Origin of the sequence: Actinomycetospora sp. TBRC 11914, assembly GCF_012933465.1 — a bacterium.
GTDB lineage: Bacteria > Actinomycetota > Actinomycetes > Mycobacteriales > Pseudonocardiaceae > Actinomycetospora.
Genome location: NZ_JABBND010000001.1, coordinates 568,270 through 683,612 on the forward strand (window position 1 = coordinate 568,270; position 115,343 = coordinate 683,612).

The 115,343-nt window shown below is 75.1% G+C and carries 99 protein-coding genes, 3 tRNA genes and 1 other RNA gene (2 of these 103 only partly in view); 27 read left to right on the forward strand and 76 right to left on the reverse strand.

Features of this window, described 5'->3' with window-relative positions; translation table 11 throughout:
- On the forward strand, positions 1-683 hold the final stretch of the coding sequence (locus tag HH311_RS02750; RefSeq protein WP_312029898.1) for an ATP-dependent DNA helicase. It extends 1,417 nt beyond the left edge of the window; only the last 683 of its 2,100 coding nucleotides appear in the window; its start codon lies off the left edge, out of view; the stop codon is at positions 681-683.
- A gap of 104 nt (positions 684-787) precedes the next feature.
- Here HH311_RS02750 and HH311_RS02755 read toward each other — a convergent pair whose 3' ends face one another.
- The 21 genes from HH311_RS02755 to HH311_RS02855 form a co-directional block, all read right to left on the reverse strand.
- Entirely contained in the window at positions 788-1,639 is an 852-nt protein-coding gene (locus HH311_RS02755) for a RimK family alpha-L-glutamate ligase (protein WP_211189482.1), read from the reverse strand.
- 36 nt (positions 1,640-1,675) lie between these two features.
- Positions 1,676-2,482 carry a peptidyl-tRNA hydrolase gene (locus tag HH311_RS02760; protein ID WP_169182021.1) on the reverse strand — a complete coding sequence of 269 codons (807 nt, stop codon included), beginning with the start codon at positions 2,480-2,482 and terminating at the stop codon, positions 1,676-1,678.
- Entirely contained in the window at positions 2,482-3,705 is a 1,224-nt protein-coding gene (serB, locus tag HH311_RS02765) for a phosphoserine phosphatase SerB (protein ID WP_169182619.1), read from the reverse strand. Before serB ends, HH311_RS02760 begins: the two co-directional genes overlap by 1 nt.
- Before the next feature lie 62 nt (positions 3,706-3,767).
- On the reverse strand, positions 3,768-5,531 hold the full coding sequence (ctaD, locus tag HH311_RS02770) for a cytochrome c oxidase subunit I (protein ID WP_169182022.1): 1,764 nt from the start codon (positions 5,529-5,531) through the stop codon (positions 3,768-3,770).
- Between the two features lie 208 nt (positions 5,532-5,739).
- Positions 5,740-5,812: transfer RNA gene (locus HH311_RS02775), tRNA-Ala, on the reverse strand.
- Between the two features lie 111 nt (positions 5,813-5,923).
- A complete protein-coding gene (locus HH311_RS02780) occupies positions 5,924-6,718 on the reverse strand; it encodes a DsbA family protein (RefSeq protein WP_169182023.1) in 795 nt (264 codons plus the stop codon).
- 43 nt (positions 6,719-6,761) lie between these two features.
- Positions 6,762-8,366 carry a cryptochrome/photolyase family protein gene (locus HH311_RS02785; RefSeq protein WP_169182620.1) on the reverse strand — a complete coding sequence of 535 codons (1,605 nt, stop codon included), beginning with the start codon at positions 8,364-8,366 and terminating at the stop codon, positions 6,762-6,764.
- Positions 8,363-9,622 (reverse strand): MFS transporter, encoded by a 1,260-nt coding sequence (locus HH311_RS02790; RefSeq protein ID WP_169182024.1) that lies wholly within the window; start codon positions 9,620-9,622, stop codon positions 8,363-8,365. Before HH311_RS02790 ends, HH311_RS02785 begins: the two co-directional genes overlap by 4 nt.
- Before the next feature lie 62 nt (positions 9,623-9,684).
- The gene (locus HH311_RS02795) at positions 9,685-11,421 is read right to left on the reverse strand and encodes a protein kinase (RefSeq protein WP_169182025.1); all 1,737 of its coding nucleotides are present in this window, start codon (positions 11,419-11,421) and stop codon (positions 9,685-9,687) included.
- 191 nt (positions 11,422-11,612) lie between these two features.
- Positions 11,613-11,991, reverse strand: a transfer-messenger RNA (tmRNA) gene (ssrA, locus tag HH311_RS02800).
- A gap of 97 nt (positions 11,992-12,088) precedes the next feature.
- The gene (locus tag HH311_RS02805) at positions 12,089-13,036 is read right to left on the reverse strand and encodes an amidohydrolase family protein (protein ID WP_169182026.1); all 948 of its coding nucleotides are present in this window, start codon (positions 13,034-13,036) and stop codon (positions 12,089-12,091) included.
- 46 nt (positions 13,037-13,082) lie between these two features.
- Entirely contained in the window at positions 13,083-13,625 is a 543-nt protein-coding gene (gene smpB, locus HH311_RS02810; protein ID WP_169182027.1) for an SsrA-binding protein SmpB, read from the reverse strand.
- An 11-nt stretch (positions 13,626-13,636) separates the two neighbouring features.
- On the reverse strand, positions 13,637-14,542 hold the full coding sequence (ftsX, locus tag HH311_RS02815; protein WP_312029899.1) for a permease-like cell division protein FtsX: 906 nt from the start codon (positions 14,540-14,542) through the stop codon (positions 13,637-13,639).
- Positions 14,539-15,228: a cell division ATP-binding protein FtsE gene (ftsE, locus tag HH311_RS02820; protein WP_169182028.1), complete on the reverse strand. Its 690-nt coding sequence runs from the start codon at positions 15,226-15,228 to the stop codon at positions 14,539-14,541. The genes ftsX and ftsE overlap by 4 nt, the downstream gene beginning before the upstream one ends.
- Before the next feature lie 123 nt (positions 15,229-15,351).
- Positions 15,352-16,467 carry a peptide chain release factor 2 gene (gene prfB / locus HH311_RS02825; protein WP_169182029.1) on the reverse strand — a complete coding sequence of 372 codons (1,116 nt, stop codon included), beginning with the start codon at positions 16,465-16,467 and terminating at the stop codon, positions 15,352-15,354.
- A 73-nt stretch (positions 16,468-16,540) separates the two neighbouring features.
- Positions 16,541-17,680 (reverse strand): DUF3500 domain-containing protein, encoded by a 1,140-nt coding sequence (locus tag HH311_RS02830; RefSeq protein ID WP_312029900.1) that lies wholly within the window; start codon positions 17,678-17,680, stop codon positions 16,541-16,543.
- Positions 17,677-18,003: a putative quinol monooxygenase gene (locus tag HH311_RS02835; protein WP_312029901.1), complete on the reverse strand. Its 327-nt coding sequence runs from the start codon at positions 18,001-18,003 to the stop codon at positions 17,677-17,679. Before HH311_RS02835 ends, HH311_RS02830 begins: the two co-directional genes overlap by 4 nt.
- Before the next feature lie 35 nt (positions 18,004-18,038).
- The gene (locus HH311_RS33675; protein ID WP_169182030.1) at positions 18,039-18,293 is read right to left on the reverse strand and encodes a pentapeptide repeat-containing protein; all 255 of its coding nucleotides are present in this window, start codon (positions 18,291-18,293) and stop codon (positions 18,039-18,041) included.
- Positions 18,188-19,303 carry an acyl-CoA dehydrogenase family protein gene (locus HH311_RS33060; protein ID WP_169182031.1) on the reverse strand — a complete coding sequence of 372 codons (1,116 nt, stop codon included), beginning with the start codon at positions 19,301-19,303 and terminating at the stop codon, positions 18,188-18,190. The genes HH311_RS33675 and HH311_RS33060 overlap by 106 nt, the downstream gene beginning before the upstream one ends.
- 10 nt (positions 19,304-19,313) lie before the next feature.
- Positions 19,314-20,486 carry an acyl-CoA dehydrogenase family protein gene (locus HH311_RS02850; protein WP_169182032.1) on the reverse strand — a complete coding sequence of 391 codons (1,173 nt, stop codon included), beginning with the start codon at positions 20,484-20,486 and terminating at the stop codon, positions 19,314-19,316.
- 109 nt (positions 20,487-20,595) lie between these two features.
- Positions 20,596-21,807 carry a glycoside hydrolase family 3 protein gene (locus HH311_RS02855; protein WP_169182033.1) on the reverse strand — a complete coding sequence of 404 codons (1,212 nt, stop codon included), beginning with the start codon at positions 21,805-21,807 and terminating at the stop codon, positions 20,596-20,598.
- A 79-nt stretch (positions 21,808-21,886) separates the two neighbouring features.
- On the opposite strand from HH311_RS02855, the gene HH311_RS02860 reads away from it, so the two are divergent.
- A complete protein-coding gene (locus HH311_RS02860) occupies positions 21,887-22,810 on the forward strand; it encodes an alpha/beta fold hydrolase (RefSeq protein ID WP_169182034.1) in 924 nt (307 codons plus the stop codon).
- A gap of 81 nt (positions 22,811-22,891) precedes the next feature.
- Here the strand turns inward: HH311_RS02860 and HH311_RS02865 are convergent, their stop codons facing one another.
- Positions 22,892-23,488, reverse strand: a complete 597-nt coding sequence (locus HH311_RS02865) for a methyltransferase domain-containing protein (protein ID WP_312029902.1) — start codon at positions 23,486-23,488, stop codon at positions 22,892-22,894.
- 59 nt (positions 23,489-23,547) lie between these two features.
- Positions 23,548-23,847 (reverse strand): YggT family protein, encoded by a 300-nt coding sequence (locus tag HH311_RS02870; RefSeq protein ID WP_169182035.1) that lies wholly within the window; start codon positions 23,845-23,847, stop codon positions 23,548-23,550.
- An 86-nt stretch (positions 23,848-23,933) separates the two neighbouring features.
- Between HH311_RS02870 and HH311_RS02875 the strand changes: the two genes are divergently transcribed.
- The gene (locus HH311_RS02875; protein WP_169182036.1) at positions 23,934-24,290 is read left to right on the forward strand and encodes a DUF952 domain-containing protein; all 357 of its coding nucleotides are present in this window, start codon (positions 23,934-23,936) and stop codon (positions 24,288-24,290) included.
- Positions 24,291-24,434: 144 nt separating this feature from the next.
- On the opposite strand, the gene HH311_RS02880 is transcribed toward HH311_RS02875, so the two are convergent.
- The 4 genes from HH311_RS02880 to HH311_RS02895 form a co-directional block, all read right to left on the reverse strand.
- Positions 24,435-24,508: transfer RNA gene (locus HH311_RS02880), tRNA-Met, on the reverse strand.
- A gap of 235 nt (positions 24,509-24,743) precedes the next feature.
- Positions 24,744-24,817: transfer RNA gene (locus tag HH311_RS02885), tRNA-Met, on the reverse strand.
- A 56-nt stretch (positions 24,818-24,873) separates the two neighbouring features.
- Positions 24,874-27,834 (reverse strand): UPF0182 family protein, encoded by a 2,961-nt coding sequence (locus HH311_RS02890; RefSeq protein WP_169182037.1) that lies wholly within the window; start codon positions 27,832-27,834, stop codon positions 24,874-24,876.
- Positions 27,835-27,989: 155 nt separating this feature from the next.
- Positions 27,990-29,015, reverse strand: a complete 1,026-nt coding sequence (locus tag HH311_RS02895; protein WP_169182038.1) for a S16 family serine protease — start codon at positions 29,013-29,015, stop codon at positions 27,990-27,992.
- Between the two features lie 128 nt (positions 29,016-29,143).
- On the opposite strand from HH311_RS02895, the gene HH311_RS02900 reads away from it, so the two are divergent.
- A complete protein-coding gene (locus tag HH311_RS02900) occupies positions 29,144-30,670 on the forward strand; it encodes a zinc-dependent metalloprotease (protein WP_169182039.1) in 1,527 nt (508 codons plus the stop codon).
- Between the two features lie 82 nt (positions 30,671-30,752).
- On the opposite strand, the gene HH311_RS02905 is transcribed toward HH311_RS02900, so the two are convergent.
- Entirely contained in the window at positions 30,753-31,340 is a 588-nt protein-coding gene (locus HH311_RS02905) for a M48 family metallopeptidase (RefSeq protein ID WP_169182040.1), read from the reverse strand.
- A gap of 53 nt (positions 31,341-31,393) precedes the next feature.
- On the opposite strand from HH311_RS02905, the gene HH311_RS02910 reads away from it, so the two are divergent.
- Entirely contained in the window at positions 31,394-32,380 is a 987-nt protein-coding gene (locus HH311_RS02910) for a TOMM precursor leader peptide-binding protein (RefSeq protein ID WP_169182041.1), read from the forward strand.
- Positions 32,358-33,683, forward strand: a complete 1,326-nt coding sequence (locus HH311_RS02915; RefSeq protein ID WP_396027421.1) for an ABC1 kinase family protein — start codon at positions 32,358-32,360, stop codon at positions 33,681-33,683. The genes HH311_RS02910 and HH311_RS02915 overlap by 23 nt, the downstream gene beginning before the upstream one ends.
- Positions 33,684-33,855: 172 nt before the next feature.
- Here HH311_RS02915 and HH311_RS02920 read toward each other — a convergent pair whose 3' ends face one another.
- From HH311_RS02920 to HH311_RS02930, 3 genes are all read right to left on the reverse strand, one after another.
- Positions 33,856-34,173 carry a WhiB family transcriptional regulator gene (locus HH311_RS02920; RefSeq protein WP_169182043.1) on the reverse strand — a complete coding sequence of 106 codons (318 nt, stop codon included), beginning with the start codon at positions 34,171-34,173 and terminating at the stop codon, positions 33,856-33,858.
- Positions 34,174-34,300: 127 nt separating this feature from the next.
- Positions 34,301-34,585, reverse strand: a complete 285-nt coding sequence (locus tag HH311_RS02925) for a hypothetical protein (protein WP_169182044.1) — start codon at positions 34,583-34,585, stop codon at positions 34,301-34,303.
- A gap of 122 nt (positions 34,586-34,707) precedes the next feature.
- Positions 34,708-36,828: an ATP-dependent DNA helicase UvrD2 gene (locus HH311_RS02930; protein ID WP_169182045.1), complete on the reverse strand. Its 2,121-nt coding sequence runs from the start codon at positions 36,826-36,828 to the stop codon at positions 34,708-34,710.
- A gap of 115 nt (positions 36,829-36,943) precedes the next feature.
- Here HH311_RS02930 and HH311_RS02935 point away from each other — a divergent pair, with 115 nt between their 5' ends.
- Positions 36,944-37,174, forward strand: coding sequence for a hypothetical protein (locus HH311_RS02935; protein ID WP_169182046.1), 231 nt, complete (start codon positions 36,944-36,946; stop codon positions 37,172-37,174).
- Between the two features lie 27 nt (positions 37,175-37,201).
- On the opposite strand, the gene HH311_RS02940 is transcribed toward HH311_RS02935, so the two are convergent.
- Complete coding sequence (locus HH311_RS02940; protein WP_169182047.1) at positions 37,202-37,912, reverse strand: AraC family transcriptional regulator; 711 nt, start codon at positions 37,910-37,912, stop codon at positions 37,202-37,204.
- 149 nt (positions 37,913-38,061) lie between these two features.
- Between HH311_RS02940 and HH311_RS02945 the strand changes: the two genes are divergently transcribed.
- Both HH311_RS02945 and HH311_RS02950 read left to right on the forward strand, forming a co-directional pair.
- Positions 38,062-41,415, forward strand: coding sequence for a bifunctional proline dehydrogenase/L-glutamate gamma-semialdehyde dehydrogenase (locus HH311_RS02945; RefSeq protein WP_169182048.1), 3,354 nt, complete (start codon positions 38,062-38,064; stop codon positions 41,413-41,415).
- A gap of 34 nt (positions 41,416-41,449) precedes the next feature.
- Positions 41,450-41,701: a mycoredoxin gene (locus HH311_RS02950; RefSeq protein ID WP_282439454.1), complete on the forward strand. Its 252-nt coding sequence runs from the start codon at positions 41,450-41,452 to the stop codon at positions 41,699-41,701.
- Between the two features lie 139 nt (positions 41,702-41,840).
- Here the strand turns inward: HH311_RS02950 and HH311_RS02955 are convergent, their stop codons facing one another.
- Complete coding sequence (locus HH311_RS02955) at positions 41,841-43,349, reverse strand: DHA2 family efflux MFS transporter permease subunit (RefSeq protein WP_169182050.1); 1,509 nt, start codon at positions 43,347-43,349, stop codon at positions 41,841-41,843.
- 130 nt (positions 43,350-43,479) lie between these two features.
- Here HH311_RS02955 and HH311_RS02960 point away from each other — a divergent pair, with 130 nt between their 5' ends.
- Positions 43,480-44,445 carry an AsnC family transcriptional regulator gene (locus HH311_RS02960; RefSeq protein WP_312029903.1) on the forward strand — a complete coding sequence of 322 codons (966 nt, stop codon included), beginning with the start codon at positions 43,480-43,482 and terminating at the stop codon, positions 44,443-44,445.
- Positions 44,446-44,542: 97 nt separating this feature from the next.
- Here HH311_RS02960 and nudC read toward each other — a convergent pair whose 3' ends face one another.
- The 6 genes from nudC to HH311_RS02990 all read right to left on the reverse strand — a co-directional run bounded on the left by nudC (position 44,543) and on the right by HH311_RS02990 (position 51,224).
- Positions 44,543-45,568 (reverse strand): NAD(+) diphosphatase, encoded by a 1,026-nt coding sequence (gene nudC, locus HH311_RS02965; protein WP_169182625.1) that lies wholly within the window; start codon positions 45,566-45,568, stop codon positions 44,543-44,545.
- Between the two features lie 47 nt (positions 45,569-45,615).
- A complete protein-coding gene (locus HH311_RS02970; protein ID WP_169182052.1) occupies positions 45,616-47,067 on the reverse strand; it encodes a pitrilysin family protein in 1,452 nt (483 codons plus the stop codon).
- Positions 47,064-48,383 (reverse strand): pitrilysin family protein, encoded by a 1,320-nt coding sequence (locus HH311_RS02975; RefSeq protein ID WP_169182626.1) that lies wholly within the window; start codon positions 48,381-48,383, stop codon positions 47,064-47,066. Before HH311_RS02975 ends, HH311_RS02970 begins: the two co-directional genes overlap by 4 nt.
- Positions 48,384-48,416: 33 nt before the next feature.
- Positions 48,417-49,145, reverse strand: coding sequence for a hypothetical protein (locus HH311_RS02980; protein WP_169182053.1), 729 nt, complete (start codon positions 49,143-49,145; stop codon positions 48,417-48,419).
- Between the two features lie 220 nt (positions 49,146-49,365).
- The gene (locus HH311_RS02985) at positions 49,366-50,781 is read right to left on the reverse strand and encodes a M20/M25/M40 family metallo-hydrolase (RefSeq protein WP_169182054.1); all 1,416 of its coding nucleotides are present in this window, start codon (positions 50,779-50,781) and stop codon (positions 49,366-49,368) included.
- 23 nt (positions 50,782-50,804) lie between these two features.
- Positions 50,805-51,224, reverse strand: a complete 420-nt coding sequence (locus HH311_RS02990; RefSeq protein WP_169182055.1) for a DoxX family protein — start codon at positions 51,222-51,224, stop codon at positions 50,805-50,807.
- Positions 51,225-51,381: 157 nt separating this feature from the next.
- Here HH311_RS02990 and HH311_RS02995 point away from each other — a divergent pair, with 157 nt between their 5' ends.
- Together HH311_RS02995 and HH311_RS03000 are read left to right on the forward strand one after the other, a co-directional pair.
- On the forward strand, positions 51,382-53,202 hold the full coding sequence (locus HH311_RS02995) for a gamma-glutamyltransferase family protein (protein WP_169182056.1): 1,821 nt from the start codon (positions 51,382-51,384) through the stop codon (positions 53,200-53,202).
- Between the two features lie 79 nt (positions 53,203-53,281).
- Positions 53,282-53,686, forward strand: a complete 405-nt coding sequence (locus HH311_RS03000; RefSeq protein ID WP_211189484.1) for a hypothetical protein — start codon at positions 53,282-53,284, stop codon at positions 53,684-53,686.
- A 13-nt stretch (positions 53,687-53,699) separates the two neighbouring features.
- On the opposite strand, the gene HH311_RS03005 is transcribed toward HH311_RS03000, so the two are convergent.
- The 5 genes from HH311_RS03005 to HH311_RS03025 all read right to left on the reverse strand — a co-directional run bounded on the left by HH311_RS03005 (position 53,700) and on the right by HH311_RS03025 (position 64,440).
- Positions 53,700-54,413: an FAD-binding protein gene (locus HH311_RS03005; protein WP_169182057.1), complete on the reverse strand. Its 714-nt coding sequence runs from the start codon at positions 54,411-54,413 to the stop codon at positions 53,700-53,702.
- A 14-nt stretch (positions 54,414-54,427) separates the two neighbouring features.
- Entirely contained in the window at positions 54,428-55,813 is a 1,386-nt protein-coding gene (locus HH311_RS03010; protein ID WP_169182058.1) for an FAD-binding oxidoreductase, read from the reverse strand.
- A 142-nt stretch (positions 55,814-55,955) separates the two neighbouring features.
- A complete protein-coding gene (locus HH311_RS03015) occupies positions 55,956-56,951 on the reverse strand; it encodes a pirin family protein (protein ID WP_169182059.1) in 996 nt (331 codons plus the stop codon).
- 752 nt (positions 56,952-57,703) lie between these two features.
- The gene (locus tag HH311_RS03020) at positions 57,704-61,144 is read right to left on the reverse strand and encodes an ATP-dependent DNA helicase (RefSeq protein ID WP_169182628.1); all 3,441 of its coding nucleotides are present in this window, start codon (positions 61,142-61,144) and stop codon (positions 57,704-57,706) included.
- A gap of 5 nt (positions 61,145-61,149) precedes the next feature.
- Entirely contained in the window at positions 61,150-64,440 is a 3,291-nt protein-coding gene (locus HH311_RS03025; protein ID WP_169182060.1) for an ATP-dependent DNA helicase, read from the reverse strand.
- A 69-nt stretch (positions 64,441-64,509) separates the two neighbouring features.
- On the opposite strand from HH311_RS03025, the gene HH311_RS03030 reads away from it, so the two are divergent.
- On the forward strand, positions 64,510-64,806 hold the full coding sequence (locus HH311_RS03030) for an MGMT family protein (protein ID WP_169182061.1): 297 nt from the start codon (positions 64,510-64,512) through the stop codon (positions 64,804-64,806).
- Positions 64,807-64,857: 51 nt separating this feature from the next.
- Here HH311_RS03030 and HH311_RS03035 read toward each other — a convergent pair whose 3' ends face one another.
- Both HH311_RS03035 and HH311_RS03040 read right to left on the reverse strand, forming a co-directional pair.
- The gene (locus HH311_RS03035) at positions 64,858-66,060 is read right to left on the reverse strand and encodes an MFS transporter (RefSeq protein ID WP_169182062.1); all 1,203 of its coding nucleotides are present in this window, start codon (positions 66,058-66,060) and stop codon (positions 64,858-64,860) included.
- 54 nt (positions 66,061-66,114) lie between these two features.
- Positions 66,115-66,723 (reverse strand): TetR/AcrR family transcriptional regulator, encoded by a 609-nt coding sequence (locus HH311_RS03040; protein ID WP_169182063.1) that lies wholly within the window; start codon positions 66,721-66,723, stop codon positions 66,115-66,117.
- A gap of 95 nt (positions 66,724-66,818) precedes the next feature.
- Here HH311_RS03040 and HH311_RS03045 point away from each other — a divergent pair, with 95 nt between their 5' ends.
- Positions 66,819-67,121 carry an antibiotic biosynthesis monooxygenase gene (locus HH311_RS03045; protein WP_169182064.1) on the forward strand — a complete coding sequence of 101 codons (303 nt, stop codon included), beginning with the start codon at positions 66,819-66,821 and terminating at the stop codon, positions 67,119-67,121.
- Positions 67,122-67,134: 13 nt separating this feature from the next.
- Here the strand turns inward: HH311_RS03045 and HH311_RS03050 are convergent, their stop codons facing one another.
- The 7 genes from HH311_RS03050 to HH311_RS03080 all read right to left on the reverse strand — a co-directional run bounded on the left by HH311_RS03050 (position 67,135) and on the right by HH311_RS03080 (position 74,027).
- Complete coding sequence (locus HH311_RS03050; protein WP_169182065.1) at positions 67,135-67,866, reverse strand: DsbA family protein; 732 nt, start codon at positions 67,864-67,866, stop codon at positions 67,135-67,137.
- A 10-nt stretch (positions 67,867-67,876) separates the two neighbouring features.
- The gene (locus HH311_RS03055) at positions 67,877-69,016 is read right to left on the reverse strand and encodes an MSMEG_0565 family glycosyltransferase (RefSeq protein ID WP_169182066.1); all 1,140 of its coding nucleotides are present in this window, start codon (positions 69,014-69,016) and stop codon (positions 67,877-67,879) included.
- A 12-nt stretch (positions 69,017-69,028) separates the two neighbouring features.
- Entirely contained in the window at positions 69,029-69,859 is an 831-nt protein-coding gene (locus tag HH311_RS03060) for a carbon-nitrogen hydrolase family protein (protein ID WP_169182067.1), read from the reverse strand.
- An 8-nt stretch (positions 69,860-69,867) separates the two neighbouring features.
- Positions 69,868-70,716, reverse strand: a complete 849-nt coding sequence (locus HH311_RS03065) for a carbon-nitrogen hydrolase family protein (RefSeq protein WP_169182068.1) — start codon at positions 70,714-70,716, stop codon at positions 69,868-69,870.
- A complete protein-coding gene (locus tag HH311_RS03070; protein WP_312029906.1) occupies positions 70,713-72,287 on the reverse strand; it encodes an MSMEG_0567/sll0787 family protein in 1,575 nt (524 codons plus the stop codon). Before HH311_RS03070 ends, HH311_RS03065 begins: the two co-directional genes overlap by 4 nt.
- Before the next feature lies 1 nt (position 72,288).
- Positions 72,289-73,371 carry an MSMEG_0568 family radical SAM protein gene (locus HH311_RS03075; protein ID WP_312029907.1) on the reverse strand — a complete coding sequence of 361 codons (1,083 nt, stop codon included), beginning with the start codon at positions 73,369-73,371 and terminating at the stop codon, positions 72,289-72,291.
- Between the two features lie 137 nt (positions 73,372-73,508).
- Entirely contained in the window at positions 73,509-74,027 is a 519-nt protein-coding gene (locus HH311_RS03080) for an MSMEG_0572/Sll0783 family nitrogen starvation response protein (RefSeq protein WP_169182070.1), read from the reverse strand.
- Between the two features lie 415 nt (positions 74,028-74,442).
- On the opposite strand from HH311_RS03080, the gene HH311_RS03085 reads away from it, so the two are divergent.
- Both HH311_RS03085 and hrpB read left to right on the forward strand, forming a co-directional pair.
- Entirely contained in the window at positions 74,443-75,801 is a 1,359-nt protein-coding gene (locus HH311_RS03085) for an MSMEG_0569 family flavin-dependent oxidoreductase (protein ID WP_169182071.1), read from the forward strand.
- A gap of 155 nt (positions 75,802-75,956) precedes the next feature.
- A complete protein-coding gene (gene hrpB, locus HH311_RS03090) occupies positions 75,957-78,386 on the forward strand; it encodes an ATP-dependent helicase HrpB (RefSeq protein WP_312029908.1) in 2,430 nt (809 codons plus the stop codon).
- Between the two features lies 1 nt (position 78,387).
- On the opposite strand, the gene HH311_RS03095 is transcribed toward hrpB, so the two are convergent.
- Genes HH311_RS03095 through HH311_RS03120 form a run of 6 tightly spaced genes read right to left on the reverse strand, consistent with a single transcriptional unit; the run spans position 78,388 to position 81,759 of the window.
- Positions 78,388-78,957, reverse strand: coding sequence for a hypothetical protein (locus HH311_RS03095; protein WP_169182072.1), 570 nt, complete (start codon positions 78,955-78,957; stop codon positions 78,388-78,390).
- 8 nt (positions 78,958-78,965) lie between these two features.
- Positions 78,966-79,340, reverse strand: a complete 375-nt coding sequence (locus HH311_RS31295) for a cupin domain-containing protein (RefSeq protein WP_169182073.1) — start codon at positions 79,338-79,340, stop codon at positions 78,966-78,968.
- On the reverse strand, positions 79,341-80,561 hold the full coding sequence (locus tag HH311_RS03105) for an amidohydrolase family protein (protein WP_312029909.1): 1,221 nt from the start codon (positions 80,559-80,561) through the stop codon (positions 79,341-79,343).
- Positions 80,558-80,860 carry a hypothetical protein gene (locus tag HH311_RS03110; protein ID WP_169182074.1) on the reverse strand — a complete coding sequence of 101 codons (303 nt, stop codon included), beginning with the start codon at positions 80,858-80,860 and terminating at the stop codon, positions 80,558-80,560. Before HH311_RS03110 ends, HH311_RS03105 begins: the two co-directional genes overlap by 4 nt.
- On the reverse strand, positions 80,847-81,236 hold the full coding sequence (locus HH311_RS03115) for a Rieske 2Fe-2S domain-containing protein (RefSeq protein ID WP_169182075.1): 390 nt from the start codon (positions 81,234-81,236) through the stop codon (positions 80,847-80,849). Before HH311_RS03115 ends, HH311_RS03110 begins: the two co-directional genes overlap by 14 nt.
- Before the next feature lie 52 nt (positions 81,237-81,288).
- The gene (locus tag HH311_RS03120; RefSeq protein ID WP_169182076.1) at positions 81,289-81,759 is read right to left on the reverse strand and encodes a MarR family winged helix-turn-helix transcriptional regulator; all 471 of its coding nucleotides are present in this window, start codon (positions 81,757-81,759) and stop codon (positions 81,289-81,291) included.
- Between the two features lie 65 nt (positions 81,760-81,824).
- On the opposite strand from HH311_RS03120, the gene HH311_RS03125 reads away from it, so the two are divergent.
- Positions 81,825-82,223, forward strand: a complete 399-nt coding sequence (locus HH311_RS03125; protein ID WP_312029910.1) for a DUF5313 family protein — start codon at positions 81,825-81,827, stop codon at positions 82,221-82,223.
- Positions 82,224-82,246: 23 nt separating this feature from the next.
- On the opposite strand, the gene HH311_RS03130 is transcribed toward HH311_RS03125, so the two are convergent.
- From HH311_RS03130 to HH311_RS03170, 9 genes are all read right to left on the reverse strand, one after another.
- The gene (locus HH311_RS03130) at positions 82,247-83,692 is read right to left on the reverse strand and encodes an SIR2 family protein (RefSeq protein WP_169182077.1); all 1,446 of its coding nucleotides are present in this window, start codon (positions 83,690-83,692) and stop codon (positions 82,247-82,249) included.
- Between the two features lie 195 nt (positions 83,693-83,887).
- Positions 83,888-84,580, reverse strand: coding sequence for a sirohydrochlorin chelatase (locus tag HH311_RS32495; RefSeq protein ID WP_169182078.1), 693 nt, complete (start codon positions 84,578-84,580; stop codon positions 83,888-83,890).
- On the reverse strand, positions 84,577-85,428 hold the full coding sequence (locus HH311_RS03140; RefSeq protein WP_169182079.1) for a uroporphyrinogen-III synthase: 852 nt from the start codon (positions 85,426-85,428) through the stop codon (positions 84,577-84,579). The genes HH311_RS32495 and HH311_RS03140 overlap by 4 nt, the downstream gene beginning before the upstream one ends.
- On the reverse strand, positions 85,425-85,856 hold the full coding sequence (nirD, locus tag HH311_RS03145) for a nitrite reductase small subunit NirD (protein WP_169182080.1): 432 nt from the start codon (positions 85,854-85,856) through the stop codon (positions 85,425-85,427). Before nirD ends, HH311_RS03140 begins: the two co-directional genes overlap by 4 nt.
- Positions 85,853-88,468: a nitrite reductase large subunit NirB gene (gene nirB, locus HH311_RS03150; protein ID WP_169182081.1), complete on the reverse strand. Its 2,616-nt coding sequence runs from the start codon at positions 88,466-88,468 to the stop codon at positions 85,853-85,855. Before nirB ends, nirD begins: the two co-directional genes overlap by 4 nt.
- 74 nt (positions 88,469-88,542) lie before the next feature.
- On the reverse strand, positions 88,543-89,925 hold the full coding sequence (locus HH311_RS03155) for a NarK/NasA family nitrate transporter (protein WP_169182082.1): 1,383 nt from the start codon (positions 89,923-89,925) through the stop codon (positions 88,543-88,545).
- A gap of 145 nt (positions 89,926-90,070) precedes the next feature.
- Positions 90,071-90,958 (reverse strand): TIGR02569 family protein, encoded by an 888-nt coding sequence (locus tag HH311_RS03160; RefSeq protein WP_312029911.1) that lies wholly within the window; start codon positions 90,956-90,958, stop codon positions 90,071-90,073.
- 77 nt (positions 90,959-91,035) lie between these two features.
- On the reverse strand, positions 91,036-91,476 hold the full coding sequence (gene cynS, locus HH311_RS03165; RefSeq protein ID WP_169182083.1) for a cyanase: 441 nt from the start codon (positions 91,474-91,476) through the stop codon (positions 91,036-91,038).
- Between the two features lie 18 nt (positions 91,477-91,494).
- On the reverse strand, positions 91,495-92,517 hold the full coding sequence (locus tag HH311_RS03170) for an o-succinylbenzoate synthase (RefSeq protein WP_169182634.1): 1,023 nt from the start codon (positions 92,515-92,517) through the stop codon (positions 91,495-91,497).
- An 82-nt stretch (positions 92,518-92,599) separates the two neighbouring features.
- On the opposite strand from HH311_RS03170, the gene HH311_RS03175 reads away from it, so the two are divergent.
- The 3 genes from HH311_RS03175 to HH311_RS03185 all read left to right on the forward strand — a co-directional run bounded on the left by HH311_RS03175 (position 92,600) and on the right by HH311_RS03185 (position 97,383).
- A complete protein-coding gene (locus tag HH311_RS03175) occupies positions 92,600-93,778 on the forward strand; it encodes an AMP-binding protein (RefSeq protein WP_312029912.1) in 1,179 nt (392 codons plus the stop codon).
- Positions 93,779-93,978: 200 nt separating this feature from the next.
- Positions 93,979-96,435: a winged helix-turn-helix domain-containing protein gene (locus HH311_RS03180; RefSeq protein WP_169182084.1), complete on the forward strand. Its 2,457-nt coding sequence runs from the start codon at positions 93,979-93,981 to the stop codon at positions 96,433-96,435.
- 57 nt (positions 96,436-96,492) lie between these two features.
- Positions 96,493-97,383 (forward strand): 1,4-dihydroxy-2-naphthoyl-CoA synthase, encoded by an 891-nt coding sequence (locus HH311_RS03185; protein WP_312029969.1) that lies wholly within the window; start codon positions 96,493-96,495, stop codon positions 97,381-97,383.
- On the opposite strand, the gene HH311_RS03190 is transcribed toward HH311_RS03185, so the two are convergent.
- Positions 97,377-98,318: an LLM class flavin-dependent oxidoreductase gene (locus tag HH311_RS03190; RefSeq protein ID WP_169182086.1), complete on the reverse strand. Its 942-nt coding sequence runs from the start codon at positions 98,316-98,318 to the stop codon at positions 97,377-97,379. The genes HH311_RS03185 and HH311_RS03190 overlap by 7 nt on opposite strands.
- Positions 98,319-98,471: 153 nt before the next feature.
- Here HH311_RS03190 and HH311_RS03195 point away from each other — a divergent pair, with 153 nt between their 5' ends.
- Complete coding sequence (locus HH311_RS03195) at positions 98,472-98,825, forward strand: VOC family protein (protein ID WP_169182087.1); 354 nt, start codon at positions 98,472-98,474, stop codon at positions 98,823-98,825.
- A 297-nt stretch (positions 98,826-99,122) separates the two neighbouring features.
- Positions 99,123-100,178 (forward strand): MBL fold metallo-hydrolase, encoded by a 1,056-nt coding sequence (locus HH311_RS03200; RefSeq protein ID WP_169182088.1) that lies wholly within the window; start codon positions 99,123-99,125, stop codon positions 100,176-100,178.
- Positions 100,179-100,238: 60 nt separating this feature from the next.
- Here HH311_RS03200 and HH311_RS03205 read toward each other — a convergent pair whose 3' ends face one another.
- Complete coding sequence (locus HH311_RS03205) at positions 100,239-101,105, reverse strand: formate/nitrite transporter family protein (RefSeq protein ID WP_169182089.1); 867 nt, start codon at positions 101,103-101,105, stop codon at positions 100,239-100,241.
- Positions 101,106-101,309: 204 nt separating this feature from the next.
- On the opposite strand from HH311_RS03205, the gene HH311_RS03210 reads away from it, so the two are divergent.
- Positions 101,310-101,840 carry a dihydrofolate reductase family protein gene (locus tag HH311_RS03210; protein WP_169182090.1) on the forward strand — a complete coding sequence of 177 codons (531 nt, stop codon included), beginning with the start codon at positions 101,310-101,312 and terminating at the stop codon, positions 101,838-101,840.
- A 181-nt stretch (positions 101,841-102,021) separates the two neighbouring features.
- On the opposite strand, the gene HH311_RS03215 is transcribed toward HH311_RS03210, so the two are convergent.
- The 4 genes from HH311_RS03215 to HH311_RS03230 all read right to left on the reverse strand — a co-directional run bounded on the left by HH311_RS03215 (position 102,022) and on the right by HH311_RS03230 (position 109,477).
- Complete coding sequence (locus HH311_RS03215; RefSeq protein ID WP_312029913.1) at positions 102,022-105,966, reverse strand: glycosyltransferase; 3,945 nt, start codon at positions 105,964-105,966, stop codon at positions 102,022-102,024.
- A 191-nt stretch (positions 105,967-106,157) separates the two neighbouring features.
- Entirely contained in the window at positions 106,158-107,333 is a 1,176-nt protein-coding gene (gene moeZ, locus HH311_RS03220; protein ID WP_169182091.1) for an adenylyltransferase/sulfurtransferase MoeZ, read from the reverse strand.
- 84 nt (positions 107,334-107,417) lie between these two features.
- Complete coding sequence (locus HH311_RS03225) at positions 107,418-108,314, reverse strand: DUF3152 domain-containing protein (RefSeq protein WP_211189486.1); 897 nt, start codon at positions 108,312-108,314, stop codon at positions 107,418-107,420.
- A 59-nt stretch (positions 108,315-108,373) separates the two neighbouring features.
- The gene (locus HH311_RS03230; RefSeq protein WP_312029914.1) at positions 108,374-109,477 is read right to left on the reverse strand and encodes an alpha/beta fold hydrolase; all 1,104 of its coding nucleotides are present in this window, start codon (positions 109,475-109,477) and stop codon (positions 108,374-108,376) included.
- Positions 109,478-109,671: 194 nt separating this feature from the next.
- Here HH311_RS03230 and HH311_RS03235 point away from each other — a divergent pair, with 194 nt between their 5' ends.
- Positions 109,672-110,310, forward strand: coding sequence for a TetR/AcrR family transcriptional regulator (locus HH311_RS03235; protein WP_169182093.1), 639 nt, complete (start codon positions 109,672-109,674; stop codon positions 110,308-110,310).
- 52 nt (positions 110,311-110,362) lie between these two features.
- Here HH311_RS03235 and HH311_RS03240 read toward each other — a convergent pair whose 3' ends face one another.
- The gene (locus HH311_RS03240) at positions 110,363-110,593 is read right to left on the reverse strand and encodes a DUF3107 domain-containing protein (RefSeq protein ID WP_169182094.1); all 231 of its coding nucleotides are present in this window, start codon (positions 110,591-110,593) and stop codon (positions 110,363-110,365) included.
- A gap of 128 nt (positions 110,594-110,721) precedes the next feature.
- Positions 110,722-111,387 carry a ferritin-like fold-containing protein gene (locus HH311_RS03245; protein ID WP_169182095.1) on the reverse strand — a complete coding sequence of 222 codons (666 nt, stop codon included), beginning with the start codon at positions 111,385-111,387 and terminating at the stop codon, positions 110,722-110,724.
- A 448-nt stretch (positions 111,388-111,835) separates the two neighbouring features.
- On the opposite strand from HH311_RS03245, the gene HH311_RS03250 reads away from it, so the two are divergent.
- The 3 genes from HH311_RS03250 to HH311_RS03260 form a co-directional block, all read left to right on the forward strand.
- The gene (locus tag HH311_RS03250) at positions 111,836-113,407 is read left to right on the forward strand and encodes a DEAD/DEAH box helicase (protein WP_312029915.1); all 1,572 of its coding nucleotides are present in this window, start codon (positions 111,836-111,838) and stop codon (positions 113,405-113,407) included.
- Between the two features lie 7 nt (positions 113,408-113,414).
- Positions 113,415-114,818, forward strand: coding sequence for a PQQ-binding-like beta-propeller repeat protein (locus tag HH311_RS03255; protein WP_169182096.1), 1,404 nt, complete (start codon positions 113,415-113,417; stop codon positions 114,816-114,818).
- Positions 114,819-114,881: 63 nt separating this feature from the next.
- Positions 114,882-115,343, forward strand: partial view of an alpha/beta hydrolase gene (locus tag HH311_RS03260; RefSeq protein ID WP_312029916.1) — the 5' end (the start) only. The gene runs 489 nt beyond the window's last position; the window shows 462 of its 951 coding nt (coding positions 1-462); the start codon lies at positions 114,882-114,884; its stop codon lies beyond the right edge, outside the window.

Consider the following 115,343-nt stretch of genomic DNA (forward strand, 5'->3'; position numbering starts at 1 on the left):
TGGACGTCGGCTCGCCGTTCGCGCACGCGCGGGCCGGCATCCTCTACGTCGCGCGTCACCTGCCCCCGCCCGGGCGCGACGGCCTGTCGGGCGCGGTGCTCGACGAGATCGACGCGCTGGTCCGTGCCGCGGGCGGCCGCGCGCTGGGCCTGTTCTCCTCGATGCGGGCCGCGAAGCAGGCGGCCGAGGACCTCCGCGGGCGCTGGGACGGCACGGTGCTCTGCCAGGGCGACGACGCGACGAACACCCTCGTGCAGAAGTTCGCGGCGGAGACCGGCAGCGTGCTGTTCGGGACGATCTCGCTGTGGCAGGGCGTCGACGTTCCCGGGGAGTCACTGCAGCTGGTCATGATCGACCGCATCCCGTTCCCGCGTCCCGACGATCCCCTGGTGTCGGCCCGGCAGCGCGCGGTCGACGCCCGGGGCGGGAACGGCTTCCTGACGGTGTCCGCGACGCACGCCGCGCTGCTGCTCGCCCAGGGCGCCGGCCGGCTGCTGCGCGGGACGGGTGACCGCGGGGTGGTCGCGATCCTCGACTCGCGGGTGGCGACGAAGCAGTACGGCGGGTTCCTGCGCGGGTCGCTCCCGCCGTTCTGGACCACGCAGGACCCGGCGGTCGTGCGCGGGGCCCTGGAGCGGCTGCGCGACGCGGGCGGGACGTCGGCAGACCCGGCCGACGGGTAGGTCGACGAGCCCGGACGTTGCGCGGCGCAGACCGGGCGCCCCTGCCCCGCGGCGAGGGGCACTGGGCGCAGCCCGCGCGGTCGTCTTGCCCCGTGTGCTCCTGATCAGAGCGTCGCGAGCAGCGCGTCCGCCAGCAGCCCGGGCGCGTCCGGGGAGCGGCGCAGGAAGAGCTCGGGCTCGATGAGCTCGAGCTCCATCACCACCGGCTCGCCGTCGAGGCGGACCAGGTCGACCCGGGCCGCGTGGACCGGGGCGGGCGAGCACGCCAGCGCCGCCTCGGCCACCTCGAGCTCCCGCGGGGTCGGCCGGTGGTCCTCGAGCCGCCCGCCGTGGCGCTCGTGCACGAGGAAGCCCCCGGCCGCCGGGACCTTCCGCACCGCGTGCGACCACCGGGTCCCGAGCCGGATCAGCGACACCTCGCCCTCGGTCCCGATGCTGTCGACGGCGGGCTGCACGAGGGCGTCACCGACCGCGACGAGCCCGGCGAGCACCTCGTCGAGCTCGGGACCCAGCCCGCGGTGGGTCCCGCGGCCGCCGGCGGAGACGGCGGGCTTGACCACGACGCGGCCGGGGCCCAGCGGGGCGGGCGCGGTGCCGGCGGGCACGGGCCGCGTCGGGACCACCGGCACCCCGGCGTCGGCCAGCTCCAGCAGGTAGCGCTTGTGGGAGTTCCAGGTGAGGACGGCGAGCGGGTTCTGCAGGACCGAGTCGGCCGCGACCCGCGCGGCCCAGGCGAGGAACTCGTCGCGCCGGTCGCTGTAGTCCCAGGTGGTGCGCACGGCCACGAGGTCGGCGGCCGACCAGCCGACGAGGTCCTCGTCGGAGTCCCACGGCTCGACCCGCGCGGCCGCGCCCCGCGCCTCGAGGGCGGCCACCAGCGGCCGGTTCTCGGCGGCCGAGCGCTCGGAACGCACCCGGCTGCCGGCGACGACGACCCGCGGTGCGCTGCTCCCCACGGCGTCACCCTCTCGCGGCCGGCTGATCGTCGTGGGTCAGGGACGGCGGGCTGCGATGCAGGTCACGGTGCCGGGCGCCACCTCGGTGAAGCCCGCGTCGCGCACCGGCGCGAGGCCGTGCTCCTCCCAGGCCGTCCGCCCGGACGCGTCGCGGTCCAGGACCGCGCACCAGCGCTCCCAGTCCGCGGTGTCCGCGGGGCGCACGGTCGCCGTCGTCACCGCGTCCACCGTCGGGTCGTCCGCCCCGGTCCACGCCAGCACCGTCGCGAGGATCATGCTCGCGTGCCCGACCTGCGCCGCCGCCTTGCCGGTGGACTGCTCCACGGTCGGGTTGAGCCAGATGACGGGCCGGTCGGGGTCCGGCGGGCCGGGCCGGTCGTCGGGGAGGTCGGTCCCGCCGATCTGCAGCCGGTGGACCTCGTGGGGCACCTCGTCGACGGGGCCCGGCACGAGCGCCCGCACCTCGCCGCCGCCGGCCTCGGGGTCCCCGACGGCGACGGTGAGCCCGTCGACGTCCTGGACGGCCCGCCAGTGCGCGGTGCGCGCCCGGCGGGCGAGCTTGCGGATGCGCCCGGCGCCGGCCCAGGCGGCGACGGCGTCGTACCACGGCCCGTCGGGGGCGGCGCGCTCGTCGAGGCAGAGCCCGACGGCCGCGGCGGCGGCCGCCTCGAGCAGCGCGGTCGCGGCCGGCGGGGTGGACCGCTCGATTCGCAGCACCAGCGGCATCGCCCGCACCGGCCCGGTCCCGTCGTCGGGGGGCACGTCGACGTCGGACGCCGCCCACGGGCACACGCGCGCGGCGAGCGGGGCCAGCGCGGCCAGGCGCTCGGTGACGTCCCCCATCAGATGGGGACGCGGCGCAGGAGGCCCTCGGCGGCGTCGGCGACCTCGATCTCGTCGCGGGTGACGCCGAGGACGAAGAGCACCGCGTCGAGGAACGGGTAGGTCAGCGCGGTGTCGGCCGCCGCGGCGACCACCGGCTTGGCGTTGAACGCGATCCCCAGCCCGGCGGCGGCGAGCATGTCGAGGTCGTTGGCGCCGTCGCCGACGGCGACCGTCTGCTCGATGGGGACGTCGAAGGCGTCGGCGAACGCCAGGAGCTGGCGGGCCTTGCCCGCGCGGTCGACGACGTCGCCGACGACGCGGCCGGTGAGCCTCCCGTCGGCGATCTCCAGCTCGTTCGCGGCCGCCCAGTCCAGCCCGAGCTCCTCCACCAGGTGCGAGACGACCTGGGTGAACCCGCCGGAGACCACGCCGCACTTGAAGCCCAGCCGCTTGAGCGTGCGCACCGTGGTGCGCGCCCCGGGGGTGAGCTCGAGCGCGTTGCCGACGTCGTCGAGGCACGACGCGGGCAGCCCCTCGAGGGTCGCGACGCGCCGGTGCAGCGACTCGGTGAAGTCGATCTCGCCCCGCATCGCGGCCTCGGTGACCTCGCGGACCTCGGCCTCGCGGCCGGCGTGGGCGGCGAGCATCTCGATGACCTCGCCCTGGACCAGGGTCGAGTCGACGTCGAAGCAGATGAGCCGCTTGGCCCGCTGGGCGATGCCGACCCGCTGCACCGCGACGTCGACGCCGGCGCGCTGCGAGGCCCCGACGAGGGCCTGCCGCAGCGCCGCGTCCGTCGGGGGCGACGAGGCGGGCGTCGAGATCCGCAGCTCGAGCCCGGTCACCGGGTAGTCCGCGACCCGGCGCACGCGGTCGATGTTCACCCGCTGCGCCGCGAGGGTGCGGGCGACCTCGGCGAACCCGGCGGCGGTGATCGGCCGGCCGAGCACCGACACCACGTGCGTGGAATAGGGGTGCACCGAGGACGCGTCGCCCCCGGTCTCCACGGTCACCTTCAGCCCCAGCGCCGGGATCGCGACGTCGAGGCTGCGCTCCAGGCGCCCCGGATCACCGGAGAGCCCGACCAGCGTCGAGAGCGTCAGGTGCCCGTGGATCGTCGCCTGCTGGACGTCCAGCATCTCCGCGCCGTGCTCGGCGAGCACGGTGAACAGCGTCGCGCTGACGCCCGGGAAGTCCGGGCCGGTGACCGTGACGAGCAGCGTCGTCCGGCCCGCGGCCAGGGCTTCCGAGACCGACTCCACCGGCCCCACCGGGGGCCCGCCGTCCTCCTCCGAGGGGCGGGTCACCGGTTCCGGGGATCGCTGCCCGGGAGGTGCTCCTGGCCGGTGACCCCGGCCGCCGCCTCCCCGAGGGACGGCTTGTGGCCGCCCCCGCCGACGTGCGACTCGAGCCGGATCCGCTCCGTGAGGTGCGGGTAGTGCAGCTCGAACGCGGGGCGCTCCGACCGGATGCGGGGCAGCTCGGTGAAGTTGTGCCGCGGCGGCGGGCACGACGTGGCCCACTCCAGCGAGTTGCCGTGGCCCCACGGGTCGTCGACCGTCACCGGCCGCCCGTAGCGGTAGCTGGCGAACGCGTTCCAGATGAACGGCAGCGTCGAGGCGCCCAGGATGAACGCGCCGATCGACGAGATCGTGTTCAGCGTCGTGAAGCCGTCCGAGGGCAGGTAGTCCGCGTACCGGCGCGGCATGCCCTCGTTGCCCAGCCAGTGCTGCACCAGGAACGTCGTGTGGAACCCGATGAACGTCGACCAGAAGTGGAACTTGCCGAGCCGCTCGTTCATCATCCGGCCGGTCATCTTCGGGAACCAGAAGTAGATGCCGGCGTAGGTCGCGAACACGATCGTGCCGAACAGCACGTAGTGGAAGTGCGCCACCACGAAGTACGAGTCGGAGACGTGGAAGTCCAGCGGCGGCGCGGCCAGCAGGACGCCGGTGAGGCCACCGAAGAGGAACGTCACGAGGAAGCCGATGGCGAACAGCATCGGCGTCTCGAGCGTGATCTGCCCCTTCCACATCGTGCCGATCCAGTTGAAGAACTTGATGCCGGTCGGCACGGCGATGAGGAACGTGGTGAAGGAGAAGAACGGCAGCAGCACCGCGCCGGTGGCGTACATGTGGTGGGCCCACACGGCCACGGACAGGGCCGCGATCGACAGCGTCGCGTAGATCAGCGTCTTGTAGCCGAACACCGGCTTGCGGCTGAACACCGGGAAGATCTCGGTGACGATGCCGAAGAAGGGCAGCGCGACGATGTAGACCTCGGGGTGCCCGAAGAACCAGAACAGGTGCTGCCAGAGGATCACGCCGCCGTTGGCCGGGTCGAAGATGTGCGCCCCGAGGTGCCGGTCGGCGAGCAGGCCGAACAGCGCGGCAGTGAGGATCGGGAAGGCGAGCAGCACGAGCACGACCGTCACGAGGATGTTCCAGGTGAAGATCGGCATCCGGAACATCGTCATGCCCGGCGCGCGCATGCACACGATCGTCGTCACGAAGTTGACGCCGCCGAGGATGGTGCCCAGACCGGAGACGGCGAGGCCGACGATCCAGACGTCCGCGCCGTAGCCGGGTGTGTAGAGCGAGTCCGACAGCGGCGAGTAGGCGAACCAGCCGAAGCTGGCGGCGCCGCCCGGGAAGAAGAACCCGGACACCACCATCGTCCCGCCGAAGAGGAACAGCCAGTACGAGAAGGCGTTGAGCCGCGGGAACGCGACGTCGGGCGCCCCGATCTGCAGCGGCACGATGTAGTTTGCGAAGCCGAACAGGATCGGCGTGGCGTACAGCAGCAGCATGATCGTGCCGTGCATGGTGAACAGCTGGTTGTACTGCTCGACCGACAGGATCTGCAGGCCCGGGCGGGCGAGCTCGGCGCGCATCAGCAGCGCCATGAGCCCACCGATGAGGAAGAACGCGAAGGACGTGACCAGGTAGAGGATCCCGAGATCCTTGGGGTCCGTCGTCTTCAGCATCCGACCGACGAACGAGCCGGGCTTCGACTCCCGCGCCGGGTACGGCGTGGTCGAGATCGGCTTGGGTGCGACGGCCGTCACGGATGCCTCCTGCCCACGGCTGCCTCCTTCGATGGCCCCATCGGCGGGGCCACCTGGCTGACCCGGCGATCGTAACCGCCGTCGAGCCCTCCGGCTCGCCGGGTGAGCCTATCCACGACACCTCGTCGTACGACGGGCGGGAGGAGACGGTCCGGAGACGACGAAGGCCCGCCGACCTGGTGGTCGACGGGCCTCGTTGACTCGTGGGTGGAGCTGAGGGGACTCGAACCCCTGACCCTCACACTGCCAGTGTGATGCGCTACCAGCTGCGCCACAGCCCCAACGCGACGGAACGTTACACGGCGGATGAACGCCGGCCGTCAGGGGGGTCCTTGGCCTCCGGCCCGTGCGTGCGTTCCCGTCTCCTGGTACGGGAACGCACGCACGAGGCGTCAGCCCAACGCCGCGGCGAGGGCCGGGTCGTTCGGGCTGACCGTCTTGCCGTTGACCACGATCGTCGGCGTCCCGAAGCCCTTCTGGCCGTTCGACTCCTGCTGCAGGGCCGGGTCGGACACGGCCTGCTGGTAGTTCTGGGCCACCGCGGCGCCGTAGGTGTTGTTGCGCACGCAGGCCTCGTAGCCCGGCCCGGCGCCGGAGTTCTTGCCCAGGGTGACGAGGTCGTCGACGGTGTAGCCCGCCCCGCCCTCCTCGGGCTGGCGGTCGTAGAGCGTCTTGTGCAGCGTCGCGAACGCCCCGTTCTGGGCCGCGCACATGATCGCGTTGCCGCCGAGGGTGGAGTAGCCCGGCGGGTTCGAGCTCTGGTCGAGCAGGTTGACCATGTGGTACTTCACGGTCAGCTTCCCGGCGTTGAGCCCGTCGGTGATCTTCTGCCCGTCGAGCGCCTCGAACTGCTTGCAGGCCGGGCACTGCGCGTCCTCGTACACGTCGAGGGTGGTGGGCCCGTTGCCGGCGACGACGACGGTGCCGTCGACGCGGGTCTGGTAGCTCGCGGCCACCGGGGTGACCGGCTGGTTCGCCGGCTGCGCCGCCGTCTTGTTCTGGTTCGCCGAGTAGACCGCGACGGCGATCACGGCGACGAGGACCACGAGCACGACCACGGCGATGATCGTCGGCGTCCGCGACTTCCCGCCGCCCGAGGGCGACGACCGGCGCCCGCTCGAGACCGGGTTCCGGCCCCGGCCCGCCGTGTTCGGCCGCGTCCGGCCCGACTGCTGACTCCTCGCCATGTCGACAACCGTAACGACGCCCGGTCAGGCCCCCATGAGGGGTTCAGAACGCGGTGCGCCCCTTCTCCTGCTCGAGCACCGCGTCGAGATCATCGAGCCGCTCCATCGTCGCGACCGCACGCGCGGTGCGCTGGTTGCCCCGCAGCAGGTCCTGGTGGCGGTGGACGAACTGCCAGTACCCGGCGGTGAAGGGGCAGGCCTTCTCCCCCACGCGGACCTTGGGGTCGAAGGCGCAGTCGCCGCAGTGGTCGGTCATCTTGTTGAGGTAGGCGCCGCCGGAGGCGTAGGGCTTCGTCGCGAGCTTGCCGCCGTCGGCGTGCTGGCTCATCCCGACGACGTTGGGCGGCATCACCCACGCGAAGCCGTCGACGAAGGACGTGGTGAACCACTCCGAGAGCTCGCTCGGCCGGTACCCGCGCTGCAGGGCGAAGTTGCCGAGGATCATCAGCCGCGGGATGTGGTGCACCCAGCCGCGGTCGCGGACCCCGCCGAGGGTGTCCGAGAGGCAGGCGGCGGTCACGGCCTCGCCGTCGAGCTCGGTCCACCAGCGCGGCAGCTTCGTCCGGGCCTGCAGCTTGTTGTTCCGGTGGTAGCCCTTCCCGAAGTGCCAGTACAGGTGCCAGATGTACTCGCGCCACCCGAGGACCTGGCGCACGAAGCCCTCGACGGAGTTCAGGCGGGCCGTCCCGTCGTGGTAGGCCTCCTCGGCCGCCGCGACCGCCTCCAGCGGGTGCAGGACGCCGAGGTTCAGCGGCACCGAGAGCAGCGAGTGGGCCATGGTCCAGTCGCCGGCGAGGACCGCGTCCTCGTAGGGCCCGAAGGGGTCGAGCCGGTGGTCGACGAACTGCCGCAGTGCCTTCCGGGCCTCGTCGGGGGTGACCGCGAACAGGCGCGGGCCGTCGGCACCGACGGTGGGGAGCGCCATCGCGTCGAGGTCGGCGCGGACCTGCTCGTCGATCCCGTCCTCGGTGGGGAACCAGGGCGGGTCGACCCCGAGGGTCCGCGTCTTCTTCGGCGGGGGCTCCCGGTTCTCGTGGTCGAGGTTCCACTTCCCCCCGACGGGCGAATCGCCCTCCATGAGCACGTCGAAGCGGGTGCGCTGGTTGCGGTAGAAGGTCTCCATCGTGAACGACGAGCCGTTCCCCCGGCTCGGGCTCCGCGTCGCTCCGCCTCCCTCGCCCGCCCACGCGGCGAACTCGGTCTTGGGCCGGGCGAAGGTCGTCGTCGGCAGGATCGCCGCGACGAGGCCCTCGGCCTGCAGCCGCTCGACGAACTCCTTCGCCGCGTACGACGTCGGCTCGTGCACGACGACGGGTCGCCCCACCTTCTCGAGCGCCTCGCGGTAGGTCGTCGTCCGGTGGTAGGTCGACCGGTCGCCGAGCTCGTCGTCGAGGTGGCGCATCCCCGAGAGCAGCAGGTGCAGCTTCTGGCGGTGGTAGGGCCGGCGGCGCAGCACGGCGGAGGACTCGACGAGGACGACGTCGCGGTGGGCGTGCTGGGGCAGGCCGTGCACTGCCGGCCCGAGCTGGTCGCCGAAGCACCACAGCGGCGCCTCGGGGTCCACGCCGTCGAGAGCGGCGTCGACGGCGTCGCCGTAGGTCTCGACGATCCCCTCCGGGACCTGACCGGCCGCGCCGCGCCTGCTCATGCGGCGCGGGTGCCCGCCTCCTCGGGGGGCGAACCCCGCGCGCCGGCGATCACGCCGGGGGTCGTCGTGGTCAGCCAGACGACCACCGCGACCAGGGCGACCGCGCCGGAGACGCCGAAGGCCACCCCGAACCCGGCGTGCTCGGCCAGCGCGCCGGCGGCGACGGGACCGACGACGGCCCCGACGTCGGAGGCCATCTGGAACCCCGACAGCGCCGGGCCCCCGGAGCGCCGGCTCCCGACGAGGTCGGCGACCGCCGCGCCCTGGGCGGGCTGGAGCAGCCCCGACCCGGCGCCGGCCACGAGCGAGGCCACCAGCAGCACGACGAGGTCCGGCAGCACGCCCAGGCAGGCGGTGCCGACGGCGACCAGCACGAGGCCGGCGACGACGACGGGCCGGCGGCCGCGCCGGTCGGACAGCCCGCTGGTGACGAGCAGCAGCACGCCGTCCCCGACGGCGAACAGGGTCAGCGACACCCCCGCCCACACCGGCTCGCGGCCGAGGGCGACGGCCACGAACAGCGGGATCAGCGCGACCCGCACGCCCTGCACGGCCCAGCCGGTCGCGAGTCCCGAGGTCAGCGCGGCGCGGTAGGTGGGGCTGCGCAGCGCCCGGCTGATCGTGAGCGGCTCCACGCCCGGCTCGGGCGGGCGCACGCCGACCCCGCTCGAGCGCGCGAGCAGGCCGCCGACGACGGCCGTCGCCACGACCAGCGCCGCGGCGTAGACCACGAACGGGGCGTGGAGGTCGACGGCGACGAGCAGGCCCCCGAGCGCCGGCCCGGAGATCCCGCCGAGCAGGAACGACCCGGTGAACATGCCGCTGACCTGGCCCCGGCGCCCGGGCGGGGCGAGCCGGAAGACCAACGAGAACGCGGAGACCGTGAACATCGTGGAGCCGATGCCGCCCAGTCCCCGGAAGACGAGGAGCTGCGGGTAGCTCGTGGCCAGCGCGCACGCCCCCGTGGAGGCCGCGACGACGAGCAGCCCGGTGAGGTACATCGCGCGCTCCCCGACGCGGGCGACGAGCCGGCCGGACACGGGCGCGAACAGCAGCCGGAGCACCGGCAGGGCGCTGACGACGGCGGCGGCGGCCGTGACCCCGACCCCGAAGCTGCGGGCGAAGACCGGCAGGGCGGGCGCGACGACGCCGTACCCGGCGGCGACGAGGAAGCTGCCCGCGAGCAGCGCCCAGACCTCCCACGGCAGGGCCGCCCGCGGCACCGGCCCGGGCCGGGCGTGGTCGTGCGCGGACATCACGCTCCTCGCCGCCGGGTCGCGGAACCGCCTCCGCGGACCCTACGACAGCCGGGGAGGGCTCAGGAGCCGGCCGCGAGCACCGTCTGCGCGGTGGCCGGGGTGGTGGTCGGCGGGGCGGTGGTGGTCGTCGCGGCGGCCGCCTGCGCCTCGGTCGAGGTGGTCCCGGTCGACGTGGTCCCGGTCGCGGTGGTCCCGGTCGAGCTACTGGACCGGGAGGCGGCCGACGACGTCGACGTGGCGGTGCTCGAGCTCGTCGGCGGGGTCGTCGTGGTCCGACGCGCCGTGGAGGTCGGCGTGGTGGTGGTCGGCTGGGTGGTGGTCGACCGGGTGGTCGGGTGCGTCGGGTCCGTGGTCGGTTGCGTCGGGTCCGTGGTCGGCCGGGGCGTGCGCGACACGGGCGGCGGGGACGCCGACGGCTGGTCGGAGGATTCCTCGGACGACGACCGGTCGGTGGTCGACGGCGGCGGCGCCTCGGAGCGCACCGCGGCCCGGGAGGCCACGCCCACCGCGGTGAGCCGGGACCCGCCCGACGCTCCCCCGGTCTCGCCGGTCTCGCCGGTCCACGTGCCGCCACCGCCCGAGGACGTGCCGGCGTCGGTGGCCTGGGGCAGCAGCGGCGAGGCCGGCACGGCCGAGGGCGCCGAGGCGCCGATCTCGGCCTGCGCGTCCTGCCGGACGAAGTGGGACTCCCCCGCCCAGATCACGAGGCCCGAGGCGAGCGCGAGCGTCGCGGTGGCCGCACCGAGGACACCGGCGCGTCGGGCCCGGCGGCCGGCCGCACCCGGGGCGGCGGGCGGCGCCGTCCCCGCGCGTCCCCGGGGGCGGCGGGCGGGCCGGGCGGCCAGGGCGGGCGGGACCACGCACTCCGTCGGCTCGTCCGACGCGGCCGGGCTCTCGGACCAGGACGCGACGACCGGGACGAGCCGGGCCGGTGCCGCCCGGCCCTCGCGGACGGCCGCGCCGCGTCCGACGCGGACGAGCTGCTCGGAGAGCACGGCCGCGCTCGGGGGCTCGGCCTCCACGTCCCGCAGCAGTGCGGCCAGCGGCGAGGCCGTGGCGTCGTCCCGCTGCGTCGGGCGGGTCACCGCCTCGGGGTCGTCGCCGCCGACGGCGGCGGCCGCGTGCTCGACGACCTCGGTGAGGATGGCCGCCAGGGCGCGGACGTCGGCCGCGCGGCGCCGGGCGGCGTCCTCGCCGTCGTCGTCGGGATCCTCGCCCACCACCGGCAGCGGACCCGAGAGCGAGGCCGTCAGGCCGACGAGCCAGGCGTCGGCGTGGGCCCGGTCGACCAGGATGCTCGCGGCGCCGATGGCGCCGTGCTCGACGCCGTGGGCGTGCGCGTGGGCGAGCGCCGACGCGAGCTGGGCGCCCATCCGGGCGAGGTCGGACTCGGCGATCGGGCCCTCACGCAGCACGAGCGCCAGCGGCTCACCGGGGACGTTCTCGAGCACGAGCGTGCTCTCGGTGTCCGGCGCCAGGCCGTCGACGTCGTAGACCTCGAGCAGGTGCGGGTGGTGCAGGCGCGCGAGGTGGCGGACCTGCTCGATCCGCTCGGAGAGCACGTCCCCGGTGGCCGGCGGCAGCGTCACGAGGCGGACCTCGCGGCCGAGGACCTCGTCGACGCCGCGGACGGCGTCGTCGGCGGCCCCGATGGTCAGGGCGCCGGTGGGGGCGTCCGACGCGTCGTCGGTGATCGCGCTGGCGGTGATCGCCTCGGCACTCTCCGTGCGCGGGACAGGGAGCGCGTCACCGTCCGGGGTGGACCTGGTCTTCTCGACCGGCGCCTGGGAGGTCACGACAGCTCCCCCTGCCTCCTCTGCGTGGAACGGATGCGGGCCCGCATCGCTCGGCCGGGTGATGTTAGCCCCGGACGGGGACCTTGGTCGACGGGTATTGAGGAGATCCACAGTGGAGCCTCAGGAACCCGCGGAGCCGGGCCCGCGGACGACGACGGCCGGAGAGCGTGGTGCTCTCCGGCCGTCGTGGGGGGTGGAGGTGCCGGGAATCGAACCCGGGTCCTCCGAACACTCGTCAGGACTTCTCCGTGCGCAGTCTGCGTCGTCTCTGCTCGGGTCCGCCGATCGTGCAGACACGCCGGCGTGACGACCCCAGTCACTGTTCGGTGTCCCGCCGGGCCCCGTGACCGGGCCCGACGGTGGAGTTCCCTAGCTGATGCCGGCTACCGGGTCGGGAACGAACCCGGGCCGACAGACCTCAGAACCTGCTGTCAGGCAGCAAGCTGGAGGTCGCGCTGAGTACTGTTCTCGGCGCTTATTTCTTTGCGACGGGTGGTTATCGAGATCATCGTCGCCTTCCTCGGCACGCTTCTCCTGATCAACCGCTCGGAGTCGAAACCAGTCACCCCCTTCTCCCACCGAGGTGTCCGGTGGGCTGTCCATCATAACGCCCGACGGGCCGGTGATCTTCCCCCGGCGTCGGGGCCGGGACAGAGGCCCGAGATCCTCACAGGCTCAGCATCGCCGCCGGTGCGTCGTGGAGCACCGAGCGCAGGAACGGCTCCCCCAGCCGGTCGTCGGCGGTGGCCCACCCGCGGATCGCCTCGAGCTGGCGCCAGTAGGCGTACGGGATGTTGGGGAAGTCGGTGCCCAGCACCACCCGGCCGGCCCCGGACAGCTCGGCGAGCCGCGCCGACCAGTCCGCCGGCAGCGGCGCGAAGCCCTCGGTGAACGGGGTGCCGACCATGGTGGTGTCGAGCCGGACGGCCGGGAAGCGCTCGGCGAGGCGCAGGGCCTCGTCGTACTCCGGCAGCCCGGCGTGGGCGAGCACCAGCGGCAGCCGCGGGTGGCGCTCGAGGACCTCGGTGATGATCCCCATGCCGGTGTAGTTGCCGGTCCGCGGGCCGTCGCCGCAGTGCGTGATCACCGGGACGCCGGCCTCGGCGAGCATGCCCCACGCCGGGTCGAGCAGCGGATCCCGCGGGTCGTACCCGCCGACCTGCACGTGCGCCTTGACCACCCGGGCGCCGCGCCCCAGGGCGTCGCCGAGGTAGTCGGTGACCGACCCCTCCGGGAAGATCGTCGCCGAGGGCACCGCCTCGGGGATCGTCGCCGCCCAGTCCAGCGCCCACCCGGTCAGCCAGGCGGCCATGTCGGGCTTGTGCGGGTAGACCAGCGGCGCGAAGGCCTCGACGGCGAACGAGCGCAGGAGCGCCAGCCGCTCCTCCTCGGGCCGCTTGTAGTGGATCGGCCACTCGTAGCCGTAGTTCGCCGTGGCGTCGTCGAAGAAGGCCCACACCTTGCGCAGCACGTTGTCGGGCAGGAAGTGGACGTGCACGTCGACGAGGCCACCCTCGCCGTCGCCACCCAGACCGAGCGAACGCACCCAGGGCGCGACGTCCTCGTCGGAGGTCAGCGGGGTGTCGAGCGCGTGGCCGGGCGTCACCGGGTCCATGGTCGAGCTCCCCTGTCGGCGTGCTCCCCCGAGTGCTGCGTGTTCCCTACCACCCCTTGATCCGGCGCCCGACGATCCGCTCGGCCTCGCGCTTGGCGTCGCGCTCGGCCATGGCCTCGCGCTTGTCGTGCTTGGCCTTGCCGCGCACGAGCGCGAGCTCGACCTTGGCCAGGCCGCCCGCGAAGTAGATCGACAGCGGGACCAGGGTCAGGCCTCCCTCGCGGGTCTTGCCGACGAGCCGGGCGATCTCCTCGCGGTGCAGCAGCAGCTTGCGGTGCCGGCGCGGCTCGTGGTTGGTCCAGGAGCCGAAGTCGTACTCCTGGATGTGCAGGCCGCGCAGCCACACCTCGCCGTCGGTGACGGTCGCGAAAGCGTCCGCCAGCGACACGCGCCCGGCGCGCAGGCTCTTCACCTCGGTGCCCTGGAGCGCGATCCCGGCCTCGTAGACGTCGAGGACGGTGTAGTCGTGGCGCGCCTTGCGGTTGGTGGCGACGACCTTGCGCCGCTCCTCCGGACGGTTGGAGGAGGCGGACTTGCGCGCCTTCTCCTTCGCGCGCCCCGAGTCCGTCGGGACGGCCGTCTTCGCCACGGCTGGACCTCCTAGTTCCGCACGTACAGGCGCAGGGTGACATACCCCGTCGCCGTCGCGATGGCCGCTCCGACGACCACCAACAAGGGTGCAACGAACAACAGGACGTCGCTCATCCCGACCGCCGGGATCGCGTTGGAGATCAGCCGGCCGCCCAGCAGCCGGTCGATGAAGAAGAGCTTGCCGAGCACCAGGCCGCCGGTCGCGAGGAGCGCCCCGACGACGCCGGTGATCACCGCCTCGATGAGGAACGGCACCTGGGTGTACCAGCGGGTGGCGCCGACCAGCCGCATGATCCCGACCTCCGTGCGCCGGGTGAACGCCGAGACCTGGATGGTGTTGGAGATCAGCAGCAGGGCCGCGAGGGCCTGGATACCCGCCAGCCCGAACGCCGCGTTGCGCACGCTGCCGAGGAAGGTGAACAGGTCCTGCACCAGGGCGCGCTGGTCGACCACGTTGCGCACCCCGGGCCGCCCGGAGTACTCGGAGACGATCGCGTCGCCGCGGGTCGGGTCCTTGAGCGTCACCCGCAGCGTCGCGGGCAGGCTCTGCGGGCGGACGAGCTGCAGGATCGACTGCCCTGCGTAGATGCGCAGGAACCGCTGGTAGGCCTGGTCCCGGCTCTCGTAGGAGACCGCGGCGACGAGCGGGTCGGCGGTGAGCTCGCCGCGCAGGCCGGTGCACGTCGGGCTGGTGCAGTCCTGGTCGCCGGCGCTCGTCGGCTCGTCGAGGGCGACCTGGACGGCGAGCTGGGAGTAGTAGAGGTCCTGGGTGCGGTCGATGGTGCGCACCGCGAGGAGCCCGGCCCCGAGCATCCCCAGCGAGATCGCCGTGGTCAGCATCATCGCGATGCTCATGGTGACGTTGCGGCGCAGGCCGGCGAGGGCCTCGCGCCACACGAAGGCCAGGCCATTCACCGGGTGGCCCCGTAGACGCCGCGCGCGTCGTCGCGGGCGAGCTTCCCGAGGTGGAGCTCGACGACCCGGCGGCGCATGGCGTCGACGATCTGGCGGTCGTGGGTGGCCATGACCACGGTGGTGCCGGTCCGGTTGATCCGGTCGAGCAGCAGCATGATGTCGTCGCTGGTCTCGGGGTCGAGGTTGCCGGTGGGCTCGTCGGCGAGCAGCACCAGCGGCCGGTTGGCCAGGGCGCGGGCGATCGCGACGCGCTGGGCCTCGCCGCCGGAGAGCTCGGCGGGCATCCGCTCGCCCTTCCCGTCCAGGCCCACCAGCTCGAGCATCTCGGGCACGACGGTGCGGATCGTGTGGTCGGACTTGCCGGTCACCTCGAGGGCGAACGCGACGTTCTCGGCCACCGTCCGGTCGCCCAGCAGCCGGAAGTCCTGGAACACGCAGCCCATCCGCTGGCGCAGCTTGGGCACCTTGCGGTTCGGCAGCCGGGCGACGTTCCAGTTGGCGACGAACACGTTGCCGCTGGAGGGGCTCTCCTCGCGCAGGAGCAGCCGCAGCAGCGTCGACTTGCCGGAGCCGGACGGGCCGATGAGGAACACGAACTCGCCGCGGTCGACGTCCATCGAGACGTCGTCGAGCGCCGGTCGCACGGACGTCGGGTACAGCTTCGTGACGTGTTCGAGCCGGAGCACGGGCCGGGATGCTACTTGGCGGTGTCGATCTTCCCGGACGGGCGAGCGTTCACGTCAGGAACGACTCGTTGCAGACACTGAGCGTCAAAAAAGCGGCGTTGATCACGGTCGGGATCGGACGCCCTACGCGGCGGCCTCGGTCTGCTTGCGCCAGCGGATGCCCGCGTCGAGGAAGTCGTCGATGAACCCGTCGAGCACCTGGCTGGTCTGCGAGGTCTCCTGGTTGGTCCGCAGGTCCTTGACCATCTGGTACGGGTGCAGGACGTACGAGCGCATCTGGTTGCCCCAGCTCGAGCCGGAGTCCTTCAGCGAGTCGAGCAGCGCCCGCTCCTCCGCGCGGCGGCGCTCGAGCAGCTTGGCCGCGAGCACCGTCATCGCGGTCGCCTTGTTCTGGAGCTGCGAGCGCTCGTTCTGGCAGCTCACGACGATGCCGGTGGGCAGGTGGGTCAGGCGGACCGCCGAGTCGGTGGTGTTGACGCCCTGGCCACCGGGCCCGGAGGAGCGGTAGACGTCGACACGCAGGTCCTTCTCGTCGATCTCCACGTGGTCGGTGGACTCGACGACGGGGGCGACCTCGACGCCCGCGAACGACGTCTGCCGGCGGCCCTGGTTGTCGAACGGCGAGATCCGGACGAGCCGGTGGGTGCCCTGCTCGACGGACAGCGTCCCGTACGCGTAGGGCGCCGAGACCTTGAAGGTGGCGGACTTGATGCCCGCCTCCTCGGCGTAGGAGGTGTCGTAGACCTCGGTCGGGTAGCCGTGGCGCTCCGCCCAGCGCAGGTACATGCGCATGAGCATCTCGGCGAAGTCGGCGGCGTCCACCCCGCCGGCCTCGGCGCGCACCGTCACCAGCGCGTCGCGCTCGTCGTACTCGCCGGAGAGCAGCGTCCGGACCTCGAAGGCGCTGATGTCGGCGTGCAGGCTCGCGCGCTCCGAGTCGGCCTCCGCGGCGAGCTCGGTGGCGTCGGCGCCCGACTCCTCGTCGGCCATCTCGTAGAGGGTCGAGAGGTCGTCGAGCCGGGAGCGCAGCGACTCGGCCTTCTTGAGGTCGGCCTGCTTGTGCGTGAAGTCGCTGGTGAGCTTCTGCGCGGTCTCGGGGTCGTCCCAGAGGTCCGGCGCCGCGACCTGGGTCTCCAGCTCGGCGACCTGGCGCCGCAGACCGTCGAGGTCCATCGCCGCCTCCACCGAGTCAAGGCTGGCGGCGAGGTCCTTCAGTTCGGTCGCGGTCGTGTCGTCCACGTCTCCAGGGTAATGCCGTGCTCCCGGGCGACCGGCGGGTGCGGGGCCGCTCGGTCGCGGCCCCGTCCCCGGGTCAGTGGTGCGCGCGGCGGTGCTCGGCCAGGACGTCGCGGCCGAACTCGTGCCCCGCGGCCCGCCACACCGAGTGGGCGTGGTTGACCCCGCGCTGGGTGTTGTCCCACTCGGCGAGCAGGTGGGGCCCCTGGAGCCGGTAGTAGTGCGGCTCGCCGCGCTCGTGCCCGCCGGCCCACGCGAAGTGCACGGCGTCCAGGGCGTCGCCGTCGAAGCGGGCCCGCTCGCGCTCCACCAGGCCCGGGGGCATCCGCCCGACGTAGACCTCGAGCAGCTCGCGCAGCACCGCCCGCTGGGACTCGGCCAGGTCGCGCCCGGCGATCCCCTTCGGCTCCGCGGTGATCTCGGTGGCCGCGCGGTCGGCCTCGGTGACGCCGAGCTGGGCCTCCAGGCCGTCGTGCATCGACCACAGCCGGTCCTCGAGCGCCTGGTCGTCGAAGTGGCCGCGCCACAGGTCGGGCAGCGGGATCAGCCGGTCGCCGGGCGAGACCTCGACGCGGTTGGCGCCGATGATGTCGGCCGGCGCGATAGGGGTGAGCACCGCGGCCGCGCGCTGGTCGGTGTCCAGGGCGTGCAGCAGCGCGCGGCCGATGTCCTCGATCCCGCCGAGCGGACGCAGTTCCCGGCCGCCCAGGAGCGGGGAGACCATCGGGTCCGCGCCGAGGAAGCACGGCGACCCGGCGACCGCCTCGCCGCCGACCACCAGGTGGTTGACCGAGACGTGGTGCCCGCCGAAGCGCCAGCCCCACGGACCCGTCCCGGAGGGATCGCCGAACACGCGCAGGTAGTACATGCCGGGGTCGCGCCCGCGGTCGCGGGCGAACCCGGTGGTGAAGCCCTCGGTCCGGTCGAGGACGTTCTCCAGGCCCATGATCGTCGAGGCGCTGACGTAGCCGGGCTCGGACAGCCCGCTGGCGAGCAGCCGCATGGCGCCGCGCTGCTGGTGCGGCAGCTGCTCGTGCAGCGTGAGGCCACCGTGGTCGGTGGGCGTGTAGTACCAGGTCAGCCGTTCGGCCTCGGCCGCCTTGGACCCCGGCCAGGCCCATCGGCCCTGCGCCGCCTGCTCGTCGTCGAGGGTCTCCAACCAGGCGGCCGCCGCCTCGGCCATGGCCGAGGCGACGGTCGCGGGGGTGGCACTCACTTGATGCGCTTGAGCCGGGTGATGACGAGGCCCTCGGAGCCGCCGGCGAGCAGGTCCTCGAGCTTGGAGGCGAAGTCCACCAGGTGCTGGGCACCGAGGTGGGCGTCGAGCTTCCCGCCGGACTCCCAGTTCTCGTAGAAGAAGAAGGTCGCCGGGTCGTCCTCCGCGACGTGCAGGTCGTAGTTGACGCAGCCGTCCTCCTGGACGGTGATCGGCACGAGCGCCTCGAGCGCGCTGCGCAGATCGTCCTCCTTGCCCGGCTTCGCGGTCATCCGCGCGATCACGGTGAGCAGGTTCGGGTTGTCGTCGGTGGGGGTGGCCACGGATGCGACTCCTTCGTCGTGGGGGGTGACGCCGGTCATGCCACCAGGTCCGTAGCCGACGCGCGGCCCCGCCTACCCGATCGGGCAGGCGGGGCCGGCGGTCCGAGGCCTAGAAGGTCAGCGCCTAGAAGGTCAGCGCCTAGAAGGTCAGCGCCTAGAAGGTCAGCGCCTAGAAGGTCAGCGCCTAGAAGGTCAGCGCCGCCAGGTGCTCGCGGTGCTCCTCGGCCGACCCGAACAGCGGGGCCCGCCGCCGGGCGCGCTTGTAGAAGAAGTGGGCCTCGTGCTCCCACGTGAAGCCGATGCCGCCGAAGAACTGGATCATCGCGCCGGTGGCCTCCCACGCGGCGTCGGAGGCCTTCGAGCCGGCCACCGCGACCGCGGCCGCCGTCCCGGGGTCGTCGGTGTCCAGCGCGTGCGCCGCGAAGAGCACCGCGTGCTCGGCCATCGTCACCGCGACGTGCAGGTCGGCCATCCGGTGCTTGATCGCCTGGAACGACCCGACGGGCACACCGAACTGGGTGCGCTCGCGGTCGTAGGCGACGGTGCGCGAGAGCGCCTCCCGGGCGACCCCGACGAGGTCGGCGGCGTTGAGCACGGCGCCGCGCGCGAGCAGCGCCGTCACCGCGTCGGGCCCGCCGGCCGCGAGCGGCTCGGCCGGGGTGTCGGCCAGGTCGACGGCGCCGACGCGGGCCGTGCCGTCGTAGGTGTGCTGGTCGCGCACCGACAGCCCGCTCGCGCCCGCCTCGACCAGGTACAGGCCCGGGGTGCCGGACGCGTCGGTGGCGGCGACGACGATCAGGCCCGCGACGTTCGCGTAGTCCACCGGCGATGCCGACCCCGAGAGCCTGCCCGCGCCGTCCCCTTCCGGGCTGTTGGCGTCCACGGTGATCCCGGACCCGTCCCAGGCCCCGCCCTCGCCGCGCAGCGCGACGGTGCCCACCGTCTCGCCGGCCGCGAGCGCGGGCAGCCAGCGGGCCTGCTGCTCGGCCGAGCCGGCCAGCCGGATCGCCTCGGCCGCGAGCACCGTCGCGAGCCACGGGCCCGGTGCGACGCCCGCGCCGAGGGCGCGCGCCACGACCTGCGCGTCGACGAGGCCGAGCCCGAGCCCGTCGTGCTCCTCGGGGACGAGGACGGCGAGCGCGCCCTGGTCGGCGAGGCCCTTCCACAGCGTCAGCGGGTGCCCGTCGCCGTCGGGATCCTCGACGACGCCGCGGACGGCCTCGAGGTCGAAGCGGTCGGCGAGGAACTCGGAGACGGTCGAGGCGAACGCCTCCTGCTCCTCGGTGAGTGCGAAGAACACGCGGGGCCTCCTACCGCGGCAGGCCGAGCACGCGCTCGGCGACGATGTTGCGCTGGACCTGCGACGAGCCGCCCCAGATGGTCACCGACCGGGACCAGTGGTCCTGCGCGTGGAAGGGCGTGAGGTCGACGTCGGGGCGCGGGGCGGCCAGCGTCGCCTCGGGGCCGAGGACCTTCTCGAAGGCCTCCCAGAGGTCCTGGAACGCCTCGGACCACTGCAGCTTCGTCATCGAGGACTCCGCGCCGAGGTCCTTGCCCTGCTCGGTCCGGGTGAGGATGTGCATCGCGTGGTAGCGCAGGCACTCCAGCTCGACCAGGCAGCGCGCGAGCTCCTGGCGGGCCACCGGGTCGTCGGCGCGGCCGAACCGCTTCGCCTCGGCGACGATCTCGTCGTACTGCCGGCGGAACTCGGTGTACTGACCCACGCCGGAGGCGCCGCGCTCGAAGGAGAGCAGCAGCATCGCGGTCCGCCAGCCCTGGCCGATCTCGCCGAGACAGTCCTTGGCGGGCACCCGAGCGTCGGTGAAGAAGACCTCGCCGAACTCGCTGGCCCCGCTCATCTGCTTGAGCGGGCGGGCCTCGACGCCGGGCTGGTCCATGTCGATGAGCAGCATCGAGATGCCCTTGTGGCGCTCGGACCCGGCCTCGGTGCGCACCAGCGTGAAGATCTTGTCGCCGTGCATGGCGTTCGTCGTCCAGATCTTCTGGCCGTTGACGACGAAGTCGTCGCCATCGCGCACGCCGCGGGTCGCGACCGCCGCCAGGTCGGAGCCGGCGCCGGGCTCGGAGAAGCCCTGGCACCAGATGACCTCGTTGCGCAGCATCGGGCCGATGATCTCGGCCTTCTGCTCCGGGGTGCCGATCGCCATCACGGTCGGCGCGAGGAAGGTCAGCCCGAGGGTGTTGACGGTCTGCGGGGCGTGCGCCCGGATCGTCTCCTCGTCGTAGATCGCCTTCATGCCCGGGGTGCCGCCGCGGCCGCCGTACTCCACCGGCCACTGGATGCCCGAGAAGCCCGCGGCGGTCTTGCGGGCCTCCCACTCGCGACGCTTCTCGAACGACTCCGTCGTGTCGAGCGAGGCCCAGTACCCGGGGCGGGTCCACTCCTCGGGGATGTTCTCCGCCAGCCAGGTCCGCAGTTCCGTGCGGAACTGCTCCTCCTCGGCGGTGTACGTCAGGTCCACATCGGCTCCAAGGCTGTCCGCGGTCGGCCGGTACGCACCCGGCACGCGCTGCACTCTCGCAGGTCCGTCGGGGCCCTGCACTACCGGCGGGTAGCCCAGGGGTGGGGCATCAGCAGTGCAGGATCCCCCGCGCTTCCTTGAGGGCGAGCACGCGGCGCACCGCGTCCTGCGCCCGGGCCGCGAACGCGGGGTCGCGGGCCGCCGTCGTGATGGCGTCCAGCATCGGTGTGAGGTCGCCCGGTCGCACGGTGAGCACGAGGTCCCCGCCGGCGGCGAGGAACCGCGTGGCCCGGGCGCCCACCGGGGTGTCGGCCAGCGCCTGCGCCACCCCGACGTCGTCGGTCATGATCACGCCGCGGAAGCCCAGCTGCCCGCGCAGCAGGTCACGCATGATCTTCGAGGAGAAGAGCGCCTGGTGGCCAGGGTCGATCTTCGCGTACTGGGCCGACGACATCATCACCAGCGGCGCCCCCGCCCGGATGCCGGCCGCGAAGGACTGCAACGACGGCGAGTCCGCGCCCGTCGCCGTGTCCACCACGCCACCGGCGAAGTCGGTGTTCTGGCGGACCGCGCCGAGGCCCGGGAAGTGCTTGAGCGTGGACGCGACCCCGGCGTCGGCCATCCCGCCGACGAACGCGGTGACGGCCGGCGCGACGGTCGCGACGTCGGTGCCGAACTGCCGCCCGTACTTGCCGTCGGTGGCGTTCGCCGTCCCCAGGTCCGGGTCGACGACGTCGGCCACCGGCGCGAGGTCCGCGGTCACCCCGACGTCCCGCAGCTCCTTCCCCCAGGTCCGGGCGTCGCCGCGCAGCGCCTCCGCGTCCCTGCCCTGGGTGGTGCCCGGCGGGATGCGGGTGAACCCGGGGCCCTTGAGCTGCTGGACCTGCCCGCCCTCCTGGTCGGTGGTGACGAGCATCGGGACGTCCGCCCCGCCGGTGGCCTGCGCGCTCGTGACGACCTGCGTGACGTCGTCGGTGCTCGCCGTCGCCCCGTCGGTGAGGATGATCCCGCCGGGCTCCTTCGCCAGTGCCGCCCGTGCGGCCTGGCTCACGCCGCCGGCCGGGACACCGACGACGACGAGCTGCGCCCACCGCTGGGCGGGCGTCAGGCGGTTCCAGGTGGCGGTGACGCACGCCGAGTCGGTGGGCGCGGCCGGCGTCGTCGGGGTGGCCGTCGTCGGGGTGGCGGTGGTCGGGGCCGCCGCCGTGGTGGGCGTGGGCGCCGGGGCCTGTCCCGCCCCGCACCCGGCGGCGAGCGCCGCGGCCAGCAGGGCGGCCCCCGCGAGACGGAGCGGGCGGCGGTCCGGTCGGGGCGGGGTCATCGCGGGCCAGGGTAGGGAGCGCGCGGGCCCGGTCGACCCCGGGTAGCCCGAACGAGGGCGGCGCAGGACGATGACGCCCATGGTCTCCACGCGGCGGACGGTCACCCTGCACGGCCACCCGATGGCGTGGATCGAGGCGGGCCCCGAGCGCGGGGAGCCCTCCGAGGTCGTCGTGCTCCTGCACGGGGTCGCCGGGAGCTCATCGACGTGGGAGCCCGTCCTCGAGCGCCTCGCGGGGAGCCGCCGCCTCCTGCTCGCCCCGGATCTGCTCGGGCACGGCGAGTCGGCGGGCCCGAGCGGGGACTTCTCGATGGGCGCCTTCGCGAACGGGCTGCGCGACCTGCTCGCCGCGCTGGGGCACCGTCGGGTCACCGTCGTGGGGCACTCGCTCGGCGGGGGCGTCGCGATGCAGTTCGCCTACCAGTTCCCGGAGATGTGCTCGCGGCTGGTGCTGGTCTCCTCGGGCGGCCTGGGCCGTGGGGTGAGCCCGACGCTGCGCCTGGCCGCGCTGCCCGGCGCCGGGGTCGTCGTGCCGCTCCTCGCCCGCACCGGGGCGCTCGGCCTGGGGGTCGCGGCGCTGCGCGCGGCCGCCGCCCTCCCGCTGCGCCCGGCCGACCAGGTGTCGCTGCGCGAGTACGCCCGCCACGCCGGGTCCCTGATCGAGCGCGCCCACGCCGACGCCTTCGTCGACACCGTCCGGGGCGTCATCGGGCCGTGGGGCCAGCGGGTCACCGGCACCGACCGGCTCTACCTCACCGAGGGCCTGCCCACCCTCGTGGTGTGGGGCCGCCGGGACCCGATCATCCCGGTCGGGCACGCCTACCGCGCCGCCTCGCTGATGCCGGGCAGCCGGCTGGAGGTCTTCGACTCCTCCGGGCACTTCCCGCACTGCGACGAGCCGGGGCGCTTCGCCGCCCTGCTCACCGAGTTCTGCGACGCCACGGAGCCCGGCCGCCTGGACGCGGCGTCGCTCGGGCCGCGCCTGGGTGGCTTCGCCTCGTGAGCGCCGGGGTCCGCGCCGAGCGGACCCCCACGGCTCGCCGAGCAGCCCTCACGGCCCACTCGGCGGGCACGTGACCCGTCGTCAGGACCCGGTGTTGCGGCACTGGTAGGCCAGCGCCGGCGGCACGTTGCGCCACACCGTGGGGGTCACGCGCACCTCGTCGAAGCTCTGCTCGAGCAGCTCGCGGAAGCGCCGTTGGGTCGGCAGGTTCATCACGTGGCGGTAGGCGAAGGTGGTGAACACCCCGCCCGGCACGAGCACCCGTGAGACCTGCTCCATGATCCCGCGCTGCGCCTCGCGGGAGAACAACGTCCACGGCAGGCCGCTGACGACGGTGTCGACGCGGGTGATGCCGATGTCGGCGAGGAGCTTCTGGAGGTCCTTCGCGTCTCCGCGCACGACCTCGAGCCACGGCCGGGTGCGCGCGAGGTGGCTGACCATCCCGGGGTCGATCTCGACGGCGACGTGGCGGGCCTCGGGCGCCATCCGGCGGCGCAACGCCTGGGACACCACCCCGGTGCCCGGCCCGAGCTCCACCACCGTCGCGGACCCGTCCTGGGGGGCGACCGACGCGAGCAGGTCGCACAGCGCGCGGCCGCTCGGGGCGACCGCGCCGATCACCGCGGGGTTGCGCACCGCCGAGGAGGCGAACGCGAGGAGGTCACGAGCAGGCGTCACGTGCGGAGACTCTCAGGTCCGGGGCGGGGGGACCACCGGGGAGGGGCTTCGTCACGGCCTCACCGCGGATCGATCACCCGCATCACGATGTAGACCACGATCAGCAGGATCATCATCGACAGGTCGAGGCTGATGTTGCCGATGCGCACGGCCGGGATGAGCTTCTTGAGCAGCTTCACCGGCGGGTCGGTCACCCGGTACATCAGCTCGAGGCTCACCGCGGTCCCGCCCGCCGGCCGCCAGTCGCGCGCGAAGCCCCGGACCACCTCGACCACGAGCCGCCCGATGATGAACAGGTAGAACACGAACAGGACGTAGTAGACGACCAGCAGGATCGTGTCCGTCGGGCTCGCGAGCATGGCTCCACTATGCCGTTCCCCGCCCGCGGCGGAGCCGACCCCTGCCCCGCTCCGCGCCCCTCGGGTTCGCTGCGAGGCTGGGCGGCGTGATCCTCCACATCTGCCCCCGCGCGGACTGGGACGCGGCGGGCGAGCTCCTGCGGCCGGCCTCGCTGGACTCCGAGGGCTTCGTGCACTGCTCCGACCCCGGCACCGTCGCGCTCCCGGCCTCCCGGCTCTACCCCGCACGGACCGACCTGGTGCTCCTCGAGGTCGACCCGGGCCGCCTCGGGGTGCCGGTGCGGTGGGAGCCGGGGGTGCGGGACGGGCAGGTGGAGGCGTCCGGCCCGTGGTTCCCGCACGTCTACGGGCCGCTGCCGCGGGCCGCCGTCGTCGGGGTGCACGACTTCCCGCCCGAGGCGGACGGGACGTTCCGACTGCCGGTCTCGCTGGCCGAGCGCTGAGCACTGCCGGGCCGACGGTACGAACGGCCGGTTGATGACCTTCTCGGGTCACGAACCGGTCGCTCGTGCCCCGGACCCGCGTGCCGACCCTCGGGAACGACGAAGGCCCCCGACCCGTGCTGGGTCGAGGGCCTTCGTCGCAAGTAGCGGGGACAGGATTCGAACCTGTGACCTCTGGGTTATGAGCCCAGCGAGCTACCGAGCTGCTCCACCCCGCGCCGCACCGGTGCGTCCCGGTGATGGCGTCAAGACTACCGCCCGGTGAACCGGGGCCGCGCACGGGGGGTGGGGCATCGGGGCTCCGGGGCTCGAGGGAGTCGCTGCGCGCCGAACGGATCTCCACGAGCCGCGCAGTGACTCCCTGATCATGACCAGCCGGGCCCGTCCGGGACACGAGGGCGGACACGACGAAGGCCCCCGACCCGTGGTGGGTCGAGGGCCTTCGTCGTGTAGTAGCGGGGACAGGATTCGAACCTGTGACCTCTGGGTTATGAGCCCAGCGAGCTACCGAGCTGCTCCACCCCGCGTCGCACTGGGAACACTACGCGACGCGGGGTGGCCGGCGATCACCCGGGGGTCCGGGTCACTGCGCGCCGGTGGCCGCCCGGTACTGGTTGATGGCGTTGGCCAGGTCCTGCTGGGCCTTGCCGATGCCCGCGAAGTCGCCCTGCTGCTGGGCGGTCCGCAGCTCGTCGAGCGCCGTGTTCATCGCGGTGACCGACGCGCTGACCTGCGGCGAGGCCGCGTTCGGGGCCGCCCCGGCGGGGGCCTGGGCGGCGCCCTGCTGGGGTGCGGCCGCGGCCGGGACCTGGGTCTGCGGCACCGCCGCCTGGCCCGGCGTCGTCGTCGCCGTCCCGGAGGAGCCGAACACCTGGGTGAGGGCCTCCGCCAGCGTCGGCGCGTAGCCGATCTTCCCGCCGAAGCTGACGAGCACCCGGGACAGCTGCGGGAACGACGACTCCTGGTTGGACCGCTCGATGTAGACGGGCTCGACGTAGAGCAGCCCGCCCGCGATCGGCAGCGTCAGGAGGTTGCCGTAGAGCACCTGGGTGCCCTGCTGGCGCAGCAGGTTGAGCTCCGTCGACACCTGCGGCGAGGACAGGAACTGCGTCTGCACCTGCTGCGGGCCCTGGGTCTGGGTGTCGGTCGGGAGCTGCAGCAGCGTCATGTGCCCGTAGCTGCCCGGGTCCGAGCTCACCGACAGGTAGGCCGAGAGGAACTCGCGGCGCAGGCTCACCAGCGCCGTCGTCAGCTGGAACTGCGGCGACGTGCTCGCCCCGCGCCGCGGGTCGTCGGCGAGCAGGTAGTACGGGGGCTGCGGGTCGCCCGCCGCGGCCGCGGCGTCGCTCGTCGGGTCGGACGGGACGTCCCAGAAGGAGACCGTCGAGTAGAACTCGCTCGGGTCGGACACGTGGTAGCGCGTCAGCAGGTCACGTTGGACCTTGAAGATCCCCTCCGGGTAGCGGAAGTGCGCCCGCAGGTCCGGCGGGACCGCCGAGATCGGCTTCACCGTGCCCGGGAACGCCTTCTCCCACGTCTGCAGCACCGGGTCGGTCGGGTCGTTCTCGTAGAGGTCGACCTGCCCGGTGTAGGCGTCGACGGTGGCCTTCACCGAGTTGCGCATGTAGCCCGCGGTCTGCGGGGCGAGCGTGCCGGTGTTCGCCGAGTCGCGGGTCGCGTCGCCGAGCGAGACCTGCTGCGCGTAGGGGTAGCGCGGCAGCGTCGTGTAGCCGTCGACGATGTACTTGATCTGGCCGTCGACGACCGCCGGGTAGACGTCGTTGTCGAGCTCCAGCCACGGCGCGACCTTCTGGACACGCTCCAGCGGGTCGCGGTTGTACATGATCCGCGAGTTGTCGCCGATCGAGGAGTTGAACAGGATGTTCCGCTCGAAGCCGTAGTAGGCGAAGAACGCCAGGCGCGAGAGCGGGTTGGACAGCGGCACGCCGCCCGGCCCGGTGTAGGTGAACTGCTTGGTGTCGGTGTCGTACTCGCGCGGCGGGGCGCCCGCGTCGGCGCCGACGATCGCGTAGTCGTCGGGGTTGTTGACGAGCTCGCCGTAGTAGATGCGCGGCTGCTGGAGACCGAACGGTCCCGGGGTGTCGACGTCGGAGACCTGGAACTGCGGGTAGCCGCCCTGCCCGCCGTTGGAGTCCACCGCGGCGTTCACGGTGTTCGCGGGCGCCGCGATGAAGCCGTTGCCGTGGGTGTAGACGAGGTGGCGGTTGATCCAGTCCTGCTGGTTGCCCACCAGGTTGTCCGGGTCGATCTCGCGGGAGGCGACCACGTAGTCCTGGGTCTGCCCGCCCAGCGTGTAGCGGTCGACGTCGAGGGTGGGCGCGAAGCCGTAGAAGTTGCGGCGCTGCTCGAGCTGGGTGAACGTCCGCGACAGCCGGTTCGGGTCGAGCAGGCGGATGTTCGGCACCGTGCCCTGGTCGGTGGTGATGGCCTGCTGGACCGACGCCGCGCTCTGGTCGGTGGTGCCGGCGTAGGGCTGCACGGTGACGTTCTGCGGGGTGATCCCGAAGGCGTCCCGCGTCGCCTGGATGTTGCGCCCGATCGACACCGCCTCGCGCTGGTTCGCGTTGGGGCGGACCGAGAACTGCTCGAGCACCGCCGGCCACGCGGCGCCGATGAGCACGCTGGAGAGGATCAGCAGCGCGAGCGCGATCGCGGGGATCTGCAGGTTGCGCAGGAACACCGCGGCGAAGAACGCGGCCGCGCAGATCACCGCGATGAGCAGCAGGATCAGCTTGGCCGGCATCGCGGCGTTGAGGTCGGTGTAGCTCGCGCCGAAGAAGTTGGCGCCGCTGATGGAGGCCTTGCGGTCGGAGAAGAGCAGCTCGTAGCGGTCGAAGAAGTACGCGATCGCCTTGAGCAGCACGAACGTCCCGGCCAGCACCGCGAGGTGGGCGCGGGCCGCGGTGGCGAGCGAGCCGTTGCGCCCGGCCAGCCGGATCCCGCCGAAGACGTAGTGCGCGACGAGGGCCGCGAGGAAGCTGATCCCCACGCCCACGAACAGCCACGACAGCACCGAGCGCCAGAACGGCAGCGCGAAGACGTAGAAGCTGATGTCGTGGCCGAACACCGGGTCGGTGACGTTGAACGGCGTCTGGTGGAGGAAGAGCTGCGTGGTCTCCCAGTCCCCCTGCGCCGAGAGCGCCGCGATGATCGCGACGAGCAGCGGGATGCCGATCGCGAAGAGCCGCAGGTGGGCCAGGACCACGGTGCGGTAGCGCGCGACCGGGTCCTCCGGCCCGGCGACGGGCACGAACACCGGCCGGGTCCGGTAGGCGATGTAGAGGTTCAGCGCGATGAGCCCGCCCATGAACACCGCGGCGATGACCGCCTGCACGATGCGGGTGACGAGCACCGTCGAGAAGACGCTGCGGAAGCCGACCTCGCCGAACCACGCCCAGTCGACGTAGACGTCGACGAGCCGGGCCAGGGCGACCAGCACCACGAGGACGACCGCGCCCACGATGAGCAGGGTCTTCGTTCGCCGGGACAGCTGCGGGTTCCCGGTCGCCGGCCGGTTGGCCACTGTCGGTCACGCTCCAAGCGGGGACGGGTGGTGCGGGTCGAGGGGGTGCCGAGCGCCGCGGGTGCCGGCCCGGTGGGAGAACTCTACGAACGCCGTGTGGGTTCCCTGTGCTCCGATGTTCCTCGTGTCGGGTTCTCCGGGCGCCGCGACCCTGGTCAGCAGGTCGGCGGCGTCCGACCGGCGGCCAGGTCCTGCACGGCCGCCACACCCTCGCGCAGGTCGGACACGCGCGCCAGCACCAGGCCCGACGGCGCGGTGCGCACCGCCTCGGAACAGTTGCCGGCGGGCACCAGGAACGCGGTGGCCCCGTCGGCGCGGGCGGCGTCCATCTTGAAGCGGATGCCCCCGATCGGGCCCACCCGGCCGTCGGCGTCGATCGTCCCGGTGCCCGCGACCTCCTTGCCGCCGGTGAGCTCGCCCGGCGTCAGCTTGTCCACGATCGCGGTCGCGAAGATGAGCCCCGCCGACGGGCCGCCGACGTCCGCGAGGCCGATCTTGATGGTGGCCGGCGAGACGACCTGCGAGGCCGCGGTGATCCCGAGGTAGCCCTTCGTCGGGTCGCCCGGGCGGGCCGCCGTCGTCACCGTGACGTCGAGGGTCTGGGCGCCGCGCTGGATCCGGACGGGCACCGGGGTGTTCGGGGGGACCCCGCCGACGGCGTCGACGACGTCCTGCGGCGTCGTCACCGCCCGCCCGCCGACGGCGAGCAGGCGGTCGCCGGGCTTGAGCAGCGCCGACGACGGCCCGGGGGTGGTCACGTCGCCGACCTCGACCGCCGACGGGTAGCCGAGGTAGCGCAGGGCCGCGGTCTGGGCGTCGTTCTCGGACTGCGAGAACTGCCGGGTGTTCTCGGCGTCGACCTGCTGGCTGGTCTGCCCGCTGGGGTAGACCTGCTCGCGCGGCACCACCTCGTGCGAGCCGGTGACCCACATGGCGATCGCGGCGAAGAGGGTCACCTGGCTCGTCACCGCCACGGTCGTCATCCGCAGCTGGCCCGACGTCGGGTAGGTCGGCACCGGGCCCGACACGTCGATGATCGGCGTGCCCGACTGGTCGCCCAGCACGTCGAAGGTGGGCCCGTCGCCGAGGGCGACGAACGGCACCCGCACCGTGGCGCCGGCGAGCCCCAGGACCGCGGCGAGCACGAGCCCGAGGGCGATCGTCGCGCGCAGTCGGGTCACGGGCGGGCAGGGTAGTGATCGACGCTGTGGGGTCCGCGTCCGGTGTTCGCTGAGGGCTTGCCGAGAAGTCGCTGAGCGCCTCCGTCGGGCGGGCGTCGGGAGAGGGTGTCGCGCGTACCGTGGGCGGCATGAGTGACCTGCCCTTCGGTTTCGGCCCGTCCGACCCCGACGACTCCCGCCGCGAGGGGTCCTCCGGGTCCGGCGACGGCGGCTCCGGTTCCGAGGGATCGGGGCACGGCGGCTTCGGGTTCGGCCCGGGCGGCGCCGGCGGCAACCCGTTCGCGGCCTTCGGCGGTGGCGCCGGGGGCCCCGGCGGGTTCGACCTCGGCCAGCTCGGTCAGATGCTCACCCAGCTCGGGCAGATGCTGTCCTCGAGCGGGGGCCCCGGGGGCGGTGACGGCCCGGTCAACTACAAGCTGGCCGCGCAGATGGCCCACCAGCAGATCACGGTGAAGGGCGCGCCCACCGCGGAGCAGCGCACCGCCGTCGAGGAGTCGGTGCGGCTGGCCGAGCTGTGGCTCGACGACGCCACGACGCTGCCCTCCGGCGTCTCCACCGTGACCGTGTGGTCGCCGGACGACTGGGTCGACGCGACCGTGCCGACCTGGCAGCGGCTGTGCGACCCGGTCGCGCGCCGGGTCGCCAACGCCTGGGTCGAGGGGCTGCCCGGTGAGGCCCGCGAGATGGCGGGCCCGATGCTCGGCATGATCTCGCAGGTCGGCGGGATGGCGTTCGGCTCACAGCTCGGTTCCGCGCTCGGCCAGCTCGCCGGGGAGGTCCTCACCTCCTCGGACATCGGCCTGCCCCTCGGACCGGAGGGCACCGCGGCGCTGCTGCCCGACGCCGTCGCCCGGTTCACCGAGGGCCTCGACCGTCCCGCGGGCGAGGTGCTCGTCTTCCTCGCCGCGCGCGAGGCCGCCCACCACCGCCTCTTCGGCCACGTGCCGTGGCTGCGCCAGCGGCTCCTCGCCACCGTCGAGGAGTTCGCGCACGGCATCACGATCGACACCTCGCGGATCGAGGAGCTCGCCCGCGACCTCGACCCGTCCAACCCGGCGGCGATCGAGCAGGCGATGTCCTCGGGGCTCTTCGAGCCGCAGACCACCGAGGCGCAGAAGGCCGCGCTGACCCGCCTCGAGACGCTGCTGGCCCTCGTCGAGGGCTGGGTCGACCTCGTCGTCGCGCAGGCGGTCGGCGACCGGCTCCCCGGGGCCGACGCGCTGCGCGAGAGCATGCGCCGCCGCCGCGCCTCCGGCGGTCCGGCCGAGCAGACCTTCGCGACGCTCGTCGGGCTGGAGCTGCGCCCGCGCCGCCTCCGCGACGCGTCGGAGCTGTGGCGCCGGCTGGGCGAGGAGCGCGACGTCGACGGGCGCGACGCGGTCTGGGCGCACCCGGACCTGCTGCCCACCGCCGAGGACCTCGACGACCCGGCCGCGTTCGTCCGCGGCCGCTCGGCTCTCGGCGAGGAGGGTGGCGACGGCGGGTCGTTCAGCGACCTCGACGACCCGATCGCCCGCCTCGAGCAGGAGATGCGCGCCGAGAAGGAGTCCGGGACCTCCGCTCCGGACGAGGGCTCGACGGGCACGGCCGAGGGCAAGGGCGGGGGCACGGACGGGAGCACGGACGACGAGGGGCCGGGCGAGCCGAAGGGCTGAAGCTGATCCTCGTGATCACGAGCACGTAAGGCAGGTCCGGCGGGCCCGGAACCTGCCCCACGTGCCCCTCACCGGGCAGGCGTCACCCGTCGTCGTCCGCGTCCCCGTCCGCCTCGCCGCCGATCTCGAGCCCGGCCCCGGCGGACAGTCCCTCGAGGTAGCCGATCGCGCGCTCGCTGCGCGGGTAGCGGGCCTCGAGGGCCCGGAACGCCGGGCCGTGGCCGGCCTCGCGCAGGTGGGCGAGCTCGTGGACCAGCACGTGGTCGAGCACCCAGCCGGGGACGTCGCGGAGCCGCTCGCTGACCCGGATCGTGCCGTCGACGGGCGTGCACGACGCCCACCGGGTCCGCATCGGCCGGGTCCAGCGCACCGACACGGGGCGGGGCCAGCGGCCGTCGGGACCCACGGCGTCGAGGTGCTCGCGGGCGAGCCGGTCGGCGCGGGAGGCGAGCTCGTCGTCCCCGGCGCGGCGGCCCGGCCGACGACGCTGCTCCGAGCGCTCCAGCCGCCGCAGCATCTCCTCGACCCAGTGCGCCTCCTGCGCCCGGCTCATCGACGCGGGCACCGAGACGATCACGGTGTCGCCCTCGCGGCGGGCGTCGACGGTGCGGCGCCGCCGGGCGCTGCGGCGGACCACCACCTCGGGACGCTGCGCTTCCGACTCGGCCACATCCGGCACCGTAGGCGAGGGATCCGACAGCCTCCCGGCCGCGTCCAATCCGGGTGAGGCCCCTCCCCCGTGACCCCGCCGACCGCCCGGTGCTGCTCTGGCGTGACGCCGCCACCGCCCAGTTCGGCTCCGACCCCGCCACCGCGCTCATCCTCGCGGGCCTGAGCCCGCCGCTCGCCGCGCTCGTCCGCGCCCTGGACGCCGGGGTCCCACCGGCCCGCGCCGTCGCCGAGGTGCTCGCGCGGGGCGGCGCGCCGGGAGAGGTCGCCGCCGTGGTGGCCGCGCTCGCCGGCGCCGGGCTCGTCGCGGCGCCCCGGCCCGCGCCGGGGCCGTCGTACGTGCGGGTGCACGGCGCCGGCCGGTTGGGCACGGCCGTCGCCGTGGCGCTGGCGGCGGCCGGGGTGGGCCGGGTCGCGGTCCGCGCGCGGTGCGCGGTGGCGCCGGCCGACGTCGGGACCGGGCTGCGCGACGCCGACGTCGGGCGCCCCGCGCTCGTCGCCGTCGCCGAGGCGCTCGCCCGCACCGCACCCGCCGTCGTCGTGTCGGAGCCCACACGGCGCCGTCCGGACCTCGTCGTCCTCGTCGGTCCGGCCGCCACCGACCTGGTGCTGGCCGCCCGGCTGTCGGCCCGCCACCAGCCCCACCTCGCGGTCACCGCGCACGGCGGCCGGGGCGTCGTCGGGCCGCTCGTCCTCCCCGGGCGCGGGTCGTGCCTGCGGTGTGCCGAACGCCACCGCGCCGCGGCGGATCCGGCCTGGCCACGGCTGGCGGCGCAGCTCGCGGGCCGCCCGGCCGGGGTCGGTCCGACGACCGCCACCGCGGTCGCCGCGCTCGCCGTCGAGCACGTCCTCGCCCACCTCGCGGGGACGCCGACGCTGGTCGACGCGGCCCTGGAGCTGGACCTCGCCGGCGGCGCCGTCACCCGGCTCGACCGCCCGGCGCACCCGGCCTGTGGTTGCGCGCCTCGCCCGGAGGGGGTGCGCCCTGGACGAGCCGACGCCGTGGTGCCGGGGGACAATCGACCACGTGTCGTCCGATGACATCCCACGCCGAACGGTCCAGCGCTCCGCGCGGCTGGCGTCGCTCCCCCTGGGATTCGCGTCGCGCACGGCGGCCGGCTGGGGCAGGCGGCTCGCGGGCGGCGACGCCGGCGAGATCTCCGCCGACGTCGCCCGGCGCGGCGCCGAGCAGCTCTTCGCCGTGCTCGGCGAGCTCAAGGGCGGCGCCATGAAGTTCGGGCAGGCCCTGTCGGTGTTCGAGGCCGCCGTCCCCGACGAGCTCGCCGAGCCCTACCGGGAGGCGCTGACCCGGCTGCAGACCGCGGCGCCCCCGATGCCGGCCGCGCGCACCCACCGGGTGCTCGCCGAGCAGTTCGGCCGCGGCTGGCGTGAGCGCTTCCGCGAGTTCGACGACACCCCGGCGGCGTCGGCGAGCATCGGGCAGGTGCACCGCGCGGTGTGGGGCGACGGGCGCGAGGTCGCCGTCAAGGTCCAGTACCCGGGCGCGGAGGAGGCCGTCATGGCCGACCTGCGCCAGCTGCAGCGCTTCGCCCGCCTCATCCAGCCGATGGTCCCGGGCATGGAGATCCGCCCGCTGCTCCAGGAGCTGCGCGACCGGATGGCCGAGGAGCTCGACTACCGCGACGAGGCCGACGCACAGCGCCAGTTCGCGGCCGCGTTCGAGGGGGACGAGCACGTCGTCGTGCCCCGGGTGGTCGCGTCCGCGCCGAAGGCGATGGTCTCGGAGTGGATCGAGGGCACGCCGCTCTCGCAGATCATCCGCACCGGCGAGCCCGAGGAGCGCGACCGCGTCGGGCGGCTGCTCTCGACCTTCCACTTCTCCGCGCCGGCCCGCGTCGGGCTGCTGCACGCCGACCCGCACCCCGGGAACTTCCAGATCCTCCCCGACGGCCGGCTCTGCGTGATCGACTTCGGGGCGGTCGCGCGGCTGCCCGACGGGCTGCCGGTCGAGCTCGGCCACATGCTCGCGCTCGCGGTCGACGACCGCTCCGACGAGCTGCTCGAGCTGCTGCGCACGCTGAACTTCGTGCTCCCGGGCACGGACATGTCGCCCGACGAGGCGGCGGCCTACCTGGGCCCGCTCGTCGACCCGCTGCGCACCGACAAGTTCCACTTCACCCGCGAGTGGATCCGCGGCCAGGCCGAGCGGCTCGGCGACCTGCGCCGCCCCGAGTTCGAGACCGGGCGCGGGCTGAACCTGCCGCCGCAGTACCTGCTGATCCACCGGGTCACGCTGGCCTCGGTGGCCGTGCTCTGCCAGCTCGACGCCGAGGTCCCGATGCGGGCGATCTTCCAGGAGTGGCAGCCCGGCTTCGACGTCTGAGCTGCCGGTTCTTAAGCGAAGGGCACCTCCGCTCGGGGAGACCGGCGAGGGGCGCCCACGGCCAGGACCCGGCCGGGGGCACCGGGTTGCGAGCGAAGGGCACCATCGCTCGATCTGGTCGACCGATGGTGCCCTTCGCTCAGGACGGCCCGGGTCCCGACGACGGCGGGCCTCACGCCACGCCGGCCGCCTGCCGCGCGGCGGCGAGCTCGGCGTCCCGGGCGAGGTCGGCCTTGCTCGGCCGGCCCCGGGGCCGCTTGCGGGCGATGACGGATCCCCGGTCGAGGATCTCGCCGCCCCAGACGCCGGCGAACTCCCGCCGTTCCAGGGCACCGGCCAGGCACCGGCGGCGGATCGGGCAGGAGCCGCACAGCACCTTCGCCTGCTCGAGGTCGGCGGGGCTGTCGGAGAACCACAGGTCGTCGGTCTCCTCCCGGCAGGGGAGCGGGACCGACCCGGGTATCTCGGGGGCAGAAGGGACGGGATACATGCTCGGACCTCCTACGGCGGGTGTTCGGGGATCACCCGGGAACCGCGGAGTCCTCGTGCGTCTCGAGGGCCGGAGACGACGAAGGCCGCGAACCCGGGGGGTCCGCGGCCTGGCGATCGGGGGTGTGTCAGGCACACCCGCCGCTGGGACGCGGACGATGGGGGTCGAGATCGACGTGCTGGCGCTGGCTCATCGCGGCCGGGTTCGCACCCGGGCGCGGGGAGATCTCTCCCCGGACGCCGGACACGACCGGGACGGCCGCGAAGGCACGCGTCCGGGCGAGCCCCGTGAACGGGACCTCCTGCGCGTACGGCGTGGAGCAGCGCGACGCGACCGGCGATATGCCGGTCACCGCGATCACGTCGGTCACCCGGGACGGGGAGACGGGTGCACCCGTGAGGAACAGCTTCATGATCGGCGCACCCCCTCGTCGCAAGCGTCTCGACCCGGCACGTCACGCGCCGGTGGATGCGAACCTAGGGGCCCCCGCGCGAGGGCCGCAACGGAATTTCCCGCGAGATCCGAGAAGTTTTCTCAGCCGACGTGGTCGCGGACCATCGTGAGCACGTCGTCGCCGTAGCGCTCCAGCTTCGACGCGCCGATGCCGGGGATCGTGACGAGCCCCTTCGGGTCGGTCGGGCGCTGCTCGGCGAGGGCGACGAGGGTGGCGTCGGTGAACACGACGTAGGCCGGCACCGACCGCTGCTTGGCCTCGTTCGACCGCCACGCCCGCAGCGCGTCGAGCAGCTCGACGTCGACGTCGGAGGGGTGCTCGGTGCAGCGGCCGATCTTCTGGGCCGCCGGGTCGGACAGCGCCTTCCCGCACAGCCGGCACCCGGCCTTGGTCACCTTGGCCTTGGGCCCGCCGTCGACCCCCGACCCCGGTTTGCGTGCCGCCGGGTGGTCCTCGGGCACCAGCCCGTAGAGGAAGCGGCTGCGGCGCCGCGAGCGCCGCCCGCCCGCCGAGCGGGAGAGCGCCCACGACAGCCGCAGGTGCACCCGCGCACGGGTCACCCCGACGTAGAAGAGCCGGCGCTCCTCCTCCACCGCGTCGTCGTCGCCGTCGGCGTGCTGGATCGGCAGCGTCCCGTCGGTGAGCCCGACGAGGAACACGGCGTCCCACTCCAGGCCCTTCGCGGCGTGCAGCGACGCCAGCGTGACCCCCTGCACCGTCGGCGGGTGCTGCGCCTGCGCCCGGGCGTTGAGCTCGGCGAGGAAGCCGCCCAGGGTCGTCGTCGGGACGCTCTCGACGAGGTCGGCGGCGAGCTCGGCGAGGGCGCGCAGCGACTCCCAGCGCTGGCGCTGGGCGCCGTCGGCGGCCCCGCCGGGCGGCGGCGTCTCGGTGAGGCCCTGCTCCCCCAGCACCGCCCGCACCGCCGTGACGACGTCGGTCCCGACGACGCCCTCGGGTCCCCCCTCGACCCGGCCCGCCGTCGTGCGCAGCGCGGCGATCGCGGTGCGGACCTCGGCGCGCTGGAAGAAGCGCTCGCCGCCGCGGACCTGGTAGGCGATGCCGGCGTCGGCCAGCGCCTGCTCGTAGACCTCGGACTGGGCGTTGACGCGGTAGAGCACGGCGATCTCGGCGGCGGGCACGCCGTCGTCGATCAGGTCGCGGATCTGGTCGGCGACGGCGGTGGCCTCGGTCGGCTCGTCGTCGTGCTCGGCGAAGTCCGGCGCGGGACCGGGCGGGCGCTGCCCCTCGAGGCGCAGCCGCGACCCGGCGGCCCGCCCGCGCGCCGCCCCGATGACGGTGTTCGCGGCGGCGACGACCTGCGGGGTCGAGCGGTAGTCGCGGACCAGGCGCACGACGGCGGCCTCGGGGAAGCGGCGCGGGAACTCCAGCAGGTAGCTCGGGCTGGCGCCGGCGAAGGAGTAGATCGTCTGGTTGGCGTCGCCGACGACGGTGAGGTCGTCCCGCCCGCCGAGCCACGCCGAGAGCAGGCGGTGCTGCAGCGGCGTGACGTCCTGGAACTCGTCGACGACGAAGCAGCGGTAGCGCTCGCGGAACTCGTCGGCCACCTCGGCGGAGCCCTCGAGCGCGCCGGCGGTGTGGATCAGCAGGTCGTCGAAGTCGAGCTGCTCGGCGCGGTTCTTGAGCTGCTCGTAGGAGTCGTAGACGCGGGCGACCTGCTCGACGGGCGCCGGGGTGTCGCGCTGGGCCTTGGTCGCGGCCTGCGCGTACGCGTCGGGCGCGACGAGGCAGGCCTTGGCCCACTCGATCTCGCTCGCGAGGTCGCGCAGGGACTCCCGGGTGGTCGGCGCGTCGGCCCGCTGGGCGGCCTGGCCGACGAAGCGCAGCTTGTTCTCCAGCACCGGCCACACCTCGCCGCCGACCGAGCGCGGCCAGAAGTAGCGCAGCTGCCGCAGCGCGGCGGCGTGGAACGTCCGGGCCTGCACGCCGCCGACGCCGAGGTCGCGCAGCCGGGTGCGCATCTCCCCCGCGGCGCGCGCGGTGAAGGTGACCGCGAGGACCTGGCCGGCCCGCACCTGCTCGGCGCGGACCAGGTGGGCGATCCGGCGGGTGATGGTGCGGGTCTTGCCCGTGCCGGCGCCGGCGAGCACGCAGACCGGGCCGCGCGGGGCGAGCACCGCGGCCCGCTGCTCGGGATCGAGCCCCTGCTCCGGGGTCTGGCCGGGCGCCGCGGTCACCGTCACCGCCCCATCGTCTCAACCCGGCCCGACGTCGTGGGGCGGGACGGCCCGGCGGGTCGCGGCGGATCGGGTTCGGCCTGGTCGGGGCGAGCGGCCGGCGAAGCTGACGGTCATCGGCGTGACCTCCGACGAGTCCGGCGCCTCGCTCGTCCTCGACATCGACGCCCGCTCGGAGCAGGGCCGGCAGCGGTGGCGGCTCACACTGGACCGAGCACTGGCCGACCTGACGGACGAGCAGGCCTCGCTCGAGTCGGCAGCCCTGATCGTCAGGGCGAACGTCGAGGAGTGGTGGCACCTCAAGGACGTCGAGCCCCACACAGGACGGATGGCCGTCCTCGTCGAGGGCTGAGCCGGGCCTCGCTCCGCGGGAGAGGCCTCACAGCGACCGTGCACGCCGGCGGAACTGGCCCGGCGTCTCCCCGGCGAGCCGGGTGAACTGCCGGGTGAAGGCGGGCTGGTCGTAGAACCCGCAGGCCAGCGCGATCTCGACCAGGGGCCGGTCGGTGTCGGTGAGCAGTGTGCGGGCCCGGTCGATGCGGGCGCGCAGCACGAACTGGGCGGGGGCGAGCCCGAACACCGCCCGCATGCGCCGTTCGAGCGCGGACGGCGACAGCCCGGCCGTCGTCGCCATCTCCTCCACCCGCGGCGGGTCGTCGAGGCGGGACTCCACGAGGTCCACCACCCGCGAGAGCGCGGGCATCGCGGGATCGGCGGCGTCGGCCGAGCGGAGGTCCTCGGAGACGCTGACGACGCCGGTGACCGCCCCGTCCGCATCCCAGACCGGGATCTTCGTCGTGAGGTACCAGCCGGGGCTGCCGCCCTCGCGGCGGATCAGCTCCAGCTCGTGGCGCAGCGGCCGGCCGTCGGCGAGCACGCGGGCGTCCTGCTCCTCGTAGCGCTCGGCCAGCGCCGCCACGAAGAGCTCGCCGGCGCGGCGGCCGATCACCCCCGCGCGGGTGCGCTGGTTCGTGCGCCGGACGAAGGCGTCGTTGACCTCGACGTAGCGCCCGTCGGCGTCCTTCGCGCAGAACATGACCCCGGTGAGCTCGGCGAAGAGCGCGACCAGGGCCGGGGCGGGCACGTCCATCGCACACCTCCGGCCATCGCGAGGGGAGGATCGGGTCGCTCTACCCGCACGAGGGTTCCCCTCGCGCGGGAGGCCGGTTGGCGCCACCCCCCGCGCAGGGAGCGGGAACGGTACAAGACGGGCACGCCCGACCGGCGCACGATGGACCCATGAGCGAGCAGGTGATCGCGCCCACCGCCGAGATCGACGAACCGATGGTGGAGCGGGCGGTCGGCCGCGCGGCCCGGTGGAGCGAGGCCAGCGTCTCGGGCGGCCACGACACCGCCACCCGCCGCCTCGCGTCCCTGGTCCACGACCCCGACGGCGTCGAGTTCGCCCTGCGCTTCGTCGACCGGGTGGCCCGGCCCGACGACGACCGCGTCGCGGCCCGCGAGCTCGCCCGCCTGGCCGGGCGGGGTGCGACGCTGCCGGGGTTCGCGAACCTCGTCGACCGGACGATGCTGCGGGCCGGCGCGGTCCTCGCCCCGCAGGCCCCGCGGCTCGTCGTGCCGCTCGCCCGCCGGCGCCTGCGGGCCCTCGTCGGGCACCTCGTCGTCGACGCCTCCGGCCGCACCCTGCGCCGTCACCTCGCCGCCGCGCGCGCCCAGGGGCGGCGGCTGAACCTCAACCTGCTCGGCGAGGCGGTGCTCGGCGAGGCCGAGGCCGACCGCCGCCTGGAGCGCACCCTCGCGCTGATCCGCCGGCCCGACGTCGACTACGTGTCGGTCAAGGCCTCGGCCGTCGCGAGCCAGCTCGTGCCGTGGGACCTCGAGGGCAGCCGCGACCGGCTCGTCGAACGCCTGACGCCGCTGGTCGAGGCCGCCCGCGACGAGGGCGTCTTCGTCAACCTCGACATGGAGGAGTACAAGGACCTCGACCTCACGCTGGCCCTGTTCACGACGCTGCTCTCCCGGCCCGGGCTCGAGGGGTACTCGGCGGGCATCGTCCTGCAGGCCTACCTGCCGGACTCGGTGGCGGCGCTCGAGCAGGTCGCGGCGTTCGCCCGACGACGGGTCGCGGCCGGTGGTGCGCCGGTGAAGGTCCGGCTGGTCAAGGGCGCGAACCTCGCGATGGAGCGGGTCGACGCGGCGCTGCACGACTGGCCGCAGGCGCCCTACGCCACCAAGGCCGAGGTGGACGCCAACTACGTCCGGCTGCTCGACCACGCGCTGCGTCCGGAGCTCGCCGACGCGCTGCGGGTCGGCGTCGCGAGCCACCACCTCCACCACGTGGCGCTCGCCGTGGAGCTGGCAGCCGCCCGCGGGGTGGAGCGCCAGATGGACGTCGAGATGCTCCAGGGCATGGCCCCGGCGCAGGCCGACGCGGTGGCGGCGGACCTGCCGTCGGACGAGAGCCTCGTGCTCTACACCCCGGTGGTGCACCGCGAGGACTTCGACGCCGCGGTGAGCTACCTCGTCCGCCGGCTCGAGGAGAACGCCGGGCAGGAGAACTACCTGTACGCGATGTTCTCGGCGGCCGGCCCGTCGTCGTACGTGGACCGGTTCCGCGCCTCGGTGCGCGACCGCGACACCGTCGCCGACTCGCCGCGCCGGACGCAGGACCGGTCGGCCGAGATGGAAGCAATGGCGCATTCCTTGCACCTGACGCCAGGACGGCGCCGTTCGCCCGCCGACGAGGGTGGCTTCCACAACGAGCCCGACACCGACCCCTCGCTGCCCGCGAATCGGGACTGGGCGCGGCGCGCCGTCGCGGCCACCCCCGCCGTCGAGCGGGAGCCCGAGCTGACCGACCCGGCCGCCGTCGACGTCGTCCTCGACCGGGCCGCCGCGTCCACCTGGGGCACCACCGCCCCGGAGGAGCGCGCCCGGCTGCTCCGCGAGGCCGCGCGCGCCCTGGCCGTGGCGCGCACCGAGCTGCTCACCGTGATGGTCGGTGAGGCGGGCAAGACCGTCGCCGAGGCCGACCCGGAGATCTCGGAGGTGATCGACTTCGCCGCCTACTACGCCGACCGCGCCGCCGAACTGGCCCCGACCAGGTTCTCCCCGGCCCGGGTCGTCGTCGTGACCCCGCCGTGGAACTTCCCCGTGGCGATCCCCCTCGGCGGCTGCCTCGCCGCGCTCGCCGCCGGGGCAGCCGTCGTCATCAAGCCGGCACCGCAGGTCCGGGCGTGCGCCGAGGTCGGCGTCGCGGCGCTGCACCGCGCCGGCATCCCCGCCGACGCCCTGCAGCTGGTCCACACCGACGAGGGCGCGGCCGGGCAGCGGCTGATCACGCACCCGGCGGTGGAGCGGGTGGTGCTCACCGGGGCGAGCGCGACGGCGGCGCTGTTCCGGTCGTGGCGCCCGGACCTGCCGCTGATCGCCGAGACCTCCGGCAAGAACGCCCTGGTCGTCACCCCGGCCGCCGATCCCGACCTCGCCGTCGCCGACCTCGTCCGCTCCGCGTTCGGGCACGCCGGGCAGAAGTGCTCGGCGGCGTCGCTGGCGATCCTCGTCGGGCCCGCGGGCGACCCGCGCTCGGCGATCGGGCGGCGGCTGCGGCGCCAGCTCGTCGACGCGGTCACGACGCTGCGCGTGGGCGACGGCCGCGATCTCGGCACGACGATGGGCCCGCTGGTGGGCGAGCTGACCCCGCAGCTCGAGCGGGCGCTGACCACGCTCGACGACGGCGAGTCCTGGCTGGTCGAGCCCCGCCACCTCGGGGGCGCGCAGTGGACGCCCGGGGTGCGCGACGGTGTGGCGCCCGGGTCGTGGTTCCACCGCACCGAGTGCTTCGGGCCGGTGCTCGGGCTGATGACGGCGGCGACGCTGGACGAGGCGATCGCCTGGCAGAACGACACCGGCTTCGGCCTGACCGGCGGCCTGCACTCGCTCGACGCCGACGAGATCGAGTACTGGGGCGAGCGGGTCGAGGTGGGGAACGCCTACGTCAACCGGCACATCACCGGGGCGATCGTGCAGCGGCAGTCGTTCGGCGGGTGGAAGGGCTCGGTGGTGGGGCCGGGCGCGAAGCCGGGCGGGCCGAACTACGTGGCGCAGTTCGGGACGTGGCGGGATCCTTCCGAGCTGCCCGCCGCGCCGGTCACCGGCCCGGCCGCGGACCTGCTGGCCGCGATAGCGCCCTCGGTGGCCGCCGACGACCTGGCGTGGCTGCGTGCGGCGGCCGGCAGCGACGCGGCGGCGTGGCGCGACGAGTTCGGCGTCGAGCACGACCCGACCGGCATCGCCGCCGAGGCCAACGTCTTCCGCTACCGGCCGCTGCCGTCGCTGCGGCTCGTGGTCGGGGTCGGCGCCGCGCCGCGGGACGTGCTGCGGGTCCGGCTGGCGGGCGCGTGCGCCGGCGTGGCGGTGGTGGAGGTGGGTGACGACGTCGAGCCGGTGCCGGGTGAGCGGTTGCGCGCGGTGGGCGAGGTCCCGACGACGCTGCGGCGCGCGGCCGCCGAGGTGGGGGCGTCGCTGGTGGACACCCCGGTGCTCGCCGACGGGCGCCGGGAGATGCTGTCGGTGCTGCGTGAGCAGGCGGTCAGTGTGACCCGTCACCGGTTCGGCCACGTGGAAGCGTGAGGCGGGTCGGCGCGTTGTTCCACACATGGCGCAGATGACGATGTACACGACCAGCTGGTGCGGGTTCTGCCGGCGGCTGAAGAGCCAGCTGGACCGCGAGGGCATCGGCTACGACGAGGTCGACATCGAGCGCACCCCGGACGCCGCCGAGACCGTCATGCGGGTCAACGGCGGCAACCGCACGGTGCCGACCGTCGTCTACCCCGACGGGTCAGCCGCGACCAACCCGAGCTTCGCCGAGGTGAAGAGCGCGCTCGCGAAGGCCGAGGCCGCGTCCGGCATCTGAGGTACCGGTTCCGAGCGAGGGCACATTCGCTCGGATAGAGCGGCCAGGGGCGCCCACCGCCGGAACGGCCGGGCCGCCGTCGTACTGGCCGAAGGGCCCCCTCGCTCGAGTAGATCGAGCGAGGGGGCCCTTCGCTCGTTCAGGAGGTCGGCGCCTCCGCAGCCGGAGCCGGCTCCGGAGCCGCCACCACCGCCGGACGGGCCCGGACCCAGACCGCCACGACCACCGCCGCCACCAGCGCGGCCACCCCGGCGACCGTGAACACCCGGTCCAGCCCGGCCGCGAACGCCTGGTGCACCAGCGCCGTCGTCGCGTCCCCGGCCCCGACCACCTCGGCGGCCCGGCCGCCGGCCAGCGCGTTCGCCGTCGCCGTCGGGTCGGACGTCCCGGCCGCCGCGAGCACCGTCGTGACCCGCCCCGCGAAGATCGTCCCCAGCACCGCGAGCCCGACTGCGAGACCGAGCTGGCGGAACGTGTTCACCGCGGCGCTGCCCACGCCGGCACGGGCCGGCGGGAGCACCGCGAGGGTCGCCGAGACGAGGACCGGGGTCGCGAGCCCGACGCCGAGCCCCGCGACGACCAGCCCCGTGACCAGCACCCACGGCCCCGACGTCGGCGCCACCAGCGTCATCAGCAGCACCCCGACGCCGATCAGCGCCAGACCGCCGGCGATCGGGCGCGCGGGGGATCCGCCGTGCAGGAACCGCCCCGCCGACACCGAGACGACGAAGGACGCCAGGCTCAACGGCAGCGCGACCAGGCCCGCCCGGATCGGGGAGAGCCCGAGCACCGACTGGAGCCAGATCGAGACCAGGGCGAGGTGCGCGAAGGCGGCGGCCTGCAGGACGGCGGCCGCGGCCAGGAGCGCGGCGAACGACCGGTTCGCGAACAGCGCGAGGTCGAGCATCGGCGCCGCGGCCCGTCGCTCCACGACCACGAAGGCGACGAGGGCGACCGCCGCGAGCACCAGGGCGACCACGGTCGCCGTCGCACCCCACCCGTCCTCGCCCACGGAGACCAGGCCGTAGACCAGCGCCGCCGAGGCGACGGTGAAGGTCGCGGCGCCCGCCACGTCGACGCGGGCTCCGCCTCCCGCCCCGGACCCACTCACGACGACGAGGGTGAGCACGACGGCGAGCACCGCGACCGGCAGGTTGACCAGGAAGATCGCCCGCCAGCCCCAGGCCTCGGTGAGCAGGCCGCCGAGCAGCGGGCCGCACGCGGCGGCGAGTCCGTTGACCGCGCCCCAGACGCCGAACGCCGTGCCGCGCTGCCGGCCGTGGTAGGTGGTCGCGATGAGGGCCGCCGTCGTCGCGAACATCGCGGCGCCGCCGACCCCCTGCACGACCCTGGCCGCGACGAGCGCACCGACGGACGGGGCCAGGCCGCAGGCCAGCGACGCCACCGCGAACACCCCGAGGCCGACGAGGTACAGGCGACGGCGGCCGAACCGGTCGGCGAGCGTGCCCGTGACCATCAGCAGGGCCGCGAGGGCGAGCGCGTAGCCGTCGATCACCCACTGCAGGCCGCCGAACGACGTACCCAGGGACGCGGCGATCGGCGGCAGGGCGACGTTCACGATCGTGACGTCGACGAGCAGCATGAAGGTGCCCAGGCAGACGGCCACCAGGGGCCACCACACACGCATCGGTCCTCCTCCGGACGGATCCTCTCGACGACGGGTGCCGCCGGTGCCACCATCGTCGACACCCGGTGGGTCGATGGACGCGTCACCACCGCCACCTCGGCGGGTATCGACATCGAGGAGGCTCGCGACGGTGGAATTCGACGACCTCGACAGTGCCCTCCTGCACGCGCTCCAGGTCGACGGGCGGGCGCCGTTCCGGCGGATCGCCGAGGTCCTCGGGGTGTCCGACCAGACGGTCGCCCGCCGCTACGCGCGGCTGCGCTCGGCGCAGGCGCTGCGGGTGATCGGCGTCAGCGACCCCGCGGTCGTCGGGGACGACCAGTGGATGGTCCGCGCCCGGTGCGCCCCGGACGCCGCGCCCGAGATCGCGGACGCGCTGGCCCGGCGCCCGGACACGTCGTGGATCAGCCTGAGCTCGGGCGGGACCGAGGTCACCTGCTCGCTGCGGGCCCGCGACACGGCCGCGGCCGGGGAGATGCTGCTCGCCAAGCTCCCCCGCACCCCGCGGGTGCTCGACGTGAGCGCGCACCAGGTGCTGCACGTCTTCTACGGCGGCGCGCACGAGCCGTACAGCAAGGTCGGACCGCTCGACGACGAGCAGGTGGCGCGGCTGAGCGAGCACGTGCCGGCCGCGGGGCCGCCGCCGCGGCTCGACGACGTCGACCGGCGGATCCTCCGGCTGCTGCGCGCGGACGGGCGGACCCCGGTGGAGGACCTCGCGCGCGAGGGCGGGACCTCGCCGTCGACGGTGCGGCGGCGGCTGCACGACCTGCGCGCCGGCGGGCTGCTCTACCTCGACGTCGACGTGGCACCCGAGTCCCACGCGCTGCCGATGCGCACGATGCTCTACCTGTCCGTGCTGCCGGCCGACCTCGACGCGGCCGGGCGGGCCCTCGCGCACCACACCGAGGTCCCGTTCGCGGCGGCGACGACGGGGCGGACGAACGTGTACGCGTCGGTGGCGAGCCCCGACGCGCCGTCGCTCTACCGGTACCTGACGACGAAGGTGGCGGCGCTGCCCGGCGTGCAGGGCGTCGAGACGGCCCCGGTCATCCGCACGGTCAAGGCCGCGGGGACGGTCTACCCGTCGCGGTGAGGTCCGGTGTCGGTGTGGCTTTCCGGACGGTGAGTGTCAGCGGTGTCGCATCGCAGACGTTCACCGTCCGAAAAGCCACACCGTCGCGGCCCGCCGATCAGCCCGCCGCCGCCCACGCCTCGAGCATCGCCCGCGCGATCGACACCCCGCCGGGCAGGATGAGGTCGCGGTCCTCCCCCGCCTCGAAGGCGGTCCCCCCGACCCCGCGCGCCCCCGAGAGCCGCGTCAGCGGGCTCTCGCCCTCGCGGGTCATCCAGTCGCCGGCGGCCAGCGCCTCGCGCAGCTCGTCCCGCGTCACCCAGCGGGCGTTCTCGATCTCGCCCTGCTGGAGCTTCATCGGCGCGTCCGGGTCGGCCACCGCCGAGAACCCGATCATCAGCGAGCGCGGGAAGGGCCAGGGCTGCGACCCGAGGTAGGTGATCGTCGAGACGGCGACCCCGACCTCCTCGGCGCACTCCCGCGCCACGCACGCCTCCAGCGACTCGCCGGCCTCCACGAACCCGGCCAGCACCGAGTACCGGCCCTCGGGCCAGATCGGCTGGCGGGCCAGCAGCACCCGGTCGGCGCCGTCGTGGACGAGGCAGATCATCGACGGGTCGGTGCGGGGGTACTCCTCGTGGTCGTGGGCCTCGCAGAGCTGCGCCCACCCGGCTTTGATCGCGCGCATCGGGGAGCCGTCGTGGCCGCAGAACCGGGAGCGCTCGTGCCAGGACAGCAGCGCCACGGCCGTCGTCAGGAGCCCGGCCGAGCGGGAGTCGAGGTCGCCGCCGGAGATCCGCAGGTCGCGCCAGAGCTCCAGCGCCGAGAAGCCGGACCCGGCATCGTTGGACTCGTCCGGATCCGGCACCCGCACACCCCAGTAGGTGGTGCCGTCCTCCTCGCCGAGCAGCACCGCGCCCTCGGGGACGGTGTCCCCGAAGTCGCGGGCCGGGGCGGTGACCAGGCGCAGCGACCCGTCGTCGGTCTCCTCCACCGGGGTGCGCCCGCGCGGGTCCACCCGGACCACCCGCGACAGGGGCCACGTCGACGCGACGTGCTCGGGGTCGTCGCGCACCTGCTCGCGCCGGTCCACCGTCGACCGGGACAGGCGGGGCAGGGTGTCCAGGTGGAACGCGCCCCTCAGGTCCGGACCCGAGGTCGCCGAAGTGCCCGAGGTCGCCGAAGTGGTCGTCACGCCTTCGATGATCCCCCGGGAACGCGGATCCCACCGAGCGCGGTGAGCGACGCCGCCGTCGTGGCCGCGTCGGCGACGACGACGCCGGTGAACCGGGCGGGCGCCAGGAACTCGGCGGCCGCGGCGGCCGCCTCCTCCGCGGTGACCGCCTCGAGACGCTGCGGGTGCTCGCGCACCCACGCCGAGGACAGCCCCACCCCGGCGAGCCCGGCCAGCGTCGAGGCCAGCCCGGCCTGGGTGGTCATCGAGATCAGCAGCGAGCCGATCGCGTACCGGCGGGCGGACTCCAGCTCGGTCGCCGAGGGCGGCACGACGGCGGCCCGCCCCAGCTCGTAGCGCATCTCCAGCAGGGCCGCGGCGGTGACCTCGGAGGCGCAGTCGGTCTCGACGAGCAGCGCGGCGCCGTACGGGTCGAACTCCAGCGAGGACGACGCGTGGTAGGTGTAGCCCTTGTCCTCGCGGAGGTTCTCGACCAGCCGCGAGGAGAAGTAGCCGCCGAACGCCAGGTTGGCCAGCTGCAGTGCGGGATAGCGCCGGTCCGTGCGCGGGATCGCGGCCGCGGAGAGCCGCAGCTGCGACTGCACGGCGCCCGGCCGGTCGACCAGCAGCAGCTCCGAGCCGTGCAGCTCGGGCAGCGGCGGCAGCACGGCCGCCTCGCCGGGGGAGTCCCACGCCGCGAGCGCCGCCTGCACCGCGGCGACGGCGGCCTCGGGGTCGAGGTCGCCGACGAGCACGAGCACCGACCCCGAGGGCACCACCATGCGGCGGTGCAGGGCGAGGAGCTCCTCGGTGCCGACGCCGAGGACCTCGTCGACCTCGGGCATCTCCCGGGTGACGGGGTGGTCGCCGTAGCGGTGACGCTGCAGGGCCCGGCGGGCGATCACCGACGGCTGCGCGGCCGCGACCTGGATGCGCTCGGCGAGCCGCTCCCGCTCGCGCTCGACCTCGTCCGCGGGGTACGTGGCGGAGGTCAGGACGTCGGCGACGACGTCGAGCAGCGTCGGGAGCCCCTCGGCGAGGGCGTGCCCGGCGGCGGCGAGCCGCTCGGGGTCGACCGAGAAGCCGAGCTCGCCGCCGACGCCGGCGAGGTCGTCGTCGAGGGAGACCCGGCTGCGCCGCGACGTCCCGGACAGCGCCGTGGAGGCGAGGACCTCGGCGACGGCGGTGTGCCGCGGGTCGGAGTCGGAGAACGGGATCCGCAGCCGGACCTCGACCATCGGCACGGCCGGGCGGCGGACCGCGATCACCCGCAGCCCGGAGGACAGGACGGTGTCGACCTCCTCGGGCGCCGGGACCTCCGGCTGGGGGCGCAGCGGGGGCAGCTCGCGGGGACCGGTGGGGGTCCGCCCGATCTCGGCGGCGGAGCGGCGGGTGGCGGTGGTGGGGGGAGACGCCCCATCCGAGGGAGCGCTCCGGTCGGGGAGCTGGACCGTGGATTCGGCGCTCATGCGTTCGCTCCCGGGGTGAGGACGAGCAGGGCGCGGGCGTCGGGGCGCAGCGCGGCCGCCGCCGCGGCGACGGTCTCGGGGGTGACGGCGGCGATGGCGGCCGGGAGCTCGTCGGACAGCTCGGCGCGCCCGTGGACCAGCTCGGCCGACCCGAGGGCGAGCATCCGGTTCATCAGCCGGTCGTGCTCGCGGTAGAGCGCCGCGGACCAGCGCGCGGTCACCCGCCGGAGCTCCTCCGGGTCCGGGCCGCCGGCGGCGAGGCCGGCGAGCTCGGCGTCCACGGCGTCGACGATGCGGCGGGGCTCGACCCCGTCGGGGTGGACCGCGGTGATCGTGAACGTGTCGGGGTCGCGGGCGTCGAGCGGGGCGCCCATGAGCCCGGGCGAGGCGGAGAGGTCGGTGACCAGCCCGTCGCCGTAGACCAGCCGCTGGGTCAGCCGGGCGGCCTCGCCGTCGGTGAGCAGGCTCGCGAGCACCGCGTGGGCGAGGTAGCCCGGCAGGTCGGTCCCCGGGTCGGGCATCCGGTAGCCCAGCGCGAGCGCCGGCAGCGGGGCGTGCGCGTCGACGACCGACTCGGTGCGCTCGCCGTCGGGACCCGGCTCGCCGAACGACGGCCGAACGGGCACCGGCCGCGCCGGGATGTCGCCGAAGTGTCGCTCCACCAGCGCCGCCGCGTCCTCGACGTCGAAGTCGCCGACCACGGTGAGCACCGCGTTGCCCGGCGCGTAGTAGGCGTCGAAGAACGCCGCGGCGTCGTCGAGGGAGGACCGCTCGAGGTCGGTGAAGTCGCCGTAGCCGTTGTGGGCGTTCGCGAAGGTCGAGTAGAGCACCGGCGGGAGCAGGATCCAGGGGAACCCGCCGTAGGGCCGGTTGAGGACGTTGAGCCGGATCTCCTCCTTGACCACGTCGATCTGGTTGGCGAGGTTCTCCGGCGTCAGCTTCGGGGCCCGCAGCCGGTCGGCCTCGAGGAAGAGCCCCCGCTCCAGCGCCGCGGCCGGGAGGATCTCGAAGTAGTCGGTGTAGTCCTGGTGGGTCGAGCCGTTGAACACCCCGCCCGAGCCCTGCACGTGCCGGAAGTGCGCGAGCTTCTCCAGGCTCTCCGAGCCCTGGAACATCAGGTGCTCGAAGAGGTGGGCGAACCCGGTGCGTCCCTCGGGCTCGCTGCGGAACCCGACGTCGACGTGGACCGCGACCCCGACGACGGGGTTGGCGGTGTCCGGCGCGAGCAGCACCCGCAGGCCGTTGTCGAGCGTGAGGCGGTGGCGCTCCGCCCCTCGCGCGGGGGAGCTGGGTGGTGCCGGGGCGGCACCGGGGATCGGGGGGCGGGCGGCCGTACTCACGCCCCGACCCTAACGGCGACGGCGAGCAGTGGCTGGGCGCCGGGCGGAGGCGCCCGCGGCCGATCGCGTGGTCCGCACCCGCGTGGGGCGCACGGCGTGGGGACCGTGGGTGCGCCGCGGCCCCGCCGGCCGGCGGCGCTGGGTCGGGACGCGGCCGGTGCCGGCCCGGGGGGCCGGCCGCCGCGTGTTCCCGCGGGCGACGACGAGCAGGGAGCCGGCGCCCAGCGCCGCGGCCACGGCGAGCGCGAGCTCGAGACGCGCGACCAGGGGCGAGACGCCCTGCCCGGCGACGTCGGTGGTCGCCGTCGGGGTCCGGGCGCCGCTGCCGGCGACCGTGACGGGCCCGGAGAAGTGCCCGTCGGCGGGGACCACGACCGGCACCGGGGTGCCCGGGGGACGACCGCAGCCGTCGAGCACGGCCGGGTGGGCGGTGCCGCCGAGGTTCATGACCACCTGGTCGTGCGGCTCGGCCGACACGCACGAGGCGGTGGCGGTGACGACCGCGGTCACCGTGACCATCGGGACCGGGGCCGGGGCCGGGGCGGCGGGCGCCATCCCGATGGTGCGGGCGAGCACGGGCACCTGGGGGACCACCACGACGACGACGGCCATGGCGCCCAGCGCGAGCGCGACGAGCACCCCGAGCGTGCGCCCCGCGGGGCGGCGCGCCGGTCTCGCGGCGCGGTCGGCGAGCACCGGGACGCGACCGTGCGAGGCGAGGGCACCGGGGAGTGACACGGACGTGATTCTGCCGACGCCGCGCCGGACCCGATCGAGGGATCCCCGCCTCGCTACCCACGATGACCGACTGCTACACCTACGGGTTTCCGCGGCGCCGACCGGCGACCCGCACGGCCCTGCTGCCGCCGAACGGGACGCCGGGTCCGCGACGGCGAGTGCGCGGGGTCGACGCCGACTTCCTGACGCCCGATGTCCGGAACGAGTCGTTCCGGACGGCTCAGCGGGCCCGCTCCCCCTGCAGCCGCCACAGGTGCGCGACCGCCTCGGCGCCCGCCAGCAGCAGCGGCAGGACCGCGCGCTCGTCCGGGGCGTGGATGCGGTCGCCCGGCAGCATCACGCCGAGGAAGGCCAGCGGCGCGCGGAGCTCGGTGGACAGCAGCGCCTCCGGCCCGCTGCCGCCCTCGCGGGCCGGGAGGACCTCCGCGCCGAGCGCGATGCCCATGGCCTCCCGGATGGAGGCGACGAGGTCGGAGTCGAGGTCGCAGATCAACGGCGGGACCCCGGGGCCGCCGGTGGACACCTCGGCGTCGATGCCCGCCGGGATGCGCTCGGACACGAACCGTTCGACGAGGGCCTTGATGCGGGCCGGGTCCTGGTCGGCGACCAGCCGGAAGGTCATCTTCAGCGACGCGCGGTGCGGCACGATCGTCTTGTGGCCGGGCCCGGCGTAGCCGCCGTGCAGGCCGTTGACCTCGGCCGTCGGGCGCGCCCAGAGCCGCTCGTAGGTGCTCCAGCCCGCCTCGCCCGCCGTCGCGGTGGCGCCGGCGGCCGAGCCCGCGAGCCAGGCGGGCTCGTCGAAGGGCAGCGCTGCCCAGGCCTCGCGCTCGCGGGCGGTCGGCTCGCGGACGTCGTCGTAGAAGCCCGGCACGGCGACCCGGCCCGCGTCGTCGTGGAACGCCGCGACCAGGGTGGCGAGCTCGGTCACCGGGTTGGGCACGGCGCCGCCGAACTGGCCGGAGTGCAGGTCGACCGAGGCGCCGTGGAAGACGACCTCGAGGTCGACCATGCCGCGCATCCCGGTGCAGACGGTCGGCACCTCGCGGTCGACCATGCCGGTGTCGGTGACGACGATCTCGTCGCAGGCCAGGGCGTCGGCGTGTGCGGCGAGGAGCTCGGCCAGGTGGGCCGACCCCGACTCCTCCTCGCCCTCGACCAGGAGCTTCAGCGACACCGCGGGCGCGGCGGCGCCGGTCGCCGCGAGGTGGGCCCGCACCCCGAGCAGCACCATCGCGATGTGGCCCTTGTCGTCCGAGGCGCCGCGGCCCCGCAGCTCCTCCCCGACGACCCTGGGGTGGAAGGGCTCGAACGACCAGCCGTCGGAGAGGTCGGCGGGCTGGACGTCGTGGTGGCCGTAGACCAGCACCGTGGGGGCGTCGGGGTCGGCCGCCGGCCAGTGGGCGTACACCGCCGGCAGCGCCTCGGTGTCCGACCACACCTCGACGGTGGGCCAGCCGTCGCGGCGCAGCGTCGCCTCCAGCCAGGCCGCGGAACGGGCGACGTCGCCGTGGTACCCGGGGTCGGCGCTGATCGAGGGGATCCGCAGCCACTGGGAGAGCTCCTCGACGAAGGCGTCGGCGCGCCGGGCGACCTCCGCCTGCTCGACGGTCCCGGACAGCGGCACGGTGCTCGTCACGACGGCCACGGTAGCCCGGGAGCTCAGGCCCGCGTCACGAGCGCGGCGGTCCCGGTGCGTCGGGTCCGGGCGATCACCACGAGGAGCGCCCCGACGATCACCGGGGTGTACCAGTAGCCCGCGTCGAGGAAGAACAGCTGCGCGGCGGTGGCCCCGACCATGAGGGCGATGAGACAGGTGGCGGCGAGGCCGGCGAGGCGCGGGACGAGCAGCCCGAGACCGCCCGCCACCTCGCACAGCCCGACGACGATCCGCAGCCACTGGCCGGAGCCGAGCTCGTCGAAGATCTGCACGGCGTAGGACTCGCCGACCAGCTTGGGCAGGCCCGACCCGCCCACGAACAGGAGCGCGAGCAGCACCTGCAGCGTCCACAGGCCCGCGGTGACGGTGCGCGGCCGGCCCGGGGCGGCGGGGGCGGACTCGGGGCGGGTGGCGGTGGTCATCGCGGTTCTCCTCTGCCGGTGACGCTCCGGCGGGGGCTGCGGGAGCGATACGGGTACTCTGCTCAATCGAACCGTTGAGTGTCAACAACGCACTGACAGATATTGTTTTCGTATCTCACCTCCTGCGAGCAGCGGTGTCGTGCGCGACGATGCGGTGATGAGCTTCGGTCGGCCGCCCGCGTTCACCACCCGGCCCACGCTCGAGGGCACCGTCGGGATGGCCGCCTCCACGCACTGGGCCGCCTCGGCGACCGCGATGGCGGTGCTCGAGCGCGGCGGGAACGCGTTCGATGCGGCGGTCGCGGCGGGCTTCGTGCTGCAGGTCGTCGAGCCCCACCTCAACGGGCCGGGCGGGGACCTCACCGCGGTGTTCACCACCGCGGACGACCCGACCCCGCGAGTCCTCGACGGGCAGGGCCCCGCGCCCGCGGCCGCGTCGGCGGCCCGCTACCGCGACGAGGGCCTCGACCGGGTGCCCGGGGCCGGCGCGCTCGCGGCCGCGATCCCCGGGGCCACCGACGCCTGGCTCCTGCTGCTGCGTGACCACGGGACGTGGGAGGTCGGCGACGTCGTCGGCCCGGCGGTCTGCTACGCCCGGGACGGGTTCCCGGCGGTGGCGCGGGTCGGCTCCACCATCGGCGCGGTCGCCGACCTCTTCCGGGAGCACTGGCCCTCGTCGGCGGCGCTGTGGCTGCCCGGGGGACGACTGCCGGGGCCGGGCGAGGTGCTGCGCAACCCGGCCTGGGCGGACACCCTCGGCCGGCTCGCCGACGCGGCCCGGGGCCCGACGCGCGAAGCCCGGGTCGACGCCGTGCGCACGGTCTGGGCCGAGGGGTTCGTCGCCGAGGCGGTCGAGGCCTTCTGCCGCAAGCCGCACCGGCACGCGTCGGGCACCGACCACGCCGGCGTGCTGACCGTCGCCGACTCGGCGGGCTGGCGGGCGTCGGTGGTCGACGCGTTCGTCGGGACCTTCCGCGGGCACCGCGTCGCCAAGACGCCGTCGTGGGGGCAGGGCCCGGCGCTGCTGCAGATGCTCGCGCTGCTCGAGCCGTACGACGATGCCGCGCTCGACCCCTCGACCGAGGCCGGCGCCCACCTCGTGCTCGAGGTGATCAAGCTGGCGCAGGCCGACCGGGACGCGTGGTTCGGGGACGTGCCCGACGCGGTCGTGCTCGCCGACCTGCTCGACCCGGCCTACCTCGACGCGCGGCGGTCGCTGATCACCGAGGACGCCTCGCCCGATCTCCGGCCCGGGCGGGTGGGCGGCCGGGAACCGCGGCTGGCCGAGCTGGCGGTGGCCGGGGCGGCGCCGGGGGTCTCGGCGAGCTCGGCGGTCGGTGAGCCCACGGTGACCCTCGAGGGCGAGCCCGGGACCGACGGCGAGGTGCGCGGGGACACCTGCCACCTCGACGTCGTCGACCGGTGGGGCGCGGTGGTGTCGGTGACGCCCTCCGGCGGCTGGCTGCAGTCCTCGCCCGTCATCCCGGAGCTCGGGTTCGCGCTGGGGACACGGCTGCAGATGACGTGGCTGGAGGAGGGGCTGCCCTCGACGCTGACGCCCGGGCGGCGCCCGCGGACCACGCTGACCCCGACGCTCGTGCTCGACGACGAGGGCCGCCCGGTCACCGCCGTCGGCTCCCCCGGCGGCGACCAGCAGGACCAGTGGCAGCTGCTCTACCTGCTGCGCACGCTCGTCGGGGGGTGGTCACCGCAGGCGGCGATCGACGCGCCCGCGCTGCACTCGACGTCGGCGCCCGGCTCGTTCTGGCCGCGCGACCGGGAGCCCGGCGGGGCGGTCGTCGAGGACCGGCTCGGCGACGCGGTGATCGCCGGGCTGGCGCGCCGGGGGCACCGGATCTCGCGGGCCGGCGACTGGGCGCTCGGGCGGCTGTCGGCCGTCGGGATCGACCACGCGCGCGGGGTGCTGTGGGGGGCGGCGAACCCGCGGGGGATGCAGGGGTACGCGGTCGGCCGGTGACTACCGTGGATGCCAGCGGAGCGTCGTTGCTTGCATCCAGTGGCAGGAAAGGCCCGTCGTCGTCTGGGAAGGTGATCACATGCGCCTCCCCTCGCTGCGCCGCCGTCGTCCCCGCCCCGACCCGGCCGCCCGACGCGCCGCCCTGCTCGCCGGCCCGCTCGTGGGCATGGGCGTGCTGCACTTCGCGGTGCCCGCCCCGTTCGACACGATCGTGCCGCCGTGGATCCCCGGCCCGGCCCGCTTCTGGACCTACGCGAGCGGGGTCGCCGAGCTCGCCGTCGGGACCGCGATCGCCCGGCCCGCCAGCCGCCGCCTCGGGGCGACGGCCGCCGTCGGGCTCTTCCTCGCCGTCTACCCGGCGAACCTGCAGATGGCGTGGGACTGGCGGCGCAAGCCGTGGCCGCTGCGCGCGGCCGCCGTCGGACGGCTACCGCTGCAGTACCCGATGATCACGCACGCGCTGCGGGTGCGCGCCGAGGCCTGAGCTCCCGGGCGCCTCACAACGGGTGAGGGACGCCGAGCAGCCCGGCCGGGTCGTGCCGGCGGGAGAGCTGGACGAGGCGGAGCAGCTCGGCCGCCGCGGTGCGCTCCCGCGGCATCACCGCCGTGGTGTAGCGCGCGTCGAGGACGACGGCGGTCACGACGCCGACCGCACCCGGGTGGGCGCGCAGGGCCCACCACAGCTCCGTCGCGCATCCCGGGCCCGGGAGGGTGTGCACCACGCCGTCGCCGGTGACGACGGTGGCCCCGCGCAGGGTGGTCGCGCCGAGCGCGGCCGCGACGGTGCCGGGCCGCGCGAACGCGGTGCTGGGCCGGGGTGCGGCGTCGACCGCCACCCGGCGCACCGCCGCCCAGGCCGCGCCGACCCCGGCCCGGACGGTGCCCCGGGCGGGATCGGCGACGGTCCGGTCGGCGCGGGTGAGCGAGAGTGCGACGACCGGACGGTCCCCGGAGCGGGCCGCGTGCCCCCCGCCCACCCCGAGGACGACGACCTCGATGTCGTGCTCGGCCGCCCACGCGAGCACGCGGGCGACGTCGGCGGTGCCGGTGGCCCCGACGACGGCGACGACCCGACGCTGCGTCCGCACCGGCAGCGGCCGGGCGAGGGCGAGCTCGAGGGCCGCGTCGACACTGAAGGGCGGGTGGACCGGACCGTCGACGAGCGCGTCGAGGGTGAGGAGCGCCTCGCTGGTCCAGCCGGGGCCGCGCACGGTGCCCGCCTCCCTCAGCGCAGCCCGAGGCGGCGGCCGCCGAGGACGCCGTCGGGGTCGACCCGCCGGGAGACCTCGACCAGCCGCGCCCGCGCCTCGTCGCTCCAGCACGCCCCGGGGCGCGCGGCGATCGTCTGCGGCGACGCGAAGTTGACCGGCACGGTGCCGTCCGACCACGGCGCGAGGGCGTCGAGGACACCGTGCGCGACCGCCGGCACGACCTCGACCAGCGGCGGGACCATCGGCGCGATGATGCCGACGAGGAACGGCGACCGCGGGACGCAGCCGGCGGTCCCCCGCATGCCCTTCCCGCCGATCGCCCGCAGCTCCACCATGATCAGCGGCAGCTCGTGCTGCGGGCCGGCGGCCGCGAGCAGGGCGTCGACGGTGTCGTCGTCGACCGACTGCAGGAACTGACCGGTGGCCCAGGCGGGCATCGGCTCGGTCGGGTCGCAGTGGACGGCGTCCATCGCGGCGGCCGGCCTCTCCTCGACCATGTCGAGGATCGGGGTGGCGACCCGGCGCATCGGGCTCACGACCTCGAGGCCCTCGATCTCCGGGCCGAGGTGCGCGACGCGCAGCTGCACGACGGTGCGCCCCCGCAGCGGCGGCGGGACCGCCTCCATGTCGGGCATCCGCAGGATCGCGATCGAGGTCGTGGTGTTCTCCGTCAGCGTGGGCTGCCAGCGCCGCCACGCGTGCATGACCGCGGAGGCGTCCGCGGCGTCGAAGAAGATCGACCCGCCGTAGAAGCGCGTCATCTCGACGAGCTCCACGGTCATCTCGACGACGATGCCCGCGGCGTCCTTCCCGCCGAGCATCGCGTGGAAGAGCTCGGGGTCCTCGGTGGGCGAGACCTCGCGGACCGCGCCGTCGCCGGTGACGACCCGCATGCGACGGACGCGGTCGGCGCCGTAGCCGAAGCGGCTCACGATCGGGCCGATGCCGCCGCCGGTGGAGAAGCCGACGACCCCGACGTCCGACGACGACCCGGTCACCGCGGACAGGCCGTGCGGCACCGCGGCCTCGAGGACCCGCGACCACTTCACGCCGGCGCCGACGGTGACGGTGCGCGCCTCCGGGTCGACGTCGCAGCGGTCGAGGCGCTTGGTGGAGATCACCAGCACGCCGCGGTGGGAGAAGTCGGCGTGGCCGGTGGCGACGACGCCGACGCCGATGCCCCGGGCCCGCGCCCAGCGCACGGCCGCCGCGACGTCCTCGGCGCTCGTGGCCCCGAGGACGGCGACGGGCTGGTGGACGGGCGCGAGGTTGAAGCCGGCGAGCTCGGCGACGACGTCGACGTCCCCCGGATCCCACACGGGTCCAGACACGGCTCTGCGGAGGTCGGCGATCTCCCGGGTCGCAGTGGTCTCGGCGAAGGGGCGGGCGAGCTCGGTCATGGTGAAACCCTCCGTAGTCAACCTGTCGCGCTTTCGGGTGAAGCGCGTTGCAAGTGACCCTAGAGTTACCACTCTGAGTGACACAAGACCGAGAATCGTCGGCGATCGCTCACCGAGGGTGAGGGCAGGCGCTTACCCAGCGTCAGCCACGGGGGCGGATGCGGGCGTTCGGGAGCGCGGGGGCGTGGAGCCGGGCCGTGCTGCCGTCGGGGCCGACGTAGCCCTCGACGTGGCCGAAGCGGCTCTCGGGGTCGTCCTCCCAGGTCGCCCGGAACGCGACGATCTCGTCGTGGGTGCGGCCGACGAAGTTCCACCACATCACGATCTGCTCGCCGAACGGCGCCCCGCCGAGCAGGAGCAGGCGGGCCGGGGTGGCGGCGTCGTTGATCAGCTCGAGCCGGCCCGATCCCGGGGCGAGGTAGGCGAGCTCGGCCGCCGCCACGTCGGCCGGGGTGACGCCGTCGCCGCCCACGCGGACGTCGCCGGTGTCGACGAGGACGCCGTGCTCGAAGGCCGGGTCGACGTCGAGGGCGACGGTGGTGCGGGGCTCGAGGACGATCTCCGCGCCGAGGAGGGGCGAGAACGTCGGGACGGGGCTGGTGTCGCCGGCGAGGGTGCCGAGGAAGACCCGGGCGATCCCGCCGTCGAGGTGGACGGGCGCCGGCGCGTGGTGGGCGAAGGCACGTGGGGTGTCGCGGTGGGCGTCGGGCAGGGCGAGCCACAGCTGGGCGCCGTGCAGCGTCGTCGTGTCCGGGGTGGAGACCTCGGAGTGGGCGACGCCGTGCCCGCCGGTCATGAGGTTGAGCTCGCCGGGGCGCACGATCGCGTGGACGCCGTGGCTGTCGCGGTGCTCGACCTCCCCGGTGAAGAGCCAGCTCACGGTGGCCAGGCCGGTGTGCGGGTGCGGGGCGACGTCCATGCCGCCGGTGGCCGCGACGTCGTCGGGGCCGTAGTGGTCGAGGAAGCACCACGCGCCGATCAGCGAACGCTGCCGCTGCGGGAGGGTGCGCCGCACGGTCATCGCGCGAGGCCCGCCCAGGGGGACCGCCCGCGGCGTCAGGATCTCGACCGCCGCGCGCTGCGGCCGCGTGTCCTCGCCGCACACCATCTCGTCCGGCGCCGTCTCGACGTTGCTCACGGCGTCCATCATCCGCCCTTCCGAGCCGCGCGAGGGGAACCCTCTTGCGGATAGAGCGGCCGGATCGTCCCCTCGCGGGGCGACGGTGCGGCGGCGGTGTGGCGGCGGTGTGGCGGCGGTGTGGCGGCGGTGTGGCGGCGGTGTGGCGGCGGTGTCGAGCGATGGGCCCCTTCGCTCGGATAGATGGGCCGTGGGCGCCCTTCGTCGGAACCCGGGTCGGCCTGGCACGGGCTTGATCAACAGCACACAGCGCACCCCGTGGCCGGGCGCGGGCCTGCGCCATGTGCCCCTCGCGTCGGGCCGGCCCCGCCACTGCGGCCCACCATGATCACGGGCACGTCAGGCAGCCCAGACCCGCCGCAGGGCTGCGCGACGTGCCCCTCGGCGGGGCCGGCCTGCCCCGGTACTTGATCAGGCGCACACAGCGCATCTCACGGCGGGGCTGCGCCTGCGCGATGTGCCCCTCGTCGAACCGACGCTGCGGTCAACCAGCCCACGGGCACGTCAGGCAGCGCCGAGTGGACTCAGATGGCTGGGCCAGCAGCCCTGAGGGTCCACTCGGTTGGGTGCCGGGCCGGGGCCGAGCGCCGAGTGGCCTGACCCGCCACGGCCCTGCGCCAAGCTGCCCCTCGGCAGGTGCCCGGCCTGGCACGGGCTTGATCGGGAGCACACAGCGCACCCCACCGCGGGCCCCACCTGCGCCACGTGCCCCTCGGCAGGGGCCGAACACACCCAACTACGCGCGCGAGGGCTCAGCGAGGGTCGCGGTCGCCGTCGTCGAAGCCGGTGTGGTCGGGGTCGGCGTCGTCGTCGGACCACGGCGCCGCCGGACCGCGGTGCACCACGACGTCGTCCCCCTCGGGCTCGCGGACCTCGACCGGCACGGACGCGACCAGCGCCCGCAGCCCACCCGCGTCGAGGAGATCGGACGGGGTGACCGTGCGGTCGGCGCGGACGTAGTGCAGCGCCGCCCGCACGCGCTCGACCGGCGTCCTCGACAGTGCCGCCCACGCGAGCCGGTACGCCGCGAGCTGCACTGACAGCGCGGGCATGGCCTCGGGAGCGGGCGGCGCGCCGGTCTTCCAGTCGACGACGGTGGCCCCGCCGTCGGGGTCGGCGAACACCGCGTCGATCCGGCCCCGGACCAGGGTGCCCTCGACCTCGGTCTCGAACGGCACCTCGACGGCCACCGGGGTCCGCGTGGCCCAGCGGCTCGCCGTGAACCGCTCCTGCAGCTCGGTGAGGTCGGCGGACGCGGCGTCGTCGGTACCGGGGTCCTCGTCGGCCGCCCCGGGGAGCTCGTCGAACTCCAGCAGCTCGGTCTTGGCGAACCACCGCTCGACCCACGCGTGGAACTCCGTCCCGCGGCGGGCCCGCGGATCGGGTGGGCGCGGGACCGGCCGGCGCAGCCGGCGGGCGAGCGCCGCGGGGTCGGCCGCGAGGTCGACCAGCTGGCTCACCGAGAGCTGCGGCGGCAGCAGCACGCGGGCGTGGCGCTCGCGGGCGGCGGCGCGCTCGGCGAGGAGCACGTCGACGTCGGCGGCCCACCCGTCGGGGTCGTCGGCGGCCGCCGCCGCGTCGTCGCCGGTCGCCACCCGCCCGCGCGCCGCCCGGACGAGCGCCGCCCCCTCCTCCACGGCGGTCCGGCGCACCCCGAGCGGGTCGACCGGCCACTCCTGTGCGCGCTCGACCTCGGCGAGCGGGTTGGCGGCGCCCTCCTGCGGCGGTTCGGCCCACGTGTCGACGGTGGCCGTGCCGCGCCGGGCGACCTCCCCGACCTCGGTGAGGAAGTCCGACGGCCCGCGGGGCTTGTCGCCGGTCTCGCCCCACCAGTGCCCGGAGACGAGCAGGGTCCGCTCGGCGCGGGTGAGCGCGACGTAGAACAGCCGGCGCTCCTCGACGAGCCGGCGGTCGTCGAACTCCTGCTCGTGGCGGTCCAACCGCTCGGTGAGCTCCTTGCGGTCGGTCACCCCGGTCACGTCGAGCTCGGGGAGGTCGGGCCGGTCGCCGCGCAGCTCGGCGGGGAGCGCGGCGATGCTGGTGAGCCACGAGCCGGAGAGCTTCGGGCCGGGGAAGGTCTTCGCGCAGACGTGCGGCACCGCGACGACCTCCCACTCCAGGCCCTTGGCCGCGTGCACGGTGAGGACCTGGACGCGGGCGCCGCCGAGTGCCGGGTCGGCGCCGGCGGTCGAGTCGACCTCGCCCGGGGTCAGCCCGTCCTCGGCCTCCTCGGCGGCGTCGAGGTAGGCGAGCAGGGCCGTCGGGGTGGCGGTGCCCCCGGACGCGGCCGCACCGCCGGCGAAGTCGGCCACGACGTCGGCGAACGCATCCAGGTGCGCCCGGCCGACCTCGCCGGGCCGCGACGCCGCCTCGACGTCGAGCAGCAGGGTGCGCTCGACGTCGGCGACCAGGTCGACCAGCGGCGCGGTCACCCGCCGGCGCAGCCCCACCAGCTCGCGCGCGAGCCGCCGCAGCCGGGCGTACCCGGCCGGGGAGTAGCGGTCGGGCGGCCCCGGGTCGTCGAGGGCGTCGACCAGCCCGGCCCGTTCGGCGTGCTCGCCGGGGAGGGCGTCGGCGACCGGGTCGGGCGCGCCCGCCGTCGGTGCCGTCTCGGGGACCGGCGGCGCCGCGAGCTCGCGGGCGCGCCGCCACAGCGCGGCGAGGTCCGCGCCCCCGATCCGCCACCGCGCCCCCGTCAGCAGCCGGACCGCCGCGCCCCCGGCCAGCGGGTCGACCACGAGACGCAGCGCCGAGACGAGGTCACGGACCTCGGGCTCGTCGAGCAGCCCGCCCAGGCCCACGACCTCGACCGGCAGGTCCCGGGCCCGCAGTGCGGCGGCGAGCTCGGTCATGTCGGCGCGCCGCCGCACCAGGACCGCGCTCGTGGGCGGCGCCTCGTCGCGGTCGAGCGCGGCCCGCCAGCGGTCGGCGACGGCGTCGGCGAGCCACGCCCGCTCGGCCACCACGTCCTCGTGCAGGGCCACGTGCACGTCGCCGGGCGGTGCGCCCGCGAACGCCCGCAGCTCGCCGACCGCGTCGAGGGCGCGGGGCTCGCGCAGCGGCTCGACCACGCCGTTGGCGAGGGCCAGCACCTCCGGCGGGTTGCGGAAGCTCGTGAGCAGCCCGAAGCGCCGGGCGGCCACCCACTCGCCGTCGGGGTCGGGGCGCGGGAAGTCGGTGACGAACCGCGGCAGGTTCGCCGCGCTCGCCCCTCGCCAGCCGTAGATCGACTGGAAGGGATCCCCGACCGCCGTCACCGCGGTCTGCTCGTCGCCCCCGAACAGCGCGCGCAGCATGATGCGCTGGGCGTGGCCGGTGTCCTGGTACTCGTCGAGCAGGATCGCCCGGAACGCGGACCGCTCGGCCTGCCCGACCTCGGGGTGCTCGTCGGCGAGGCGGGCGGCGGCGGCCATCTGGTCGGCGAAGTCCAGGCACCGCTCGCTCCGCTTGCGGGCGGCCAGCTCCTCGACCAGGGGCAGCAGCGCGACCCGGAACCGCTGCCGCTCGACGATCCGCGCGAGCGCCTGGGGCAGGCCGGGCCGCTGGCCCTTGGCCGGGGGCGCCGACTCGATCACCCGGGTCAGGGCCTCGGCGTGCCCACGCAGCGCCTCGGGCTCGGCGAGGTGCTCCCCCAGCTCGCCGGCCAGGGCGAGGACGTAGCCGGTGACGCTGGTCGGCACCAGCGAGGTGTCGAGGTCGCGGGTCCAGGACGACACCACCCGGTGGGCGAGCTGCCAGGACGCCGTCGGCGAGAGCAGGCGCGCCCCGGGGTCGGTCGGCAGCCGGAGTCCGTGCTCGGTGAGCAGCCGGCCGGCGTAGGCGTGGTAGGTCGACACCGTCGGTTCGAGGGTGCGCACGAGGACCCGCCGCTCGCCGGTGGGGTCGAGCTCGTCGAGCAGCGGGTCGCCCGCGAGGCGCCGCAGCCGGCGGCGGATGCGGTCGGCGAGCTGCCCGGCGGCCTTGCGCGTGAACGTCAGCCCGAGCACCTGGTCGGGGGTGACGATGCCGTTGGCCACCAGCCACACGACCCGCGCGGCCATCGTCTCGGTCTTGCCCGACCCGGCGCCCGCGGTGACCAGGGCGGACGCGAACGGCGCCGCGATCACCTCGGCCTGCTCGTCGGTGGGCCGGCGCAGCCCGAGCCGTTCGGCGAGCTCCGCCGGGTCGATGAGCCCGGTGCGCGTCTCCACCAGCCCCGTCACGGCACCTGCCTCCCCGAGGAGTGCACGGGGCAGGCCGTGCGCACCGGACAGCGCGGGCACGCGTCGTTCTCCTGCCCGACGAACACCGGCCCCTCGGTCATCCGGGCCGCCGCCGCGACCTGCTCGCGCCAGTGCTCGACGCCGTCGGCGTCGAGCGGGGTCTGCGCGCGCTCCTTGGCCTTCGCGCCGTCGCGCTGCAGGTAGACCAGCCGGGCGCCGCCGGGCACCGACGCGGCCGCCGAGCCCTCCGAGGCCGGGGGCGATGCGAGCCGCTCGGCGAACGCGCCGAGCGCGACCGCGAGCTGGTACACCGCGAGCTGGGGGTGCTCGGCCGCCTTCGCCGCCGACACCGGCGACTTGCCGGTCTTGACGTCGACGATCACCGGGCGGCCCTGGGCGTCGACCTCGAGCCGGTCCACCCGCCCGCGGATCGCGACGTCAGCCCCGGGCGCCTCGAGCCGCGCCGTCACCTGCTCCTCGACGGCCTGCTCGGTGAGCTCGCGCCGGGAGCCGTCGCGCCACGCGAGGAACGACCGCAGCATCCGCCGGCAGTTCGCGAGCTCCCGCCGGGAGAACCACGGCGCGCCCGCGTCGACCGAGGCCCAGGCGACGTCGAGGGCCTCGTCGAGCTCGTGCTCCCCCGCCCCCTCGGCGGCGCGCTGCACGAGGGCGTGCACGAGCGAGCCGGTGACCGAGGCCAGCGAGTCCGAGTCGTCCCCGCCGTGGGTCTGCAGCGCCCAGCGCAGCGGGCAGGTCAGGATCGTCTCCACCGCGCTCGGGCTCACCGTGGTCCGCGAGCCCGGCGGGCGCAGCGGCTCGGTGGTGGAGACCTCGAGCAGGCCGTACCAGTCGTCCGGGTCGGCGCCCGGCACGCCGGCCTCGGCCAGCCGCGCGAGCTGGGTCGCGGCGCGGGCGCGGCGCTCCGGGTCGGTGTCCGGCGCGGTGACGGCCCGCCGCAGGTCGCCCACCAGCTCGGCGAGCACGAGGGCGCGGCTGGGCCGCCGCCGGGCCCACCCGGCGTCGTCGGGGCCCGGGGCGTCGTCGCCGGTGGCCACGTCGTCGAGGAACCGCGACGGCGTGACGTCCTCGGACTCGACGGCGCCGACGTGGACGGCCTGCCGGGCCCGCGAGAGCGCGACCGCGAACAGCCGGCGCTCCTCGTCGAGCAGCGGCACGCGGGTGGAGAGCGCCGGGCCGTCCGGCACCCCACCGAGCACGTCGACCATCCGCTCGACGCCGAGCAGCGTCCCGCGGCGCCGCAGGTCGGGCCACACGCCCTCCTGCACGTCGGGGATGACCACGACGTCCCACTCCCGCCCCCGTGCGGCGTGCGCCGTGAGGAGGGCGACCGCCTCGCCGTCGGGGGTGCGGGGCGCCAGGCCGTCGCTGGCGAACCGCTGGTCGTCGACCTGCGCGACGAACCCCGCGACGGTCCCGCCGGGCAGGTCCTCGACGAACCGGCCGGCCCGCTCGACGAGGGCGACCACGGCGTCGAGGTCGCGGTCGGCCTGGGCGCCGGGCACCCCGCCGCGCTCGCTGGCGGCGACCCAGCGGGCCTGCAGGCCGCTCGCCGACCACACCGCCCAGACCACGTCGGGCACGCTCTCCCCCGCACGGATCGCTTCCACCGCGGCGCCGAGCAGCCCGGCGACCCGGCGCAGCGGCGCGGCGTCCGGCTCCGGGACGAGGGTCAGCCGGTCGGGGCGGCCGGCGAGGTGGTCGACCAGCACGTCGACGATCAGCTCGTCGCTGGAGCGCTCCGTGCCCCCGCCCCCCGCCTCGTGGAGCCGCAGCAGGCCGCGTCGCAACCGCCGGAGCCCGAGGGGCTCGGCCCCGCCGAGCGGGGAGGCGAGCAGGGCGAGCGCGGTGTCGGCGTCGACCGCCTCGGCGGGCGGGGCGGTCGCGGCGGTCGCCGCGCAGCGCAGGAGGGTCAGCAGCGGCGCGACCGCGGGCAGCGCCGCGAGCGGGGTGTCGTCCGCCGGCACCGCCAGCGGCACCCCGGCCGCGAGCAGCGCGCGGCGCAGCGGCGGGAGCGAGAGCGGCACGGACCGCACGACGACCGCGAGCCGCGACCAGGGCACGCCGTCGACCAGGTGCGCCCGGCGCAGCGTGTCGGCCACCCAGGCCGCCTGGCGGCCCGGCGTCGGGAAGACCGAGACGGTGGCCGCGCCGCCCTCCGCGGGCGCGCCGGGGGGCCCGGTGCGCGCCCGCGCCGGGCCCGTGCCCCGCAGCGGCTCGACGGCCCGGGCGACGGCCGCGCGCACGGCCGGCGAGCCGCGGTGGTCGAGGGTGAGCACCGCGGTGGCGCGGCCGCCCGGGTCGGCGTCGCGCAGCAGCTCCGGTGCGGCCCCGCGGAAGCCGAGGACCGAGGAGTCCGGGTCGCCCGCGAGCACCCACGCGTCGGCGGTGGCCCCGAGCATGCGCACCAGCTCGAGCTGCTGGGGGTCCATGTCCTGCGCGTCGTCCACCACGAGGTGCCGGACGTGCTCCCGCTCGCTGGCGAGGAGATCGGGGTCCACCGCGAACGCGTCGAGCACCGCGGCGACGAGCTCGGCCGCGTCGAGCGGGGGCGCCGAGGCCAGGGGGTTCGCCGAGCCCGCCGCCGCGCGCAGCAGCGTGACCTCCTCGAACGTCTGGTAGAACCGCGCGGCCGCGACCCAGACCGCGACGTCGTGCTCCTTGCCCAGCGCCCGCAGCTCCCGCGGGCCGAGACCCCGCTCGGCGGCCCGCAGCAGCAGGTCACGCACCTCGGCGGCGAAGGCCGGGGCCTCCAGCGCGGGCACCAGGCGGGCCGGCCAGCCCGATCCGCGCCCGGCGCCGACGGCCTCGCCGGCCAGCAGCTCGCGGACCATCGCGTCCTGCTGGGCCCCCGGCAGCAGCCGTGGCGGGGCCTCCTCCCGGCGCGCGGCGTGCCGGCGCAGCACCGCGAACGCGTAGGAGTGCACGCTGCGCACCAGCGGCTCGCGCGCCGCGGTGAGGACACCGCCGGCCTCCCCCGCGAGCGCCCGACGCCGGGCCGAGATGCGCTCGCGCAGCGCGGCGGCCGACCGCCGGTCGCCCACCAGCACGAGGGAGCGCGCCTCGGGGTCGGCGTGCAGCAGCCGCGCGACCCGCTCGGCGAGCAGCGTCGTCTTCCCGGTGCCCGGACCGCCCAGGACCCGCAGGAACCCGTCGTCGTGCTCCAGCACCCGCCGGGCCACCGGGTCGAGCACGAGATCGGTGGGCAGCCGGGTGGCGGCGCGCAGCAGCCGCGGCGCGTCCCCCGCGGACCGAGCCCCCGTCGTCATGGGAGCGACTGAACCACGACCCCCCGACAGCCACGCCCGACGGGGCCGCCGTGCTGGGAGGATGACCGTGTGGACGAGGCACGCCACGAGCGGATCCGGGAGATCGTCGCGTCGGTCCCCGAGGGCCACTGGGTGAGCTACGGCGACGTCGCCGCCGCCGCGGGCGAGCGCTCGGCCCGCGTCGTCGGGACCGTGCTCTCCCAGGACGGGGCCGACCTGCCGTGGCACCGGGTGCTGCGCAGCACGGGCACGCCGGCGCCCCACATCGCCGTCGAGCAGATCCGCCGGCTCACCGCGGAGGGGGTCCTCGTCGTGGACGCCCGGGCCGCGAAGGGCCAGCGGTACAGGTGGCCTCCGGCCCCGTGAGCAGAAAAGGTCGGTATACCGACACTTTCTGCTCACGAGCGCGCAGCGCACCTACACGGGGTCCGCCGGCGACGGCCGCCGGAGCTCCAGCGCCCACGTCGCGATCCCGACGAGGGCCATCGCGGCGCCGAGCGCGCACACCCCGGGCCACCCCACCAGCGCGTACAGCGCCGACGTCAGCGCCGACGCGATCGCCCCGCCGATGAACGCCGACACCAGGAAGGCGCTGGTCACGCGACTGCGCGCGGCCGGGCGCCGCCGGTAGATCGCGTGCTGGTGGGAGATCTGGAGCAGCTGCTGGGCGAGGTCGAGCACGACGATCCCGGCGATCAGCGCCACCAGCGACGACCCGCCCAGCGCGAGCAGACCCCAGCTCACCAGCAGCAGGCCCAGCCCCACGGTCACGGAGCGCCGCCCGTGGCCCCGGTCGGCGAACCGGCCCGCCCACACCGCCGTCAGCGCCCCGGCCAGCCCCGCCAGCCCGAAGAGCCCGATCACCCCGGAGCCGTACGAGTACGGCGGCGCCGCGAGCAGGAACGACAGGGAGGTCCAGAGGATCGTGAAGCAGCCGAACCCGACGCCGCCGAGCACCATGCGCCGCCGCACCAACGAGTCGTGCCGCACGATCGTGCCCACCGACCGCAGCAGGGCCGGGTAGGACTCGTCCGACGACGTGGGCACGCGCGGCAGGGCCAGGCGCACCAGCCCGGCCAGCACCACCATGACGACCGCCGCGAGGACGAACACCAGCCGCCAGCCGCCGATCTCCGCGACGAGCCCCGCCACGGTCCGGGCCAGCAGGATCCCGACGAGCAGCCCGCTCATCACGGTCCCGACGACCGACCCGCGGTTCTCGTCGGAGGCCAGCGACGCCGCCATCGGCACCACGATCTGCGCGACCGCCGAGGTCACCGCCACGATCGCCACCGCCGCGAGGAGCACCCCGAGCGACGGCGCGGCCGCCGCCCCGACGAGCAGCACCCCGGTGACCAGCAGCAACGTGCTCACCAGGCGGCGCCGCTCGAGGACGTCGCCGATCGGCACGAGGAACGCGAGCGCCAGCGCGTAGCCGATCTGCGAGGCGGTGACGAGCAGGCCCGCCTGCCCCTCGCCGACCGAGAACGCGCGCGCGACCACGGGCAGCAGCGGCTGGGCGTAGTAGATGTTCGCGACGGCGGCGCCGCACACCACCGCGAGGAGCAGGACGGTCGGGCGTCCGAGGTGGGTGGGGGCGGCCTGCGCCTGGGTGCTCATCGTTGCCCGAGCAAACCAGATGCGGCGTCGGGTGGCGCGCGATCCGGTCGCCTGTCACACCCCGCCGGCGGCGTCCGCGAGCGCGGCGTCGAACAACCGGTGCGCCGCCCGCCGGGAGACCGCGCCCGCCTCGTCGGGACCGAGGCCGCGCACGTCGGTGAGCACGATGAAGGCCTCCCACCCCACGACGACGGCGAGGGCGGAGACCAGGTCGGCGAAGGCCTCGCGGCCCAGCCGGTCCCGCACCGGCTCGAGGGCGCTCTCGATCCAGGCGACCCGACGGTGCCCGCGCCGGGGTGCACCCTCCTCGCGCCCGGTCTCGGCCACGGTCAGTGCGATCAGCCGGCGCCCGAGGGCGAGCGAGGAGCCCATCGTCGCGGTCACGCCGTCGACGAGGGCGGCGAGCCGGGCGTGGACGTCGTCGTCGGGGGCGGCGGCGAGTGCCTCGTCGACCGACGTCGACAGGGTGCCGACGACCGCGTCGAGCACCAGCTGGTCGAGGGTCGGGAAGTGCAGGTAGACGGTCCGCCGCGACACCTCGGCGGCGTCGGCGATCTCCCCGACCGACGGCGACGCGCCCTCGGCGAGCAGGCGCGCGGCCGCGTCGAGGATCGCGCGGCGGGTGCGACGACGTTGCGCGTCGCGGCCGGTGCCGGGTTCCACGAGACGACTCCTTGACGGACGAGGACGGGAACGCTCACTATACCGCTGTGCACTCACTACACAGCAGTGCACCGAACGAGTCGAGGAGCGCCGCCATGTCCGTCACCTTCGTCAATTGCTTCGAGGTCCCCACCGGCCGCGAGGACGACTTCTTCGCCCGCTGGCAGGGCGTCAACGCCCACATGCGCAACCGGCCCGGGTACGAGGAGCACCACCTGTACCGGTCGCTCGCCCCCGACGCCCGCTTCCGGTTCGTCAACGTCGCGCGCTGGACCTCCCCCGCCGCCGTGGCCGCCGCCCACGACGACGAGTTCCGGGCCCTGGTCTCGGGGCCGGACTGGGCGGAGGTGGTGTCGACGCCGGCGGTCTACGAGGAGATCCACCACGGCGCGGTGTGAGCCACCGTCGGGCTCACCGGTGCTGGCGCCGGCTCCCGCCGTGCCAGTCCTCGGTGAGCCCGACCTCCCCCTGCCCCACGCCGTAGGCCGCCAGCTGCGGACGCTCCCGCAGGCTGCGCTTGAGCTCGACGAACCCCGGGAAGCGCGTCAGCCCGACGACGTGGTCCCACAGCTCTTCGGCCTCGTCGTCACCGACCTTGCGGCTGATCACCGGACCGAAGAACGCGAGCCCGTCCGGCGCGTCGAGCTGGATGATCGGGGTCCCGACGTCCTTGCCGGTCAGCGCGAGCGCCTCGTCGGTCTCGGCCTGGATCACGGCGTCGTGGCGGGTGTCGTCCAGCGACTCGGCGAGCTCGCCCGGCAGCCCGACGCGCTCCAGGACGGGCAGGACGAAGGCCTGGGTCCCGCGGCGCTCGCGGCCGCCGGAGTGCTCGGGGACCTCCTCCTGCTCGAACACCGCCCTGCCGAGCTCCTCGTAGAACCGGGCCAGCGCCTCGGGCCCCTGCTGCTCCCGCACCGCGGCGCACACCCGCAGCAGGCGCAGTCCGGCGGTGTGCCCCGCCTCGTACTCCGGCGGGAACTGCGCGTCGTAGTCGACGTGCGCGTTCAGCAGCCGCAGGGCGATGAACCGCCACTCGACGCCGAACCCACGACGACGCGCCACGGTCCGTACCCAGATGCTCGTCAGCCAGCAGTAGGGGCAGACGGGGTCGAACCAGAAGCGGACGTCCGTCGTCTCGGCCATGCGATCGAGCCTAGGGCCCTCGGCGCGTGCCCGACGGTGCGCGCAGTGCCCCGTAGGCGGCCAGGTGGGCCCGCGCCACCGCGTCCCACGAGTGCGACGCCGCGAGCGCGCGCCCGACGGCGGCCTGGGCCGGGCGGGCCGGGTCGCCGCCGGTGAGCACGTCCGCGAGCTCGGCCGCGTACGCCTCGGCGAAGTCGGCACCGTCGGCCGCGAACCGCACCGCCCCGGCGAACACCTCGCGCAGCACCGGGAGGTCGCGGGCGACCACGGGCACCCCGGCCGCGAGTGCCTCCATCGCCGCGAGCCCGAAGCCCTCCTTGGTCGACGGGAACGCGAACACCGAGGCGCCGGCGACGATCCCCGGCAGGTCGGCCTGGGGCACCGGCCCGAGGACCACCGGCTCGACGCCGAGCGAGGCCGCGAGCGCGAAGACCTCCTCGCGGTAGGGCCGGTAGTCGAAGAGCGTGTCCCCGCCCGCGACGACCAGCGGGGCGTCCACCCCGCGGCGCGCCAGCGCGGCCATCGCCGCCACCAGGTCGCGGGTGCCCTTGCGCGGCTCGATCCCGCCGACCGCGAGCACGTAGCGACCGAAGCGCTCGCGCCAGGGCGCGCCCGCCCCCGACGAGGCCGCGGCCGCGAACCGCGCCGCGTCCACCCCGTTCCCGACGACGGGCGCGGTGCGTCCCCACCCGGCCTTCACCTCCGCGGCGACCGCGTCCGAGACGCACAGCAGCGCCGCGGGCTCGACCAGCGCCCGCTCGTGGCAGGTGACCAGCGACGGCGTCGTGAACTCGTCGAGGTGGTGCACCGTCCGGACGAGGCCGGCGTACCCGTGGGCGCGGCCCTCGGCGTTGGCGGTCAGGCAGTCCTGGGCGTGGCGGACGTCGACCGGCCCGGCGTCGGCGAGCGCGTCGGCGAGCAGCGCGATCGAGCGCAGGATGCGGTCGCCGACGGACTCGCCCTCGATCTCGGGGACGCCCACCAGCCGGATCGGCACCGACACGTCCCGGAAGAACGCCGTGTCGCCACCCCGCGCCAGCGCCCACACCTCGACGTCGTGCCCCGCGCGGGCCAGCGCCTCGCCCAGCGCGAGGGTGTGGACGACGCCGCCGCGCGGCTTCGTGGAGTAGGTGGAGAGCCGGATGCGCACGTCCGCTGCCGCTCAGGTGCGGTACGCCGACGGACGGCGCTCGTCGAGGTGGTGGAGCACCGCGCGGGCGGCGTCGACCATCGCGGCCGGGTCGACCTCGGTCACGGCGAGCCCGCCCTTCGACCAGGTCCGGGCGAGGATCTCCCCGCCCGGCCCGACGACCTTGGCCCGCCCCAGGAAGTGCAGGGCCCCGGACCGGCCGCTCTGGTTCGCCGAGAGCAGGAGCACCTGGTTCTCGGCGGCGCGCGCCTGGTCGTAGAGGTCGAAGAGCCGGGCCTGGCGGTCCTGGGCCATGCGCGGGGCCCGGTTGGTCAGCGAGGTCGGCCACGCCGAGAGGCACGCGATCACCTGGGCGCCGTCCATCGCGAGCGACCGCGCCGACTCCGGGAACGTCTTGTCGTGGTCGATGAGCATCCCGAGGCGGCCCACCGGGGTGTCGAAGGCGTGGAACCCGCAGCCGGCGGTGAACACCTTCGCGACGCCCGCCGGGTGGTGCACCTTCCGGTGGCGGCCCAGGATCCCGTCCCCGCAGAGCGCGACCGCGGAGTTGTAGAGCTCGCCGTCGGGACCCTTCTCGCAGTACCCGAGACAGACGACCATGTCGCCCGCGAGGTCGATCACCGACCGCACCTCGTCCCCGTTGGGCTCGAGGGCGGGCGGCAGGTCGAGGACCTCGTGGTCGCGGGGCCGCAGGTCGGTGATGTAGCCGCCCAGGGCACCGTCGGGCAGGGCCAGCAGCCCGACCCCGGCCTCGCGCGCGTGGGCGATGATGACGCCGATCCGCTCGAGGTCGAAGTCCAGGTCGCGGGTGAAGTGGGCCGCCGCCGCGGCGATGCGGAGCACGGACTCCCCTACGCGGAGGCGGGTACCGGTGCGTAGCTCCCGCGGCGCATGTCGCGCAGGTGCCCCATGAAGCGGCGCGCTCCCTCGACGGAGGAGTCGACGTCGATGGACGCGACCGCGAGACCGGCGTCGGTCCCGGTGGTCGCGAGCACCTCGCCGCCCGGGTCCACGATCTTCGCGCTGGCCACGAGCCTCATGCTGCCGTACTCGCCGGCCTGGTTGGCCGACACCCAGACGATCTGGTTCTCCAGCGCGCGGGCGCGGTCGAAGAGGTCGAAGCGGCGGGTCCAGCGGTCGTCGGCGAGCACCGGCGCCTGGTTGGTCCGCGACGCGGGCCAGGCCGACATGCACACGACGACGCGGGCCCCGTCGACGGCGAGCGCCCGCGCGGCCTCCGGGAAGGCCTTGTCGTAGCAGATCATCATGCCCATCCGCCCGACCGGCGAGTCGAACGCGGCGAAACGGTCGCCGGCGGCGTAGGAGTTGTTCTCGTTGAGCGGCTGGTGCACCTTGCGGTGCCGACCGAGCACCCCGTCCCCGGTGACCGCGACGCAGCTGTTGTAGGGCAGGCCGCCGGAGGCGTCGTCGCCGCGCTCGCAGTAGCCGGCGGTGATGACCATGTCGCCGGCGAGACCGATGAGCCGCTGGATCTCCGGGCCGTCGCCGTCGAGCTGCGGCGGCTCGTCCTCGTGGTCGCCGTGCAGCGAGGACAGGTAGCCCCCGAGGGCGGCCTCGGGCAGCGCGAGCAGGTGCGCGCCCGCCTCGCGGGCGCGGCCGACCAGTTTCTCGATGCGCCGGAAGTCCTCGTCCAGGTCCCGGACGAAGCCCTCGGCGGCGGCGGCGAAGGTGACGGTCATGACGGCGTCCTCTCGGTTCCGGTGGTCGGCGACGGGAGACGTCGCGCGGCGGAGCTCGACCCGGCCGGTCCGAGCCCGGTGACGGGGCCGGCGACGGCGGTCGTCGTCTCCCCGTCGGGCCAGCGCAGGAGCACGCCGGCGGTGTCGGTGAGCTCGCCGCACGCCGCCCCGGTGGCGGGGCCCGCGTCGGGGAGCGGGGCGCCGGGCTCGTCGGTGGTGAGCAGCGCGAACCCGGGGAAGCAGGTGAACCAGTCGGCCACGTCGATCCCGGCGGGCCGGGGCACGGCGGCGACGTCGAGGACGGCGCCGGTCCCGCTCGCCTCGGCGAGCATCCCGAGGGTCCCGACGAGGCCCGCCATGGACACGTCCTTGGCGGCGGCCGGCCGGTGGGCGGCGTCGGGGCCGATCGCGTCGACCATCGCGCGCAGATCCTCCGACCGGCGGCGCGAGGTCGTGTCGAACTGGCGGCCGGTGTAGCCGGGGCGCCAGGCGCCGGCGAGGTCGGCGGTGAGGCGGACCTCGTGGCCGACCCGCCCGCCGCCGGCGGGGACCGGCGTCGGCGTGCTGCCCAGGGCGGTCACCGCCAGCGAGGCCGGCACGTCGATGGTGGTGTGGCCCCCGAGGACCGGCACGCCGTAGGCCTGGGCGGCGGCGCGCAGCCCGTGCAGGACGCGGGCGGCGAAGGAGGCGTCGCGGGCGCCGACGGCGTCGAGCAGGCCCACCGGCCGCGCGCCCATGGCCGCGAGGTCGTTGACGTTGACCAGGACGCCGCACCAGCCGGCCCACTCCGGGTCGCGCTCGACCATCGCCGGCAGGATCGCGTCGCAGGCGGCGACGACGTCGCTGCCCGGCACCGGGGCGCCGTCGTCGCCGACGAAGCCGGGCGGCGCCAGGCCCGCGACCAGCTCGCCCAGCGGGCTCTTGGTGGCGTCGACCAGCCGCTGGATGCGGTCCATCGGGTGGCGCATCCGCAGGTGGGGCAGGTCGGGGGCGCCGGGCAGCGTCACCGGGCGCACCGTCTCCCACCCGAGCCGGGTGAACAGCGGGCCGTTCGCGGCCTGGACGTCGGCCTCGAAGCGCAGCACCCCGGCCGCTTCGGCACGGGCGACGGCGGCCCGGACCAGGGCCGCGCCCACGCGCACCCCGGCCCGGCGCCGGCCGCCGACGCTCACCGCGAGGCGGCTGCCGGTCCACCACCCGAGGTCGGGCTCGCCGGGCCGGGCGGGACCGAGGCGGACGCCGCCGAGCGGGGTGCCGTCGCCGTCGCGGGCGAGCAGCACGACCGCGCGCGGGTCGGTGTCGGTGTCGTCGAGGTCGCTGCGGGACGTTCCGAAGAGGCCCTGCTCCTCGACGAACACGGCCCGGCGCAGGGCGCGGTGGGCGACGACGTCGGGATGGGTGGCGTCGGCGGCCGGCGCCTCGCCGATGGTGACGTCGCGGGGGGCGGGCCGGCGCGCGAGACCGCCGAGGATCTCCTCCGCGGCGGACAGCCGCCGTTCCAGCGCAGCGTCGTCACGGGGCAGGACCACGTCATCGCGCCGCACCGGGGCGGGACCGTCGAGGATCGACACGTCAGCCCCCCGCCGCGGAGAGCGCGCTGCAGGCCCCGCAGGCCGCGCAGCCGGCGGCCTGGTCGGCGCCCCGCATGCCGGCGGCGCGCAGGGCCGCGGCGACGCGGGCGGTGACGTCGGCGAGCAGCGCCGGGTCGGGCGCGGGATCGCCGTCGGCGAAGGCGAGCGTGCCCGGGATCGGGCGGTAGGGGACGACGAAGGGGTAGACCCCGGCCTCGATCAGCTCCGTGGCCCCGGCCACGAGCTCGTCCGGGTCCTCGCCGAGCCCGACGATGAGGTAGGTCGACACGGCGTTGCGGCCGAAGAGGCGCACGCTCTCCCGCCACGCCGCCCAGTACTGCTCGAGCGGCACGGAGGCCTTGCCGGGCATCCAGCGGCGCCGCACGGCGTCGTCGAGGGACTCGACGTGGATGCCGATCGCGTCGGCGCCGGCGTCCTTGAGCGCCGCGAGGGCGGCCAGGTCATCCGGCGCGGGCGGCTCGCACTGGACCTGGATCGGGAGGCCGGGGACGGCCTCGCGGACCGCGGCGGTGCAGCGGGCCAGGTGCCGGGCGCCGCGGTCGCGGCCGTTCGAGGTGCCGGTCGTCATCACCATCTGGCGCACGCCGTCGAGACGGACCGCGGCCTCGGCCACCTCGGCGAGCTGCGCCGGCGTCTTCACCGCGGTGGTGGCGCCGCTGCGCAGCGACTGCTCGATGGCGCAGAACCGGCAGCGGTCATCCTCGCCGTAGCGCACGCAGGTCTGCACGACCGTCGTCGCCAGCACGTCGTCGCCGTGCAGCCGCGCGATCTGCTCGTAGCGGACGCCGTCGGCCGTCGTGAGGTCGTAGAACGCGGGCCGGGCGACGGTGTCGACCGCGACGCCGAGATCGGTCACCCCGCCGTCGGGGCCGGTGCGCACGAGCCGGCCGTCGCGCAGCCGGAACGGGCTCGCCGGGTTGATGGGGATGGTGGTCTTGAGGCCGTCGACGAGCACGTGCCCGTCGTCGGACGGGCCGGCGCCGCCCGGGCGGCGCAGCGGAATGGTCGATCCGAGATCGACGGTGGTGGACGGAGGGTCGATCGCGACGCCGCGGACGGCCACTTCGGAACGGACGGCAACACCGGAATCGGTCGGTGCGGACACGCGAGCTGACCTCCAGGACTGGGTGCGGACGGGGCCGCTCGTGAGCACTTTCTGGGGCTATAGCCCCAGAAAGTGCTCACGAGCGCGAAGCGCACCTACAACTGGTAGGTCGAGTTGATGATCGCGCCCTTGCGCGCGTAGTAGATGAGCGCGTCCTGGACGTCGAGCGGGTGCGTCGGGATGACGCCCTCGATCAGGTCCTCCTCGCGGGCACCGTGCAGCGACAGCCCGAAGCGGCAGCAGTAGGCCTTGCCGCCCTCGGCCATGAAGGTCTTGAGCTGGTCGTTGATGTTGTGCTCGCCGGGGAACGCCGAGCTGCCCGTGGTGGGGAAGCCCCGGGTGGCCAGGCAGTTCAGGGAGCCCGGGCCGTAGAAGTAGATCGCGGTCTCGAAGCCCTTGCGCAGTGCGCGGGTGGCCTGGAGGACCGCGACGAAGCTGACCGACGACTCGTGCGCGATGCCGTGCACGAGGGTGAAGTAGGTCTCGCCGTTCTCGGCCTGCAGGTCGGGGAAGACCTTGGTCCCGCCGTAGATGCTCGAGCCCTCGGGCAGCGACGGGTGCGGGATCTCTTCGAGGCTCTTCTGCTCGACGTCGGACAGTTCGGCCGTGGTCATGCCGTTCTCCTTCGGTTCTGTCGGGGCGGTGGAGGGTGCGATCCCGGACGGCGCGGCGGCGGTGGCGGCCGTCCCGGGCTCGCCCCCGCGATCGCCGCTCACCACCGCTTTCACCTTCTGCCAGATACCAGGCACGATGTCCCCCTGGTGTCCGTGTGGACGTGCGGTCGACGACCGGGGGTCCCGGCCTCGTGCTGCAAAAGCCAAACAACGACGCGTGACGCGCCGATGTCGACGTGACTACGAGCGCGTTTCTGAATCGCCGGAACATTTCCGAGACGTTTCGAAACAATCGGCAACAGGCCGGTAGTCAGACGGCAACCACTCGGAAACGGAATCTCCCGACGCTGATCCGCGGAATCGTTGAGGACGCAGCGACGCGTCCGCATCCTGAGGCTGAGAGGAACGACCGGCCATGACCACGGCAACCGTCACGCCCCTGCGCGGCACCGGCGCCCGCACCCCTGCCGACCTCGACGGCACCCACCGCCCCGTCATCGTCATCGGCGGCGGGCAGGCGGGACTGTCCATGAGCCGCTGCCTGTCCCGGGCGGGGATCGACCACCTCGTGCTCGAGCGCGACGAGGTCGGCCACTCCTGGAAGACCTACCGGTGGGACACCTTCTGCCTGGTCACGCCGAACTGGCAGTGCAAGCTGCCCGACTACCCGTACGGGCCCGGCGGCCACGGCGGCACCGACCCGCACGGCTTCATGGTCCGCTCGGAGATCATCGACTACCTGGAGGCGTACCGGGCGTTCATCGACCCGCCGCTGCACGAGGGCGTCGGGGTCGAGCGGGTCACCCGCGACGACCACGGCACCTACGTGCTCGAGACAACGGCGGGCCGGCTCACCGCCGACCAGGTCGTCATCGCCACCGGCGGCTACCACACGCCGATCACCCCGCCGACCTCGCAGCCGCTGCCGCCGGAGATCACCCAGGTGCAGTCGCAGGACTACAAGAACGGCTCGCAGCTGCCGCCCGGCGAGGTGCTGGTGGTCGGGTCCGGCCAGTCCGGCGCGCAGATCGCCGAGGACCTGCACCTCGAGGGCCGCCAGGTCCACCTCGTCGTCGGGAACGCGCCCCGCGTCGCCCGCTTCTACCGCGGGCGCGACGTCACCGACTGGCTCGACGACCTGGGCTACTACCGGATGCCGGTCACCGAGCACCCCCGCCGCGAGGCGGTGCGCGCGCAGGCCAACCACTACGTCACCGGCCGCGACGGCGGCCGCGACATCGACCTGCGCGCCCACGCGGCCGACGGGATGAAGCTCTACGGCGTCATGACCGACCACCGCGACGGCGTCCTGCACTTCGCGCCGACGCTCACCGAGAGCCTCGACCACGCCGACGAGGTCTCCGAGTCGATCAAGGACACCATCGACAAGCACATCGCGGTGTCGGAGATCGACGCCCCGGTCGAGGAGCGGTACAACCCGGTGTGGTCGCCCGCGGACGACCCGACGGAGCTGCGCCTGGCCGACACCGGGATCACCTCGGTGGTGTGGTGCATCGGGTTCCGCCAGGACTTCTCGTGGATCGACGTCCCGGTGTTCTCCGGACGCGGCACCCCCGGCCACAGCCGCGGGGTCACCTCCTCCCCCGGCCTGTACTTCCTCGGGCTGCCCTGGCAGTGGACCTGGGGCTCGGGCCGGTTCTCGGGGGTCGGCGACGACGCCCGCTACCTCGCCGAGCGCATCCGCTCCCAGCGCGGGCTCACCTCGTCGGGCGGGCGCGGCGACGTCTGCAACGTCCTGGCGCTGGGCAGCTGACGCCGCTCCCCGCACGAGGGGACCCCTCGACGTCGTAGAACGGCTGGATCGTCCCCTCGCGCGCGGAGCAGTGTGCCGCGAGGGGAGGATCCGGTCGCTCTACGCGGCCGAGGGGTCCCCTCGTGCGGGGACGGTGCGGTGGTAGACCGGCGGGCGTGATCGACCAGGTGACCGATCGGGCCGCGCTCGCGCTGCCGGTCCGCCCGGCGCTTCCCGACGTCGAGGCGGCCCTCGCCGCCCGCGGGGCGGCGGTGCTGGTGGCGCCGCCGGGGACCGGGAAGACGACGCTGGTCCCGCTCGCGCTGGCGGAAGCCGTCGAGGGGCGGGTGCTCGTGGCCGAGCCGCGGCGGGTCGCGGTGCGCGCCGCGGCGGCCCGGATGGCGTCGCTGCTCGAGGAGCCGGTGGGCGAGCGGGTCGGCTACGCGATCCGCGGCGAGCGGCGCACCGGGCCCCGGACGCGGGTCGAGGTGGTGACGACGGGGCTGCTCGTCGCCCGGCTCCAGCACGACCCGGAGCTCGTCGGCGTCGACACGGTGGTCCTCGACGAGTGCCACGAGCGAGCCCTCGACACCGACCTCGCGCTGGCGTTCGCCGTCGACGCCCGCGCCGCGCTGCGCCCCGACCTGCGCCTGCTCGCGACGTCGGCCACCGCAGCCGCCGACGAGCTGTCCGCGGCGCTGGACGGCCCCGTCGTCGTCGCACCCGACCCGCTGCACCCCGTCGAGGTCGTCTGGTCGCCGCCGCCGCGCCCGGTGCCGCCGCCGCGCGGGATGCGGGTGGAGCCGGAGCTGCTCGCCCACGTCGCCGCGGTGGTGCGCCGTGCCCTCGCGGAGGCCGACGGCGACGTCCTGGTGTTCCTGCCCGGCCGTCGCGAGATCGACGACGTGGCCCAGCGCCTGACGGGTCTCGACGTGGCCGTCGAGACCCTGCACGGCGGCCAGGACGCCGCGCGGCAGGACGCGGTGCTGGCCCCGTCGGCCCGTCGTCGGGTGGTCCTCGCGACGGCGATCGCCGAGACGAGCCTGACGGTGCCGGGGGTGCGCGTCGTCGTCGACGCCGGCCTGTCCCGCCGGCCCTGGACCGACCACGCCCGCGGGCTGGACGCGCTGGTCACCGTGCTCGCGTCGCAGTCCTCGGCGACGCAGCGGGCCGGGCGCGCGGGCCGGGAGGCGCCCGGCGTGGTGCACCGCTGCTGGTCGGAGGCCGAGCACACCCATCGGGACCGCGCCGACGACCCGGAGATCGCGCACGCCGACCTCACCGCCTTCGCGCTGCAGCTCGCGCGGTGGGGCACGCCCGGCGGCGCGGGGCTGGCGCTGCTCGACGCCCCACCGACGACGGCGTTCGAGGCGGCCCGGACGGTGCTGCGCGGGCTCGGGCTCGTCGGGGAGGACGGCGCGATCACCGGGCGGGGCCGGGCGGTCGCGGGCACCGGGGTGCACCCGCGGCTGGGCCGGGCGCTGCTCGACGGTGCCGCGGTCGCGGGATCGACGACGGCCACCGAGGTGGTGGCCCTCCTCGCGGCCGACGTCCGCGGCGACTCCGACGACCTCGACGAGCGGCTGCGCGGGGCGAGGAACGACCCGCGGTGGCGCGCGGAGGTGCGGAGGCTTCGCCATGTGAACGAATCTGGTCGCCAGGACGACCACATCCGTTCACGTGCGCGGAGCGCTGTGGTCGCCCTGGCGTACCCCGACCGGCTCGCCCGCGCCCGCGCCGCCGACTCCCGCGAGTACCTGACGACGGGTGGCACCGGCGTCGAGCTCGCCGCGTCGTCGCCGCTGCGCGGTCAGCCCTGGCTCGCGGTCGCCGACGCGGTCCGCGGGCCGGGCGACCGCGTCGCCCGGGTGCGGCTCGCGGCGCCGGTGGACGAGGACACCGCGCGGGAGGCCGCCGCCGGCTGGTGGCGCGACGACGAGGTGGTGGCCTGGGAGGACGGCGACGTCGTCGCCGAGCGCCGGGAGCGGCTGGGCGCGATCGTGCTGGCCCGCCGGCCCCTGGCCCACCCCGATCCCGCGGCGGTGGCGACGGCGGTGCGCGACGGCCTGGCCGCCGAGGGGCTCGCACTGCTGAACTGGACCGACGCCGCCCTCGACCTGCGACGACGGCTCGCGTTCCTCCACCACGCGCTCGGCGATCCGTGGCCCGCCGTCGACGACGCGTCCCTGCTCGCCCGGGCCGACGAGTGGCTCGACCTCACCCGGGTCCGCCGCCGGGCCGACCTCGGTCGGGTCCAGGTCGCAGCGACCCTGCGCCACCTGGTGCCGTGGTCGCAGGCCGGCCGGCTCGACGAGCTGGCCCCGACCCACGTGACCACGCCGGACGGGCGTCGGGTCCGCGTCGACTACTCCGACGCGACGGCGCCGGTGGTCGCCCTGCGGGTCCAGCAGGCGTTCGGCTGGCAGCAGGCCCCGGTCCTGGCGGGCGTGCCCGTCGTCGTGCACCTGCTCTCGCCGGCGGGCCGCCCGGCGGCGGTGACGGCGGACCTCGAGTCGTTCTGGGAGAACGGCTACCCGCAGGTCCGCGCGGAGCTGCGCGGCCGCTACCCGAAGCACGCCTGGCCGGAGGACCCGCGGCTCCCCTGAATCAGTCCTTCGCCGCGACCTTCTCGAGCTTCTGCTCCACGGTCTTGCGGTCCTTGGTGTCCTTCTCGTGCTCGAGCGCCTTCTTCGCCTCGTCGGGCTCCATCGTCCTGGCCCGCTCGACGGCGTCGTCGGCGTTCATCTCCTCCAGGTGGGCGTCCTTGCGGGCCTGCTTCGCGCCTGCGGTGTTCGGCACGTCGCCCTGCCCCTTCTTCGAGCCCTCCTTCTTGGCCCGGCGGGTCTTCTCCTTCTCCTCGTCGGACAATTCCTCCCAGGCCTTCTTCGGGAGGTAGCGGTCGGTCGCGCCGTCACCGCGCGCCTGCGCCGAGCCGTCGGCGGTCTGCCAGTCCTCGTCGGTCCACTGCTCGAGGCTGCGCTGGGACTCGGTCGGCTGGTCCTTGTGCTCGAAGTCCCCGCCGTGGCGCTCGTACTCCTGGGTGAGCAGCTGGCTCTTGCGCGCCGACCACTTCCCCGGGGAACCGCCCTTGTCGGAGGCCTTGATCTCCTCCTTGAGGCGCTCGCGCAGCTCGGGGTGGGTGTAGTCCTGCTCGTAGTCCTTCGCGCCCTTGGCCATCCGTGCGGCTACCCGCGACGACGTCCCTGGTCGCGTACCAGTTGGTCGAACTTCGCGGGACCGCAGATCGTCAGCATGCGCACCGTCTCGTCGCCGAGCACCCAGAGGGTGTGCTCGACGTCGCGCGGCAGGAAGATGAACCCACCGGTCTCGGCCGTGAACTCCTCGTCCCCGCAGCGGCCGCCCACCCGGCCCGCGAGCACGTGGAACATCTCGTCCTCGCCCTCGTGGGTGTGCGGGGCGACGACGAGCCCGACCGGCGCCTCCTGCTCCATGACGGAGACCCGACCCTCGGTGTCGGCGCCCGTGGCCTTGACCGTGAAGACCGCGCCGTCGAACTCGTAGGTCTCTCCCGCCCCGGGCGCCCGGACGAACCCGCTCACTCACACCTCCCCCAGCTCGAAGACCTTCCGCGCGGTCTCCCCGAGGATGTTCCGCTTGCCGTGCTCGGAGACGAACGGGAGGGCGGCGATCCGGCCCGGGACGTCGAAGTCCCAGTGCGGCCAGTCCGAGGAGTACATCAGCGAGTTCTCCGCGTCGATGGCCTCGAGGGTGGCCGCGAGCAGCTTGTCGTCGGTCCACTCCATGGGCTGGCTCGTGTAGTACATCTCGCGGATGTAGTGCGACGGCGGGCGCGTGAGCAGCGGGGCGTCGGAGGAGCGCATGTAGTACTCGTGGTCGAGGCGCTGCATCATGAACGGCAGCCACGCGAGACCGCTCTCGATCCAGATCGTCTTCAGGCCCGGGAAGCGCTCCGGGATGCCGTTGACGACCCAGTTGGTCATGTGGGTCATGTTGCAGGTCACGAAGCTCATCGAGTGGGCCGAGAGGAACCGGTTCATCGTCGAGGTCATCGAGTCGGCCTGGTTCGGCCCGGCGTGGAACCCGATCGGCAGGCCCCGGCGCTCCAGCTCGCGGTACACCGGCATGTAGGCGTTGCGGTGCACCCCGGCGTGACGCTGGCTGGTGACCAGGAAGCCGATGACGCCCGGCGTGTCCCCGAACTCCTCGATCGTCGCCAGACACGCGTCGGGGTTCTCGAACGGCAGGCCCAGCATGGTCCGGATGCGCGGCTCGCGGGGCAGCACCTCGGCGGTGAACCAGCGGTTGTAGGCCTGCAGCAGCGCGGTCGCGACCTCCGGCTGGGGGTGCAGCCCCGTCTCGAGCATCGGCTGCGGGAAGACCACCTGCAGGTCGATCGACATCGCGTCCATCGCCCGGCGCACGAGCGTCACGTCCCGGTCCGCGCCCGACGTCGTGCCGGGGGTCTCCTCCGCCAGCGAGGCCTGGTGCGGTATGCGCCCGGAGACGTCCTGCATCGTCAGGCCCGGCGGATGGTTGTGCAGCGCCAGGTGGGAGGCCTGCGGCCAGTTGCGCATCATCTGCTGGGCGGTGTCGCGCAGGACCGGGCTGTCGAGATAGGTGAGGATCTCCGGCCACGAGTCGAGCTCGACGTGGTGGGAGTCGACGTCGACGATCAGGTAGTCGTCCAGCCCGTAGCGCTCGGTGTCGCGACGGGCGTTGGCGAGGATCTCGCGGGTGTCGGTGGCGGTCGTGATCTCCTGGGTGGGCAGCCGCCGCACCCCCGGGTCGGTCGCGGTCACGGCGTACTCCTCGAGAACCAGAGGGCCAGGTCGAACGGGTTGAGGTCGTGGCTGCGCAGCGCCGCGGTGGCCAGCGCGACCGCGTCGGTCGGGGTGGTGTCGGCCGCGCCCGGCGGCTCGGCGCCATCCTCGGCGGCGACCGCCCAGCAGCGGGCGGTGGTGCTCACCAGCCGGCGGGCCGTGTCGGGATCCAGGGAGGCGATCGCGCCGTCGTCGAGACCCGCGTCGACCTCGGCGGCCAGCGCCGCCACGAGCTCGTCGATGCGGCGGGCGCGGTCGAGGTGCTCAGACGGCGACACGGATCCGCCCGCCCTCCTCGGAGACCTCGAACGCCCGCAGCGCGAGGTCGGGGCGCCCGGGGTGGCGCCCGGTCACCACGTCGTACTCGAAGCCGTGCCACGGGCACACGACGTGCATCGTGTCCTCGTCGAAGCGCAGGCCGAGGCTGCGCTGCTCGTCGTCGAGCCGCTCGGTCACCCGGTGCACGATCCGGCCCTGGCAGGCCGGGCCGCCCTGGTGGGCGCAACGGTTCTCCCAGGCGTACAGCCGACCGCCGAACCGGAACACCCCGAGCGTGACGGCCCCGGTCCCGGTGGTGATCTCGACGACGAGCCGGCCGCGTTCGGGCACGTCCTGCGACGCCCCGACGTCGACGAGGCGCTCCGTGGTGGTCATGCCGGACAGCGTGCGCGTCGGGTCCGGCTCCTGGGAAGGTCCCGACGACGGGTCAGGCGCCGACTCCGGCGGCCGGCTCGGTGGTGGCGGCGGCGATGACGGCGGTGAGGTCGCCGTGCAGGCGCATCAGCTCCTCGACCGGCATCCCGAGGCGCTCGACGATGGCCGGCGGGATGCGCTCGGCCTCGGTCCGCAGCGCGCGGCCCGCGTCGGTGAGCGTGACGGCGAGGGTGCGCTCGTTGCCGGGGACGCGGCGACGCTCGACGTAGCCCTGCGCCTCGAGACGCTTGAGCAGCGGCGACAGGGTGCCGGGATCGAGCGCGAGCATCCCGGAGAGCTCGGTGACCGACAGCGGCGAGCGACCCCAGAGCGCCAGCATCACCAGGTACTGCGGGTGGGTCAGGCCCATCGGCTCGAGCAGCGGCCGGTAGAGCGCGATCACCGAGCGGGCGGCGACGGCCAGGGCGAAGCAGACCTGGTTCTCCAGCGCGAGGGGGTCGATCTCGTCTGTGGTGGCCGTCATGACGCCCCACTCTACCCTTGGGGCGCATACTGTTGGTGCACAAACTTTCCGAGGAGGTGGCCCCGGTGGTCTCGACGCCGCGACCCGGCCCGCTGTGGTGGCTCTGGTACGCCCACGGGGGTGGGCTGCCCGCGCGGTTCGCGCCGTGGGTCCTGCACGACACCACCTGCCGCACCTGGTGGGTCCGCCACCTCGTGCGCCTCGTCGTGCAGCTCGCCCCGTTCGTGGCGGCGATCATCGTCTTCGTGCCGGGTCCGCTGTGGCTGCGCGTGATGAGCGCGGTGGGCGGCGCCATCATGGGGATGATCTTCTCGGTGGCCTACCTGCACGAGACCGCCGAGCACCGCCTGGTCAAGGCGGGCTACCCGGTCGGGACCGGGGTCGAGGCCCGGGCCGAGCGCACGCGGGAGAAGGACGAGGCCGCCGCGGCCCGCTACGCCGCCCGGTGGCGCTCCGCCCCCTGACCGCCCCCTGACCGCGCGCCCCCTCAGGGGCGCATCCCGAGTTCGTGGAGCAGGGCCTCCACGCGGCGGCCGGCGAGGCTCCCGGGCGGGACGTCGCGCAGCTGCGTGACGGCGCCGGTGAACGCCCGCTCGGCGGGGGTGAGCAGGTGCTGGTAGCGCTCGTCGAGGAGGAACGAGGCGTCGTCGGTGGCGTGGTGCGCGACGAGGTCGAGGAAGATCTCCATCCGCCGGGCGGCGCCCGCGACCACCTCGTCGGTGCGGGCCCGGTCGGCGGGACGCTCGGCGAAGGCCTGGTAGCGCAGCTCGCCGTCCCACATCCGCCGGCGCAGCGGCTCGTCGACCAGGGCCAGCGCCGTGCCCACCACCCGGTCGTCCTCCCGCACGCGGCGGACCTCGTCGGCGAGGTGGAGGAAGTTCTCGTCGGCCAGCGAGAACCCGGCGAACAGCACGTGGCGGGTCATGAGCAGGCCCTGCACCACCCCCGCCAGGGCGCCCTGTGCGCCCTGGAACCGCAGGTAGTGGTCGCGGGTCAGGACGACGTTGCGGCGGCGCGCGAGATCACCGTGCAGCTTGAGCAGGTAGGGCCGGTCGGCGCGCGCCGGCTCGAACGGCAGGACGGCGGGCGCCCGCCCGACGGCGCCCAGGGCGCGCTCGAACAGGTCGTCGTAGTTCGTCGTCGCCGCCTCCCACATCGGCAGTGCCGCCAGCAGGGCGTGGGACAGGCCGTGCCGGTGGGTTGACAGCACCGCGGCCAGGGCGTCCTCGAGCGGCTCGTCGAGGGTGCGCTCGATGAGCGTCGCCGCGTCCTGGGCCGGCAGCGTGCGGAGCTCCGCGGCCTCCGCCGCCGGGATCGCGGCGCGTCGGGCGAGCTCGTCGAGCAGCATCGCCCACGACGGGAGGCCGGCGCTCACGCTCACCCCGGCGCCCAGGAACAGCGCGAGCTCGTTGACCCTGGCCCTCGCCGCGAGGTCCTCGGCCGTCGCCTCCTCGGCCGGTGAGAGCCCGTGGCGCGTCCGTCCGCGCCGCACGTGCTGGGCCGCGGCGTGGTCGCGTCCCGAGCGCAGCACCAGCGCGACGTCGTGCCCCTCGTCGGCGTGGGTCTCGAGGACCTCGAGGACGGCTGCGATGACGTCGCCCCGACGCGATCCCGCCGCCCCCCGGCCCGCGCCCACCAACGGCAGGGCGGTGAGGTGCCGCGAGCGGCCTCGCCGGGGTGGCCGAGCCTGCTGGTCCGCCGCGACGGCGTCCAGGACGTCGTGGACCGTCGTGGCGTACCACGACGCCGCCTGCGGTGACCCGGACCCGGTGTCGACCGGCCAGATCCCCTCACCCCACGGCGCCCGGCCCGGCGGGACGAGACGGTGCCAGCTCGCGCTGACCTCCCCGCGGGCGTCCGTCGGCACGACGACGTCGTCGCACGCCAGCTGCGTCAGGTCGCCGTGCACCACGAAGACGTGCCCTCGCGTCATCCGACGGGCTCCAGGGGTTCGGGCACCGGGCCCGGCTCCACACCCGGCCCAGCGGTTCGGCTGTGACGACGGGTGCGGCGTCGTGGACGCGCCCGGCACCACCTTGCTGGGGAGGGCGGCCGGGCACGAGGGTCATCCGGAGGAACTCGGCCCGCCGGCCCGGGCCGGGCGTCCGGTTCGGCCCCGTCCGTCCGGTCAGCGGTCGCCGGGAGCGTCGTGGCTGCTCACGGGCGCGCAGCGCGCGTACCGGTCCCGCACCGCCGCGACGACGCCGTCGTGGTCGCCCAGCGGCTCGGCCACCACGGCCGCGCCCGCGTCGCCCAGCCACCGGTGGAACGCCCCCGGCGCGAGCAGCCACGTCGCCAGCGCGACCGGCCCGTCCTGCGCCGCCACGACGTCGGCCACCCGCGGATCACCGCCCGCGATGTAGCCGACCGGCACCTCGCTCCCGAGCCGCGCGGCGAAGAGCCCCGCGGCCGTGCGCAGGTCCTCCTGGGCGACCGCGTCCGTCGAGCCCGCCGCCGCCAGGACGACCCGCTCGCCGTGCCACCCGGCCTCGCGCAGCCGCTCCAGCGCCACGTCCACCAGCCCCGAGTCGGGCCCCAGCGGCTCCGCCAGGCGCACGTCGTCCCGCCCGACCGCGGCCAACTGGCCGGGGACGTCGACCCGCACGTGGAAGCCCGCCGCCAGGAACGCCGGGACCACCACGACCGGCCCGGGGAGCTCCGGCAGCACGTCGGCGAGCTGCGGCCGCGCCACCCCGGCGTACGCCAGCCGGACCTCGACCCCGGGCAGCGCCGCCCGCAGCCGCAGCAGCAGCCGTCCCCAGGTACCCCGGCCGGCGGCGTCACCGGTGCCGTGGGCGAGGACGACGAGCGCGGGGGTCACGGTCGCGGGGTACCCGCCACGTGCTCCTCCAGCCGCCGCACCATCGCCCCCAGACGGAAGCGGTCGGGCGCGATCGAGGGCACGTCGCGGCGGTCCAGCGGCGCTGCGGTCACCGGCCCCACCGCGCAGGCCAGCACCCCCGATCCGCCCGGACCGCCGCGCAGCGCCGCCACCAGGTCCTCGTCCCGCCCGAGGGTCTCGGCCCGCTGCAGCAGCCCTTCCACGGCGGGCGCGCTGGTGAAGGTCACGACGTCGACGTCGCGCCCGACGATCGCGTCGATCAGCGCGTCGACGGCGGGCAGGTCGGGCGGCGGCTCCCACCGGTAGACGTGCACCTCGACGACGTCCGCGCCCGCCTCGCGCAGCGCCGCCAGGAACCCCGTCATCGGGTCGCCGTGCAGCTGGACCGCGATCCGGCGACCCGCGAGCGGACCCTCACCTCCGGCCAGGAGGTGCTCGAGCACCTCGGGCGACGACTCGGTGGCCTCCGCCGCCCACACCTCGCGCAGCCCCGCGCCGCGGATCGCGCCGCGCGCCTTCGGGCCCCGGGCGAGCAGTGCCGCGTCACCGAGCACCGCCCGCAGCCGCTCGCCGAGCCCCCACTCGTCGGCCACCTCCAGCCAGCCGCGGAAGCCCTGACCGGTCGTCGCGACGACGACTGCGGGCGGCGCGTCCAGCAGGGCGCGGGTGGTCGCGGCCAGCTCGGCGTCGTCGGCGAGCGGGACGATGCGCATGGTCGGGCCGTGCAGCGTCGTCGCCCCGCGCCGGTGCAGCAGGTCGATCTGGTCGTCGGCGCGCCGGTCGGCCGTCACGCCGACCCGCACGCCCTCGAGCGGCCCTGGTGTCATGCGCTCCCGATCTCGACCACCCCGTCCACCACCCGCACAGGATAGGTGGCGACGGCGACCGAGTCGTCCTCGAGTGCGACGCCGGAGTCGAGCGCGAAGTGCTGCTTGTACAGCGGCGACGCGACGACGGGCGTGCCCCCGAGGTCGCCGACGATGCCCCGCGAGAGCACCGACGCGCCGGAGAACGGGTCGAGGTTGTGCAGGGCGTAGAGCTCGTCGTCACGGGTCCGGAACACCGCCACCGGTTCCCCGCCGACGAGCGCGCACACGCCCCGTTCCGGGGTGAGGCGCTCGAGCGGGCAGATCCGCGTCCAGCCGTCGGTCGCGGGCGGGGTGACGGGCGCGGTGGGTTCCGGACGCGGGTCCTTGGCCTCGGCGCCGTCGGTGGAGCCGTCGGGGTGGTGGCGGACATCGGCGTACGTGGTCATGCGGGGGCCCCCACGGGGATCGTCGGGCCGGCGATGCGGGTGGGCGCCGGCGTGGTGTCGAAGCCGAGCGACCCCAGGTCGGTCGGCTGGCCCTCCTTCATCCCGGCGGGCACCCGGCGGCCGAGGTGGTCGACGAACTCGATCGTCGGGTCCGGGGTGCCGGGGGCGTTGACGAACGAGGTGAAGCGGGCGAGCTTGTCCGGGTCGTCGAGGACGGCCGCCCACTCGTCGGCGTAGCTGCGCACGTGGCGGGCCATCTGCTCGTCGAGCGAGGCGCAGATGCCGAGCGAGTCCTCGATGACCACCTCGCGCAGGTGGTCGATCCCGCCCTCGAGCGACTCGATCCACGGCGCCGTGCGCTGCAGCCGGTCGGCGGTGCGCACGTAGAACATGAGGTACCGGTCGATGGTGCGCACGAGCGTCCCGGTGTCGAGGTCGGAGGCGAGCAGCTCGGCGTGGCGGGGCGTGAACCCGCCGTTGCCGCCGACGTAGAGGTTCCAGCCGTGCTCGGTGGCGATGATCCCGAAGTCCTTCGAGCGGGCCTCGGCGCACTCGCGGGCGCAGCCGCTGACCCCGGACTTGAGCTTGTGGGGCGACCGCAGCCCGCGGTAGCGCAGCTCGAGCGCGACGGCCAGGCCGACCGAGTCCTGCACGCCGTAGCGGCACCAGTCGGTGCCCACGCACGACTTCACCGTGCGCAGCGCCTTGCCGTACGCGTGCCCGGACTCGAACCCGGCGTCGACCAGGCGCTTCCAGATCCGCGGCAGGTCGTCGAGCCGTGCCCCGAACATGTCGATCCGCTGCCCGCCGGTGATCTTGGTGTACAGCCCGAAGTCGCGGGCGACCTCGCCGATCGCGATGAGGCCCTCCCCGGTGACCTCGCCGCCCGGCAGGCGCGGCACCACCGAGTAGGTGCCGTTGCGCTGCATGTTCGCGAGCGCGTGGTCGTTGGTGTCCTGCAGCGTGGCGGACTCGCCGTCGAGGACGTGGCCGCCGGCGAGCGTGGCGAGCATGGACGCGACGGCGGGCTTGCAGACGTCGCAGCCGTGCCCGGTGCCGTACGCCGCGAGGATCTCCGAGAAGGTCGCCAGCCCGGTGGCCAGGACGATCTCGTACAGCTCGGCCCGCGACTGCGCGAAGTGCTCGCAGAGGGCCTTCGACACCTCGACGCCGCAGCTCGCGAGGACCTTGCCGAGCGTCGGCACGCACGAGCCGCAGGTCGTGCCCGCCCGCGTGCACGCCTTGAGCTGCGGCACCGTCGTCGCCTCGCCGGAGGCGATGGCGTCGACGAGCGCGCCCTTGGTGACCGCGTTGCAGGAGCAGATCTGGGCCCCGTCGGGCAGCGCGTCGATCCCGACGCCGACAGCGCCCTCCCCCGCCGGCGCGATCAGCGACATCGGGTCGCCGGGCAGCTCCGCGCCGAGGAACCCGCGCAGCGTCTCGTAGTTCGACGCGTCCCCGACGAGGACCCCGCCGAGCAGGGTGCGGGCGTCGTCGCTCACCACGAGCTTGGAGTAGGTGCCGGTCACCGGGTCGTCGAGGCGGACCTCGAGGGCGCCCGCCGTCGTCGCGTGGGCGTCGCCGAAGCTCGCGACGTCGACGCCGAGCAGCTTGAGCTTGGTGGACAGGTCGGCCTCGGTGAACCGGGCCTCGGCGTCGTCGCCGGCCAGCCGCCCGGCCACCACCTCGGCCATCGCGTAGCCGGGGGCGACCAGGCCGTAGGTGCGCCCGCGGACGGCCGCCACCTCGCCGATCGCCCAGACGTGCTCGTCGGTCGTGCGGCAGCGCTCGTCCACCAGCACCCCGCCGCGCTCCCCGACGTCGAGCCCGATCTCCCGCGCCAGCGCGTCGGCGGGCCGGATGCCCGCGGAGAAGACGACGACGGACGCGTCGAGCTCGGTGCCGTCGGAGAGCGTCACGGTGAGCCCGCCGCGGTGGTCGCGGGCGATCGACGACGTCGAGACGCCGGTGTGCACCCGCAGTCCCAGGTCGGACACCAGCCGGTACAGCAGCGCTCCCCCGGCGTCGTCGACCTGGACCGGCATCAGCCGCGGCGCCATCTCCACGACGTGCGGGGACAGGCCGAGCTGTCGCAGCGCGTTCGCCGCCTCCAGCCCGAGCAGCCCGCCGCCGACGACGACGCCGGACCGACGGCCCGCGCCGGCGTCGGCCGTGGCGGTCTCGGCGGCGGCACGGAGCCCGTCGAGGTCGTCGAGGGTGCGGTAGACGAACACGCCGTCGAGGTCGTGGCCGGGCACCGGCGGCACGAAAGGCACCGACCCGGTCGCGAGCACGAGCTCGTCGTAGTCGACGGCGCGGCCGCGGCGGGTGGTGACCCGGCGGGCCGACCGGTCCACCGCGACGGCCGGGTCGTCGAGGTGCAGCTCGACGAGCCCGTCGGCGTGGAACTCGTCGTCGGCGAGCGCCAGGTCGTCCTCGGTGGCCTCGCCGACGTAGGAGGACAGGGCCACCCGGTCGTAGGCCGGCCGCGACTCCTCGGCGAGCACGACGACGCGCCAGGCGCCCTCGGTGTCGCGGCGGCGCAGGCTCTCGACGAACCGGTGGCCGACCATGCCGTGGCCGACGACGACGACGGTGCGGGGTTCCAACATGTGCTCCCTTCGGTCGCCCGTGAGCAGAAAAGGTCGCTATACCGACACTTTCTGCTCACGAGCGCGCAGCGCACCTAGGCGGACGCGTAGCTGACCGTCGAGCCCGTGGCCGGGTCGGTCGCGGCCTTCGAGCGGCGCAGGTAGACGACGTAGGTGACGACGAAGCAGACCGCGTAGAAGGCGACGAACGCCCAGAACGCGGGGGTGCCGGACTTCGTCGACTGGAACGAGGCGCGGAACGCGAGGTTGATGAGCAGCCCGCCGAAGGCGCCGATCGCACCGGCGATCCCGATGACCGCGCCCGACGTGCGGCGCGCCCACAACAGCGCGCCCTGCTGGTCCCAGCCGCGCGATTCCGACGATGCCAGCGCCTTCGTCCGGAAGATCGCCGGGATCATCTTGTAGACCGAGCCGTTGCCGATGCCGGAGGTGATGAACAGCAGCACGAAGCCGACGACGAACAACGGCAGCGACTTGATCCCCGACGCCCAGATGCAGATCAGCGCGCTGACCGCCATCGCGACGAAGTTCCAGAACGTGACCCGCGTGCCGCCGATCCGGTCGGAGAGCATCCCGCCCACCGGCCGGATCAGGGATCCGAGCAGCGGGCCGATGAACGTGATCGAGGCGGCCTGCAGCGGGGTGCGGCCGAACTGGTTCTGCAGCACCAGGCCGAAGGCGAAGCTGTAGCCGATGAACGACCCGAAGGTGCCGATGTAGAGGAAGGAGAGGATCCAGGTCTGCGCGTCCTTCGCCGCCTCCGCGAGCGCACCGGTGTCGTTGCGCACCGTCGACAGGTTGTCCATGAACAGCGCCGCGCCGACCAGCGCGATGACGATCAGCGGGATGTAGACCGCCAGCAGGATCCGCGGGGAGCCGGTGCCGGCCGTCGCGATGATCAGCAGCCCGACCAGCTGGATGACCGCGACGCCGAGGTTCCCGCCGCCGGCGTTGAGCCCGAGCGCCTTGCCCTTCTCGCTCTCGCGGAAGAAGGCGTTGATGTTCGTCATCGACGAGGCGAAGTTGCCGCCGCCGACGCCGGCGATCGCCGCCACCACCATGAACGTCGTGTACGACGTGCCGGGGTGCATGACGATCGCGGCGAGGATCGCCGGCACCAGCAGGAGCGCGGCCGAGATGATGGTCCAGTTGCGGCCGCCGAACACCGCGACCGCCATCGAGTAGGGCAGCCGGAGCACCGAACCGACGAGGGTGGGCATCGAGACCAGGAAGAACTTGCCGGCGGTGTCGATGTGGTACGCGTCGCCCATGAACAGCGTGAGCACCGCGAAGAGCGACCAGATCGAGAAGCCGATGTGCTCGGAGAACACCGAGAACCACAGGTTCCGGTTCGCGATCTTCTTCCCGGTGCTCTCCCAGAAGCCCGGATCCTCCGGACGCCAGTCGTCGATCCACCGGCCCCCGCGGGTCCCGGCGGCCTCGGCGGCCACGCTCATCTCGCCACGCCCTCTCGATCACCGGGCGCGGTGACGTGCCGCGCCCTCGGTCCCGACTCGAGGGGCGACGCTAGGCACGCGTCGTTACGGCGGCGTGACGCTGCGTTTCACGGCGACGACGGACCGAGGGCCCGTCATCACATCGTCAGAGCAGTTCGGTGACCACGCGGGCGGCGTGCTCGAGCCCGCGCAGCGACTCCTTGGTGCAGGCCGGGTGCTGGGCGTGGACCGCGAGCCGGAAGAGCAGCCCGTGCAGCAGCATCTGGGGCCACGCCACCAGGTGCGACCAGCGCCCGACGATGCCCGAGTCGGCCCCGCCCCAGGCCAGGGCGTCCACGACGACGACGGCGGCCGCCCACTCGACCGGCCGCCAGAACGGCACGACGTCGAGCACCGCGGGCGGCGCCTGCTCGGTGCCGGGGCCCTCGGGGGTGTCCGGCCCGTCGAAGAGCACGGTGCCGAACAGGTCGCCGTGCACCAGCTGGGACGGCACCGTCACGGGGACGCGCCGGCGGACCAGCTCGGCGAACAGGTCACCGCCGGTCTCGGCGTCGAGCGACACGGAGCGCTCGCCGAAGGCCATGCGGTCGGCCCGGGCGAGGATGTCGTCGCGGTCGTCGACGAGGCGGGGGCGGGCGAGCTTGGCGGTGGCGCGGTGCAGCCGCAGCGAGACCGCGACGACGTCGTCGTGCCGGGGGCGGACCTGCCCGGCCACGTCGTGGCACGCCGCCCAGCCCGAGACCACGCGCCGCCCGTCCGAGGCACGCACCGGACGGGCGACGCGCACGCCGTCGACCCCGGAGGCGGCCAGCTCCTCGGTGGTGGCCGCGGACCACGCCGCGAGCACCGTGTCCGACACCGGCCGCAGCAGGATGCCGTCGCACGTCCAGGCGGGCCCGGGCAGGTGCGGGCGTGGCCGTGGTTCCGCCTCACGGACCCCGAACGCGGTGCGCACGTGCAGGGGCGGACCCTCGGGCTCGCCGGCCGCGGCCGGCGGCTGCGCCCGGGTGTCCTGGGGCGGGGCGGCGGTCACGCTCCGCACGCTACATCCGCACGGGTCGAGTCAGGCCGACGCGCGGCGGCGTGTCGAGGGGTCGGTCCCCGCGACGGTCACCAGACCTTGTACGGCAGGAACTTGCCGCTCCAGATCAGCTTGACGCGGTCGCCCTTCGGGTCGGGCTCGCGCTCGAACTCCAGCGAGAAGTCGATGGCGCTCATGATGCCGTCGCCGAACTCCTCGCGGATGAGCTCGTGCAGCGCCGAGCCGTAGACCTGCAGCGCCTCCTGCAGCCGGTAGGTCACCGGCTCGGTGGGGTCGAGCGCCGCCTCACCGCGCACCGGCGGGAGGGCGAGCGCGGCGACGGCGGCGTCGTCGAGACCGAGCACCCCACCGACCTGCTGGGCCTGCTCGGCGTCGAGGGGCTGCTGGCCCAGCAGCGCCGAGGTCGTCCAGACCAGGGAGCGGCCGAGGGTGTCGGCGAGCTGCTGCCAGCTCATGCCCTTCGCGTCCTTGGCGGCGACCACCGCGCGGCCCGCCTCGAGCCTGTCCATCGGTTCCTCCTGAGTGCGTCAGCGGACGGCGTCGACGGCGCCCGGGTCGGTCGGGACCCCATCGTCCACGCGGCGTAGTACCCGTCTCAACCGGTCGAGCCACCACGACGCCCGGTCCGGGGACGCGGCGTGCTCCGCGAGCGCGGCCACGGGGACGGGGGGCGGCGCGGTCGGCACCGCGATCGCCCCGCCGACGGGGACGACGGCGTCGCCCGGGGCCACCGTGTCGGCCGCCAGCAGGCTCGTCGTCGCGAGCCCGCAGGCGTGCGGCAGCTCGGGCAGCGCGCCCGCCAGCGCCAGACCGGCGGCGAGCCCGACCGAGCTCTCCACCGCCGAGGACACCACGCACGGCAGCCCGATGGCCTCGGCGATCCGCAGCGACGCCGCGATCCCGCCCAGCGGCGCGACCTTGACGACGGCGACGTCCGCGGCCTGCGCGGCCACCACCCGCATCGGGTCCCCGGCGCGGCGGATCGACTCGTCGGCGGCGACCGGGACGTCCACCCGGCGCCGGACCGCCGCGAGCTCCTCCACCGTCGGGCACGGCTGCTCGACGTACTCCAGCCCGCCCGCGGCCCGGTCGAGCGTGGTGATCGCGGCCACGGCGGCGTCGACGTCCCAGCCGGCGTTCGCGTCGACCCTCACCCGGCCGGCCGGCCCCAGGGCGTCGCGGACCGCCTCGACGCGGGCGAGGTCCTCGGCGGGGTCCTGGCCCCGCTCGGCGACCTTCACCTTGGCCGTGCCCGCGCCCGAGGCGACGACGATGCGGTGCGCCTGCGCGGGCCCGACGGCGGGCACGGTCGCGTTCACCGGGACGCTCGCCCGCCGGGGCGCCGGCCACGGTGCGCCGAGCAGGCCCGCCGACTCCAGCGCACAGCGCAGCCAGGGCACGGCCTCGTCGTCGTCGTACTCGGTGAAGGGGCAGAACTCGCCCCAGGGCGCGGCGGTGTCCCCGAGGTCGTCGGCCCGGCGCAGCAGCAGCGTCTCCCGCACGGTGATCCCGCGGAACCGGGTCCGCATCGGCAGCGCGACGACGGCCACGGCCAGCTCGGACCCGGCCGGTCCGGGGACGACGGTCACGGGGTCGGGTCGGGCGTCGCTCACCGTGCCTACGGTAGAGACCGTGATCGCCGACCGTCGTGCCGTGGAGATCGTCCCGACCGACGGGTCCGCCGCCGCGGCGCGGGCGCTGGCCGCCCGCCTCGTCACCGCCGCCGCCGGGGAGGGCCCGGCGGTGCTGCCGACCGGGCCGGGCGAGCCGGCGCCCCGGGCGGCGCTCACCGGGCCGGTGCCGCCGGGGGTCGCGGCCGTGGTGACGACGTCGGGCTCGACCGGCGTGCCCAAGGCGGTGCTGCTGTCCGGCACGGCGCTGGCGGCGTCGGCGGCGGCGACGGCGGCCCGGCTCGGCGGGGACGGGCGCTGGCTGCTCGCGCTGCCGGCCCACCACGTCGCGGGGGTGCAGGTCCTGCTGCGCTCGGCGCGCTCCGGGTCGCCGGCCGCGGTGATGGAGCTGCGCGACGGTTTCCGGCCCGACGGGTTCGCCGCCGCGCTCGAGGCCGCCGCGCGCGACGGGGGCGGCCCGGTCAGCCGCACCTCGCTGGTGCCGACCCAGGTCCGGCGCCTGCTCGACGACGCCGGGGCCGGGCTCGACGCGCTGCGCGCGCTCGACGCGGTGCTCGTCGGCGGCGCGGCCGCCGACCCCGGCCTGCTGGCCCGCGCCCGCGAGGCCGGGGTGCGGGTGTTGACCACCTACGGGATGAGCGAGACCTGCGGCGGCTGCGTCTACGACGGCGTGCCGCTCGACCGCGTCACGGTGGAGTTCGAGGGTCAGGACGAGACGGGGGCGGGCCGGGTCGTGCTCGGCGGCGCCACCGTCGCCGAGGGGTACCGCGGCGCCGACGACGCGGCCGCCGCGGACTTCCTGCCCGGCCGGCGGTTCCGCACGTCCGACCTCGGGCGGATCGACCGCGACGGCCGGCTGGAGATCCTCGGGCGGGCCGACGACGTCATCGTCACCGGCGGCGAGAAGGTGGCCCCGGCCGCCGTCGAACGCGCCCTGCTGGCGGTGGCGGGGGTGCGGGAGGCGTGTGTGGTGGGGGTGCCCGACGCCGAGTGGGGCGCGCGGGTCGTGGCCGTGGTCGCCGGGGAGCGGGGGGCGTCGCTGGACGCCGAGGCGGTGCGCGCCGAGGTCGCGCTCATGGGCCGGGCCGCGCCGCGCGAGGTGCGGGTGCTGGAGGCGGTGCCCGTGCACGGCATCGGCAAGCCGGACCGCGCCGCCGTCCGGGAGCTCTTCGCCCGGTGACGACCACGCCCGTGACGATCACCACCGGCGTGGCAACGTCGGCGTAACCAGGTCGTAGCCGGTACGCGCCGGTTCCGTGGTCCGATGTCCCATCCGCCGTCGGTTCGGCCACCAGACCCCGCGGCGTCCCGTGCACCCTCACACCCGACGGGCGCGCGTGGCAGCGGTCCCACCACCCGATCCGGCGGGAGGTCTCGCGCGTGCACCTGCTCCTCGTCAGCGCGGCGGAGTCCGTGGAGGGCGTCCTGCCCGCCCTCGGGCTGCTCTCGGCCCACCGGACGACGCTGACCCCGGTGGCGTCGGCCGGTGTCCTCGCCGCGCCCGACGACGTCGACGTCGTGCTGCTCGACGGCCGCGAGCGCCCCCGCGCCGCGTCCGAGCTCGCCGCCGCCGCCACCCGCGCCCGCCCGGACGTCCCCCGGGTCCTCGTGCTCGGCCCCGACGCCGACCTGCCGCCCGACGCCGAGGACCACCTCGACGGGCTGGTGCTCGCCGACGCCGGGCCGGCCGAGATCGACCTGCGCCTCCGGCTCGCCATCGGGCGCGCCGGGCCCCGCCGCCCCCGTCCGGAGCCGGGGAACGGCCTGCCCGCGCTCGGCGAGGGCGCGCTGGCCGTCGGGGACCTCGTCGTGGACGCCGCGTCGTTCCACGCGCGGGTGGCCGGGCGACCGCTCGTGCTCGCCCGCCGCGAGTTCGAGCTGCTCACCGAGCTCGTCGAGCACGCCGGGCGGCCGCTGTCGCGCCGCCAGCTGCTCGCGAGCGTCTGGGGCCGGGACTACGAGGGCAGCGCCCGCACCGTCGACGTGCACGTCCGCCAGCTCCGCCGCGTCCTCGGCCCGCGGCACCGCGACATGATCCGGACGGTGCGCGGCGTCGGGTACGTGCTGGTCTCGGGGCCCGCGACCGTCGCCGCACCGGTCGGCGTCGTGTCCCCCCTGCTCGCCCGGCCGCTGGCCGGGCACCGTCCCGGTCACCGCCCCGCGCGCCCCGGCGGGCGGGACACGCCGGGCGACGTCGTCGCGAGCAAGCGGGCCGGGCTCCCCCTCGACCCCGCCGCGCTCGGCGCGGGCCGCCTCGGCGCGCTGGAGCGCTACAGCCTCAAGACCCTCGGGGTCTGCTCGCAGGCCGCCGACACCCACTTCCTCGTCCGCGCCCGGACGAGGGCGACGCTGCCGGCCGACGCCGCCCGGACGCTCGCCGCCCTCGCGCGGCGCCACAGCGACGGCCGGGTGCACCTCACGACCCGCCAGCAGGTCGAGCTGCACGACGTCGCCGCGGCCGACGTCGACGACGTCCTCGACCACCTGGGCGCCGCCGGCCTCGACACCTCCTCGACGTGTGGACACACCGTCCGCGGCGTGACCAGCTGCCCCGACGCGGGGGTGTCGGCCGACGAGCCCTTCGACTGCACCCCCGACGCGACGGCGCTCACCGACTCGCTGCTGGCGCTCGGCCCGGACCTCAACGCCCGGCTGCCCCAGCGGCTGACGATCGGTATGGGCGGCTGCGGGCCGTGCCGGGACCAGGCGAAGGTCTCGGACGTCGGGCTCGTCTCCACCCTCGACGACGACGGCCGGCCGGGCTACGAGCTGTGGGCCGGGGGCAGCCTCGGCCGCTCCTCCCCCACGCTCGCCAGCCGGATCGTCGAGTTCGTCCCGCGCGAGCGGCTGCTGCCCGCGGTGCACGCGGTGCTCGAGGTCTTCCTCGCCCACGGCGCCTTCGACACCCCGAACCGGGCTCGGCTGAAGTTCCTCGTCGGGCGCCTGGGCGTCACGCGGTTCACCGCGCTGGTCGCCGAGGCCGACCGCGCCGCCCGACGCCGGCCGTGGCCCGAGCCCGCGCCGCTGCCCGCGCGCCCGGCCGTCGTCGGGGGGCCGTCGCCCGCCGGCGGCCCGGTTCCCGACGGCGGGTGGGGTACCGACGTCCGCGCCCAGACCGCTCCGGGCCTCGTCACGGTCACCGTGACGGTGCCGCTCGGGGAGCTCGCCGCCGACGCGCTCGAGGCCCTCGCCGCGGCGTGCGAGGTCGACGGCGACGGCATCCTGCGCCCGACGCGCGAGCAGAACGTCGTGCTGCGCGACGTCGCGGTGGCGCGGGTCGGGGTGCTGCGGCGCACGCTCGCGGAGCACGGGCTCGTCGTAGGCGCCGACCATCCCGCGCACGACGTGCGCGCGTGCGTGGGTGCGCCGGTCTGCGCGCTCGCGATCACGTCGACCCACGACCTCGCCCGGGCCCTCTGGGAGCTCCCGGCGCTGCGCCGCAACAGCGGGCTGCGGGTGAGCGTGTCGGGGTGCCCGGCCAGCTGCACCCGTCACCAGACCGCCGACCTGGGCTTCGCGGGCAACCTGGTCTCGATCGGGGGCCGGCGGGTGCCCGGCTACCGGGTGCACCTCGGCGGCGACCTGCGCCGCGACCGGCTCGGCCGTGTCCTCGGGCGCGTCGCCGCCGACCACGTGCCCGCGCTGGTCGAGGCGGTCGTCGCGGTCTGGGAGGAGCACCGCATGGGGCACGAGTCGCTCGCCGGGACCGTCGATCGCCTCGGCCCGCGGATCGTGGTCGACGCGCTGCGCGGGCTGCCCGCCCTGGCCTGGGCGGCGGGCGCGGAGGACGCCGACGGCACGGGCGACCGGGACCTCCCGCTGGCCGCGGCCACGTGAGTCCGGCGGGGAGGCGGTCCACCTCCTAGAGTCCGCCGCGTGAGCGCCGACGACTCGATCTTCGACCCGTCCGCCTGGCGTGCGGTGGAGGGCTTCGCCTTCACCGACATCACCTACCACCGGTCCGTCGACCTGGGGTGCGTTCGGATCGCGTTCGACCGTCCCGAGGTGCGCAACGCATTCCGGCCGCACACCGTCGACGAGCTCGCGACGGCCCTGGAGCACGCGCGCACCAGCGCCGACGTCGGCGTGGTGCTGCTGACCGGCAACGGCCCGTCCCCGCGCGACGGCGGCCACGCCTTCTGCTCCGGCGGCGACCAACGCATCCGCGGCCGCACGGGCTACCAGTACGCGTCGTCGGAGACCGCGGTGAGCGCGCAGGAGCAGGGCCGGGCCGGCCGGCTGCACATCCTCGAGTGCCAGCGGCTCATCCGCTTCATGCCGAAGGTGTGCATCGCCGTCGTCAACGGGTGGGCCGCGGGCGGCGGGCACTCGCTGCACGCGGTCTGCGACCTCACCCTCGCGTCGGCCGAGCACGCCCGGTTCAAGCAGACCGACGCCGACGTCGGGTCCTTCGACGGCGGGTACGGCTCGGCCTACCTCGCGCGGCAGGTCGGGCAGAAGTTCGCCCGTGAGATCTTCTTCCTCGGCCGGACCTACGACGCCGAGGCCATGCACCGGATGGGCGCGGTGAACGAGGTCGTCCCGCACGCCGAGCTGGAGTCGACGGCGCTGCAGTGGGCGCGGGAGATCCTCGGCAAGTCCCCGCAGGCGCAGCGGATGCTCAAGTACTCGTTCAACCTGATCGACGACGGGCTCGTCGGCCAGCAGCTCTTCGCCGGCGAGACGACCCGGCTGGCCTACATGACCGACGAGGCCGTCGAGGGCAAGGAGTCGTTCCTGCAGAAGCGGGAGCCCGACTGGGCCCCGTTCCCCTGGTACTACTGAGCCGCGACGGTCGCGAACGTGTCGACGACCTCCAGCGCCGCGCGTGGACCGAGGGGCGGCATGAGGATGGGGAGGTCAACGCCCGCCGATCGGTACCGGGCGATCCGTTCACGGCATCGGGACGGCGGCCCGATGAGACAGAAGGAGTCCAGGAGGGCGTCGCTCAACCCGCGGGCGCCTGCGCCGCGGGCCATGGCTTCCGCCTCCTCGACGAAACCGCTCTCGTGCCACATCCGGCGGAAGAACGGGAAGCCGGTGTAGAGGGCGAGATTCTCCCTGGCGATCTCCCGCAGTCGGTCGAGGTCCTCACCCATGAACGTCGGGATGCCCAACGTCAGGTCGACGTCTCCCGTCAGCTGGGCGCGGCGACGGCCCCGCGCGATGTGCTCCACGCTCTCGGCCACCCTCTCCGGCGACCACATGGTCGGCATCAGGCCGTCCGCGACCTCGGCGGCCCGTTCGACCGCGGCGAAGCTCAGGGCGGCGACGTAGATCGGCACCGGCCGCGGCGCCGGGCGCTGCGGCAGGTGCGTCGTCGGGCCGCCTCCCTCCAGCCACCCTCGGACCGCGCGAGCGTAGGAGCCCAGGTCGTTCCCGGCGTCCGACATGTCGATCTGCAGGGCGGCGTTGACGGGCTGGTGGCTGACGCCGAGGCCGAGCAGGAAACGCCCGTCGGTCGCATCGGCGATCAGTTCGGCGCCCTTCGCGCACAGGTACGGATGGCGCAGGTAGATGTTCGCGACCCACGTGCCGACGCCGATCCGCTCCGTCGACCCGCCCATCAGGAGGGCCGTGCTCATCGTGTCGCTGTTGACCTCGGTCGAGAAGATCGCATCGAATCCGGCGTGTTCGGCTTCCCGGGCGACGCGGCGCACGTCCTCCGCACGCCAGCCCGCGCCGGGAATGACGGTGAGCCCGAGCCGTTCCGTGCCCATCTCGATCCTCCTCGCCTGACGTCGTCCTCCTCGTGGGGCGCCGAGTGTCACGGGGACCGGTCGCGCCCCGGTAGCGGCGCGGTTGCGACACGAAGGCCCGGAAAGGCAGTTCGCTCCGGCGCTCACCCCGTGGCTCGCTGGTACTACTGACCGGTGCGCGTCACCACGGTCTACGTCGACCTGCCCGTCCCCGACATCGCGTCGGCCCGGGACTTCTACGCGGGCTACCTCGGCATGACCGACGAGAGCATCAACATGGACTGGGTCACCCGCTTCACCGCGACGGGCTCCGGGGCGAGCGTGCAGGTCGTGACCCAGGACGCGACCGCGCCGGAGAGCCCGATCGCGACGATCCGGGTCGACGACGTCGAGGAGGCGTTCGCCGAGGCGCGGCGGCGCGGGTACGAGATCGTGCACCCGCTGACGACCGAGCCGTGGGGCGTGCGTCGGTTCTTCGTCCGGGCGCCCGACGGGAACGTCCTCAACATCGCCCAGCACCGGGACTGAAGCACTGCCGCGCGACCGAGTCGTGGAGACTCGGTCGCGCCGCAGCCCTTCCGGTCGGCCCCCGGGACCGCCGCTCGCCGTGATCATCGGGACGTCCTGGCCCGGCGGCGGTACCGTTCTCCGCCTCCCACTCGCCGATGACAGGTCAGGGAAGACCTACGGGGAGGCCGCCGTGTTCGCGTCCGTCCCCCGCCTCGGAGACCGTCTACCGCGTGCTCCGCCACGGGTAGCGGCACGGAGCAGGACCGCGCCGCCGGGCAGTGCCGCACACTCGTCCGCGCTGCCACGATCGGCGGCATGTGCACCGACACCGGCGCCGACCCGGCCGCCGTCGCCTTCGCCGCACCTCGCGCCGCGGAAGGGACAGCCGTCGACCCGGTGGCGCTGGAGCCGGTCGACGCCGTGGTGATCACCGTGCTCGTCGACAACTCCTTCGACGCCCTCCTGGCGGACACCGAGGTCGCGACGCGGGCCCGGCTCGGCACGGGCCCGCCGGTGGAGGCCCCGCAGTACGTGGGGGGTGAGACCCGCGTCGGGCTGCTCGCCGAGCACGGGTTCTCGGCCCTGGTCACGGTCACCAAGGGCGGGCACGACCACACGCTGCTCTTCGACACCGGCGTCTCCCCCGAGGGCATGGCCACCAACGGCCGGCGTCTCGGGATCGACCCGGGGGACATCGGCGCGGTCGTCCTCTCCCACGGCCACGGCGACCACTCCGGCGGCTTCCCGGGGCTGGAGCGCTGGCTGGGCCGGGCGGCGAGCCCGCTCGTGCTGCACCCGGCCGCGTTCACCCGGCGCCGGCTCGTCCCGCCCGGCGGCCGGCCGTTCGTCATGCCCCTGCTCGACCGGGCCGGGCTCGCCGGCGACGGCATCGAGCTCGTCGAGCGCCGCGAGCCGTCGTTCCTTCTCGACGGCAGCGTGCTCGTGACCGGCGAGGTCGACCGCACGACGGAGTTCGAGCGCGGCATGGCCTTCCACGAGGCCCTCGTCGACGACACGTGGCGTCCCGACCCGTGGATCGTCGACGACCAGGCGCTCGTCGTGCACGTCCGCGGGCGCGGCCTCGTCGTCCTCACCGGCTGCGGGCACGCCGGCGCGGTCAACATCGCCCGCCACGCCCTGCGGCTCACCGGCCACGACCACCTGCACGCCCTGCTCGGCGGCCTGCACCTCACGGGGCCGGGGTTCGAGCCGGTCATCGAGCCGACGGTGGCGGCCCTCGTCGGGATGGCGCCCGACGTCGTCGTCCCCGCCCACTGCACCGGCTGGCGCGCGCAGATGCGCCTCGCCCAGGAGCTCGGCGAGGCGTTCGTCCCCGGCGCGGTGGGCAGCCGCTACACCTTCGCGGCCTGACGCGGACACGACGATGCCCCGGGAGGAGCAGTCCTCCCGGGGCACCGTCTCGGAGGTGGCTCAGGCCTGGGCGACCTCACGGTCGCGCGGCACGGCGGAGTCGGGGGTCGTGGTGGCCTCGGACGACGACGGCCGTTCCCCGCGGGCGACGTAGCCGTACGCGGCGCCGAGCAGCGCGCCGCCGACGAGGTTGCCGAGACCGACCCAGAGCATGTTCCAGGCGAAGACCCCGACGGTGACGCCCGGCGCCCCGGAGAACAGGCCCAGCGCGAGGATCGTCATGTTGGCGACGACGTGGTCGAAGCCGGTGGTGATGAACGCGAGCAGCGCCCAGAAGAGCACGACGAGCTTGGCGCCGTCGGAGCGGGTGCGGGCGGCCATCCAGACGCCGAGGCAGACGAGCAGGTTGCACAGCACACCGCGGAAGAACATGGTGCCGGCGCCCTCGGTCGCCTTCGACTTCGCCGTCGAGAACAGGAAGTTCAGCATGGCCGGCTGCTGGCCCGGGTTCGCGATCTTGAGGACGCCGGACGCCTCGACGAGCAGCGAGAAGAGCAGCCCGCCGACGAGGTTGCCGACGAACGAGAACACGATCACCGCGACGACGGCGCCGACCCCGGTGCGCTTGGCCCGGTCGAACAGGCCGATGACCATCGTCATCATGTTGCCGGTGGTCAGCTCGCCGCCGGCGAACACCACGAGGGTCAGCGCGATCCCGAAGACGAGGCCCTGCACGAGCTTCGTGAAGGGACTGTTGGCGGCGTTGAGCGGGCCCGCGGCGGCCAGCATCAGGCAGACCGCGACCCCGATGTAGGCCCCGGCGAGCGCGGCGCTCACCAGGTAGGAGCCGGGCGAGCGACTGGCGCGGGTCTTGGTGACGGCGACCTCGGCCTGCTCGTCGATGGCTTCGGGGACGGGGATGGGCATGGGGACCTCTCCGGAGGGGGCAACGGCTGCGTCCGAACGAACGCTTCTGTGCGCATACCAACAGCCCATCCGACGGCGCTGGTGTGCTCGCCGTGAACGCTGCGTGAGCGCGCTGTCACCGTGAGCGCCCAACTGGGCATCGGCGGACGAACCGGACGATCTCCTTCGCTGCTAGCGTCCGTCCACCGGTGGGAGGAGGACCTCGTGGCGCGCCTGATCTACTCCGCCGCCGCCTCGCTGGACGGTTACCTCGCCGGCCCGGGCGGCGACATGTCCTGGCTCTCCGAGTACGCCGGCGACCCGAACCCGGCCGCCGACCGGCTCCTCGCCGACGTCGGCGCGCTGCTCGTCGGGCGACGCACCCACGACGGTGACGACCCGAACCGCGGCACCGACGCCGAGGGGGCCTTCGGCGGGCGCTACGACGGCCCGGCGGTCGTCCTCACCCACCGCCCGCCGCCGACGGCACCGCCGGGCGTGGTGTTCGCGACCGACCTGCACGACGCGGTCGCGCTCGCCCGGGACGCCGCGGGCGAGCGCGCCGTGACGGTCCTCGGCGCCGACGTCGCGGCGCAGTGCCTCGAGGCCGGCCTGCTCGACGAGGTGCTGGTCTTCGTGGTGCCGGTGCTCCTCGGCGACGGGACTCCGCTCTTCCCGCGCCGGCCCGGCGCGGCCCGGGTCCGGTTGGAGCCGATCGCCGACGACACGCCGCACTGGTACCGCGTCGTGCGCTGAGGACCGAGCCCTCTGATCAGGAGCACAGCAGACAGCCTGGTCGGCCCGAGTTCCTGCCCCACGTGCCCCTCGCGGACGAGCCGGCCCCGGTCGTGTTGATCAGGAGCACACCAGGCAGCCGGGTCGGCCCGAGCTCCTGCCCCATGTGCCCCTCGCGGCCGAGCCCGCACGCCGGGCGGGGTCAGCGCCGGTGGCGGCTCGGGGTGCCGGGATCGTGCGCGACGGGACCGGCGCCGTCCCCCCGGTGGGAGCCGCGCCGATCGGGCCGGACGGCCGGGGTGGCCGGGTCGGGCTGCGAGGCGTGGCGCCCCGCCGTCGGGCCGGTCTCGGCCCCGTCGTCCTGGCCGAAGGACAGCAGCCGGTCCCGGCCGGTGGGCGCCCGCCCGACGACGCCGGTGACCGGCTCGTCGTCGTGACGCCGCGGGGGCCGGGTGGGGGCCGGAGCGGCCGCGGCGCGCACCGCGGTGCCGGGCTGGGAGGCCGGGCCGGCGCGGCGCGCGTCGGGCACGCGGGTCGGTGGCCCCGACGGCGCGGCGCGGAACGGCGCCGACGGCACCGGACGGGCCGGCGACACCCGGCCGGGCGGCAGGGACGGGGCGCCGGTCCGCCGCGGGGCCGGGCCCCGCCGCAACGACCGCGACGCGGCCGGGACCGGGGTGGCGCCGGCGAAGCGCGGGTCGTGCCGGAACTCCGAGGCCGGCCGCTGGGCGTTGGCCGCCGCGAGCGTGCTCTCCCGCGTCTCGGCCGGCAGCGCGAGCCCGCCGTCGCCGATGACCGGCGGCGCGGGCGCGACACGGCGCGGGGCCCGGCGCCGCAGCGCGGGCTGGTGCGGGCCGGGGATCAGCGCCGGGCGTCGTCCGGCGGCGAGGTCCTCGACCCACCCGAGGCCGAGCGCGAGCACCGCGGTGAGCACCACCGAGGTCCCGATCAGCGCCCCGATCGAGGGCCAGCCGAGCCGGGCGTCGATCGGCTCGGCCAGCGCGATCGCGACGTTGTGCCAGAGGTAGATGGTGACGGCGCGGGCGTTGATCACCGTGACCAGCCGGCCGAGCCCGGGGATGCGCTCGAGCCACGCCAGGCGCGGGGAGTAGCGCAGCACGAGCAGCACCGCGCCGAGCGAGACCAGCGCCTGGCCGAGCGGGATGTCGTTGAGGTCGATCCCGTCGTCGCCCGCCGGGTACGCGAACGCCCAGGCGACGCCGGCCGCGATCGCGACGGTCGCCAGCAGCACCGCCCGGCCCGCGGCGAGGCGGCGCAGGCTGCCGTCGCGGTGGGCGAACCCGAGCATCCAGCAGCCCGCGAAGACCGAGGCGTCGACCAGCGCCGTGCCGACGTCGCCGAAGTCCCGGAGCCCGCCGCCGAGCAGGGCGTCGACCCCGACGATCGCCAGCGGCACCGCCATCGCGACCACCGGCCGGCGACGCCAGGCCGCGAGCAGCAGCGGCGTGAGCAGCACCAGCCACAGATAGGTGCGGATGTACCAGAGCACGACGGTCGCGTCGGTGGCCCAGGCGCTGCCCGGCGGGTCGAGGATCGGCAGAGCCCAGAACAGCCACTGCGGGGCGCCGGGCACCGGGTCCTCGCCGAACCCGTGCCAGACCATCACGGGGACGACGACCAGCCCGAACAGCCAGAACGGCGGCAGCAGGCGCTTGAGCCGCCGCCCGATGACGTCGACCGCCTCGGCGCGCCGCAGCGAGGCCAGCATCAGCGAGCCGCCGAGCGCGAACATCACGCCCATCGAGGGGAAGACGAAGGACAGCCAGCCCCAGCCCAGGACGTGATAGCCGATCACGCGGACCAGCGCGATCGCCCGCAGCACGTCCAGCCAGCGGCTGCGTGACGCCGGCTCCGCGGGTTCCGGCGCGGGGGTCGGCGCCGACGACGGGGCTTTCCTGCCACTGGTTGCGGTATGAGGGGAGCACGCCGATAGGGACGCTTCGCTGGCACGGGGGGCGGCGGAAACGACGGGCGCAGGGGCAGCGGGAACGACGGGGGCCGCCGGCTGCCCCGGCATCAGCGCCCGCAGCGCGCCGAGCCGCTGGATGCGCTGCCAGCGCACCCGGCCCCCGGTGACCGCGGACAGCAGCGAGCGCACGAGCACCGCGTACATCAGCGGCCGGTAGAGCAACTGCTGCACCGGGGCCACCCAGAGCGGCGCCAGCGGCTCGCCGTCGAGCCGGAACGCGTAGGCCGCGGCCCCGGTCTGCACGAGCAGCATCGAGCCCCAGAGCACGAGCGTCGTCGCCGGGTCGCCGAACACCAGCCCGTAGACGAAGAAGATGTCGACCAGCGGTGCGGCCAGCGGGAACAGGACCTGGAAGATCCCGATGTGGCCGAGCCCGAGCCACCCGACCCGCCGGGACGCGCCGCGCTCGCGCAGCGACCGGCGGTGCTTCCAGACCGCCTGCATCGTCCCGTAGGTCCACCGGTAGCGCTGCCGCCACAGCTGCGTGAGCGTCGTCGGGGCCTCGGTCCAGGCCAGCGCCCGCTCCTCGTAGACCACCCGCCAGCCCTCGCGGCCCAGCGCGATCGTGAGGTCGGTGTCCTCGGCGAGGGTGTCCAGCGACAGCCCGCCGACGTCGAGGACGGCCTGCTTGCGGAACGCGCCCGCCGCGCCGGGGATCGTCGTGATCGCGCCCAGCGTGTCCTGCACGCGGCGGTCGATGCCGAACCCGACGACGTACTCGATGTGCTGCAGCCGCGGGATGAGCTCGGTGCGGTTGGCGACCTTGACGTTGCCCGCCACGGCCCCGATCTCCGGGTCCGCGAACGGCGCGACCAGCCGGGCGACGGTGTCGGGCTGGAAGACGGTGTCGCCGTCCATCATCACCACGAGGTCGTGCTTCGCCCGGGCCACGCCGGTGTTGAGCGCGATCGGCTTGCCGCTGTTGGGCTGGCGGATGACGCGGACGGCGGGCAGCCCCAGCGACTCGACGAGCTCCGCGGTCCCGTCGGTGGACCCGTCGTCGACCACCAGGATCTCCAGCGGGTGGTCGTTCGCGAGGATCGAGCGCAGCGTGGCCTCGATGTTCTCGGTCTCGTTGTAGGCCGGGACGATCACCGACACCGGCTCGCGGTGGTCGGGCCCCCAGCGGAACGAGGGGTCCCGACGACGGCGGGCGTGGCGGCGGGCGACGACGAGCGTCAGCACCAGGCGCAGCACGACCACGAGGCCGACGCCGACGAGCAGTCCCTCGAGGAGCCGCACGCCGCCGGTGGCGAGGTCGACCGCCGTGACCAGGCCGCCGCCGACCACCCGGTCGCGTTGCGGGGCGGGCGCGGCCGCCGGGGGCGCCCCGACCGCGGCGGTCGCCGTGGTGAAGCGGTAGCCCCGGGCCTGCAGCTCGGGGATGAGGCGGTCGAGCGCCGCGACGGTCTCGGAGCGGTCCCCGCCGGCGTCGTGGAGCAGCACCGTCGCCCCGGCGCCGTCCTTCGGGGTGGCGTTGCGGACGATCGCGTCGACACCCGGGCGCTGCCAGTCCTCGCCGTCGACGTCGGTGAACACGTTGACGTAGCCGTCGCGGCCCGAGGCGAGGATCGCGGCGTAGGCGCGGTCGTCGATCGCGTCGACGGTCGAGGAGAACGGCGGCCGGACGAGGTAGGTCGTCTCCCCCGTGGCGCCGGCGACGGCGAGCTGGGTCTCGCCGAGCTCCCGCTCGAGGCGCCAGTCGGGCACCTCGGAGAGGTCGACGTGGGTGAACGTGTGGATGCCGATCTCGCTGCCCGAGGCGCGGATCTGGCGCAGCAGCTCGGGATGGCGCACGGCGAGCGAGCCGACGACGAAGAACGTGCCGGGGACCCGGTGCCGCGCGAGCACGGCGAGGACCTGAGGGGTCCAGGTGGGGTCGGGACCGTCGTCGAAGGTGAGCGCGACGGTGCGCGGCGGCATCGCGGCCGAGTGCGCCGGGTCGGTGCGGCCGTCGACGAAGGTCCCGCCGTGGGCGACGTCGGGCGGGACCTGGGAGCTGTCACCCTGCTCGTGGGGGATCGCGTCGTTGCCGATCGACGCGTTCACCAGGCCGGTGACGGCGAGGACCGTCGCGATCAGCAGCGCGAGGACCGCGGTGAGGATCCACGTGCCCCAGGACCGCCGCGGGCGTGCCGCGTCGCGCCGTCGTGCCACCAGCCCCCCTCACGGTCGTGACCGCCGCGATGGGCGATCGTGTCCTCAGTGTGACATCGGAGTCCTGAGGATCATCCGTTGGAGGGTCGTGCTTCGTTACTGTGCGTCGCGTCTCAGCGAGGTGGCCTCCGGCCTCGTGAGCACTAAATGCCGGTATAGCGGCATTTAGTGCTCACGAGCGCGCAGCGCACCTAGTACGTCGGCAGGGAGGTGTCCACCTGCTGGGCCCAGCCGGTCACGCCGCCGCCGACGTGCACGGCGTTGGAGAACCCGGCGTGCTGCAGGGCCGACAGCGCCTCGGCGGAGCGGACGCCGGACTTGCAGTACAGGATCGTCTGGCGGTCCTGCGGGATCTCCGCGAACGCCTCGCCCGAGAGGATCTTGTCCTTGGGGATGAGCTTCGCGCCCGGGATGCGGACGATCTCCCACTCGTGCGGCTCGCGGACGTCGATCAGCTCGAACTTGTCGCCCGCGTCGATCTTCTCCTTGAGCTCGGCCGGGGTGATGGTGTGCCCGGCCGCCGCGGACTGCGCCTCGTCGGAGACGGTGCCGCAGAACGCGTCGTAGTCGATGAGCTCGGTGACCTCGGTGGCGTTCGGGTCACGACGGATCCTGACCTGGCGGTACTCCATGTCCAGGGCGTCGTAGACCATGAGCCGGCCGAGCAGGGTGTCGCCGATGCCGGTGATCAGCTTGATCGCCTCGGTGACCATGATCGAGCCGATCGAGGCGCAGAGCACGCCCAGCACGCCGCCCTCGGCGCACGACGGGACCATGCCCGGCGGCGGGGGCTCGGGGTAGAGGTGCCGGTAGTTGAGGCCCTGCCCGTTCGGGGCGTCCTCCCAGAACACCGAGACCTGGCCCTCGAAGCGGAAGATCGAGCCCCAGACGTAGGGCTTCCCGAGCAGCACCGCCGCGTCGTTCACCAGGTAGCGCGTGGCGAAGTTGTCGGTGCCGTCGAGGATCAGGTCGTAGTCGCGGAAGATGTCCAGCGCGTTCGACGAGTCCAGCGGCGTCTCGTGGAGGTTCACGGTGACGAACGGGTTCGTCTCGGCGATCGACTCCTTGGCCGACTGCGCCTTGGACTTCCCGATGTCGGACTGCCCGTGGATGACCTGGCGCTGCAGGTTCGACTCGTCGACCACGTCGAAGTCGACGACGCCCAGGGTGCCCACGCCGGCCGCGGCCAGGTAGAGCAGGGCGGGGCTGCCGAGACCGCCGGCGCCCACCACCAGGACCTTCGCGTTCTTGAGCCGCTTCTGACCCTCCACCCCGACGTCCGGGATGATGAGGTGCCGCGAGTAGCGGGCGACCTCCTCCTTGGTCAGCTCGGCGGCTGGTTCCACCAGGGGCGGCAGGGATGCCATCGCGCGTTCAGCTCCTTCGACAGACTGCTGGGGATTCAACCCCATGACGGCGACGCGTGTTCCCGTGCGCGCGGTCACGCCGGGTCAGCGGCGGGCCGGACCCCCGGCCGGGAAGGGCCAGGCGTTGGGCCGGCACACCTTGCCGTCGCGGGGGATCTCCACGCCCTGCGGGCTCGAGTCGGTGAGCTGGGCGAGGTAGTCGTCGGACACACCGAAGCTCTGCTGCATCATCACGGGCGCCAGGTCGCCGTTCCCGCCGCAGGGCACGTGGGGGTTCCGGAAGACGTGGCCGACCTCGTGGTTGATCGCGTACTGGCGGTAGAGGCCCAGCTGCCCCTCGAACGCGCCCGCGCCGCGGACCCACCGCGCCCCGTTGATGAGGACCCGGCCGACGTCGGACTTCCAGCACGACGCCTCGTAGCGGATCTGGTAGCCGCACTGCGCCCGCGTCGTCAGCTGCGAGGTGAGGCTGACGCGGAAGTCCGGCACCACACCCGACGTCGCGTCGACGCGGCGCAGCGCGATCTGCCCCGACCCCACCCAGCTGCGCGGGTCGTCGAGCGTGGCGTCGACGGCGGTCGCGAACGCCTGGTCGCCCTCGGCGAGGGTGGCGCCGTCCTCGATCTCGACGGTGTAGGTGAAGGCGCGGCCGGCGCCGACCGGCGGCGTCGTGCCGGGGACCACCCGCCAGGTGCCGCGCCCGGCGACCGGGAAGTCGCCGCCCCCCGGGAGCTCGGCGGTCGGGACGGCGGGCAGGACGGCGTCGGTCACGTCGCCGCCCGTCGGTGCCTCCCCGACGACGGGTCCGTCCGCGGCCGGCGGCGCCTCGGCCGGGTCGTCCCCGGCCAGCACGGTGCGGGCGAGCACGAAGCCGGTGAGCACCAGCAGGACGACGGCGAGGGCCGCGAGCGGGAGGCGCCGGTCGCGGCGGCGGGCGGGCCCGGCGTCGTCGTCGGGCGGGCGCGGGTCCCACGAGGCCACGAGCGGCTCACCCCGGTGGCGCGCTCCCGCGCGGGGGCGGCGCGATCCGCCCGAATCGGTCACCCGCGGACGGTCTCACACACCTCGGGCAGCGGCGTGCCGGAGTCGGTGTCCCAGTGACCGGCCGTGACCGCGTCGTCCATGCCGAGGACGGCGCGGGCCACGAGCTCCGGGGTCTCCATCTGGGCCACGTGGCCGACGTCGGGCAGGCGCAGCAGCCGCGCCCGCGGCACCGTCGCCACCGTCCGCCGGCCCTTGCGCACCGAGATGAGCCGGTCGCGCTCGCCCCAGACGACCAGCGTCGGGCAGGCGACGCGGGCCGCGGTCGCCCACAGCGACCCCGCGCCCCGCGCGAACCAGGTCCCGACGAGGCCGCCGAAGGAGCGCTGCATCGCCTCGGCCACCCAGGGCAGGTCGAGCCGCTCGGCCGCCTCGGCCGCCGCCTGCGCGAACGCCGCCTCGCTGACGCAGCCCGGGTCGGCGTAGCAGAGGCGCATGGTCCGGCGCAGCCGCGTGCCGGCGTCCTCCGCGGCCAGCTCGCGACGGGTCCGCGCGCCGAGCAGCGGGATCGCCGCGAGCGCCATCTTGCCGTCGCCGAGCCGGGCGGGAGCGGGCCGCAGGTCGGGGACGGCCGGGCTGACCAGGGTCAGCGTGCGGACCAGGTCGGGGTGGTCCGCGGTGACCGACAGCGCCACCGCGCCGCCGAGCGAGTTGCCCACCAGGTGCACCGGGCCGTCGAGGGAGCGCAGGAACGCCGTGACGGTGTCGGCGTGGGCGCGCAGCGAGTAGTCGCGGGTGGGCAGCGGCTCGGTGCGGCCGAAGCCGGGCAGGTCGACCGCGAGGCCGTGCCAGCGCGACGACAGCGCGGCCGCCAGGTCGGTCCAGTTGGTCGAGGAGCCCCCGAGGCCGTGGACGTAGACGACGGTGCCCCCGGCCCCCGTGTTCCCGCGGTGCGGCGTCTCGCGGACGTGCAGGCGGGTCCCGCCGACGGTGACGTGGCGTCCCGGCCAGTGCGGCGTCGGGTCGCCGAGCGCGCCGAGGGCCTCGACGGGGGCGAGCGGGGCCTCGCGCGCCGGCTCCGCGACGGCGGGGGCCGAGCGGCGCGCGGGTCGCGAGCACCCGCCGGCCGACCGACGGCCACCGCGGGTCACCGTGATCGTCACCGGACCAGCATGCAGGTGTCCGGCAGGTGAAGCGAGCCCGACCCCGGCGTGTCCGGCGGGCGACCGGACGCCGACAGCGTGTGACCGGCGCGCGCTCCGCCGGCGGTGGGTAGGGTCGGACGATCGGGAATCGCGCGCCGGGCGGTGGGGCCCGGCGGCCGGTGTCCGGGCGGCGAGGAGCGGGAGGCGGACCGATGAGCGAGACCGGCGCGGTGGCGCCCGCGGCGGGGGGCCGACCGCGGATGTCGCGCTCCCAGCGGCGGGCGCAGCTGCTGGCGGCGGCCCGGGCCGTCTTCGGCGCCCAGGGCTACCACGCGGCGGCGATGGACGAGATCGCCGAGCGGGCGGGGGTCAGCAAGCCCGTCCTCTACCAGCACTTCCCGGGCAAGCTCGACCTCTACCGCGCGCTGGTGGAGTCGGCGGCCAACGAGATGGTGCGCACCGTCCGGGCCGCCATGCGCTCGACCACCGACAACAAGGCCCGCGTGCACGCCGCCGTCCAGGCCTACTTCGACGTCGTCTCCTCGCGGGACGGCGCCATGCGGCTGGTCTTCGAGACCGACACCCGCGCGACGCCGGAGATCGCCGAGATCGTCGACCGGGCCACGTCCGACTGCATCGACGCGGTGACCGAGGTCGTCACCGCGGACGCCGGGCTGGAGCCGGAGCGGGCCCGCCTGCTGGCGGTGGGCCTCGTCGGGCTCTCCACCACCGCGGCGCGCTACTGGCTCGACGCGGGACTGCAGCCGCCGCGTGAGGACGCGATCGCGCTCATGTCGACGCTGGCCTGGCGCGGCATCGGCGGGTTCCCCCTGGGTGGCTACGCCACGTGAGCACTTTCTGTCGCTATGACGACAGAAAGTGCTCACGAGCGCGCCAGCGCACCTAGGTACCTACGCCGAACCCCACCCGGCGCACCTCGGCCGGTGCGATCTCCACGTAGGCGATCCGGGTCGACGGGATCAGGTAGCGCCGTCCCTTGTCGTCGACGAGCGACAGGGTGCCGCTCGACCCCGACAGCGCGCCGTCCACGAGCTCCGCCACCTCGTCGGGCGTCTGCCCGCTCGAGACCACCAGCTCACGCGGGCTGTCCGCGACGCCGATCTTGACCTCCACGCGACCCTCCGGTCTGCTCCGACTCCCCGGCCGTCACCCTCTCGACGACCGGTGCGCCCGCGCAGGCTAGTCCAGAACGTGCAGCGGGGCGGGTCGCCCACCGGCTCGTCCGCGCAGGGCGAACGCCGTCAGAGCCCGAGCGCGGCGACCCGCTTGTTGTGCTGCGACTTCAGGCGCTTGAGGACCGCGGCCCGCGACGCGGCGGCCCCGCCGTCGTCACCGCCGTCGGACGGCCCCTCCACCACCGCCGCCAGCCCCGGGTGCGCGTCGAAGGCGGCGACGACGGCGGCGAGCGCCTCGCCCAGCAGGCGGCGCGCCCACATCGCGAGCCGCGCGTGGACCTGGGGGTCGGCGCACGCCTCCCGGATGCGGGCCTCGACGAAGGCCCCGTGCCCGGCGTCGTCGATCACGTCGCGGACCAGCGCCGCCTCGTCGCCGGAGAGCCCCTCGAGCGCCTCGGCCTGCAGGTCGGTGACGAGGCCGCGTCCGAGCGCGGTGGCGACGAGCGCCTCGGGCCAGTCCCGTGCCCCGACCGAGCGCAGCAGCGCGTCGACGCGGGCGACGAACGGGGCCATGGCGTCGAGCACGTCGACGCCGCGGGCGGCGAGGTGGTCGCGCACCCGCACGTAGTGGTCCATCTCCACCGCGGCGAGGGTGGCGAGCTCGGCGCGGCCGCCCAGGTCGGGGGCGCGCTGGGCGTCGGCGGCGAGCTGGGAGAACGCCGAGAGCTCGCCGTAGGCCACGAGCCCCAGCAGGGCCGTCGACCCGTCGTCGGAGGACAGCGCACCCGTCACGACGGTGCACCCTAGGCGCCACACCCCCCGCGGTGCTGCCGTCACCGCCCCGGTGCGGGTATCATCACCACTGGTCCGAGCCGGTGACACCCCCACTCGACCGATGTGGCCCCGACCGGGGCCGCTCCCCCACGCACCGTCCGTCGCCGGCTCCGGCCTCTCACGGACGCGTCGCCGGTGGGCAGACGGTCCATCCGACGCCCGTGGGACGCATCCAGCGCGCGGGCGCCTCGTCGGCTCTCCCGCCCAGGGTGACGTCGCGACGACGTCCCCGTCCCCGCCCGGCCACCGAGGCCCGGGCCCGGGGTGGCGGTCGAGCCAGCCGGCTCACCTCGCGTGCACGAGCCGCGAGGAAGGCAGACCGCTGACTACCGACACCACCACCGAGACCACCCCGGATCCCCGGCAGGAGGATCCCCAGCCGGCCGACGAGGTCGCCACCCAGGCCGTGGCGACCACCACGTCGTCCGAGACCGCGCCCACGTTCGCCGAGCTGGGCGTCGCCCCCGAGATCGTCGAGGCGCTCGCCGCGAACGGCATCGAGCGCACCTTCGCCATCCAGGAGCTGACGCTGCCGCTGGCCCTCGCCGGCGAGGACGTCATCGGCCAGGCCCGCACCGGCACCGGCAAGACGCTGGGCTTCGGCATCCCGCTGCTGCAGCGCCTCGGCACCCCGACCGAGGACGGCACCCCCCGCGCCCTGGTCGTCGTGCCCACCCGCGAGCTGTGCCTGCAGGTCGCGAAGGACCTCGAGGGCGCCTCGAAGGGCCTCGGCACCCGCGTCGTCTCCATCTACGGCGGCCGGCCCTACGAGCAGCAGATCGCGGCGCTGCAGTCCGGCGTCGAGCTCGTCGTCGGCACGCCGGGCCGCCTGCTCGACCTCGCCCAGCAGGGCCACCTGGTGCTCGCCAAGATCGGCGGCCTGGTCCTCGACGAGGCCGACGAGATGCTCGACCTGGGCTTCCTGCCCGACGTCGAGCGCATCCTCGGGATGCTCCCGGACAAGCGCCAGACGATGCTGTTCTCGGCCACCATGCCCGGCCCGATCATCACGCTGGCGCGGACGTTCCTCACCCAGCCCACGCACATCCGCGCGGAGCAGGTCGACGCCAGCGCCATCGGCGAGCGCACCGCGCAGTTCGTCTTCCGCGCCCACGCGCTGGACAAGGTCGAGATCCTCGCCCGCACGCTCCAGGCCACCGACCGCGGCCCGACGATGGTGTTCACCCGCACCAAGCGCACCGCGAGCAAGGTCTCCGAGGAGCTCGCCGAGCGCGGCTTCAAGGTCGGCGCGGTCCACGGCGACCTCGGCCAGGGTGCTCGCGAGCACGCGCTGAAGGCCTTCCGCACCGGGCGCATCGACGTCCTGGTGTGCACCGACGTCGCGGCCCGCGGCATCGACGTCTCCGGGGTCACGCACGTGATCAACTACCAGTGCCCGGACGACGCGAAGACCTACATCCACCGCATCGGCCGCACCGGCCGCGCGGGAAAGACCGGCATCGCGATCACGCTGGTCGACTGGGACGACCTCCCGAAGTGGAAGCTCATCTCCGACGACCTCGGCCTCGGCGCGCCGGAGCCCCCGGAGACCTACTCCAACTCCCCGCACCTCTACCGCGACCTCGGCATCCCCGAGGACGCGACGGGGCGGGTGGCGCGCCGTCGCCGCCCCGCCGAGGAGGAGGACGAGGACGGCGAGGCCCCCGCCACCCCGAGCGGGGACGAGGCCGAGGCTGCCGGCCGGAACCGCAAGCGGCGCGCGCGCTCGCGCACCCGCCGTCGGGCCGGCGAGGTCGTCTCCGGGCCGGCCGGCGAGTCCGGTGACGGCACGACGGGCGACTCCGACGAGGCCTCGGCGGACGAGACCGGTGGCGCCGCCGAGGGCGCGGACGACGACGGCCGCTCGCGGCCGCGCCGGCGGCGCCGGCGGGGGCGCGGTGGCCGGGCCTCCGGGAGCGGCGAGTCCGCCGCCCCCGAGTCCGCCACCGTCGCGGCGAACGGCGCGGGCGAGGACTGAGCACGCGGTGACGGCCCCGAGCCGCAGCCCGGGCGGCCCGGCCGGGGACGACGTCGAGGATCCCGACGAGGGCCGTGGTCCCGACCGTCGCGCGGTCTGGTGGCCGCGCGCGGAACGACGGCGACGCGCCGACCTGGTGGCCATCGCGCTGCTGGTCGTCGCGGCCGTCGTCGGGACCGTCCTCGTGCTGCGCGCCGGCGACGAGTCGGCGACTTCGCTGCGACCCGCGACACCGCCGCTCGCGCCGGTGAGCCCGGGGCCGGTGCCGACGGCGCTGGTCCCGGCCTGGCGGGCGGCCGACCCCGCGGGGGCCCCGCCCGGCGCGGATCTGCTCGGCGGCCCGGTCGTCGAGGGTCCCGCCGTGGCCGTCGGCCGGACCGACCCGGACGGCAGCGGCGTCGTCACCGGACTGGACGCGGCCACCGGCGCGCCGGCCTGGGAGTACCGGCGGCCCGAGCCGCTCTGCACGCTGGGCAGCGGGTTCGGCGAGGTCATCGCGCTCTACCGCACGACGTCGCCGGTGGGCACCTTCTGCAGCGACGTCGCCACCATCGACCCGTCCACCGGGCAGCGTGGTCCGACGCGCAACGCCGACGTCCGGCCGGGCACGCGCCTGCTCGCCGACGGCTCCCACGTCACCGCCACCGGGCGCGACTACCTCGAGGTCTGGCGCGACGACCTCGTCGCCACCCTCGAGTACGGCGCCCTGCCGACGCCGGTCCAGTCGACCCCGCAGCCCCGCGCGGCCTGCCCGCACTCGTCGATCGCGGCGGGCGCCGACGCGGTCGCGGTCCTGGAGCGCTGCCCCGGCGAGACCTCGGACCGGCTCTCGGTGGTGTCCGACAGCCCCGCCGAGTACGACAAGCCCGAGGACCGGTTCAGCGTGCTCTCGGGCGTCACGGGCGGCCGCCTGGTCGCGGTCGCGGACGACCGCGTCGCCCTCGAGGCCCCGGACGGGACGCTGCGGCTCTACGACGGTGCCGGCACCCCGATCGGCACCGTCGGGCTCGGCCCGGCCGCGGGCCCCGTCGGGCGGGCGGCGCAGGAGACCGCCACCGACCCGCCGGGCCAGACCACCGGTGTGCGGCTCGCGGGCCCGGTCCTGCTGTGGTGGACCGGGACGGCGACGATCGGGCTCGACCCGTCGACGCTGCTGCCGCGCTGGACGCTGCCGGGCACGCTCGGGTCCGGCGCCGCGGTGACCTCCGACGTGCTCGGGGCCCCGACGACGGTGCTCGTGCCCGTCCCGGGTGGCCTCGCGGTCGTCGACGCCGCCACCGGCGCGGCCCGCTCGACGATCCCGGTCGACCGCGGCGCCGAACCCCCCGGCCCGGTCGGGGTCGAGGTGGTCGGCAGCACCGTCGTCGAGCAGCGCGGCGCCACCGTCGTGGGCCTGCGACCCCCGCGCTGAGGCGACCCCACCGGCGACCGCTGCCACACCGCGGACCGGCCCCGATGCGGCACACTGTCGCGGGTGGCCCCGGCGCGTGAACCCCTCCCGGTCCGCGTCGACGAGGCGCCCCCGACCGGGCCCGGCACCGGCCAGCTGACCCCGCACCACGCCGCCCGCATCGACCTCCCCACCCCGACCGGCCCGCTCGCCGCGCTGCGCGCCGAGGCCCGCCCACGGGCCGACGACGAGCCCTGGGACGCGGTGGCGGTGCTGGTCCCGGGCTACTCCGGGTCGAAGGAGGACTTCGCGCCGCTGATCGACCCGATCGCCCACGCCGGGATCGGGGTCCTCGCGCTCGACCTGCCCGGCCAGTACGAGTCGCCGCCGCTGCCCGGGGAGCTCGACCACCGGCCCGGCCCGCTCGGGCTGCTCGTCGCCGACGTCGTGCGGACCGAGGCCGCGGCGGGACGGACGGTCCTGTTGCTCGGGCACTCCTTCGGCGGTCTCGTGGCACGGGCCGCCGTCCTGTCCGGCGCCCCGGCC

Coding starts and splice junctions, on each gene's coding strand:
- HH311_RS03000 (WP_211189484.1), top strand. CDS start 53,282: ATGCGCCTCCCCTCGCTGCGCCGCCGTCGTCCCCGCCCCGACCCGGCC.
- HH311_RS02870 (WP_169182035.1), bottom strand. CDS start 23,847: ATGCTCGCGAGCCCGACGGACACGATCCTGCTGGTCGTCTACTACGTC.
- HH311_RS03115 (WP_169182075.1), bottom strand. CDS start 81,236: ATGACCACCACGGAGCGCCTCGTCGACGTCGGGGCGTCGCAGGACGTG.
- HH311_RS03130 (WP_169182077.1), bottom strand. CDS start 83,692: ATGACGCGAGGGCACGTCTTCGTGGTGCACGGCGACCTGACGCAGCTG.
- HH311_RS03025 (WP_169182060.1), bottom strand. CDS start 64,440: ATGACGACGGGGGCTCGGTCCGCGGGGGACGCGCCGCGGCTGCTGCGC.
- HH311_RS03010 (WP_169182058.1), bottom strand. CDS start 55,813: ATGACCGAGCTCGCCCGCCCCTTCGCCGAGACCACTGCGACCCGGGAG.
- nirD (WP_169182080.1), bottom strand. CDS start 85,856: ATGACCACGTACGCCGATGTCCGCCACCACCCCGACGGCTCCACCGAC.
- HH311_RS03050 (WP_169182065.1), bottom strand. CDS start 67,866: ATGGCCGAGACGACGGACGTCCGCTTCTGGTTCGACCCCGTCTGCCCC.
- HH311_RS03140 (WP_169182079.1), bottom strand. CDS start 85,428: ATGACACCAGGGCCGCTCGAGGGCGTGCGGGTCGGCGTGACGGCCGAC.
- HH311_RS02925 (WP_169182044.1), bottom strand. CDS start 34,585: ATGAAGCTGTTCCTCACGGGTGCACCCGTCTCCCCGTCCCGGGTGACC.
- HH311_RS03035 (WP_169182062.1), bottom strand. CDS start 66,060: ATGAGCACCCAGGCGCAGGCCGCCCCCACCCACCTCGGACGCCCGACC.
- cynS (WP_169182083.1), bottom strand. CDS start 91,476: ATGGACAGGCTCGAGGCGGGCCGCGCGGTGGTCGCCGCCAAGGACGCG.
- HH311_RS03190 (WP_169182086.1), bottom strand. CDS start 98,318: ATGGGCACGGAACGGCTCGGGCTCACCGTCATTCCCGGCGCGGGCTGG.
- HH311_RS03085 (WP_169182071.1), top strand. CDS start 74,443: ATGACCACGGCAACCGTCACGCCCCTGCGCGGCACCGGCGCCCGCACC.
- HH311_RS02855 (WP_169182033.1), bottom strand. CDS start 21,807: ATGACCCCGCCCCGACCGGACCGCCGCCCGCTCCGTCTCGCGGGGGCC.
- HH311_RS03205 (WP_169182089.1), bottom strand. CDS start 101,105: ATGCCCATCCCCGTCCCCGAAGCCATCGACGAGCAGGCCGAGGTCGCC.
- HH311_RS02995 (WP_169182056.1), top strand. CDS start 51,382: ATGAGCTTCGGTCGGCCGCCCGCGTTCACCACCCGGCCCACGCTCGAG.
- HH311_RS02955 (WP_169182050.1), bottom strand. CDS start 43,349: ATGCGTGTGTGGTGGCCCCTGGTGGCCGTCTGCCTGGGCACCTTCATG.
- HH311_RS02785 (WP_169182620.1), bottom strand. CDS start 8,366: ATGAGCAGGCGCGGCGCGGCCGGTCAGGTCCCGGAGGGGATCGTCGAG.
- moeZ (WP_169182091.1), bottom strand. CDS start 107,333: ATGGCATCCCTGCCGCCCCTGGTGGAACCAGCCGCCGAGCTGACCAAG.
- HH311_RS02920 (WP_169182043.1), bottom strand. CDS start 34,173: ATGTATCCCGTCCCTTCTGCCCCCGAGATACCCGGGTCGGTCCCGCTC.
- HH311_RS02760 (WP_169182021.1), bottom strand. CDS start 2,482: ATGGGGGACGTCACCGAGCGCCTGGCCGCGCTGGCCCCGCTCGCCGCG.
- HH311_RS03120 (WP_169182076.1), bottom strand. CDS start 81,759: ATGACGGCCACCACAGACGAGATCGACCCCCTCGCGCTGGAGAACCAG.
- nirB (WP_169182081.1), bottom strand. CDS start 88,468: ATGTTGGAACCCCGCACCGTCGTCGTCGTCGGCCACGGCATGGTCGGC.
- HH311_RS02940 (WP_169182047.1), bottom strand. CDS start 37,912: ATGGACGTGCCCGCCCCGGCCCTGGTCGCGCTCTTCGCCGAGCTCACC.
- HH311_RS02790 (WP_169182024.1), bottom strand. CDS start 9,622: ATGTCCGCGCACGACCACGCCCGGCCCGGGCCGGTGCCGCGGGCGGCC.
- HH311_RS03095 (WP_169182072.1), bottom strand. CDS start 78,957: ATGGCCAAGGGCGCGAAGGACTACGAGCAGGACTACACCCACCCCGAG.
- HH311_RS03080 (WP_169182070.1), bottom strand. CDS start 74,027: ATGACCACGGCCGAACTGTCCGACGTCGAGCAGAAGAGCCTCGAAGAG.
- HH311_RS02860 (WP_169182034.1), top strand. CDS start 21,887: ATGGTCTCCACGCGGCGGACGGTCACCCTGCACGGCCACCCGATGGCG.
- HH311_RS03065 (WP_169182068.1), bottom strand. CDS start 70,716: ATGACCGTCACCTTCGCCGCCGCCGCCGAGGGCTTCGTCCGGGACCTG.
- HH311_RS02970 (WP_169182052.1), bottom strand. CDS start 47,067: ATGAGCGCCGAATCCACGGTCCAGCTCCCCGACCGGAGCGCTCCCTCG.
- HH311_RS02990 (WP_169182055.1), bottom strand. CDS start 51,224: ATGACCACCGCCACCCGCCCCGAGTCCGCCCCCGCCGCCCCGGGCCGG.
- HH311_RS02950 (WP_282439454.1), top strand. CDS start 41,450: ATGACGATGTACACGACCAGCTGGTGCGGGTTCTGCCGGCGGCTGAAG.
- HH311_RS03235 (WP_169182093.1), top strand. CDS start 109,672: ATGAGCGAGACCGGCGCGGTGGCGCCCGCGGCGGGGGGCCGACCGCGG.
- HH311_RS02805 (WP_169182026.1), bottom strand. CDS start 13,036: ATGGACCCGGTGACGCCCGGCCACGCGCTCGACACCCCGCTGACCTCC.
- HH311_RS02780 (WP_169182023.1), bottom strand. CDS start 6,718: ATGGCGAGGAGTCAGCAGTCGGGCCGGACGCGGCCGAACACGGCGGGC.
- HH311_RS03200 (WP_169182088.1), top strand. CDS start 99,123: ATGTGCACCGACACCGGCGCCGACCCGGCCGCCGTCGCCTTCGCCGCA.
- HH311_RS03155 (WP_169182082.1), bottom strand. CDS start 89,925: ATGAGCGTGGCCGCCGAGGCCGCCGGGACCCGCGGGGGCCGGTGGATC.
- HH311_RS03045 (WP_169182064.1), top strand. CDS start 66,819: ATGTCCGTCACCTTCGTCAATTGCTTCGAGGTCCCCACCGGCCGCGAG.
- HH311_RS02900 (WP_169182039.1), top strand. CDS start 29,144: ATGAGTGACCTGCCCTTCGGTTTCGGCCCGTCCGACCCCGACGACTCC.
- HH311_RS02945 (WP_169182048.1), top strand. CDS start 38,062: ATGAGCGAGCAGGTGATCGCGCCCACCGCCGAGATCGACGAACCGATG.